Annotated in this window: 114 protein-coding genes, 1 tRNA gene and 1 other RNA gene (1 of these 116 cut by a window edge); 72 read left to right on the forward strand and 44 right to left on the reverse strand. The window is 44.7% G+C overall.

Features of this window, described 5'->3' with window-relative positions:
* The first annotated feature begins 44 nt into the window (after positions 1-44).
* The 3 genes from OMP94_RS00300 (at position 45) to ssrS (ending at position 782) form a co-directional block, all read left to right on the forward strand.
* Positions 45-254, forward strand: a complete 210-nt coding sequence (locus OMP94_RS00300; protein WP_266274769.1) for a TIGR02449 family protein — start codon at positions 45-47, stop codon at positions 252-254.
* Positions 251-556, forward strand: a complete 306-nt coding sequence (locus OMP94_RS00305; RefSeq protein ID WP_266274770.1) for a cell division protein ZapA — start codon at positions 251-253, stop codon at positions 554-556. Before OMP94_RS00300 ends, OMP94_RS00305 begins: the two co-directional genes overlap by 4 nt.
* Before the next feature lie 41 nt (positions 557-597).
* A non-coding RNA gene (ssrS, locus tag OMP94_RS00310) (6S RNA) lies at positions 598-782 on the forward strand.
* 5 nt (positions 783-787) lie between these two features.
* Here ssrS and OMP94_RS00315 read toward each other — a convergent pair.
* Positions 788-1,276 (reverse strand): MarR family winged helix-turn-helix transcriptional regulator, encoded by a 489-nt coding sequence (locus OMP94_RS00315; RefSeq protein ID WP_266274771.1) that lies wholly within the window; start codon positions 1,274-1,276, stop codon positions 788-790.
* A 128-nt stretch (positions 1,277-1,404) separates the two neighbouring features.
* Between OMP94_RS00315 and OMP94_RS00320 the strand changes: the two genes are divergently transcribed.
* The 4 genes from OMP94_RS00320 (at position 1,405) to sodC (ending at position 6,719) form a co-directional block, all read left to right on the forward strand.
* Positions 1,405-2,544, forward strand: a complete 1,140-nt coding sequence (locus OMP94_RS00320) for an efflux RND transporter periplasmic adaptor subunit (protein WP_266274772.1) — start codon at positions 1,405-1,407, stop codon at positions 2,542-2,544.
* A gap of 2 nt (positions 2,545-2,546) precedes the next feature.
* Complete coding sequence (locus OMP94_RS00325; protein WP_266274773.1) at positions 2,547-5,717, forward strand: efflux RND transporter permease subunit; 3,171 nt, start codon at positions 2,547-2,549, stop codon at positions 5,715-5,717.
* Between the two features lie 23 nt (positions 5,718-5,740).
* Positions 5,741-6,130 carry a YajD family HNH nuclease gene (locus OMP94_RS00330; protein ID WP_266274774.1) on the forward strand — a complete coding sequence of 130 codons (390 nt, stop codon included), beginning with the start codon at positions 5,741-5,743 and terminating at the stop codon, positions 6,128-6,130.
* A gap of 76 nt (positions 6,131-6,206) precedes the next feature.
* The gene (sodC, locus tag OMP94_RS00335) at positions 6,207-6,719 is read left to right on the forward strand and encodes a superoxide dismutase [Cu-Zn] SodC (protein WP_266274775.1); all 513 of its coding nucleotides are present in this window, start codon (positions 6,207-6,209) and stop codon (positions 6,717-6,719) included.
* Between the two features lie 37 nt (positions 6,720-6,756).
* Here the strand turns inward: sodC and OMP94_RS00340 are convergent, their stop codons facing one another.
* Both OMP94_RS00340 and OMP94_RS00345 read right to left on the reverse strand, forming a co-directional pair.
* Complete coding sequence (locus OMP94_RS00340; RefSeq protein WP_266274776.1) at positions 6,757-8,124, reverse strand: sensor histidine kinase; 1,368 nt, start codon at positions 8,122-8,124, stop codon at positions 6,757-6,759.
* 9 nt (positions 8,125-8,133) lie between these two features.
* Complete coding sequence (locus OMP94_RS00345; RefSeq protein ID WP_266274777.1) at positions 8,134-8,823, reverse strand: response regulator transcription factor; 690 nt, start codon at positions 8,821-8,823, stop codon at positions 8,134-8,136.
* A gap of 183 nt (positions 8,824-9,006) precedes the next feature.
* Here OMP94_RS00345 and OMP94_RS00350 point away from each other — a divergent pair, with 183 nt between their 5' ends.
* Positions 9,007-9,477 carry a periplasmic heavy metal sensor gene (locus OMP94_RS00350; protein WP_266274778.1) on the forward strand — a complete coding sequence of 157 codons (471 nt, stop codon included), beginning with the start codon at positions 9,007-9,009 and terminating at the stop codon, positions 9,475-9,477.
* Positions 9,478-9,530: 53 nt separating this feature from the next.
* On the opposite strand, the gene aroE is transcribed toward OMP94_RS00350, so the two are convergent.
* Positions 9,531-10,349, reverse strand: coding sequence for a shikimate dehydrogenase (aroE, locus tag OMP94_RS00355; RefSeq protein ID WP_266274780.1), 819 nt, complete (start codon positions 10,347-10,349; stop codon positions 9,531-9,533).
* A complete protein-coding gene (hemB, locus tag OMP94_RS00360; protein WP_266274781.1) occupies positions 10,342-11,361 on the reverse strand; it encodes a porphobilinogen synthase in 1,020 nt (339 codons plus the stop codon). Before hemB ends, aroE begins: the two co-directional genes overlap by 8 nt.
* Before the next feature lie 167 nt (positions 11,362-11,528).
* Here hemB and carA point away from each other — a divergent pair, with 167 nt between their 5' ends.
* The 11 genes from carA (at position 11,529) to OMP94_RS00415 (ending at position 22,880) form a co-directional block, all read left to right on the forward strand.
* Positions 11,529-12,659 (forward strand): glutamine-hydrolyzing carbamoyl-phosphate synthase small subunit, encoded by a 1,131-nt coding sequence (gene carA / locus OMP94_RS00365; protein ID WP_266274782.1) that lies wholly within the window; start codon positions 11,529-11,531, stop codon positions 12,657-12,659.
* 6 nt (positions 12,660-12,665) lie between these two features.
* Complete coding sequence (gene carB, locus OMP94_RS00370) at positions 12,666-15,884, forward strand: carbamoyl-phosphate synthase large subunit (protein ID WP_266274783.1); 3,219 nt, start codon at positions 12,666-12,668, stop codon at positions 15,882-15,884.
* The gene (gene greA / locus OMP94_RS00375) at positions 15,884-16,360 is read left to right on the forward strand and encodes a transcription elongation factor GreA (RefSeq protein ID WP_266274785.1); all 477 of its coding nucleotides are present in this window, start codon (positions 15,884-15,886) and stop codon (positions 16,358-16,360) included. Before carB ends, greA begins: the two co-directional genes overlap by 1 nt.
* Before the next feature lie 5 nt (positions 16,361-16,365).
* Positions 16,366-16,842 carry a DUF4149 domain-containing protein gene (locus OMP94_RS00380; RefSeq protein ID WP_266274786.1) on the forward strand — a complete coding sequence of 159 codons (477 nt, stop codon included), beginning with the start codon at positions 16,366-16,368 and terminating at the stop codon, positions 16,840-16,842.
* Positions 16,829-17,446 (forward strand): 23S rRNA (uridine(2552)-2'-O)-methyltransferase RlmE, encoded by a 618-nt coding sequence (rlmE, locus tag OMP94_RS00385; protein ID WP_266274787.1) that lies wholly within the window; start codon positions 16,829-16,831, stop codon positions 17,444-17,446. Before OMP94_RS00380 ends, rlmE begins: the two co-directional genes overlap by 14 nt.
* A 43-nt stretch (positions 17,447-17,489) precedes the next feature.
* Positions 17,490-19,391: an ATP-dependent zinc metalloprotease FtsH gene (gene ftsH / locus OMP94_RS00390; protein WP_266274788.1), complete on the forward strand. Its 1,902-nt coding sequence runs from the start codon at positions 17,490-17,492 to the stop codon at positions 19,389-19,391.
* A 60-nt stretch (positions 19,392-19,451) separates the two neighbouring features.
* Positions 19,452-20,240 carry a dihydropteroate synthase gene (gene folP / locus OMP94_RS00395; RefSeq protein WP_266276410.1) on the forward strand — a complete coding sequence of 263 codons (789 nt, stop codon included), beginning with the start codon at positions 19,452-19,454 and terminating at the stop codon, positions 20,238-20,240.
* On the forward strand, positions 20,233-21,585 hold the full coding sequence (gene glmM, locus OMP94_RS00400) for a phosphoglucosamine mutase (RefSeq protein ID WP_266274789.1): 1,353 nt from the start codon (positions 20,233-20,235) through the stop codon (positions 21,583-21,585). The genes folP and glmM overlap by 8 nt, the downstream gene beginning before the upstream one ends.
* A 79-nt stretch (positions 21,586-21,664) precedes the next feature.
* The gene (gene tpiA / locus OMP94_RS00405; protein ID WP_266276411.1) at positions 21,665-22,444 is read left to right on the forward strand and encodes a triose-phosphate isomerase; all 780 of its coding nucleotides are present in this window, start codon (positions 21,665-21,667) and stop codon (positions 22,442-22,444) included.
* Positions 22,445-22,452: 8 nt separating this feature from the next.
* Complete coding sequence (gene secG / locus OMP94_RS00410) at positions 22,453-22,782, forward strand: preprotein translocase subunit SecG (protein ID WP_266274790.1); 330 nt, start codon at positions 22,453-22,455, stop codon at positions 22,780-22,782.
* A gap of 13 nt (positions 22,783-22,795) precedes the next feature.
* Positions 22,796-22,880: transfer RNA gene (locus OMP94_RS00415), tRNA-Leu, on the forward strand.
* A gap of 39 nt (positions 22,881-22,919) precedes the next feature.
* Here the strand turns inward: OMP94_RS00415 and rarD are convergent.
* Positions 22,920-23,798, reverse strand: a complete 879-nt coding sequence (rarD, locus tag OMP94_RS00420) for an EamA family transporter RarD (protein ID WP_266274791.1) — start codon at positions 23,796-23,798, stop codon at positions 22,920-22,922.
* 115 nt (positions 23,799-23,913) lie between these two features.
* Here rarD and OMP94_RS00425 point away from each other — a divergent pair, with 115 nt between their 5' ends.
* From OMP94_RS00425 to fusA, 17 genes are all read left to right on the forward strand, one after another.
* Positions 23,914-25,869: a putative bifunctional diguanylate cyclase/phosphodiesterase gene (locus OMP94_RS00425; protein WP_266274792.1), complete on the forward strand. Its 1,956-nt coding sequence runs from the start codon at positions 23,914-23,916 to the stop codon at positions 25,867-25,869.
* A 168-nt stretch (positions 25,870-26,037) separates the two neighbouring features.
* Entirely contained in the window at positions 26,038-26,394 is a 357-nt protein-coding gene (locus tag OMP94_RS00430) for an NADH-quinone oxidoreductase subunit A (RefSeq protein WP_266274793.1), read from the forward strand.
* Positions 26,385-26,873 carry a NuoB/complex I 20 kDa subunit family protein gene (locus OMP94_RS00435; protein ID WP_266276413.1) on the forward strand — a complete coding sequence of 163 codons (489 nt, stop codon included), beginning with the start codon at positions 26,385-26,387 and terminating at the stop codon, positions 26,871-26,873. Before OMP94_RS00430 ends, OMP94_RS00435 begins: the two co-directional genes overlap by 10 nt.
* Positions 26,874-26,875: 2 nt before the next feature.
* Entirely contained in the window at positions 26,876-27,535 is a 660-nt protein-coding gene (locus tag OMP94_RS00440; RefSeq protein WP_266274794.1) for an NADH-quinone oxidoreductase subunit C, read from the forward strand.
* A complete protein-coding gene (locus OMP94_RS00445; RefSeq protein WP_266274795.1) occupies positions 27,535-28,788 on the forward strand; it encodes an NADH-quinone oxidoreductase subunit D in 1,254 nt (417 codons plus the stop codon). Before OMP94_RS00440 ends, OMP94_RS00445 begins: the two co-directional genes overlap by 1 nt.
* Positions 28,785-29,294 carry an NADH-quinone oxidoreductase subunit NuoE gene (nuoE, locus tag OMP94_RS00450; RefSeq protein WP_416240437.1) on the forward strand — a complete coding sequence of 170 codons (510 nt, stop codon included), beginning with the start codon at positions 28,785-28,787 and terminating at the stop codon, positions 29,292-29,294. The genes OMP94_RS00445 and nuoE overlap by 4 nt, the downstream gene beginning before the upstream one ends.
* Positions 29,294-30,604: an NADH-quinone oxidoreductase subunit NuoF gene (gene nuoF, locus OMP94_RS00455; protein WP_266274796.1), complete on the forward strand. Its 1,311-nt coding sequence runs from the start codon at positions 29,294-29,296 to the stop codon at positions 30,602-30,604. The genes nuoE and nuoF overlap by 1 nt, the downstream gene beginning before the upstream one ends.
* Positions 30,597-32,954 carry an NADH-quinone oxidoreductase subunit NuoG gene (gene nuoG / locus OMP94_RS00460; protein ID WP_266274797.1) on the forward strand — a complete coding sequence of 786 codons (2,358 nt, stop codon included), beginning with the start codon at positions 30,597-30,599 and terminating at the stop codon, positions 32,952-32,954. The genes nuoF and nuoG overlap by 8 nt, the downstream gene beginning before the upstream one ends.
* Positions 32,947-33,999 carry an NADH-quinone oxidoreductase subunit NuoH gene (nuoH, locus tag OMP94_RS00465; protein WP_266274798.1) on the forward strand — a complete coding sequence of 351 codons (1,053 nt, stop codon included), beginning with the start codon at positions 32,947-32,949 and terminating at the stop codon, positions 33,997-33,999. The genes nuoG and nuoH overlap by 8 nt, the downstream gene beginning before the upstream one ends.
* Entirely contained in the window at positions 33,996-34,487 is a 492-nt protein-coding gene (nuoI, locus tag OMP94_RS00470; RefSeq protein WP_266274799.1) for an NADH-quinone oxidoreductase subunit NuoI, read from the forward strand. Before nuoH ends, nuoI begins: the two co-directional genes overlap by 4 nt.
* A 9-nt stretch (positions 34,488-34,496) precedes the next feature.
* Positions 34,497-35,105 carry an NADH-quinone oxidoreductase subunit J gene (locus OMP94_RS00475; RefSeq protein WP_266274800.1) on the forward strand — a complete coding sequence of 203 codons (609 nt, stop codon included), beginning with the start codon at positions 34,497-34,499 and terminating at the stop codon, positions 35,103-35,105.
* A complete protein-coding gene (gene nuoK / locus OMP94_RS00480) occupies positions 35,102-35,407 on the forward strand; it encodes an NADH-quinone oxidoreductase subunit NuoK (protein ID WP_266274801.1) in 306 nt (101 codons plus the stop codon). Before OMP94_RS00475 ends, nuoK begins: the two co-directional genes overlap by 4 nt.
* A gap of 3 nt (positions 35,408-35,410) precedes the next feature.
* Positions 35,411-37,348, forward strand: a complete 1,938-nt coding sequence (nuoL, locus tag OMP94_RS00485; protein WP_266274802.1) for an NADH-quinone oxidoreductase subunit L — start codon at positions 35,411-35,413, stop codon at positions 37,346-37,348.
* An 11-nt stretch (positions 37,349-37,359) separates the two neighbouring features.
* A complete protein-coding gene (locus OMP94_RS00490; RefSeq protein ID WP_266274803.1) occupies positions 37,360-38,880 on the forward strand; it encodes an NADH-quinone oxidoreductase subunit M in 1,521 nt (506 codons plus the stop codon).
* Positions 38,881-38,889: 9 nt separating this feature from the next.
* Complete coding sequence (gene nuoN, locus OMP94_RS00495) at positions 38,890-40,323, forward strand: NADH-quinone oxidoreductase subunit NuoN (RefSeq protein ID WP_266276420.1); 1,434 nt, start codon at positions 38,890-38,892, stop codon at positions 40,321-40,323.
* Positions 40,324-40,328: 5 nt separating this feature from the next.
* The gene (locus tag OMP94_RS00500; protein ID WP_266274805.1) at positions 40,329-40,637 is read left to right on the forward strand and encodes a DUF2818 family protein; all 309 of its coding nucleotides are present in this window, start codon (positions 40,329-40,331) and stop codon (positions 40,635-40,637) included.
* A gap of 187 nt (positions 40,638-40,824) precedes the next feature.
* Positions 40,825-42,918 carry an elongation factor G gene (fusA, locus tag OMP94_RS00505; protein ID WP_266274807.1) on the forward strand — a complete coding sequence of 698 codons (2,094 nt, stop codon included), beginning with the start codon at positions 40,825-40,827 and terminating at the stop codon, positions 42,916-42,918.
* 77 nt (positions 42,919-42,995) lie between these two features.
* On the opposite strand, the gene chrA is transcribed toward fusA, so the two are convergent.
* Together chrA and rluD are read right to left on the reverse strand one after the other, a co-directional pair.
* On the reverse strand, positions 42,996-44,192 hold the full coding sequence (gene chrA, locus OMP94_RS00510; RefSeq protein ID WP_266274809.1) for a chromate efflux transporter: 1,197 nt from the start codon (positions 44,190-44,192) through the stop codon (positions 42,996-42,998).
* Positions 44,193-44,207: 15 nt separating this feature from the next.
* Complete coding sequence (gene rluD / locus OMP94_RS00515; RefSeq protein ID WP_266274811.1) at positions 44,208-45,173, reverse strand: 23S rRNA pseudouridine(1911/1915/1917) synthase RluD; 966 nt, start codon at positions 45,171-45,173, stop codon at positions 44,208-44,210.
* Between the two features lie 78 nt (positions 45,174-45,251).
* Between rluD and OMP94_RS00520 the strand changes: the two genes are divergently transcribed.
* Positions 45,252-45,533 (forward strand): c-type cytochrome, encoded by a 282-nt coding sequence (locus tag OMP94_RS00520; protein WP_266274813.1) that lies wholly within the window; start codon positions 45,252-45,254, stop codon positions 45,531-45,533.
* Here OMP94_RS00520 and mutM read toward each other — a convergent pair whose 3' ends face one another.
* The 12 genes from mutM to gatC form a co-directional block, all read right to left on the reverse strand.
* On the reverse strand, positions 45,534-46,352 hold the full coding sequence (gene mutM / locus OMP94_RS00525; RefSeq protein WP_266274815.1) for a bifunctional DNA-formamidopyrimidine glycosylase/DNA-(apurinic or apyrimidinic site) lyase: 819 nt from the start codon (positions 46,350-46,352) through the stop codon (positions 45,534-45,536).
* 3 nt (positions 46,353-46,355) lie between these two features.
* Complete coding sequence (locus tag OMP94_RS00530; protein ID WP_266274817.1) at positions 46,356-47,216, reverse strand: DUF4340 domain-containing protein; 861 nt, start codon at positions 47,214-47,216, stop codon at positions 46,356-46,358.
* Entirely contained in the window at positions 47,213-48,565 is a 1,353-nt protein-coding gene (locus OMP94_RS00535; RefSeq protein WP_266274819.1) for a GldG family protein, read from the reverse strand. Before OMP94_RS00535 ends, OMP94_RS00530 begins: the two co-directional genes overlap by 4 nt.
* Positions 48,562-49,311 (reverse strand): ABC transporter permease, encoded by a 750-nt coding sequence (locus OMP94_RS00540; protein WP_266274821.1) that lies wholly within the window; start codon positions 49,309-49,311, stop codon positions 48,562-48,564. Before OMP94_RS00540 ends, OMP94_RS00535 begins: the two co-directional genes overlap by 4 nt.
* The gene (locus OMP94_RS00545) at positions 49,311-50,252 is read right to left on the reverse strand and encodes an ABC transporter ATP-binding protein (protein WP_266274822.1); all 942 of its coding nucleotides are present in this window, start codon (positions 50,250-50,252) and stop codon (positions 49,311-49,313) included. The genes OMP94_RS00540 and OMP94_RS00545 overlap by 1 nt, the downstream gene beginning before the upstream one ends.
* Before the next feature lie 12 nt (positions 50,253-50,264).
* Entirely contained in the window at positions 50,265-51,500 is a 1,236-nt protein-coding gene (locus OMP94_RS00550) for an EAL and HDOD domain-containing protein (RefSeq protein ID WP_266274824.1), read from the reverse strand.
* 108 nt (positions 51,501-51,608) lie between these two features.
* Complete coding sequence (gene rpmG, locus OMP94_RS00555) at positions 51,609-51,764, reverse strand: 50S ribosomal protein L33 (RefSeq protein ID WP_266274826.1); 156 nt, start codon at positions 51,762-51,764, stop codon at positions 51,609-51,611.
* 13 nt (positions 51,765-51,777) lie between these two features.
* Positions 51,778-52,014, reverse strand: a complete 237-nt coding sequence (gene rpmB / locus OMP94_RS00560) for a 50S ribosomal protein L28 (RefSeq protein ID WP_266274828.1) — start codon at positions 52,012-52,014, stop codon at positions 51,778-51,780.
* Between the two features lie 116 nt (positions 52,015-52,130).
* The gene (locus OMP94_RS00565) at positions 52,131-52,628 is read right to left on the reverse strand and encodes a TlpA family protein disulfide reductase (protein ID WP_266274830.1); all 498 of its coding nucleotides are present in this window, start codon (positions 52,626-52,628) and stop codon (positions 52,131-52,133) included.
* A 2-nt stretch (positions 52,629-52,630) separates the two neighbouring features.
* Positions 52,631-54,262, reverse strand: coding sequence for an acetolactate synthase large subunit (locus OMP94_RS00570; protein WP_266274832.1), 1,632 nt, complete (start codon positions 54,260-54,262; stop codon positions 52,631-52,633).
* A 117-nt stretch (positions 54,263-54,379) separates the two neighbouring features.
* Positions 54,380-55,834 carry an Asp-tRNA(Asn)/Glu-tRNA(Gln) amidotransferase subunit GatA gene (gene gatA, locus OMP94_RS00575; RefSeq protein ID WP_266274834.1) on the reverse strand — a complete coding sequence of 485 codons (1,455 nt, stop codon included), beginning with the start codon at positions 55,832-55,834 and terminating at the stop codon, positions 54,380-54,382.
* Between the two features lie 11 nt (positions 55,835-55,845).
* On the reverse strand, positions 55,846-56,133 hold the full coding sequence (gene gatC, locus OMP94_RS00580; RefSeq protein ID WP_266274836.1) for an Asp-tRNA(Asn)/Glu-tRNA(Gln) amidotransferase subunit GatC: 288 nt from the start codon (positions 56,131-56,133) through the stop codon (positions 55,846-55,848).
* Positions 56,134-56,254: 121 nt separating this feature from the next.
* On the opposite strand from gatC, the gene OMP94_RS00585 reads away from it, so the two are divergent.
* The 14 genes from OMP94_RS00585 (at position 56,255) to OMP94_RS00655 (ending at position 70,111) form a co-directional block, all read left to right on the forward strand.
* Entirely contained in the window at positions 56,255-57,301 is a 1,047-nt protein-coding gene (locus tag OMP94_RS00585; protein WP_266274838.1) for a rod shape-determining protein, read from the forward strand.
* Between the two features lie 135 nt (positions 57,302-57,436).
* The gene (gene mreC / locus OMP94_RS00590; protein ID WP_416240441.1) at positions 57,437-58,372 is read left to right on the forward strand and encodes a rod shape-determining protein MreC; all 936 of its coding nucleotides are present in this window, start codon (positions 57,437-57,439) and stop codon (positions 58,370-58,372) included.
* Complete coding sequence (mreD, locus tag OMP94_RS00595; RefSeq protein ID WP_266274840.1) at positions 58,362-58,841, forward strand: rod shape-determining protein MreD; 480 nt, start codon at positions 58,362-58,364, stop codon at positions 58,839-58,841. Before mreC ends, mreD begins: the two co-directional genes overlap by 11 nt.
* Positions 58,841-60,754 (forward strand): penicillin-binding protein 2, encoded by a 1,914-nt coding sequence (gene mrdA, locus OMP94_RS00600; protein ID WP_266274845.1) that lies wholly within the window; start codon positions 58,841-58,843, stop codon positions 60,752-60,754. Before mreD ends, mrdA begins: the two co-directional genes overlap by 1 nt.
* Positions 60,747-61,877: a rod shape-determining protein RodA gene (rodA, locus tag OMP94_RS00605; RefSeq protein WP_266274847.1), complete on the forward strand. Its 1,131-nt coding sequence runs from the start codon at positions 60,747-60,749 to the stop codon at positions 61,875-61,877. The genes mrdA and rodA overlap by 8 nt, the downstream gene beginning before the upstream one ends.
* On the forward strand, positions 61,874-62,851 hold the full coding sequence (gene mltB, locus OMP94_RS00610) for a lytic murein transglycosylase B (RefSeq protein ID WP_266274849.1): 978 nt from the start codon (positions 61,874-61,876) through the stop codon (positions 62,849-62,851). The genes rodA and mltB overlap by 4 nt, the downstream gene beginning before the upstream one ends.
* Positions 62,848-63,681 carry a septal ring lytic transglycosylase RlpA family protein gene (locus tag OMP94_RS11295; RefSeq protein ID WP_323135045.1) on the forward strand — a complete coding sequence of 278 codons (834 nt, stop codon included), beginning with the start codon at positions 62,848-62,850 and terminating at the stop codon, positions 63,679-63,681. Before mltB ends, OMP94_RS11295 begins: the two co-directional genes overlap by 4 nt.
* A 12-nt stretch (positions 63,682-63,693) precedes the next feature.
* Complete coding sequence (locus OMP94_RS00625; RefSeq protein WP_266274851.1) at positions 63,694-64,845, forward strand: D-alanyl-D-alanine carboxypeptidase family protein; 1,152 nt, start codon at positions 63,694-63,696, stop codon at positions 64,843-64,845.
* A 4-nt stretch (positions 64,846-64,849) separates the two neighbouring features.
* Positions 64,850-65,701 (forward strand): D-amino-acid transaminase, encoded by an 852-nt coding sequence (dat, locus tag OMP94_RS00630; protein WP_266274854.1) that lies wholly within the window; start codon positions 64,850-64,852, stop codon positions 65,699-65,701.
* A complete protein-coding gene (locus OMP94_RS00635; protein ID WP_266274856.1) occupies positions 65,698-65,973 on the forward strand; it encodes a YbeD family protein in 276 nt (91 codons plus the stop codon). Before dat ends, OMP94_RS00635 begins: the two co-directional genes overlap by 4 nt.
* Complete coding sequence (gene lipB / locus OMP94_RS00640) at positions 65,973-66,578, forward strand: lipoyl(octanoyl) transferase LipB (RefSeq protein WP_266274858.1); 606 nt, start codon at positions 65,973-65,975, stop codon at positions 66,576-66,578. The genes OMP94_RS00635 and lipB overlap by 1 nt, the downstream gene beginning before the upstream one ends.
* Position 66,579: 1 nt before the next feature.
* On the forward strand, positions 66,580-67,533 hold the full coding sequence (gene lipA, locus OMP94_RS00645; protein ID WP_266274860.1) for a lipoyl synthase: 954 nt from the start codon (positions 66,580-66,582) through the stop codon (positions 67,531-67,533).
* Positions 67,534-67,555: 22 nt separating this feature from the next.
* Entirely contained in the window at positions 67,556-68,827 is a 1,272-nt protein-coding gene (locus OMP94_RS00650; protein ID WP_266274864.1) for an NAD(P)/FAD-dependent oxidoreductase, read from the forward strand.
* Between the two features lie 105 nt (positions 68,828-68,932).
* On the forward strand, positions 68,933-70,111 hold the full coding sequence (locus tag OMP94_RS00655) for a citrate synthase (RefSeq protein ID WP_266274866.1): 1,179 nt from the start codon (positions 68,933-68,935) through the stop codon (positions 70,109-70,111).
* On the opposite strand, the gene epmB is transcribed toward OMP94_RS00655, so the two are convergent.
* Positions 70,112-71,119 (reverse strand): EF-P beta-lysylation protein EpmB, encoded by a 1,008-nt coding sequence (gene epmB, locus OMP94_RS00660; RefSeq protein WP_266274868.1) that lies wholly within the window; start codon positions 71,117-71,119, stop codon positions 70,112-70,114.
* A 53-nt stretch (positions 71,120-71,172) separates the two neighbouring features.
* Here epmB and efp point away from each other — a divergent pair, with 53 nt between their 5' ends.
* Complete coding sequence (gene efp, locus OMP94_RS00665; protein ID WP_266274870.1) at positions 71,173-71,742, forward strand: elongation factor P; 570 nt, start codon at positions 71,173-71,175, stop codon at positions 71,740-71,742.
* A 33-nt stretch (positions 71,743-71,775) separates the two neighbouring features.
* Positions 71,776-72,741 (forward strand): EF-P lysine aminoacylase EpmA, encoded by a 966-nt coding sequence (epmA, locus tag OMP94_RS00670; RefSeq protein WP_266274872.1) that lies wholly within the window; start codon positions 71,776-71,778, stop codon positions 72,739-72,741.
* Here epmA and OMP94_RS00675 read toward each other — a convergent pair whose 3' ends face one another.
* Positions 72,742-74,046, reverse strand: a complete 1,305-nt coding sequence (locus OMP94_RS00675; RefSeq protein ID WP_266274874.1) for a TRAP transporter large permease — start codon at positions 74,044-74,046, stop codon at positions 72,742-72,744.
* The gene (locus tag OMP94_RS00680) at positions 74,046-74,570 is read right to left on the reverse strand and encodes a TRAP transporter small permease subunit (protein WP_266274876.1); all 525 of its coding nucleotides are present in this window, start codon (positions 74,568-74,570) and stop codon (positions 74,046-74,048) included. The genes OMP94_RS00675 and OMP94_RS00680 overlap by 1 nt, the downstream gene beginning before the upstream one ends.
* Before the next feature lie 147 nt (positions 74,571-74,717).
* Here OMP94_RS00680 and OMP94_RS00685 point away from each other — a divergent pair, with 147 nt between their 5' ends.
* From OMP94_RS00685 to thpR, 4 genes are read left to right on the forward strand one after another with little or no spacing between them, the layout of a single operon-like run.
* On the forward strand, positions 74,718-75,089 hold the full coding sequence (locus OMP94_RS00685; protein WP_266274878.1) for a DUF4389 domain-containing protein: 372 nt from the start codon (positions 74,718-74,720) through the stop codon (positions 75,087-75,089).
* Between the two features lie 18 nt (positions 75,090-75,107).
* Positions 75,108-75,878: a peroxide stress protein YaaA gene (gene yaaA, locus OMP94_RS00690; RefSeq protein ID WP_266274880.1), complete on the forward strand. Its 771-nt coding sequence runs from the start codon at positions 75,108-75,110 to the stop codon at positions 75,876-75,878.
* Between the two features lie 22 nt (positions 75,879-75,900).
* The gene (locus OMP94_RS00695) at positions 75,901-77,319 is read left to right on the forward strand and encodes a diguanylate cyclase (protein ID WP_266274882.1); all 1,419 of its coding nucleotides are present in this window, start codon (positions 75,901-75,903) and stop codon (positions 77,317-77,319) included.
* Positions 77,319-77,849 (forward strand): RNA 2',3'-cyclic phosphodiesterase, encoded by a 531-nt coding sequence (gene thpR, locus OMP94_RS00700; protein WP_266274884.1) that lies wholly within the window; start codon positions 77,319-77,321, stop codon positions 77,847-77,849. The genes OMP94_RS00695 and thpR overlap by 1 nt, the downstream gene beginning before the upstream one ends.
* On the opposite strand, the gene OMP94_RS00705 is transcribed toward thpR, so the two are convergent.
* Together OMP94_RS00705 and gluQRS are read right to left on the reverse strand one after the other, a co-directional pair.
* A complete protein-coding gene (locus OMP94_RS00705; protein ID WP_266274886.1) occupies positions 77,842-79,377 on the reverse strand; it encodes a carbon-nitrogen hydrolase family protein in 1,536 nt (511 codons plus the stop codon). The genes thpR and OMP94_RS00705 overlap by 8 nt on opposite strands.
* Before the next feature lie 120 nt (positions 79,378-79,497).
* A complete protein-coding gene (gene gluQRS / locus OMP94_RS00710) occupies positions 79,498-80,418 on the reverse strand; it encodes a tRNA glutamyl-Q(34) synthetase GluQRS (RefSeq protein WP_266274888.1) in 921 nt (306 codons plus the stop codon).
* A 110-nt stretch (positions 80,419-80,528) separates the two neighbouring features.
* Between gluQRS and OMP94_RS00715 the strand changes: the two genes are divergently transcribed.
* Both OMP94_RS00715 and OMP94_RS00720 read left to right on the forward strand, forming a co-directional pair.
* Positions 80,529-80,939, forward strand: a complete 411-nt coding sequence (locus tag OMP94_RS00715; RefSeq protein WP_266274890.1) for a gamma-glutamylcyclotransferase family protein — start codon at positions 80,529-80,531, stop codon at positions 80,937-80,939.
* Between the two features lie 3 nt (positions 80,940-80,942).
* Positions 80,943-81,233: a hypothetical protein gene (locus tag OMP94_RS00720; protein ID WP_266274892.1), complete on the forward strand. Its 291-nt coding sequence runs from the start codon at positions 80,943-80,945 to the stop codon at positions 81,231-81,233.
* Positions 81,234-81,275: 42 nt separating this feature from the next.
* Here OMP94_RS00720 and OMP94_RS00725 read toward each other — a convergent pair whose 3' ends face one another.
* From OMP94_RS00725 to OMP94_RS00735, 3 genes are all read right to left on the reverse strand, one after another.
* Complete coding sequence (locus OMP94_RS00725; protein WP_266274894.1) at positions 81,276-81,425, reverse strand: DUF3096 domain-containing protein; 150 nt, start codon at positions 81,423-81,425, stop codon at positions 81,276-81,278.
* Between the two features lie 110 nt (positions 81,426-81,535).
* Positions 81,536-82,294 (reverse strand): endonuclease/exonuclease/phosphatase family protein, encoded by a 759-nt coding sequence (locus OMP94_RS00730; protein ID WP_323135046.1) that lies wholly within the window; start codon positions 82,292-82,294, stop codon positions 81,536-81,538.
* A 122-nt stretch (positions 82,295-82,416) separates the two neighbouring features.
* Positions 82,417-82,947, reverse strand: a complete 531-nt coding sequence (locus tag OMP94_RS00735; protein ID WP_266274898.1) for an ATP-dependent zinc protease — start codon at positions 82,945-82,947, stop codon at positions 82,417-82,419.
* Positions 82,948-83,183: 236 nt separating this feature from the next.
* Here OMP94_RS00735 and htpG point away from each other — a divergent pair, with 236 nt between their 5' ends.
* The 8 genes from htpG (at position 83,184) to OMP94_RS00775 (ending at position 97,751) form a co-directional block, all read left to right on the forward strand.
* Positions 83,184-85,091 carry a molecular chaperone HtpG gene (gene htpG / locus OMP94_RS00740; protein WP_266276427.1) on the forward strand — a complete coding sequence of 636 codons (1,908 nt, stop codon included), beginning with the start codon at positions 83,184-83,186 and terminating at the stop codon, positions 85,089-85,091.
* Between the two features lie 123 nt (positions 85,092-85,214).
* Positions 85,215-86,111: an Hsp33 family molecular chaperone HslO gene (gene hslO, locus OMP94_RS00745; RefSeq protein WP_266274900.1), complete on the forward strand. Its 897-nt coding sequence runs from the start codon at positions 85,215-85,217 to the stop codon at positions 86,109-86,111.
* 419 nt (positions 86,112-86,530) lie between these two features.
* Entirely contained in the window at positions 86,531-87,079 is a 549-nt protein-coding gene (locus OMP94_RS00750) for a hypothetical protein (protein WP_266274902.1), read from the forward strand.
* Between the two features lie 49 nt (positions 87,080-87,128).
* Entirely contained in the window at positions 87,129-87,671 is a 543-nt protein-coding gene (locus OMP94_RS00755; protein ID WP_266274904.1) for a cytochrome b, read from the forward strand.
* Between the two features lie 179 nt (positions 87,672-87,850).
* Positions 87,851-91,048 (forward strand): exodeoxyribonuclease V subunit gamma, encoded by a 3,198-nt coding sequence (recC, locus tag OMP94_RS00760; protein ID WP_266274906.1) that lies wholly within the window; start codon positions 87,851-87,853, stop codon positions 91,046-91,048.
* Positions 91,045-94,512, forward strand: a complete 3,468-nt coding sequence (gene recB / locus OMP94_RS00765) for an exodeoxyribonuclease V subunit beta (protein WP_266274908.1) — start codon at positions 91,045-91,047, stop codon at positions 94,510-94,512. The genes recC and recB overlap by 4 nt, the downstream gene beginning before the upstream one ends.
* Positions 94,509-96,239: an exodeoxyribonuclease V subunit alpha gene (gene recD, locus OMP94_RS00770; protein WP_266274910.1), complete on the forward strand. Its 1,731-nt coding sequence runs from the start codon at positions 94,509-94,511 to the stop codon at positions 96,237-96,239. The genes recB and recD overlap by 4 nt, the downstream gene beginning before the upstream one ends.
* A 66-nt stretch (positions 96,240-96,305) precedes the next feature.
* The gene (locus OMP94_RS00775) at positions 96,306-97,751 is read left to right on the forward strand and encodes a helicase HerA-like domain-containing protein (RefSeq protein ID WP_266274912.1); all 1,446 of its coding nucleotides are present in this window, start codon (positions 96,306-96,308) and stop codon (positions 97,749-97,751) included.
* Here OMP94_RS00775 and OMP94_RS00780 read toward each other — a convergent pair whose 3' ends face one another.
* On the reverse strand, positions 97,752-98,177 hold the full coding sequence (locus OMP94_RS00780; RefSeq protein ID WP_266274914.1) for a ZapG family protein: 426 nt from the start codon (positions 98,175-98,177) through the stop codon (positions 97,752-97,754).
* Between the two features lie 130 nt (positions 98,178-98,307).
* Between OMP94_RS00780 and ubiK the strand changes: the two genes are divergently transcribed.
* Both ubiK and OMP94_RS00790 read left to right on the forward strand, forming a co-directional pair.
* A complete protein-coding gene (gene ubiK, locus OMP94_RS00785; protein WP_266274916.1) occupies positions 98,308-98,559 on the forward strand; it encodes a ubiquinone biosynthesis accessory factor UbiK in 252 nt (83 codons plus the stop codon).
* Between the two features lie 9 nt (positions 98,560-98,568).
* Positions 98,569-98,883, forward strand: coding sequence for a pyrimidine/purine nucleoside phosphorylase (locus OMP94_RS00790; RefSeq protein WP_266274918.1), 315 nt, complete (start codon positions 98,569-98,571; stop codon positions 98,881-98,883).
* 80 nt (positions 98,884-98,963) lie between these two features.
* Here the strand turns inward: OMP94_RS00790 and OMP94_RS00795 are convergent, their stop codons facing one another.
* Positions 98,964-100,124, reverse strand: a complete 1,161-nt coding sequence (locus OMP94_RS00795) for a DUF481 domain-containing protein (RefSeq protein WP_266274920.1) — start codon at positions 100,122-100,124, stop codon at positions 98,964-98,966.
* A 226-nt stretch (positions 100,125-100,350) separates the two neighbouring features.
* Between OMP94_RS00795 and OMP94_RS00800 the strand changes: the two genes are divergently transcribed.
* From OMP94_RS00800 to OMP94_RS00810, 3 genes are read left to right on the forward strand one after another with little or no spacing between them, the layout of a single operon-like run.
* Complete coding sequence (locus tag OMP94_RS00800; protein WP_266274922.1) at positions 100,351-101,853, forward strand: YifB family Mg chelatase-like AAA ATPase; 1,503 nt, start codon at positions 100,351-100,353, stop codon at positions 101,851-101,853.
* 6 nt (positions 101,854-101,859) lie between these two features.
* A complete protein-coding gene (rep, locus tag OMP94_RS00805; RefSeq protein ID WP_266274924.1) occupies positions 101,860-103,872 on the forward strand; it encodes a DNA helicase Rep in 2,013 nt (670 codons plus the stop codon).
* A gap of 17 nt (positions 103,873-103,889) precedes the next feature.
* Positions 103,890-104,474 carry a YcnI family protein gene (locus OMP94_RS00810; protein ID WP_266274926.1) on the forward strand — a complete coding sequence of 195 codons (585 nt, stop codon included), beginning with the start codon at positions 103,890-103,892 and terminating at the stop codon, positions 104,472-104,474.
* Positions 104,475-104,530: 56 nt separating this feature from the next.
* Here the strand turns inward: OMP94_RS00810 and OMP94_RS00815 are convergent, their stop codons facing one another.
* The 14 genes from OMP94_RS00815 to rsxD form a co-directional block, all read right to left on the reverse strand.
* Positions 104,531-104,992, reverse strand: a complete 462-nt coding sequence (locus OMP94_RS00815; RefSeq protein WP_266274928.1) for a YaiI/YqxD family protein — start codon at positions 104,990-104,992, stop codon at positions 104,531-104,533.
* On the reverse strand, positions 104,993-105,313 hold the full coding sequence (locus OMP94_RS00820; protein ID WP_266274930.1) for a Na+/H+ antiporter subunit G: 321 nt from the start codon (positions 105,311-105,313) through the stop codon (positions 104,993-104,995). It abuts the gene before it with no gap.
* Between the two features lie 3 nt (positions 105,314-105,316).
* Positions 105,317-105,589 carry a K+/H+ antiporter subunit F gene (locus tag OMP94_RS00825; protein WP_266274932.1) on the reverse strand — a complete coding sequence of 91 codons (273 nt, stop codon included), beginning with the start codon at positions 105,587-105,589 and terminating at the stop codon, positions 105,317-105,319.
* Positions 105,589-106,080 (reverse strand): Na+/H+ antiporter subunit E, encoded by a 492-nt coding sequence (locus OMP94_RS00830; RefSeq protein WP_266274935.1) that lies wholly within the window; start codon positions 106,078-106,080, stop codon positions 105,589-105,591. Before OMP94_RS00830 ends, OMP94_RS00825 begins: the two co-directional genes overlap by 1 nt.
* Complete coding sequence (locus OMP94_RS00835) at positions 106,077-107,603, reverse strand: monovalent cation/H+ antiporter subunit D (protein ID WP_266274938.1); 1,527 nt, start codon at positions 107,601-107,603, stop codon at positions 106,077-106,079. The genes OMP94_RS00830 and OMP94_RS00835 overlap by 4 nt, the downstream gene beginning before the upstream one ends.
* On the reverse strand, positions 107,600-107,992 hold the full coding sequence (locus OMP94_RS00840) for a Na+/H+ antiporter subunit C (protein WP_266274943.1): 393 nt from the start codon (positions 107,990-107,992) through the stop codon (positions 107,600-107,602). The genes OMP94_RS00835 and OMP94_RS00840 overlap by 4 nt, the downstream gene beginning before the upstream one ends.
* Before the next feature lie 5 nt (positions 107,993-107,997).
* The gene (locus OMP94_RS00845; protein WP_266274945.1) at positions 107,998-110,811 is read right to left on the reverse strand and encodes a monovalent cation/H+ antiporter subunit A; all 2,814 of its coding nucleotides are present in this window, start codon (positions 110,809-110,811) and stop codon (positions 107,998-108,000) included.
* Between the two features lie 99 nt (positions 110,812-110,910).
* Entirely contained in the window at positions 110,911-111,399 is a 489-nt protein-coding gene (locus OMP94_RS00850) for a c-type cytochrome (RefSeq protein WP_266274947.1), read from the reverse strand.
* A gap of 56 nt (positions 111,400-111,455) precedes the next feature.
* Positions 111,456-112,463, reverse strand: a complete 1,008-nt coding sequence (locus OMP94_RS00855; RefSeq protein ID WP_266274949.1) for a zinc-binding alcohol dehydrogenase family protein — start codon at positions 112,461-112,463, stop codon at positions 111,456-111,458.
* A 39-nt stretch (positions 112,464-112,502) separates the two neighbouring features.
* Positions 112,503-112,931, reverse strand: coding sequence for a DUF1841 family protein (locus OMP94_RS00860; RefSeq protein WP_266274951.1), 429 nt, complete (start codon positions 112,929-112,931; stop codon positions 112,503-112,505).
* The gene (gene nth / locus OMP94_RS00865; RefSeq protein ID WP_266274953.1) at positions 112,931-113,584 is read right to left on the reverse strand and encodes an endonuclease III; all 654 of its coding nucleotides are present in this window, start codon (positions 113,582-113,584) and stop codon (positions 112,931-112,933) included. Before nth ends, OMP94_RS00860 begins: the two co-directional genes overlap by 1 nt.
* A 2-nt stretch (positions 113,585-113,586) precedes the next feature.
* Positions 113,587-114,270: an electron transport complex subunit E gene (locus OMP94_RS00870; RefSeq protein WP_266274955.1), complete on the reverse strand. Its 684-nt coding sequence runs from the start codon at positions 114,268-114,270 to the stop codon at positions 113,587-113,589.
* Positions 114,267-114,905: an electron transport complex subunit RsxG gene (rsxG, locus tag OMP94_RS00875; RefSeq protein WP_266274958.1), complete on the reverse strand. Its 639-nt coding sequence runs from the start codon at positions 114,903-114,905 to the stop codon at positions 114,267-114,269. The genes OMP94_RS00870 and rsxG overlap by 4 nt, the downstream gene beginning before the upstream one ends.
* Positions 114,905-115,343, reverse strand: partial view of an electron transport complex subunit RsxD gene (gene rsxD / locus OMP94_RS00880; RefSeq protein WP_266274964.1) — the end only. It continues 587 nt past the right edge of the window; the window shows 439 of its 1,026 coding nt (coding positions 588-1,026); its start codon lies beyond the right edge, outside the window; its stop codon occupies positions 114,905-114,907. Before rsxD ends, rsxG begins: the two co-directional genes overlap by 1 nt.

Here is a 115,343-nt window from a genome sequence, read left to right on the forward strand (position 1 = left end):
GTCTATAGTTAGGCATTATTCTCGCACAGCCAAGACGCATATTAATGGATAAAACCCCGATTCAACAATTAGAGCAGCAAGTAGATGAGCTGCTACGAGCCGGTAGACGGTTACGTGAGGAGAATCTATTACTACGTTCTCAACAGGCTGCATGGCTAAGTGAGCGGGCGCAATTGATTGAAAAAACTGATGTTGCTCGTAGCCGAATCGAAAAAATGGTGACCCGCCTGAAACAACTGGATGAAGAATTATGAGCACACCTGTGCATGTATCTATTCTCGGAAAGGAATATCAGGTTGCCTGCCCTGAAGAAGAGAAAGATGCGCTGCTGGCATCAGCACGCATGGTTCACAACAACATGGAAAAAATCCGTGGTAGCGGCAAAGTTGTTGGCTTAGACCGAATTGCCGTGATGGCAGCTTTGAATATTGCGCATGAATTATTAGTGTTACAACAGGATGAGTCGCAAGATGTCACCAAAGTAAACGAAAAAATTCATCAGCTGACAGAGCGCGTCGCAGCGTTTATTAGCGAAGATCGTCAGCTAGAACTTTAAAAATCCTCACCACAAAATCGGTTTAACCGCGTATCATATCTTCTACCCTGCGGTGTTCGACAGCGACATGTGTTGTCTTGAGCCGATAAGCAATTGCTTACCGAAACCAAAATTTCGAGGTTGAAAAACAAGCCCGCTCTGACGGGAAGTTTGCCGGCCTCATGCGGTTTCACTCTTGGACCATTAGGTTCAAGAACCCCGTTCGCATCGGCACTGTGGGGGCTTTATATCTCAGCCGTTCAATTTCAGCAGCAACTTATCTAGCTGCGCTCTCTCTTCAGACGTTAAGTTATTTGCCAGTAAGGTCTCATATTCCCTGAAAGCTTCAGCAAGAGCAGATTCAATTAATTTTTTACCCGCATTAGTTAGTCTGACTTTACGACTTCTTTGATCTTCATTGCAGGCGTGACGAGAGATTAATCCACGTTTTTCAAGATTGTTTAATACCTTGGTTAACCCACCGGAGCTAAGCATATTACTTTGACAAATATCAGAGGGTGTTAACTCAAATGGTTCGCCTTGAACTCGTAATGATGCAAGCGCATCATATTCTCCAGCGCTCAATGCATTCTTTTCCATCACCGCGCGACTTTTGCCAAATAACTGTTCACGAGCCCAGTAAATTCTTTTGGTAGTTGCCGCCGCAGGTAGATGCACACTTGGTAGTGTCGTCTGCATGCGCTCAATAATGACTTCAATAGGGTTAAGTTTGTTGGTCACTTCATTTCCTCTTCGTTGAGTGCATTATGACAAAAAAATTAACTTGCTAGAAAGATAATTTGTCGTTAAGGTTTTATCTTTCTGGAAAGGAATTTTTCCAAATCATCTCCATTGTCTAGGGAATCGCTATGCTATCCGCCTTTAACAAATCCATTCTTCTCGGCGCAATCTTGGGTCAAATGTTGTTATCGCCTGCTTGGGCTGAAGGACAAGATAATCGTCCTGTGGTGAAAGTAATGACACCAGAGTCTCGCGAAGTAACCGAACATCAAGAGTTCACCGGTCGGTTTGAAGCGGTTGAAGAAGTCGCCATCCGTGCTCGTGTAACAGGTTATTTAGATGCGGTGCATTTCCAAGACGGTCAAATGGTGACAAAAGGTGATTTGTTATTTGAAATCGATCCTAGACCATTCCAAGCAGCTTTAGCGCGTGCTGAAGCCGACTTAGCCCGTGTTCAGAGCCAATTAAAACTTTCTGAACTGGAATTAAATCGTGGTGAGCGTTTGTTAAAACAACAAGCCATTGCTGCTGAAGAAGTTGATAGTCGTCGCGCACGTTTCCAAGAAGCCAATGCGAATGTTGCTGCTGCTCGTGCCGCCGTACAAACCTCTTCGTTAGATCTGCAATACAGCAAAATTGTTGCGCCTGTATCTGGTCGCATTTCAAGCCGTAATATCGATATTGGTAACTTAGTGACTAATGATGGCAGTGCAACGCCATTAACCACTATCGTGATGACAGATCCATTGCATTTCGTGTTTGACGTATCTGAAAGTGAGTATCTGCAGTTTGCTCGCGTCGCCAGTGATGCTTCTTCGTTAAATGGTGATAGTGAAATCAAAGCGCAAATTCGTTTATCGGATGAGCAAGAGTGGAATCGTGAAGGTGTTGTCGATTTCGTTGATAACCGCATTGATCAAAATACCGGTACGTTGCGTATGCGTGTTTTAGTTGAAAACCCTAATGATTTATTGCGTCCGGGTTTATTTGGTCGTTTACGTATGGCCATTACTGCACCATATGAAGCGCTGTTAGTGCCTGATCGTGCATTGGTTTCTGACCAAGCCGCAAAAATCGTGATGGTCGTTAATGGTGAAGGCAAAGTGGAGCCAAGACCAATTGTTGCTGGCACTTTGCTGGATAACGAAATGCGCGTGATTCGCGAAGGCCTGAAAAGTGACGACCAAGTCATTATTGAAGGTCTGTTAAAAGCTCGTCCTGGCAGTGATGTCAGAACTGAAGAATACTCTGCTGGTACAGGTGAATAATCATGCGCTTTACGCACTTTTTTGTTGATCGACCGATTTTCGCCACGGTACTGTCGGTACTGATCGTCCTTGTAGGTAGTATTGCCTATGTATCTTTGCCTGTAGCGCAATATCCCGAAATTGCGCCGCCGAGTATTTCGGTCACAGCAAACTACCCGGGTGCAACCGCTGAAACTGCGGCTGATACTGTTGCAACGGTATTAGAGCAGCAGATCAACGGTGTTGAAGACATGCTTTATATGAAGTCTGAAAATACCGCTGATGGCCGTACATCTCTGAACATTACCTTTAAGCAAGGTACAGATTTAGATATCGCCCAAGTCTTGGTGCAAAACCGTATTTCGATTGCCGAGCCATTGTTACCTGAAGAGGTCACACGTCAAGGTATCAACGTACGTAAAAACTCACCTGACTTAATGATGGTTATTCACTTACTGTCACCTGATGGCACGCGTGACAATCTGTATGTTTCTAACTTCGCTAAAACCCAAGTTGTCGATCGTTTAGCTCGTATCGAAGGTGTGGGTGAGGCACGTATTGTTGCTGAACGTGCTTATGCAATGCGGATCTGGATTGATCCTGAGCGTGCTCAGTCATTTGAAATGACTGCTAATGAGGTCTTGGCAGCAGTACGTTCTAACAATGCCCAGATTGCTGCGGGTGTTATCAATAAACAACCACTGCAAGATACCAAAGGTGCGTTTGAGCTGAGTGTTGAAACTCAAGGCCGTTTACTGACGGCAGATGAATTCTCAGACATTATCGTTAAGCGTGGTGATAATGGCCGTGTAGTACGTCTGCGTGATTTAGCGCGTGTTGAACTGGCTGCACAAGACTATGACAACATCGGTTATTTAGATGATAGTTTGGCGTTGCCAGTGGTCATTTTCCAACGTCCTGGTTCTAATGCCCTTGATACTGCTGATGCACTGCGTGCAGAAATGCGTGAAATTGCTAAAGACATGCCAGCAGGCGTGGAATATCAAATCATTTACGATCCGACGCAATTTATCGCGCGGTCTATCGAAAAGATTTACCACACCATTATTGAAGCCATCTTATTAGTTATTTTGGTTGTGATGCTGTTCCTGCAAAGCTGGAGAGCATCGGTGATTCCTATCGTTGCCATTCCGGTGTCTTTGGTTGGTACGTTTGCGGTCATGTCAGCTTTAGGTGTGTCGCTTAATAACCTTTCCTTATTTGGTTTAGTGCTCGCCATCGGTATCGTGGTCGATGATGCTATCGTCGTTGTTGAAAACGTCGAACGTTACATTCGAGAAGGTTTTACGCCAAATGAAGCGGCCCATAAAACCATGGATGAAGTAGGCATGGCGCTGGTTGCGATCGCAGTTGTATTGTCTGCGGTATTTATTCCAGCAGCATTCATTACTGGTATTTCGGGTGCTTTCTATCAACAGTTTGCGTTAACGATTGCGACAGCTACGATTATTTCGATGATCGTGTCGTTAACATTGTCACCAGCGATGGCGGCATTGTTGTTGAAACCGCATGAGCACGATAAACCCAAGCCAACCGGTTTTATGGCTAAGGTAACGTATCCGTTTAAAGCTTTTGGTGATGCTTTCAACCGTAGCTTTGAGTGGTTAGGTGACCGTTATTCAGCGATGACACGTCGTTTGCTGCGAATCATGGCGGTGATGTTGATCATTTATGCTGGTTTGATTTTCCTAACAGGCTTTAGCTTTAAGCAAGTTGCTACTGGCTTTATTCCTGAGCAGGACCAAGGTTATCTGATTAACGTCATCCAGTTGCCACCAGGTGCGTCATTAGATCGTACTGATGCGGTGGTGCGTGAGGCTTCACAACGTTTACGTGAAGTACCTGGTGTTGCCCATGCCGTACAGTTTGTTGGTTTGGATGGTCCTACGTTTACCAATGCGTCAAACTCGGCGGTTATCTTTACGCCATTTGAACCGTTTGAGGATCGTATTGCAGCTGGCTTAACCATTGATGACATTCAAGGTGGGGCGCAACAAGCCTTGTCACAATTGGATGGCGCAATGGCATTTGCGATTAAACCGCCACCAGTTCGTGGTATGGGTAATGCCGGTGGTTGGAAGTTGTATATTCAAGATCGCGGTGGTGTTGGTAAAGAGCGTCTTGAAGAAGTTACGCAGCAGGTTATTGCAGCAGCAAACCAAGCTGAGGGCGTCTCTGCGGTGTTTACTTTCTATAACTCGGGTACGCCGCGGATTTATGCCGATATCGATCGTACAAAAGCAGAGATGCTAGAAGTACCGGTGCAGAACGTTATTGATACCTTAGAGATTTATCTTGGTTCGCGTTATATCAATGACTTTAACTTTTTGAACCGGACTTACCGAGTGGTTGCTCAAGCCGACGGGCAATACCGTAATCAAGAACAGGATATTGCGAAATTGCGTACCCGCTCTGAAAACGGTGCGATGGTACCTTTAGGTTCGATTGCGACATTGGAGCAAAAAACGGGGCCAATTCGTGTGCCGCATTACAACTTGTATCCAGCAATTGAAGTGCAAGGTAATACGCCGCCTGGTTACTCTAGTGGTGAGTCTATTGCCATCATGGAACGTATTCTGGAAGAAACACTGCCAGATGGTGTGAGTTATGAATGGACAGAGCTAGCGCTCCAAGAGAAGTTGGCTGGTAATACTGCGTTCGTCGCCTTTGGTTTGGCGGTCGTTTTTGTATTCTTATTGCTGGCGGCCTTGTATGAAAGCTGGTTGCTACCGTTAGCCGTTATCTTGATCGTACCGATGTGTTTGTTAGCGGCGATTAGTGGTGTTGCTTTCCGTGGTATGGATAACAACATTTTGGTTCAGATCGGCTTTATCGTATTGATAGGTCTGGCATGTAAAAATGCGATTCTTATTGTTGAGTTTGCCAAACAGGCCGAAGAGCGTGGTTTAAGCCGTATCGATGCTGCCGTTGAAGCTGCTCGCACACGTTTACGCCCGATCCTGATGACGTCAATGGCGTTTATTTTGGGTGTTGTACCATTAGTTATCGCTAGCGGGGCAGGTGCCGAAATGCGTCAAGCCTTGGGTACTGCAGTATTTTCGGGTATGTTGGGCGTAACGTTATTCGGTTTGGTGTTTACACCTATCTTCTACGTGGTTTGTCGTTGGTTGGCGAGCCGTAGAGAGCAAAAGCAAACTGGTGTAGCCCATTAATTAGGTAAAATAAAGGTTGTGTTATGGCGCAGCAAAGACCGCAATCAGGTAAGCCCATCGATCGGCAAAAACTTGATAAGGTCGTTGCTGACGCCAGGAACGCCGCCAAAGATCGACTCGCTGGCTATCGCGAGCAATCACTGAGACTTCACCCATGGATTTGCGGCCGTTGTGGCCGCGAGTTCACCCGCAGTAATCTTCACGAACTAACTGTTCATCATATCGACCACAATCATGACAACAACCCTGCTGATGGTAGTAATTGGGAAAATCTGTGTCTGTATTGTCACGACCATGAGCATCAAAAAAATATAGATAGCGTTCGTGGTTATACCGGCCTTGTTGAGGTTGAGGCTAAACAAACCACCTTCAATCCCTTTGCTGATTTAAAGCAACTTTTAGATAAATCATAGGTGGCATTGGTTTGCGTGAACCTCTTACGATCATGCATAGTCACACTCACAAGGTTTAAATCCAAAGGAGATCAAAATGAAGAAGTCTGCTGCGCTGTTATTGGCGATGATTTCTGCGCCGGTAATGGCGGTAGAAGTCGCCATGGACAAAGTTGATGCTGATGGCTCAACCCAAAATGTTGGTACAGTCACAGTCAGTGAAACAGCTTATGGCCTTGTTTTTACGCCAGCTTTATCTGGCTTAGAACCAGGTATGCATGGTTTTCATTTGCATCAAAACGCAAGTTGTGCGCCTGCTGAAAAAGAAGGCCAAATGGTTGCTGCATTATCTGCAGGTGGTCATTACGATCCTAAAAATACTGGCGAACATGGAACACCTTGGGGAAAAGGTCACGCGGGTGACTTACCTGCAATGTATGTTGATGCTAATGGTAAAGCAGAACGTGCTGTATTAGCGCCACGTTTAACAATGGCAGATTTACCTGGTCGTGCCATTATGATTCATGCCGGTGGAGATAATCATAGTGATCATCCCACTGCATTAGGCGGTGGTGGTGCTCGTGTTGCCTGTGGTGTAATTGCTGAATAAGTAATGCGCTGATTCGAATAAGAAATGCCGTATCGGTTTAAAACGATGCGGCATTTTTTTTGGTCGGAAAGTGCATCGCGAATTGTAGACCGCCAAGTTCATTAATTGCAGCATAAATACTGCCATTATGGGCTTTTACTGCACGCTCAGCGATAGTTAGACCTAAACCACTACTGTTTTGTTTTCTGGCTTGCATACCTTTAAAGAATGGTTGAAACAATTTTGTTAACTCTTCTTCACTGACGCCCGGTCCATTATCGCTGATGGTAATTTCAATTGAACGTCTTAGCAGTTTAGCTGTTAATCGAATATGCCCTTGCTCAGGGGTAAATTTGATGGCATTTCTTAACACATTTTCTACAGCACGTAAGACTAATTCTGGTTTACCTTCCATGGGTAATTCGGGATCAATATCGGCATGAATAGCGATACTTTTTTCAGTCGCTTCGTAACGGCCATCGTCGACTAAATCCTCTAATAAAGGGGATAAATCGAAATATTGCTGGGCATCATTCTCTGCTGCCAAAGTATCCAAGCGAGATAGATTTAATAAATCGCCAATGAGCATATCGATACGTTGTGATTCGCGTTCGATTCGTGCCAACACATCAGTCGTTTTATCGGGTTGCTGCTGGCATATACCGATCGCTGCTTGCATACGGGCTAATGGTGAGCGAAGTTCATGAGAGACATCATGTAATAAGTTACGTTGTGCGCTGACCAGCTTTTCTAACTTAATGGTCATCACATCAAAGTTAAAACCAAGCTCAGCTAGCTCATCTTTTCGATTACCCATTTCGGGACTGACACGTGTTGATAAATCACCTGTCGCTACTTTGTTAAAGCCTCGACGTAAATGTCTTATCGGTTGGGTAAACCACCATGCGAGCACAGCACTGAATAACAGGCCACCTAGAATCCCGGTCCATAAAATCAAGACAAGTGGTTGCGGTTTTGGTGGTTTGAGCGGTGCTTGCTCTTTAGGCTGTAAAGAATTCTGTGGAATAAACAGTAAGACTTCTTCTCCATCTTCAAGCGTGATTGGACGAATAGATCGTAGTTGTGGAATATCGGTAAACAGCTGGCGGATAGCATTACGTTGATGGCTTGGAAGTACACGGCCTAACAACTCATCATCGTTGTTATCTATTGCATAAACTTGCGGTACACCTAATGCTAGTTGATCATTGAGATAGGCGATTAAACTCTGTCTACCACCATATTGCGCTATTTCTGCAGCATCAGACACTTGCCAAGCTGCTTGGCTTCCAAGTTGTACAGGGGCATTTGATACTTGTTGGTTTAATTGTTTTTGCCTTAATCCCATGGCACTACCAACAGCCAGACTGGCAATTAACAAAGCCACCACGAAAGCAAAAAAGAATTTCCAGAATAAGCGCCCCATAGCAGTCCCTTACTTAATCAGCTGATAGCCTTTACCACGAACAGTCTGAATATAAGCGTGTCCATCTTCCTGAACGCCAAGTTTGTGGCGAATACTGCTCATATGAACATCAATACTGCGATCGTAGCGGGCTAATGGTCGGCCAAGCGCGACTTCTGAGAGCGTATTTTTATCAACGACTTGGCCTGCTTGTCTGGCGAGCGCTTCCAGCAAGCTATATTCGGTACTGGTAAGTTCTAAATTGTCTTCAAACCATGTAGCTTTACGTTGTTGTGGCCACATTTGTAGTGGACCATTTTGCAATATATCCGCTTCGGCTTCAGGCGGTTGGGTGTTGAGCTCACTTCTTCTTAAAATAGCTTTAATCCGGGCAATCAACTCACGCGGTGTACAAGGTTTTGGTACATAATCATCCGCGCCATTTTCTAGACCCAAGATGCGGTCAACATCATCACCTTTAGCGGTAAACATCAGCACAGGTACATTACTTTGTTGGCGAATGGATGTTAATACTTGGTTGCCACTCATATCTGGCAGCATGACGTCGAGAATGACAATATCAAACTTATTAGACAACGCTTCATCTAAGCCACTTTGACCTGTAAAGCATGTGGTTACTTGGAATTTTTCTTCACGCAAGTAATCCTCAAACAAGCCTGCCAAAATTTCATCATCATCAATGATTAGTACGTTACTCATCTTTGTTGCTCTATTTAAAGTTTGTTCCATAATAAGTTTTTGTTTTGCAAAGCCCAATGCGCCATTGGCTTATTTACCTGAATTTACACGATAAAACCCGCATTTACAGTGATTCGATGAATACTGTGTTTCAAGTCGCTTTGGTTTAAACCAGATGCTGACGAATCATTCAAAAGGAGAGTTATGATGCGTAAATTATTGTTGTCTTTAGCGATTATTCCTTCAATGTTGGCCGCTCTGCCATCAATGGCAAATGATCACATAAAAGATGCTGACAAAGCAGGCTGTGAAGCAAAAAAACATCACCACAAATCAGCATATAAAGATAAGTTGTTAGAAGAACTCAATCTAACAGAAGAGCAAACAGCTGAAATTAAAGCGTTGAAGAAAGCTTACTGGCAGGAAAATCGTGAAGCGATGAAGTCAGGCTGGCAGGCACGTAAAGAGATGATGCAGTTAACCTACGCTGAATCAGTTGATCAGGCAAAACTAGATAAATTGATTGCTGAGTCAGCGGATGTTTATGCCGATGGCCTTGCTGATAAAGCAAAATTAAATAGCGATATATTTAGTGTGTTAACGTCTGAGCAGCAACAACAGCTTCATCAGAAAATGGCTGAATTTAAAGCTAAGCGTGATATGGCGAAAAATTAATTGATATTTTAAACAGACTAAAAAGCCACCTTTAGGTGGCTTTTTTATGTCATTTACTTTTGACGAAGCTGCTCGATAACTGCTTGGGTATCTGGTCTTACATTTCGCCAAATAAAGAATGCTTCCGCAGCTTGCTCAACGAGCATGCCTAAACCATCGATAGCCTGCGTCACACCATGCTCTTTTGCCCATTGCACAAAAGCCGTGTCTTTATCGCCGTACATCATGTCATAACAAGCCGCATTGTCAGCTAAGACAGAAGGAGAGATTGGCGGGACTTCACCTTGCAAGCTCGCAGCCGTAGCATTAATCAATAAGTCGAATTGACCCCCAATATCTGTCCAGCCACCACCATTAATATTGCCTAAATCACTAAAGTCTTTGGCAAGGTTAACGGCTTTTTCAGCCGTTCGATTGGCGATAAATAACCTTGCTGGGTTGCGCGCTAACAAAGGACCAATCACACCGCGTGATGCACCACCTGCCCCCAGCAGTAAAATACGTTTATTGGCGATGTCTAATTTGTGGTTATCGAGTAAGTCTCGGCAAAGTCCAACACCATCTGTGTTGTCACCAAACAAATGGCCTTCTCGACTAATGGTGACCGTATTGACGGCACCAGCACGCTGCGCACGTTCACTGAGATCATCAATTAACGACCACATGGTCTCTTTATAAGGCACGGTAACATTAAGGCCTTTTAGCTTCATCGCATCGTGCAATTGTTGAATTTGCCCCGCAACATCATCCGGATAAATATCAATGGCACGATATTCAAGTGTTTGACCCGTTTGCTTAGCGAAAGCTTGGTGAATTTTGGGCGACTTACTATGACTTATGGGATGGCCAATAACCGCATATTGATCAGTCATGTTGACCTCGTAATGTTTTAGCAACGTCTTTGGCAAAATAGGTCAAAATGCCATCCGCTCCAGCGCGTTTAAATGCTAATAAGCTTTCAGTAATGACATCACCAGCTAACCAGCCGTTTTGCATCGCGGCTTGTAACATCGCGTACTCACCACTTACTTGATAAACATAAGTTGGTTTTAGAAAAGTTTGCTTAACACGATATAAAACATCCAGATAAGGCATGCCGGGTTTTACCATGACCATATCTGCACCTTCTTGAATGTCTAAGGCAACTTCATGGAGAGCTTCATCACTATTGGCAGGATCCATTTGGTAACTATATTTATTACCGCCAGCTAAATTGCCTGCACTACCAACGGCATCACGAAATGGGCCATAGAAGCTTGATGCATATTTCGCTGAGTAGGCCATAATTTTGGTATGAATATGACCTGCATCTTCTAATGCATTTCGTATGGCGCCAATACGGCCATCCATCATGTCAGACGGTGCGACGACATCGGCGCCAGCCTCAGCATGAGATAGCGATTGTTTTACTAAAACTTCTACTGTTTCATCATTAATGATGTAGCCAGTGTCATCGATAAGGCCATCTTGACCGTGCGTGGTAAAGGGATCTAACGCAACGTCAGTCATCACGCCAAGTTCAGGGAATTCTTTTTTAATGGCGCGAACAGCTCTTTGTGCCAAACCATTTGGATTAAAGGCTTCTGCTGCATCTAATGATTTAATATCAATCGGCGTCACTGGAAATAAAGCCAGCATCGGAATACCCAGTTGAACCGCTTGTTCGGCTTCTTTTAATATCAAGTCGATACTTAAACGCTCGACGCCAGGCATCGAAGCAACCTGTTGGCGTTGATTATTTCCCTCTAAAACGAACATCGGATAAATCAGATCTGAGATGCTGAGATGGTTCTCACGCATTAGTCTTCTAGAGAAGTCATCTTTGCGCATTCTACGAGGGCGTTGGCGTGGATAAGCCGCTAAATCAAAAAACTGCCGAGTCATAAGTTTTGCCATATTTATTGAGCTGCGCCTCATACTACCGTTGGGCGTGGCGATTGTCATCGTTTTTAGCGTGGACGCACCAATGCCATATACGTTAAAATTGCAAAGATTTTGTCTTGGGAGAACGTCTTGTTTGTCCCGTAAATTTTTACCTGGTGGAGGTTCCCTTGCGTACAGCGGCGCTACTAGCTCTTGAGGATGGCACGGTCTTTCACGGCGAATCAATTGGTGCCGTGGGCCAATCTGTAGGTGAGGTGGTGTTTAACACGGCCATGACCGGTTATCAGGAAATTCTTTCCGATCCCTCATACTGTCGACAAATTGTCACTTTAACTTATCCGCATATCGGTAATGTTGGTGTTAACACTGACGATGATGAATCTGACGCCGTATATTGCAGTGGTTTGATTATTCGTGAATTGTCACCTGTTGTATCAAGCTGGCGTGGTGAAGCGGCACTTGATAAATATCTAGAACGCAACAATGTGGTCGGTCTTGCTGGTATTGATACCCGTAAATTGACGCGTCTGTTGCGTGAGAAGGGTGCGCAAAAAGGTTGCATCGTAGCGGGTGACAATATTGACGTGAATGCGGCGATTGAAGCAGCACGTAATTTTGCAGGTCTGAAAGGCATGGATTTGGCGAAAGAAGTTACAACTAAAACGCCATACGAATGGACTGAAACAACCTGGCAACTTGATGGCCAGCCTCGTAAAGCTGAAGAACGTTTCCATGTCGTTGCTTACGATTACGGCATTAAGAAAAACATTATGCGTATGTTGGTTGAACGCGGTTGTAAATTGACCGTTGTGCCGGCACAAATGCCCGCTGAAGAAGTTGAGAAGCTCAATCCAGATGGTATTTTCTTATCAAATGGTCCAGGTGATCCTGAACCATGTGATTACGCGATTGAAGCTATTAAATATTTCTTAGAAAAAGAAATCCCAATGTTTGGTATTTGTCTGGGTCACCAATTATTGGCATTAGCAAGTGGTGCGAAAACGGAAAAAATGAAGTTTGGTCATCACGGTGCTAACCACCCAGTTCAAGAAATGCTAGCTGGCCTAGTCATGATTACTAGCCAAAACCATAGCTTTGCGGTTGATGAAAGCTCATTGCCAGAAGACATCGAACCAACGCATCGCTCATTATTTGACGGTACATTGCAAGGTATTCATCACAAAACCAAGCCTGCCTTTAGCTTCCAAGGTCATCCTGAAGCAAGCCCAGGCCCACAAGATGCCGCACCTTTATTCGACCACTTTATCGACCTACTCGAACAAGCGACAGGTAAATAACACACGATGGCTAAACGTACAGACATTCAAAGCATTCTGATTCTTGGCGCTGGTCCGATTGTTATCGGTCAGGCCTGTGAATTTGACTATTCTGGTGCACAAGCTTGTAAAGCACTGCGCGAAGAAGGCTATCGCGTTATTTTGGTGAACTCTAACCCAGCCACAATCATGACCGACCCGAACATGGCTGATGCTACTTACATTGAGCCAATTACATGGCAAGCTGTGAGCAAGGTTATTGAAGTAGAAAAGCCTGATGCTATTTTGCCGACAATGGGTGGTCAAACTGCGCTGAACTGTGCTTTGGCACTTGAAAAACACGGTGTACTAGAGAAGTACGGCGTTGAAATGATCGGTGCTGATAGTGAAGCGATTAATAAAGCAGAAGACCGTGACTTGTTCCGTGCTGCTATGCGTAAGATCGGCTTGGACATGCCACAGTCTGATATCGCTCACACCCTTGATGAAGCCTTAGAAGTTCAACAAAAATTTGGTTTCCCAGTCATTATTCGTCCTTCGTTCACAATGGGCGGAAGCGGTGGCGGTATTGCTTATAACCGTGAAGATTTCATTGATATTTGCCAACGAGGTCTTTACCTAAGCCCAACTTCAGAATTGTTGATTGAAGAATCCATCATCGGTTGGAAAGAATATGAAATGGAAGTGGTACGTGATCGTAATGACAACGCCATTATCATTTGCTCAATCGAAAACTTAGATCCAATGGGTGTTCACACGGGTGACTCAATCACCGTTGCTCCAGCACAAACACTGACGGATAAAGAATATCAAATCATGCGTAATGCCTCTTTGGCTGTATTACGTGAGATTGGTGTTGAAACTGGTGGTTCTAACGTTCAGTTTGCTGTTAATCCAGAAACGGGTCGTTTAATCATTATTGAGATGAACCCACGTGTTTCGCGTTCTTCAGCATTGGCTTCTAAAGCTACGGGTTTCCCGATTGCAAAAGTTGCTGCGAAGTTAGCTGTTGGTTACACACTCGATGAGTTACAAAACGAAATTACAGGTGGCGCAACACCTGCTTCGTTTGAGCCAACAATCGATTACGTTGTCACTAAAGTGCCACGCTTTACGTTCGAAAAATTCCCACTTGCCGATAATCGTCTGAGCACACAGATGAAATCAGTCGGTGAGGTAATGGCGATTGGCCGTAACTTCCAAGAGTCATTACAAAAAGCCTTACGCGGTCTGGAAATCGACCGTGACGGTTTGACCGAAATTTTAGATCTAAAAGCAGACAATATTGCTGAAGTTTTACGTCGTGAATTAAGCCTGCCAGGTTCAGATCGTCTTTGGTATGTCGCTGATGCACTGCGTTTCGGTATGTCTTTTGAAGAAGTTCAACAACTGACGCATATCGATCCTTGGTTCCTAATTCAAATCAAAGAAATTGTTGATATCGAAAATCAACTTAAAGAACGTTCTTTGAGTGATATTGATGCAGTTGAATTACGTAAGCTGAAAGGCAAAGGTTTTTCAGACTCACGTTTAGCAAAATTACTGCATAAAACTGAAAAACAAGTTCGCAGCTACCGTCATGACTTAGGTGTTCGTCCGGTTTACAAGCGTGTTGATACTTGTGCGGCTGAGTTCTCAACGACAACAGCCTACATGTACTCAAGCTACGATGATGAGTGTGAAGCGAATCCATCAGATCGTGACAAGATCATGATCTTAGGCGGTGGCCCTAACCGTATCGGTCAAGGTATTGAGTTTGACTATTGCTGTGTTCACGCGGCATTAGCATTGCGTGAAGATGGTTACGAAACCATTATGGTTAACTGTAACCCTGAAACGGTTTCGACTGACTACGACACGTCAGATCGTCTGTATTTCGAATCACTGACATTAGAAGATGTACTCGAAATCGTTGCTTTGGAAAAACCAAAAGGCGTTATCGTTCAGTTTGGTGGTCAAACCCCATTAAAACTGGCACGTGCCCTTGAAGCTGCTGGTGTGCCGATTATTGGTACGTCACCAGATGCGATTGACCATGCAGAAGATCGCGAACGTTTCCAACAAATGGTTGATAAGTTAGGTTTGTTACAACCACCTAACCGCTTAGCCTTCTCAGTAGATGGCGCAGTGGCCTTGGCTGCTGAAGTGGGTTATCCATTAGTTGTACGTCCATCTTATGTATTAGGTGGTCGGGCAATGGAAATCGTTTATAACGAAGAAGAATTACAGCGTTATATGTTGACTGCTGTATCTGTTTCTAACGATTCACCTGTCTTATTAGACCGTTTCCTTGATGATGCGATTGAGGTCGATGTCGACGCGATTTGTGACGGCAAAGATGTCCTAATTGGCGGCATCATGGAACACATTGAACAAGCGGGTGTTCACTCTGGTGACTCAGCGTGTGCGATTCCGCCATACAGTCTGAGCCCAGCCATCATGGATCAATTGCGTGAGCAAGTGAAACAAATGGCGCGTGAGTTAGGTGTAGTGGGTTTGATGAACACGCAGTTTGCGATTCAAGGTGACCGAATTTTCATCCTTGAAGTAAATCCACGTGCATCACGTACAGTGCCATATGTGTCTAAATCAATTGGTGTTCAGCTGGCAAAAGTTGCTGCTCGTGCCATGGCCGGTAGCAGCTTGCAAGAGCAAGGCGTTACCAAAGAAGTCATTCCAAGCTATTACTCAGTTAAAGAAGCGGTATTCCCGTTCATCAAGTTCCAAGGGGTTGATCCAATCTTGGGGCCAGAAATGAAATCAACGGGTGAAGTGATGGGTGTTGGCCGCACTTTTGGTGAAGCATTTGCCAAATCTCAGTTAGCAGCCTCTGTGAGTTTGCCAACTGGTGGTAAAGCCTTTATCTCCGTTCGTGAAGCTGACAAAGTTGCTGTTGTCGCGATTGCCAGAGATTTACTGAATCTTGGTTTTGAGTTGTTGGCAACGCGTGGTACACAAGCCACCTTGACAGAAGCCGGTGTGCCTTGCGAACGTGTTAAGAAAGTGGCTGAAGGCCAGCCACACATTGTTGACATGATCAAAAACGATGAAATCGATTTAATCGTGAACACCACAGAAGGCCGTCAGGCTGTTGCTGATTCACGTGAAATTCGTCGTGCAGCATTGCAACATCAAGTTAACTACACTACAACGTTGGCAGCAGCACGCGCCACTGTTTTAGCTTTAAACAGCGAAGACAGCGTGTCGGTAAATCGTTTACAGACATTGCATGGAGAGTTAGCGTAATGGCAGTACCTATTACCCTACGTGGTGCAGAAGCATTAAAAGCTGAATTACATGAACTGAAAACGGTTAAGCGTCCTGCTGTTGTCGAAGCTATTTCTGAAGCGCGTGCGCATGGCGATTTAAAAGAAAATGCCGAATATCACGCTGCACGTGAACAACAGAGCTTTATCGAAGGTCGTGTACAAGAGTTAGAGTCAACATTGGCTAATTCTCAAGTCATCGATCCATCAGCTTTGCCTAAAGATGGCCGTGTTGTGTTTGGTGTTACCGTTGATTTACTGAACATTGATACCGACGAAGAGGTGCAATACCAAATCGTTGGTGACTATGAGTCAGACATCAAATTGAATCGCATCTCGATTTCTTCTCCAATTGCGCGTGCTTTAATTGGTAAAGAAATTGATGATATCGCGACAGTTCAAGCTCCGGGTGGTGCGATTGAATATGAGATCGTTGCCATTCATTATCAAGGTTAAGCCGCTTGGTTTATGCAGACTTTGCAGGTGAACGTTTACTGCTGACACTTTGGGTGGGCAGTTTGTGGGGCATCGGTTATTTAGCTGTTCCTCTGGCATTTGCCAACATTGATACGATGATCGCTGCTGAATATGCAGCGATCTTATTTTTCGCAGTCAATATCATTGGTTTAGTGAGTGGCACTATGTTGTTACTCGGTAAATTGTTCTTAGAACGCCTTGTAGCAACGCGCTCTTGGCGTTTTTGGTTATTGGTTGCCATGTTGGCATTAACACTCATTTTTTCACTCTACATTCAGCCTGAAATGGCAGCCATTAAAGCGTTCAGCGAATGGCGCGCTGATGAGGCTTTGAGTGCAAAATTCCACAATTTACATCGTCTCAGTGAGAACCTTTACTTAATGTTAAGTGTCCTTGGTCTGATTATGGTGCTGACTGCTGATAAAAAAGCCGCAGCAAACTGGTCTAATGGCGAGAAGTAAATCTAGCCAAAACTGGCTCAAAGAACACTTTGACGATATCTATGTCAAAAAAGCCCAGCAAAAAGGCTATCGTTCACGTGCTACTTTCAAGTTGGAAGAAATCGATCTTAAGGATAAATTGATTCGACCCGGCATGACCGTTGTTGACTTAGGTTCAGCACCCGGTGGTTGGTCTGATTATGCTCTGAAGAAAATGAACAATAACGGTACGGTTATCGCATTGGACATCTTGCCGATGACCCCGTTAACGGGCGTACATTTTATTGAAGGCGACTTCCGGGAAAATGATGTACTAGAAAAGTTGGAGAGTATCGTCGGCGATCAGGAAATAGAGCTTGTATTATCAGATATGGCCCCCAATATGTCAGGGGTGGGTTCTATCGATCAACCAGGTAGTATGTATCTGGTGGAGCTGGCACTAGATTTTGCGTCCCAACACTTGAGTAAAAATGGCGATTTTCTTGTCAAAGTGTTTCAAGGCGAAGGTTTTGAAGAATATTTAAAGGCAATGCGGGAACAATTCGTTAAAGTAGTTACCCGTAAACCCGAAGCATCTCGGGCACGTAGCCGAGAGGTTTACTTGCTCGGTCGAGGCCGAAAATAATGCCGTCAATCAACATGGCTAGAGGTATAAAACATTGAGTGACATGATGAAAAATATAATTTTGTGGGTTGTCATCGCCATGGTGCTGATGTCGGTGTTCAATAATTTTGGCCCGCAGCAATCCAAACAAAGCGAAATGGATTACTCAACTTTTATTAGCAGCGTTAAACAAGGCGCCGTAAATAATGTTGATATCCAAGGCCGTCAAATTTCTGGTGAACTCAGTGATGGCAGCAAATTCACAACTTACAGTCCAGATTATGATCCTGGTTTGATTGGTGACTTGCTGGATAACGGTGTAGCAATCAAAGCTGAGCCTGCCGAAAAAACCAGCCTGCTGATGCAGATCTTTATTTCTTGGTTCCCAATGTTGCTGCTAATTGCTGTGTGGATTTTCTTCATGCGTCAAATGCAAGGTGGTGGCGGTAAAAACCCAATGTCATTTGGCAAAAGCAAAGCTCGCATGCTGAATGAAGACCAAGTTAAAGTCACTTTTAAAGATGTTGCTGGTGTTGAAGAAGCCAAAGAAGAAGTCCATGAATTAGTCGACTTTTTGCGTGACCCAAGCAAATTCCAAAAACTCGGTGGTCGAATTCCACGTGGTATTTTGATGGTGGGTTCACCTGGTACAGGTAAAACTTTGCTGGCAAAGGCGATTGCCGGTGAAGCAAAAGTGCCATTCTTTACTATTTCAGGTTCTGATTTCGTAGAAATGTTCGTAGGTGTCGGTGCATCTCGAGTTCGCGATATGTTCGAACAAGCTAAGAAACATGCTCCTTGCATTATCTTTATCGATGAGATCGATGCGGTTGGTCGTCACCGTGGTGCAGGTTTAGGTGGTGGTAACGACGAACGTGAACAAACATTAAATCAATTGTTGGTTGAGATGGATGGTTTTGAAGGTAATGAAGGTGTCATCATCATTGCTGCAACTAACCGTCCTGACGTATTGGATCCTGCATTACTTCGTCCGGGTCGTTTTGACCGTCAGGTTGTTGTGCCATTGCCAGACATTCGTGGCCGTGAACAAATTCTGAAAGTTCACTTGGGTAAAGTACCTGCAGATGAAGATGTGCAACCAAGTGTGATTGCACGTGGTACCCCAGGTTTTTCTGGTGCTGACTTGGCTAACTTAGTGAATGAGGCTGCATTGTTTGCTGCTCGCGCTGATAAACGTCTCGTGTCTATGCATGAAATGGAGTTGGCAAAAGACAAAATCATGATGGGCGCAGAACGTCGCTCAATGGTCATGAGTGATAAAGAGAAAGAATTAACGGCTTATCACGAAGCAGGTCATGCCATTGTTGGTCGTATCGTCCCGGGCCATGATCCAGTATATAAAGTCAGCATCATTCCGCGTGGTAGAGCGTTAGGTGTGACCATGTTCTTGCCTACCGAAGATCGTTATAGCTATACCAAACAACAGTTGGAAAGTAATATTTCTAGTCTGTACGGTGGTCGTATTGCCGAAGAAATGATCTTTGGTAAAGAAGCGGTGACAACCGGTGCATCAAACGACATCCAACGTGCTACTGAGCTTGCTCACAACATGGTTACTAAATGGGGCTTGTCGGACAACATGGGACCATTGTCTTACGGTGAAGACGAAGGTGAAGTGTTCTTAGGCCGTAGTGTTACGCAGCACAAAGCGGTTTCAGATCTAACTGCAAAACAAATCGATGAAGACGTTCGTGCGGTGATTAACCGTAATTATCAACGTGCAGAACAAATTCTGACGGACAATATCGACAAATTACATGCAATGGCTAAAGCCTTGGTGAAATTTGAAACTATCGATACTGAACAAATTGACGCCATTATGGAAGGCCGCGAACCGGGTGAGCCAAAAGATTGGACCGATCGTTCATCAACACCGCCACCAAACGCAACATCTGGCGAAAATGACGCGAAACCATCTGGTAAGCCCGCAGACCAACTTAACTGAGGCGCTATGACCATTTTGAACTGTGCGGGCAAGTCTCTGGACTTGTCCGCGCCCCGCGTGATGGGAATTGTGAATGTCACGCCTGATTCTTTTTCAGATGGTGGAAAGTTTTACGGTGCTGATAAAGCGTTAGCCCAAGCTCGTAAACTTGTTGAAGAGGGCGCCGCAATCATTGATATTGGTGGTGAGTCTACCCGTCCTGGAAGTACGCCCGTTGATGCTGAAGAAGAAATTCGTCGTGTCGTTCCGGCAATCGAAGCCATCAGCAGCGAACTCAATGTTCCTATTTCAATCGATACCTTAAAAGCGGATGTCATGCGTGCTGCAGTGAAAGCTGGCGCTGGTCTTATCAATGATGTCAATGCGCTACGCGGTGAAGGTGCATTAACAGCTGCGGCTGAGTTAAACGTGCCTGTTTGTTTAATGCATATGCAAGGTACGCCGCAAACCATGCAGCAAGAGCCGCATTATGATGATGTGGTAAGCGAAGTTAGAGATTTTCTCAATGAACGAATCATTGCTTGTGAGCAAGCGGGTATTGAACGTTCGCAAATCATTCTTGATCCGGGCTTTGGCTTCGGTAAAAAAGCACGACATAATTTGCGTTTGATGAAACATCTTTCAACATTTGTTGAAATGGGATTACCTCTATTAGTTGGTGTTTCGCGCAAATCTATTATTGGTGCGATGTTAAATGTGTCCGTGGATGAACGCTTAGCAGGAAGTCTGGCATTGGCTTCAGTGTCAGTTTGGCAGGGTGCGAAGATCATTCGTAGCCATGATGTAAAAGAGACGGTACAGGCCATTACCCTGTGTCAGCATGTACAGCAGGTTGAAGATTTTGACTGATAAAACAAGACGCTACTTTGGTACTGACGGTATTCGCGGCAGAGTTGGTGAAGGCGTTATTACGCCTGACTTTGTTGTTAAGCTCGGCTGGGCGGTAGGCCGCGTACTGGCCAAAGAGCGCCATAGCAAAGTACTCATTGGTAAAGACACGCGTATTTCTGGGTACATGTTTGAATCTGCACTGCAAGCCGGTTTATCTGCCGCTGGCGTCGATATTTACCTGTTGGGACCGATGCCAACACCTGCAGTTGCTTACTTGACTCGTACCTTCCATGCGCAAGCCGGTATTGTCATTAGTGCTTCACACAACGCGTATCATGACAACGGCATTAAGTTTTTCTCAGCACAAGGTTCAAAACTGCCAGACAGTATTGAGCTTGAAATTGAAGAGATGCTTGATAAACCATTAACGACGGTTGAATCAGCGATGTTAGGTAAAGCCTTCCGGGTGTCTGATGCCGCTGGTCGTTATATCGAATTTTGTAAAAGCACCATTTCAGATGGTGTCGATTTAGCCAATCTTAAGATTGTTGTGGATTGTGCTAATGGTGCCACTTATCACATCGCCCCTAATGTGTTTCGTGAGTTAGGCGCCGAAGTCATTACTATGGGCACCGAGCCAGATGGCTTAAATATCAACAAAAACTGTGGCTCTACCGAACCTCGTTTATTACAAGCCAGCGTATTAGAAAATCAGGCTGACTTAGGTATCGCTTTAGATGGTGACGGTGATCGTTTGATCATGGTCGATCACAAAGGTGAGTTGGTTGATGGTGATGATCTATTGTTTATTATCGCCAGAGGTCGCCAACGTACCGGTAATGCGGCACAAGATGTTGTTGGTACGCAGATGTCTAACTTAGGTCTTGAACACGCATTAGAAAAACATAACATCACATTACACCGTGCCAATGTTGGTGACCGTTATGTGATGGAAAAACTCAAACAAGTCGATGGTCTTATAGGTGGTGAAGCATCTGGCCACATTATTTGCCTAGATAAAACCACTACGGGTGACGGTATCGTCTCGGCATTACAAGTGTTGGCAGAAGTACAACAAAGTGGCAGTAGTTTGCATGACCTACGTTCAGCGGTAGTGAAGTACCCGCAACGTTTAATTAATGTGCGACTGAGCCGAATGATTAATATGGCTGAGCATCCGCAGATTGCTGAAGCGGTATTAGATGTTGAAAATATCCTGGGAGAAAATGGTCGCGTTTTATTGCGTGCTTCAGGTACAGAACCGGTCATTCGCGTCATGGTTGAAGGTCGTGATGCGACCCAAACTAGCCAATTAGCAAAACAACTAGCTGACGTTATCGAAGACGTTATCAATAACAAATAATATATTTATTGAAGTGGTCATTGCGTAGCGCTGTCTCAGTCGGTACGCTTTATGATTAATTTTTTGAGAGTCGATGCCTGTGCGAAAACCGCTAATTGCTGGTAACTGGAAGATGAACGGCAATAGCGCCAGCAATAAGCAGTTGCTCGAAGCTATTTTGGCGGAGCGTGACAGCTTCGCTGGTGTTGATGTTGCGTTATTCCCCCCAGCCTTGTATTTACAGCAAGTCCAGACTGCCTTGCAGAACTCAGGCCTATCTTGGGGTACACAAAATCTCTCCCAGTTTGAATCTGGTGCCTACACCGGTGAAATCTCAGCGGCGATGCTGCAAGATTTTGGTAGTCGTTATGTCTTGATTGGTCACTCCGAAAGACGTTGTTTGTACGCTGAACTCAATTTAGATCAGGTATTTTTAGATCACATCATCGCTGAAAAGTATGAGATGGCAATGAAGTTTGGTATTACGCCCATCGTCTGTATTGGTGAAAGTCCAGAAGAACATGCTTTGGGGCAAACCGAAGAAATGGTGCTTCGATTACTAGATATTATTATTGCGCATCAAGGTGTTGAGAGTTTGTCGAAAGCCGTATTGGCTTATGAGCCAGTTTGGGCTATCGGCACAGGTAAGACAGCTAGCCCAGAGTGGGCACAGGATGTACATTCACTGATGCGTCAACGTGTTGCAAAACATAGTCCGAAAATCGCTGAAAATGTACAAATACTTTACGGCGGAAGCGTAAAAGGTAATAATGCTGGCCCATTATTTGCCAAGCCCGATGTCGATGGTGGACTAATCGGCGGCAGTTCGCGTGATGCGGCAGATTTCGTTAAAATATGCCAAGCCGCAATTCAAATTTAGGAATGTAAATGGACGCTATAGTGTTAGTGATTCACATCGTTGTATCACTGTTTCTTATTGGTTTAGTTCTGATTCAGCATGGTAAAGGTGCTGATGCCGGTGCTGCTTTTGCAGGCGGTGGCGGTGGCGCATCTGGCAGCTTATTTGGTAGCCAAGGTTCTGCCTCATTTTTAAGCCGCAGCAGTGCAATTTTGGCGACAATCTTCTTCGTAACCAGTCTTACCTTAGCGTACCTTGCTGGTAATGTTGACCGTAGTGGTACTGTGACAAACTCTGTTGTTACTGAAGAGCCAACAAATACTCAAGAAACCCCTGCAGATCTGCCAGAGATCCCGTAAAATACCTGCGCTTGCCGTTGTGGTGAAATTGGTAGACACGCTATCTTGAGGGGGTAGTGCCTTAGGGTGTGCCGGTTCGAGTCCGGCCAACGGCACCAAATTTGAAAACCCGTGAAACAATTGTTTTACGGGTTTTTTTATGTCTGGCGTTTCTGTTGGCGTTGTTGCCACATGCCCGCAACGAACAAAATCATGCCTATCCAAATTAAAACAAACGTCACAATACGTTCATGAGGGTAGGCCTCGTGCAGTACAAACACACCAATCAAAAATTGCAGTGTGGGATTGAGGTACATAAAAAAGCCGACTACTGATAAATCAGCACGTTTGGCTGCCATCGCAAATAATACTAATGGCAAAGCCGTAACAAGTCCCGCGCCGATGAGCATGATTGTTGTAAAAGTTGTTGTGCCAAAGGCGAGATGGTTTGGCGTAAACCACGCTTGCCAAGCTAACCATAACAGTGTGATTGGCAGTAACCACAAACACTCAGCAGTCAGGCCGTTTAAGCCATCGACCGGATGCATTTTGCGAATCAATCCATACAAGGCAAATGCAATCGACAAGGACAAACCTACCCAAGGTAATGCACCAAGACTGATTAACTCCCAAATAATCGCAATGGTGGCAAAGATGGCCGCTGCGGTTTGTAGTGGGTGTAATTCTTCTTTAAGAAATAACCTTGCTAGTAACAAGCTCATGACTGGCGTAATGAAATAGCCAAGGCTCGCTTCAAGTACCCGCTGTTCTGATACTGCCCAGATATAAATTAACCAGTTCACCGCAATGAGAATTGACGATAAGGCCAGCCAACGCATTTGTTCAATATTGATGATAAGCCGACTCAAACTTCGCCAACGGCCAATAATGAGGCCAATGGAAAAGGTTGCCAGTAATGACCAAAGAATCCGGTGAGCCAATACTTCAGTAGGGCTGACGTGATTCAGATAATGGAAAAATAACGGAAAGCCGCCCCATATTGCGTAAGCTGCGATCGCTAATAAAAGTCCTTGCATGGGCGTCTCATTAAGTGACTAGGTGAGAAAGTTTATAGGATTTCAGGCGACAGTAAAGAATCTGATTTGTTATAGTCGGCGCTTTGTAAGCTTGGCAGGAAGGAACACGCCATTCATGGGTAGATTAGTTGACGATTTGGTCACGTGGTTTAAAAGCTATCGTAAGAATGGTCACTTCGCGCCACTTAAAATTGCATTGGCCTATGCCGTATTTTCGGGCTTATGGATCATCTTCTCTGACAGAGTGATTGAATTTTTAGCCGATGACATAAATGTCTTGTCACAGCTTCAAACATTCAAAGGTTTGTTTTTTGTCACACTAACGTCATTGATGATTTGGTTTTTGGTTCATCGATCGTTTCGTGCCAAAAATCGTTTAGTAACAGCCTTAAGCCAAAGTCAGCAGCGTCAGCAAATTCTCCTCAACACCATTCCATACGGTATTCAAGAATCAGACTTGGATGGCAAGATCACCTATAGCAATAAAGCCCATCACGATATTTTGGCTGCTGATGCGGGGACATTATTAGACAAATATATCTGGGACTTTAATAGTGAAGCACATGGTAAACATCAGCATAAGCAACGTTATGCTGAAAAAGTCGAAAAACAAATAACGCCAGAGCCATACATCACCACCCATACAGCGATGGACGGGCAGCAAAAAGTGTTGGAAATTGTCTGGGATTATTTGCGTGACGCCGATGATAAATTGAAAGGCATCATTTCTGTGGTTTCTGATATCACGCTTCGCAAACGGCAAGAAGAACGCATCTTACAATTAGCGCATTACGATAACTTAACAAAATTACCGAACCGATTTTTGTCACTGGACAGATTAAATCAGGTGCTGGTGCAAGCTAAGCAGCATGAAACTATTGCGGCAGTCGTGTTTATCGATTTAGATAACTTCAAGAAGATCAATGACACCTTGGGTCATGAAGCCGGCGATAATATATTAGTCCAAGCGGCAAACCGACTAAGAATTCAACAACGCAAAGGGGATACGGTTGGTCGCTTAGGTGGTGATGAATTTATCGCTATCTTGTCAGAAGTCCCTAGTCAAAATGCACTTTTGACCGTCACCGAAAACCTTCTTGAGCAGTTTAGGCGACCATTTATCGTTGCTGGTAGAGAATTAATGTTAACAGCCAGTATTGGTTTGGCACTTTATCCGCAAGATGGTAGTGATGCCTCAACATTACTTCGTCATGCCGACTCTGCTATGTTTGATGCAAAAGAACGGGGGCGAAATAACTTTTCGTTCTTCACGCCAGAAATGAATTTGGCCGCAGCCCGGCGGCTCAGTATTGAGCAACAAATGCATGGGGCATTAGAGCGGGATGAGTTTTACTTAAACTACCAGCCTTTGCATCGACTCGGAGACAACAAGTTAATTGGTGTAGAGGCATTATTGCGTTGGCATAATCCTATATTAGGGCAAGTAGCACCGGATGAGTTTATTCCCATCGCCGAACAAACGGGTCATATCATCAAGATTGGTGAATATGTGTTAAAAACGGCGATGAAAGCGGTAAGCCAATGGCAACAACTTATTCCGAAAATGCATGTAGCGATTAACTTATCGCCGGCGCAGTTGAGAGATGATTATCTAATTGATTTCATTCGAGACTGTTTGAACCGTCATCCACTTCATACAGGAACGCTTCAGCTGGAGATTACCGAGGGTGTGTTGCTCAGTGGCTTTGCCAATACAGATAGTATTTTGCAAACCCTAACGGAAATGCATATTCAATTGGCGATGGATGATTTTGGTACCGGTTATTCTTCACTGATGTATTTACGCCATTACCCATTTGATATTTTGAAAATCGATCGTAGCTTTATTGCCGATATCATTGATGATGTGGGTGACCGAGAGTTGGTGAACGCCATGATCGCTATGGCGCATGGTTTGGGCTTACGGGTTGTTGCTGAAGGTGTGGAAAATGATGAGCAACGGTCTATGTTGAAAAATCTGGGTTGTGACTATGGTCAAGGTTACTTCTTTAGTAAACCCGTTGCTGTAACCGAAATGGCTGAAAAAGTGAGGTTGCAGGCTAACTCATAACATGACTTTCTAATTGCCAAATAAAGGTAAATTACGACTTCTCATCATCGGTTTTAGTGTGTAGTATCAAAGAAAAACTGGCTCGGATATAAAAGAAGCCAGATACGTTGTCCGGATATTCTTGTTAGTACCAGACATTACCCTTTTAGAGAGAGCGGGAAGCGCAAAATGCTGGAGAGTTATCTCCCCATTCTGTTGTTTATTATTCTGGGCGTCGCATTTGGCGTCGTACCCCTATTGGCGGGATTTGTCCTTGCTCCCAGAAGACCTGATGCAGAGAAAACCTCTGCTTATGAATGTGGTTTCCCTCCCTTTGAAGACACCCATAGCAAATTCGACGTTCGCTATTATCTCGTTGCCATCTTATTCATCATTTTCGATTTAGAAATTGCCTTTTTATTCCCCTGGGCAATAGTGCTGGATGATGTCGGCGTATTTGGTTTACTGGCCATGTTCCTATTTTTAGGCATTTTGGTGGTTGGCTTTATTTACGAATGGAAGAAGGGCGCACTGGAATGGGAGTAGAGGGTATTCTCAAAGACGGTGTGGTCACCACCAGCGCCGACAAACTTATCAACTGGGCAAGAACCGGCTCTTTGTGGCCGATGACCTTTGGCTTGGCCTGTTGTGCTGTAGAAATGATGCACGCGGGCGCGTCTAGATACGATCTTGATCGTTTTGGTGTGGTTTTTCGTCCAAGTCCCCGACAATCTGACGTGATGATCGTTGCCGGTACTTTGGTAAATAAAATGGCACCTGCATTACGTAAGGTTTATGACCAGATGTCTGAACCTCGCTGGGTTATCTCTATGGGATCTTGTGCCAATGGTGGTGGTTACTACCACTACTCATACTCAGTCGTTCGGGGGTGTGATCGTATCGTACCCGTTGATATCTATGTACCGGGTTGTCCACCTACTGCTGAAGCCTTGTTATACGGCATTATTCAGCTACAAAAGAAAATTCAACGTACTAACACCATTGCTCGGCGCGAAGAAGGTTAAAGATGTCAGAAGCGCTCAAACCCAATCTGCAACAGCATTTTAAAGAAGCGCTTATTGATTGTGAGTTTTTGCGTGGCGAGGTCACTATGACCATCGACACCGATCATCTGATCAATGTAATGACAGCCCTACGTGATGAGTTTGGCTTTAGTCAGCTAATTGATTTGTGTGCAGTTGATTACTCTGCCTATGGCGACAGTGGCTGGGAAACCAAAGCGGCAACTGAGCAAGGTTTTAGTCGTGCCAGAGATGTACAAGCCCACACTGAAACAGAAGTCGATGGTTATCGCTTTGCGGTGGTCTATCATTTGTTATCAATTAAACATAATCAGCGGCTTCGGGTGAAAGTGCCTTTATCTGCTGAAGATGCCTTGATCGATTCTGTAACGGGTATTTGGGCCAGCGCCGACTGGTATGAACGAGAAGCCTTCGATTTATTTGGCATATTATTCCGTGGGCATAATGATCTGCGCCGAATTTTGACCGATTATGGTTTTGTCGGTCATCCCTTCCGAAAAGACTTCCCGCTAATTGGTAACGTCGAAATGCGTTACGACGAAACCCAAAAACGCGTGATTTACGAACCGGTCAGTATTGAGCCAAGGACTTTGGTCCCTCGCGTGATTCGTGATGATAACCGCTATCACCAAGAGGAAAACTGATGGCGGAAATTAAAAATTACACACTTAATTTTGGTCCACAACATCCTGCAGCGCATGGTGTACTGCGTCTTATTCTCGAATTAGATGGTGAGGTGATTGAGCGTGCCGATCCACATATTGGTCTATTACATCGTGGTACGGAAAAGTTAGCCGAGTCTAAGCCTTACAATCAAAGCATTGGTTACATGGATCGTCTCGATTACGTGTCGATGATGTGTAACGAACATGCCTATGTTATGGCTATCGAGAAACTACTTGGGATAACGCCGCCGGTTAGAGCCCAATACATCCGTGTTTTGTATGACGAAATGACCAGGATCCTTAATCACCTGATGTGGTTAGGCGCACATGGTCTTGATATCGGTGCGATGACGGTCTTCTTATATTGCTTCCGTGAGCGTGAAGACTTGATGGACTGCTATGAAGCGGTGTCAGGTGCAAGATTACATGCAACCTATTACAGACCCGGTGGGGTTTATCGAGATTTACCAGACCGAATGCCACTGTACGAAGCATCAAAATGGCATAGCCAAAAAGAAGTCGATGCTAAAAATGCCAACCGCCAAGGTAGTCTGCTCGACTTTATTGAAGACTTTGTACAGCGCTTCCCGAAATGTGTTGATGAGTATGAAACCTTGTTGACCGATAACCGGATCTGGAAGCAGCGAACAGTAGGTATTGGCGTTGTCTCACCTGAGCGTGCCTTACAACTTGGCTTTACCGGGCCGATGTTGCGTGGCTCAGGCATTGAGTGGGATTTACGCAAAAAACAACCCTATGCTGTGTATGACCAATTAGATTTTGCGATTCCCGTCGGCAAAGAAGGGGATTGTTACGATCGCTATTTGGTTAGGGTCGAAGAAATGCGTCAATCAGCCCGAATCATGCAGCAATGTATTGATTGGTTACGTCAAAATCCCGGACCGGTGATTGTTGATAACGCCAAAGTTGTGCCGCCACATCGTGTTGATATGAAAGACGATATGGAAGCGCTGATCCATCACTTTAAATTGTTCACTGAAGGTTATTGTGTACCTGAGGGCGAGGCCTACGCTGCAGTTGAACACCCCAAAGGCGAGTTTGGTATCTACATGGTTTCAGATGGTGCCAATAAACCTTATCGCGTCAAAATTCGTGCACCGGGTTTTCCGCATTTAGCGGCTATGGATGAAATGGCGAAAGGGCATATGTTGGCGGACGTTGTAGCGATTATTGGCACTATGGATATTGTGTTTGGCGAGATAGACCGATGACGGAGATGCAATTAACAGGTGAACGCGAACAATTATTTACTGCTGATTTACGTCTGCAGTTAGATAATTTGATCGCGAAATATCCACCGGGACAGGCCCAATCAGCGGTGATTCCCGGACTGCATTTGTTACAAGATCACCATGATGGCTGGTTAAGCAAACCATTGATGCAGGCATTGGCGACCTATTTAGATATGCCGGAAATTAGCGTCTATGAAGTCGCGACTTTTTACACCATGTTTGATTTACAGCCGAGCGGACAACACAAAATTAATTTGTGCACCAATATCTCTTGTCAGCTGTGTGGTTCGGAACAGATTGCTGAGCACTTAAAGCAAAAGTTAGGTGTTGGTTTTGGTGAAACAACAGCTGATGGTAAATTCACACTTCGTGAAGTTGAGTGTCTTGGAGCCTGTGTTGGTGCGCCTATGTTGTTGCTTGATAAACAGTATTACGAGCACTTAACCCCAGACAAAGTCGATACTATTTTGGCGGGGGTGAAATAATGCAGCCGCTGAACCAAGTTTGTTTTCGCACCATGCATTTTGATGAGCCATGGACGCTTGAAAACTATCGCAAAGTCGGTGGTTATAGTGTGCTTGAAAAAATGCTGGCTGAGAAAACGCCGCAAGAGCAGATTATTGAGCAAGTAAAAAACTCGGCGCTTAGAGGTCGAGGGGGCGCCGGTTTCCCGACGGGCTTGAAGTGGAGTTTTATGCCACGAAAAATGCCTGGCGCGAAATACATCGTCTGTAACTCTGATGAGGGCGAGCCGGGTACCTGTAAAGATCGCGATATTCTTCGTTATAACCCACATCAACTTATCGAAGGCATGATCATTGCCGGTTATACGATCGGCGCGGCTTCGGGGTACAACTATATTCGTGGCGAGTTTTATGAGCCAATTGCTCGATTTGAACAGGCTTTAAAAGAGGCATACGACGCTGGGTATTTGGGTAAAAACATTCTCGGTAGTAATTTTAAGTTTGATTTGTATACGCAACCTGGTGCTGGTGCTTATATCTGTGGTGAAGAAACGGCATTACTCGAGTCTCTCGAAGGCAAAAAAGGCCAGCCGAGATATAAGCCACCATTTCCTGCAGGTTATGGTCTATATGGCAGACCAACCACCATAAACAATACCGAAACATTGGCTTCAGTACCGGTGATTTTGCAACATGGTGCTGATTGGTTTCATGAGCTGGGCACACCGAATAATGGCGGCCAAAAAATCTTTTGCATGACTGGTCATGTCAATAAGCCGGGCAATTATGAAGTGCCTTTGGGTATGCCTTTTTCAGAGTTATTAGAACTTGCTGGTGGCGTTAGAAAAGGGCATAAATTGAAAGCTGTCATCCCCGGCGGTTCATCAACACCAGTAGTGCCAGCTGATGTCATGATGCAAACAGCAATGAGTTATGACGGCATTGGTAAGGCTGGCTCAATGCTGGGGGCAGGTTCAGTTATCGTTATGGATGACTCGACCTGCATGGTGAAAGCATTAGAGCGCATTGCGTATTTCTATTACGAAGAATCATGTGGCCAATGTACGCCATGTCGTGAGGGCACGGGCTGGTTATATCGTGTTGTTAAACGTATCGAAAATGGTGAGGGTCGCCAAGAAGATTTAGATCGTCTGGTTGATGTTGCTGAAAACATAAACGGCAATACCATTTGTGCCTTAGGTGATGCGGCGGCGGCACCGGTAATCAGCTTTATCAAACATTTCAGAGAGGAATTTCAATATCACATCGACCATGGTTGTTGCATGGTTGGTCATAACGACTCAACACATGGAGAGCGTCAATATGGTTAATATTGAAATTGACGGTATTCCACTCAAAGTCGATTCCAGCAAAATGATTATTCAGGCTGCTGATGAAGCCGGTATTGATATCCCACGTTTTTGTTATCACAAAAAACTTTCTATCGCGGCCAACTGCCGTATGTGTCTGGTAGAAGTCGATAGAGCGCGAAAAGCCCTGCCAGCCTGCGCAACACCTGTTACAGAAGGCATGAAGGTCTTCACTCACTCGAAAATCGCCGTTGAAGCCCAGCGTGGCGTGATGGAATTTTTACTGATTAATCACCCGCTAGATTGTCCAATCTGTGATCAGGGCGGGGAATGTGAGTTACAAGATTTATCTCTCGGTTATGGTAAAGGCATCAGCCGCTTCACTGAGAAAAAGCGTGTTGTTAAAGATAAAAACATCGGGCCATTAATCCAAACCGAGATGACGCGCTGTATCCACTGTACCCGTTGTGTGCGTTTTGGTACGGAAATAGCCGGTATCAAAGAGCTTGGTGCTACTGGTCGTGGTGAGCATATGGAAATCGGCACCTATGTTGAACATAGCCTCGCATCGGAATTGTCGGGCAATATCATTGATTTATGTCCCGTTGGTGCGTTGACCTCCAAACCATTTCGTTACAAAGCGCGTGCTTGGGAAATGACGTCCTATCCATCAGTGGCTTGTCACGATGCGGTGGGTTCTGCACTTGAACTACATGTACGTGGAAATGAGGTTATGCGGGTTGTTCCGCGTGATAATGAAAGCATTAATGAAACGTGGATTTCAGATCGAGATCGTTTCAGTTATTTGGGATTAAAACATCCAGATAGACCCGAAACGCCAATGATTAAGCAGAATGGCGTATGGCAAGAGACTGACTGGCAAACAGCATTAATCTTTGCTATCGAGGGTATCAAATCTGTTCAGCAGAAAAATGGTCAGGACCAATTATTAGGACTGATGTCACCAACGGCTACACTGGAAGAAGGCTACTTATTTCAGAAGTGGTTAAGAGGTCTGGGAACGGAAAATATCGATCACCGTTTACGGATGCAATCAGTCGAAGATGCGGGCGAGTCCTACTGGCGATCAAGTATTTGTCTGGCAGAAATCGAAGATAGTGATTCGGTGTTATTGCTTGGCAGTAATATTCGAAGTGAAGCCCCGATTGTGGCACATCGAATTCGTCAGGCTGCTTTAAATGGCGCTTTAGTAAACGAGCTGAATTTTATTAAGCGTGACTTATTAATGCCGGTGCAAAGACAATGGCTGGTTGATGGCAAACAACTGCTGCAAATGTTGAAGGGCATTGCAGTCGCTTTGCTGGAATTAGCGTCAACGCCAAATAAAGATTGGCAGCGATATTTGCTTGATGTTCGCCCCAATAGCAGCGAGCAAAATATTGCTATGCAATTGGCTAATGCGACGGCGCCACTATTAGTTGTCGGTGCTATAGCAAATCATCACCCTGATGCGTCAACAATCAGAGCACTGGCAAACCTCATCAGCACATTATGTCAGGGCAAACTGTTGGTGTTGCCTGAGGCTAATAGCCGGGCATTACATTTGGCAAATGTATTACCTAAGAATAATTCGACAGCCACTGAATATTTGTCACAGCGCTTGCGGGCAATGGTGTTGTTTGATGTGGAACCTGAGTTTGATATCGCCGCTCCAGACGTCGCCCAAACGGCCATTCAACAATCGAGCTTTACCGTTGCGATTAACCGTTATTGGTCGGACAGCATTCGTGAACATGCCGATGTTATGTTGCCTCTTGCCTCTTTTGCTGAAACCTCAGGGACATTTGTCGGACTTGATGGCCAGTGGCAGTCATTTAGTGGTGCGATAGCGCCAAGAGGTGATGCTCGTCCTGGCTGGAAAATCTTACGCGTCTTGGCAAACTTAAGTGCGTTAACGGGGTTTGATTATGTTGCTTCATCCGACATTCGAGATGAAGTTGCAGATTTAGTTGCCAAGTTGCCAGAGGACAAAAGAGCGGGGTTCATCCCTGCAGAGCCTGAGATGAGCGAACAGACGAAGACCAAAACATTAATGCTCATTTCTGATGTTGCGATGTACCGTGGTGACAGCATTGTTAGACGCAGCGACGCATTGCAGCAGACACCAGAAAATCATCAATCTTTAATGGCTCGTATCCACCCTGAGACAGCAATTGCACATGATTTGGTGGATGGTGAAATTATCCAAGTGAGCCAAGGTGAACGATCAATTGAGCTACCGGTACAGTTTGATAGCAATATTGTGCCGGGCGGCGTTTATTTGCCTGTTGCCACGGAGTTAAGTGCAAAGCTTGGCTATGCATTTGGTGAAGTCGCCGTTGAAATGGTGGAGGCTCTCGCTGATGCTTGACTGGTTTCTCAATGACATTGTGCTGACCATTGGCAAAATTTTGCTGATTGTTTTGCCATTGATGGGGGCTGTTGCCTACCTGACATTGGCTGAGCGTAAAGTCATTGGTTACATCCAGATGCGAATTGGCCCAAATCGAGTGGGGCCTCGTGGCTTATTCCAGCCGATTGCCGATGGCCTCAAGTTATTGATGAAAGAGGTTATTCTGCCGGCCAAATCCAACCTTTATTTGTTTGTGGTAGCGCCAGTGTTGGCGATTGGTCCCGCTTTAGCGGCGTGGGCGGTGATGCCATTTAGTCCGGAGTTAATTCTGGCTGATATTAATGCAGGGTTACTTTATATTCTGGCGATTACCTCAATGTCAGTCTATGGCGTGGTTATCGCTGGTTGGGCATCAAACTCACGTTATGCTTTTTTGGGGGCAATGCGCAGCGCGGCACAAGTGGTGTCGTATGAGATCGCGATGGGTTTCGCCTTGGTAGGGGTATTAGTTGCTGCTGGCAGCTTAAACCTGGGTGAAATTGTCATGGCGCAGTCTGGCGGTATTTTGTACTGGTACTGGTTGCCATTATTACCGTTGTTTGTTGTTTATTTTGTTTCTGGGGTTGCTGAGACAAACCGGGCACCTTTTGACATCGCTGAGGGCGAGTCAGAAATTGTTGCCGGTTTCCATGTGGAATATTCGGGGATGGCCTTTGCCGTATTCTTCCTTGCCGAATATGCCGACATGATTTTGATCTCTATGCTGGCGGCTACTTTGTTCATGGGTGGCTGGTTATCACCATTCCAAGGTATTCCCTACCTAGAGCCGATGTTTGCATGGGTGCCAGGGCTTATTTGGTTATTGCTTAAAACCAGTTTCTTTTTGTTTATCTACTTGTGGATTCGGGCGACTTTTCCTCGATACCGATACGATCAAATCATGCGTTTAGGCTGGAAAATCTTTATTCCAGTGACCTTAGTTTGGATTGTGATCATCGCCACCATGCAGGTGTTTGATATTGGTCCATGGTTTAGCAAAATCACAGCAGGGGGCGGTGTATGAAACAGGCCGTTATCCATTTTTTTAAAAGCTTTTTCCTTTGGGAGTTAATTCAAGGGATGCGGCTGACTGGACGTCATTTTTTCTCACGTAAAATTACCGTGCAGTATCCAGAAGAAAAAACACCGCAATCACCACGTTTTCGAGGGTTGCATGCACTTCGTCGTTATCCAAATGGGGAAGAGCGCTGTATCGGCTGCAAATTGTGTGAGGCAGTTTGTCCTGCACTGGCAATCACAATTGATACTGAGCCACGTGATGATGGCACTCGCCGAACCACACGCTACGATATCGATTTATTTAAATGTATTTACTGTGGCTTTTGTGAAGAGTCTTGCCCCGTGGATTCGATCGTGGAAACGCGACACTTTGAGTATCACTTTGAGAATCGTGGTGAAAACATCATGAGCAAACAACAATTACTGGCGATTGGCGATAAATTCGAAACGCAAATTGCAGCCGACAGGGAGGCTGATGCGCCTTATCGTTAGGCCGTAGTTATGGAAAAAGTACTGTTTTATATCTTCGCTGCCATCTTGTTATTTGCTGCCACTATGGTCATTACGGTACGTAACCCAGTACGCGCAGCTTTGTTTTTGGTGTTGGCATTTTTTACCAGTGCCGCGATTTGGTTGATGCTCGAAGCCGAATTTTTGGCGATAAGCCTAGTATTAGTTTATGTGGGCGCAGTATTAGTCTTGTTTTTGTTTGTGGTGATGATGCTGGATATTGATCTCAAACCACTTAAAGCTGGGTTTGCCCGTTATTTACCGCTCGGTATTTTGGTAGCTGCGTTAATTGTGATTGAGATGATTGCAGTGCTTGGCGTTCATAATTTTGGACTGGAACAAGTGCCGGCACCGACTGCGGATGTGAATGCTGATGGCAATACGCGTCGTTTGGGATTACTGCTGTATACCGTCTATGTGTATCCGTTTGAAATTGCTGCTGTCATTTTAACGGTTGCGATTGTGGCAGCTATTACCCTGACACTTCGTCCACAAAATCGTAAGTTACAAGATCCCGGTCAACAAGTACGCGTTCGTCGAGAAGACAGGGTTCGTCTAGTTGATATGCCTAGCGAAACTAAGCAGGGGGACAAGTCATGATTGCCTTGTCTGATTACCTCATTTTGGCGGCATTACTGTTTAGCTTATCAGTTGCCGGTATTTTTCTTAACCGTAAAAACATCATTATTTTATTGATGTGTATTGAGTTAATGCTGTTGGCGGTAAACCTTAATTTTATTGCGTTTTCGCAATTTAGTGGTGATGCGTCTGGACAAATATTCGTCTTCTTTATTTTGACGGTTGCGGCTGCAGAAGCGGCAATTGGCTTGGCGATATTGGTGGTCTTGTTCAGAAATCTGAGTACGATCAATGTTGATGATATTGATAAGCTCAGAGGTTAAGTCATGACGCAGAGCTTATTACTTTCTATCGTTTTAGCACCCCTAATCGGCAGCGTATTAGCTGGCTTTTTCGGTAAACAAATCGGTCGTAATAATAGTCATCGCGTTACGATTTTAGGTGTGGCAATTGCTTTTGCTTTATCTGCTTATGTGTTGAAGTTAGTGCTGGTCGATGGTGAAAGTTACAACGCTACTGTCTACCAATGGCTACAGGTCGGTAGCCTCAATATTGAAGTCGGCTTTATGGTCGATGCACTGACAGCCATCATGATGGTCGTCGTTACCTTCGTATCACTGATGGTGCATGTCTACACCATTGGTTATATGCATGATGATGATGGCTATTGTCGTTTCTTTAGTTATATCTCACTGTTCACTTTTGCCATGTTGATGTTGGTGATGGCCAACAACTTTATGCAGTTGTTTTTTGGTTGGGAAGCGGTCGGCCTAGTGTCGTATTTATTAATTGGTTTTTGGTACAAGAAGCCGACAGCTATCTACGCTAACTTAAAAGCCTTCTTGGTTAATCGGGTGGGGGATTTTGGTTTTTTATTAGGCATTGCTGCAGTGTTGATGTATGCCGGTAGTCTCAATTACACCGAGGTTTTCCAACAAGCGCCAGTCATGGCTGAACAACAAATCAGCCTTTGGGGTGACAGTAGTTGGTCTTTAATGACGGTCATCGGCATTTTGTTATTTATCGGCGCGATGGGTAAATCAGCACAAGTGCCTTTACATGTTTGGTTGCCTGACTCCATGGAAGGTCCTACACCAATATCCGCATTAATTCATGCGGCAACTATGGTCACCGCTGGTATTTTCATGGTGGCAAGAATGTCGCCGTTGTATGAATACTCAGAAACGGCATTGGCATTTATTCTGGTGATTGGTGCTGTTACGGCGTTGTTTATGGGCTTTTTAGGACTGATCCAAAACGACATCAAACGTGTGATCGCTTATTCAACCTTATCTCAATTGGGATATATGACGGTCGCGTTGGGCGCTTCAGCATACTCAGCGGCTATTTTTCATTTGTTTACCCACGCCTTTTTCAAAGCACTGCTGTTCTTGGCCGCAGGTTCGGTGATTATGGCGATGCATCATCAGCAAGATATTCGACATATGGGCGGGCTAAAAAAATATCTGCCTATTACTTACTGGACCAGCTTAATCGGTACGTTGGCACTGATTGGCGCGCCAGGCTTGGCAGGCTACTTTTCCAAAGATGCCATCATTGAAGCTGTTCACGCCTCAACGACGCCAGGTGCTGGCTTTGCTTACATTGCCGTTTTGCTCGGCGTATTTATCACCGCTTTATACAGTTTCCGATTATTGTTTTTGGTCTTTCATGGGCAAGAGCGCTTTGATTCACATGGGCATCCACCACATGAGTCACCTAAAGTTGTGACTGTGCCGCTAATGTTGCTGGCGATTCCTTCGGTATTCGCGGGTTACCTTATCGGTGACATGGTGTTTGGTGACTGGTTGGCTGAAGCAATTTTTGTCATGCCTAAACATGATGTATTGGCTCATTTGGAATATCACGGCGTTTGGGGTTTTTTAGTTCATGGCCTCATGATGCCGCCAGTTTGGCTGACCTTAGCTGGTATCGTGACAGCGTGGTTTTTGTACATTAAGCATCCAGGTTTACCAGCAACAATTCAGCAAAAATTTATGTGGCTGTGGCGTTTTATGGATAACAAATACGGCTTTGATAGCTTTAATGAAACCGTGTTTGCTGGCGGTGCCCGTGGCCTTGGTCGTTTCCTCTGGAAACTTGGCGACACCAAATTAATTGATGGTTTGGTTGTGAATGGCAGTGCTCGCTTAGTTGGCGTATTCGCTCGGGTTGGGCGGCATATTCAGTCGGGTTATCTCTATCATTATGCGTTTGCCATGATGATAGGTGTGTGGGTGTTACTCACATGGTTTGTTGTATAAGGATGACGTAAGTGCTGAACTTTCCGATATTAAGTTTACTGATTTGGCTGCCTATATTAGGTGGTGTAGCAGTATTACTTTGTCGTGAAAATCGCTATGCAGCCAAGTGGCTCGGATTGTTAACCAGTCTAGTGACGATGTTGATGTCTTTTGGTCTTTACTTGGGCTTTGATGTCACTACAGCAGAAATGCAGTTTGTTGAGCAACTGCCCTGGGTTGAAACTTTCAATATTGAGTATTTTCTGGGTGTTGATGGCTTTTCAATGCCGTTGATGATTTTGACGACGATCTCAACGGTGTTGGTGGTTATCGCCGGGTGGGAGGTGATTAAAGATCGTATTAACCAATACTTAGCCGCTTTCTTGATTATGGAAGGCCTAATGTTGGGCGTTTTTGCTGCACTTGATGCGATTTTGTTTTACCTGTTTTTTGAGGCCATGCTGATTCCATTGTTTTTGGTAATTGGGATCTGGGGTGGGCCAAACCGGGTTTATGCCACCTTAAAGTTCTTTTTATATACCTTCTTTGGTTCGGTTTTTCTGTTGCTGGCTCTGTTATATCTGCAATTTCAAGCTGGCAGTTTTTCGATTTTGGATTATCACGACGTTGGTTTAAGCCTGAATCAACAAATCTGGTTATTTTTGGCATTTCTAATCGCTTTTGCTGTGAAGATCCCAATGTGGCCAGTGCATACATGGTTACCTGATGCACACGTTGAGGCGCCGACGGGGGGCTCGGTGATTCTGGCTGCAATTACTTTAAAAATTGGTGGTTATGGCTTGTTGCGGTTTGCGTTGCCAATAACGCCAGATGCCAGCATGACACTAGATTGGTTGGTGATTAGCTTATCGTTGATAGCCATTGTTTATATTGGGTTTGTGGCGCTGGTGCAGTCAGATCTGAAAAAACTGATTGCTTATTCCAGTATCGCCCATATGGGGTTTGTCACTTTAGGCTTGTTCATTATTTTCCGTATTTTTGCCAATGCTTCGTTACTACCTGGGGCGGGTAATGGCGAGATACTCGCCATCGAAGGTGCGATGGTACAAATGATTTCACATGGTTTCATTGCAGCGGCGATGTTCCTTAGTGTCGGCGTCTTGTATGACCGAATGCATACCCGTGAGATCAGTGCTTATGGTGGCGTAGTCAATAGCATGCCGAAATTTGCCGCCTTTGCTGTTTTCTTTGCGATGGCTAATGCAGGCTTACCCGGTACGTCAGGTTTTGTCGGCGAATTTATGGTAATTCTGGCAGCACTCCAGGCTAACTTCTGGTTTGCTTTCTTAGCAGCAACCACGCTTATCGTTGGCGCTGCTTATACCTTGTGGATGGTGAAACGCGTGTTCTTTGGTGAGATTGCCAATGAGCATGTTGCTCAGCTTCAAGATATTAATGGCCGGGAGTATTTCTTGTTGGCAAGTTTAGCGATGATTGTGTTGCTTATCGGTGTTTGGCCAGATCCATTACTGAGTGTGATGCATGCTTCAGTTGAGCAATTATTAACCCAAGTATCACAGAGCAAGTTGTAAGGAGCGATGATGCCATTTCAGGTTGCCAATATGTCATTTGCTTTGCCCGAGATGTGGTTGCTGTTGATGTCTTGTGTGGTGTTGCTGGTGGTGGCCTATACCGGTGGTAAACGGATTGAGTGGGTAGCCGGATTGTCTCAATTTAGTTTGTTGATGACAGCGGTTTTGGTTTACCTAAATTTAGAACACTCCGGTGTCGCTTTTTCAGGAAACTATGTCAAAGATCCTTTAAGTGATGTATTGAAACTGGCCATTTCGCTTATCAATATGCTGGTCATTTTGTATTGCGGACGATACCTGCAAGAACGAAATCTGCGTAGTGGCGAGTTTTATGTCTTGGCGTTGTTTTCGACATTAGGCATGTTGGTAATGGTGTCAGGTCATACGATGTTGACGCTATACCTTGGTTTAGAACTGATGTCTTTGTGTTTGTATGCCATGGTGGCGATGCATAGAGATTCAGTGATTGCGACTGAGGCGGCGATGAAATATTTCATTCTCGGCGCCTTAGCTTCGGGCATGTTGTTATATGGCATGTCGATGATTTATGGCGTAACCGGATCGTTGGATATCGCTGAGATAGCCAATGCAGTAAGTCAGCCGGATGCCAATCTCACTGTGCTAAGTTTTGCATTAGTCTTTATCGTCATTGGTATCGGTTTTAAGTTTGGCGCTGTGCCATTTCATATGTGGTTACCCGATGTTTACCATGGTGCGCCAACGGCAATGACATTGTTCTTAGCCGCAGCGCCTAAAATTGCGGCGTTTGCTTTATTGATTCGTATTTTGGTTGATGGTTTTGGTAGTTTGCATGGCCAGTGGCAAGACATGGTTATTTTGCTGGGGGTGTTGTCGATGATTGTTGGCAACGTATTGGCGATTGCTCAGACCAATCTAAAGCGTATGTTGGCGTATTCGACAATTTCGCATGTTGGCTTTTTGCTGATGGGGATTTTGTCTGGTACTGAAGCGGGCTTTGCTGCGGCGATGTTTTACATCCTAATCTATGCTTTGATGACCGTCGGTGCATTTGGCATGATTTTATTAATTAGCCGGCAAGGCTTTGAAGCCGACAATATCAGTGATTACAAAGGGCTAGCTAAGCAACATCCGTGGTATGCATTGATGATGTTAATCCTGATGTTTTCAATGGCAGGCATTCCGCCGCTCGCTGGTTTTTATGCAAAACTTACCGTGATTAAATCGGTCATTGATGTTAATTTGCTGGCCGTTGCTTTGGTGGCTGTCATCATGTCGGTTATCGGGGCGTTTTATTATTTGCGGATGATTAAAGTGATGTACTTTGATGATCCTGAAAGTGAATTTATTGTGGTTCCGTCAGCCCCGGTTCGTGTTTTATTTAGTGCTAATTGCCTGATGGTATTGGCACTTGGCTTATTTCCTGGGGCATTAATTAGTATCTGTGCCACCGTTTTTGTGTGAGTGATATGACAATCTGGTTTTTGGTTTTAACGTATTTAGTTTTGGCAAACTTGCCTTGGTTTAACGAGCGTTTATTTTTGGTCATTCCATTGGCTGATGGTAAAAAAGGACCATGGTGGCGGGTTTTGGAAGTAACGGTTTATTACTTTATTGCACTCATTGCCGGAGTGGGCTTTGAAACGCAATTTTCTGGTGATGTGTATGCGCAAGACTGGGAATTTTTTGTCACCACACTAAGCTTATTCCTAACATTTGCAGCACCTGGCGTCATTTATCGTCATCAATGGTTGCCAATGCAGAGAAAAGTCCGCTAAACCCTATTTATACTAGGTGAATTCCATCCGCTAAATTTCGCTGCACAACACGCTATCACTGACATTACGTTTGCTCACCGAAAACAAGGGATGCAACCGTAGTCATAGTAGTTTAAAATTTGCGGGTTTAACTTCCTATTGATGCGGAGCGCATCAATTATTTTTATACCAAAGAGACGACAGGATTATGGCTTCCGATTTATCCAAGTACAGAAACATCGGTATTTTCGCGCACGTTGATGCCGGTAAGACCACCACCACAGAACGTATCCTCAAATTAACCGGTAAAATCCATAAAACCGGTGAGGTACATGAAGGTGAATCAACCATGGACTTCATGGAACAGGAAGCTGAGCGGGGTATTACTATCCAGTCAGCTGCAACGACCTGTGCTTGGAAAGGTCACCGTCTGAACGTTATCGATACACCAGGACACGTTGACTTCACAATCGAAGTTTACCGTTCACTGAAAGTACTTGACGGTGGTATTGGTGTTTTCTGTGGTAGCGGTGGTGTTGAGCCGCAATCAGAAACAAACTGGCGTTACGCTAACGAATCTGAAGTTTCTCGTCTGATCTACGTTAACAAACTGGATCGTATGGGTGCTGACTTCTACCGTGTTGTTGATCAAGTCGAAAACGTTTTGGCTGCAACACCACTGGTTATGGTTCTGCCTATCGGTATCGAAGATCAATTCAAAGGTGTTGTTGACCTTTTGACTCAAAAAGCTTGGTACTGGCCGGATGAAAAAGATCCTGAAAACTACAGCATCGAAGAGCCACCAGCAGAAATGGCTGACCAAATCGCTGAATGGCGTGAAAAACTGATCGAAACTGCTGTAGAGCAAGATGATGATCTAATGGAAAAATACCTAGAGGGTGAAGAACCTTCTATCGATGAGCTGAAAACTTGTATTCGTAAAGGTACATTGAAGTTAGACTTCTTCCCTACATACTGCGGCAGCTCGTTCAAAAACAAAGGTCTGCAATTAGTGTTAGACGCTGTTGTTGATTACCTGCCTGATCCAACACAAGTTGACCCACAACCAGAAGTTGATCTGGAAGGTAATGAAACAGGTAAAGTTGCGACTGTTGATATCAACGGTCCATTGCGCGCACTGGCATTCAAAATCATGGATGACCGTTTTGGCGCACTGACCTTCGTTCGTATCTATTCAGGCGAGTTGAAAAAAGGTGACACCATCCTGAATACCTTCACAGGTAAAACAGAACGTGTTGGCCGTATGGTGGAAATGCACGCTGATGACCGTAACGAACTAGATTACGCTCATGCTGGTGACATTATCGCTATCGTTGGTATGAAAGATGTTCAAACAGGTCACACACTGTGTGATCCTAAAAACCCAGCGACACTGGAACCAATGGTCTTCCCAGATCCAGTTATCTCAATCGCTATCGCTCCTAAAGACAAAGGCTCAGCTGAAAAACTGGGTATCGCTTTAGGTAAGATGATTAAAGAAGATCCATCTTTCCGCGTTGAAACTGACGAAGATAGTGGCGAAACCATCATGAAAGGTATGGGTGAGCTGCATTTGGATATCAAAGTAGACATCCTTAAGCGTACACACGGTATTGACGTTATCGTTGGTGAGCCACAAGTTGCTTACCGTGAAACGATCACACAACGTGTTGAAGACAGCTACACGCATAAGAAACAATCAGGTGGTTCTGGTCAGTTCGGTCGTATCGACTACATCATCGAACCAGGTGAGCCAGGTAGTGGTTTTGCATTTGAATCTACCGTTACTGGTGGTACCGTTCCTCGTGAATTCTGGCCAGCTGTTGAAGGCGGCTTCAAGAAGATGATGAGCCGCGGTGTATTAGCTGGCTTCCCACTGTTAGACGTTAAAATCAACTTGTTCGATGGTTCATTCCACGCAGTTGACTCGTCTGCAATTGCTTTCGAATTGGCAGCAATGGGCGGTTTCCGTCAGTCAATTCCAAAAGCAGGTCCACAATTGTTGGAACCAATCATGAAAGTTGACGTGTTCTCACCAGACGATAATGTCGGTGACGTTATCGGTGACTTGAACCGTCGTCGCGGCATGATCAAGTCGCAAGATGCGGGTGCGACTGGCGTACGTATCAAAGCTGAAGTACCACTGAGTGAGATGTTTGGTTACATCGGTACCTTGCGTACGATGACTTCTGGTCGTGGTCAGTTCTCAATGGAGTTCTTACACTACATGCCATGCCCACGTAACGTCGCTGATCAAGTCATTCAAGAAATCAAAGAACGTGAAGCTGCTGCTAAGAAGTAATTAGCGAAGTTTCTGTTCAAATGAAAAGGGGGCGTTTATCGCCCCCTTTTTTATGTCTAATTTTTATAACAAAAAAATTAAGCGATAAAGTTAAACAAGACGGATGCTAAAACACAAAAGAATACCGTCCATAATGCTGAACGTTTCAACACGCTGACAATCAAAAAACCACCTAAGGCAATGACCACATCACTAACATTGTGAACCGTTTGGGTAATAATAGGCTGGTAAAGTGCAGCAGCCAATAAACCAACTACAGCGGCATTGACGCCGGCAATCGCAGCACCAGCTTTAGGGATTTCAGCCAATTTTGCCCAAAAGGGTAATACAGCGAGTAACAACAAAAAGCCGGGCAAAAAAATTGCCACTGTCGCGATAAGTGCCGTCCAGCCAGCGGCCATCCCAGTATCGATATTGGCACCTAAGTAGGTAGATAAAGTAAACAATGGGCCAGGAACAGCTTGAGCGGCCCCATAGCCTGATAAAAAGGTGTCAGTGGTTACCCAACCATTAGCAACTGTTGTTTGTTCAAGCAGTGGTAATACAACATGACCACCACCAAACACCAACGCACCTGATTGATAAAACGCAGCAAAAACATTATCTGATGTTGGTGAGCTACCCATCATGGTGATGCTAAAAATTAAACCTATGAGAAATAGCGCCAGAAATAGCCAACCAAGTTTGGTCTGATAGGGAAGGTCAAAACTGACAATAGCGTGTTGCTGTTGATTTTTACAAAGCCATAAACCAAGAACCGCACCCAAAAGAATGACGGCAAGTTGTAGCCAGGCCATTGCTAAACTTATCAATAAGATAAAACTTAATACGGCGATAATGCGTCTTGGCCAGTCTGGAGTAAGTTTTTGTGCCATACCCCATACAGCATGTGCGACGACGGCAACAGCCACTAGTTTTAAACCATGGATAATAGCCTGGCCGGCACTACCGTCTAATAAATAGGCAAAGCTGGCAAATGCAAACAAAGCCAGTGCTGAAGGTAAAGTAAAAGCGATAAAAGCCGCGATAGCACCAAGCCAACCGCCTTTCACGAGACCAATAGAAAAGCCCATTTGACTACTCGCGGGGCCGGGTAAAAATTGGCAGGCAGCTAGCAGTTGGGCAAAGGTTTTTTCATCAAGCCATTGCCGTTGTTTGACAAACGCTTCGCGATAAAAACCGATATGGGCAATAGGACCGCCAAAAGCGGTAAAACCGAGTTTGAGAAAAGCCAAAAAGATCGTGAGTGGAGATTGTTTCTGGTTTTCTGACACGGTTATTCCTTAACGTTATTCTTCGAGTTGCTGTGCATCCTGCGCAAGTATAGCGATTAATTGTTGCATATCGTCGGGCATCGGCACCTGCCAACTGACAAACTCACCTGTTGATGGATGATCAAAGCCTAATAATCCTGCATGTAATGCCTGACGTCGGAAGCCGACTAATGCCTCTCGCGTGCTATCAGACAAGCCTTTTGGCATTTTGAAACGACCACCATAAACCGGATCGCCTACCAGTGGATGGCGAATATAAGCCATATGCACACGAATCTGATGTGTACGACCGGTCTCTAACTTACAACGAACATGGGTGTGGGCACGAAAGCGTTGCTCAACGCGGTAATGGGTTACAGAGGGTTTGCCACTTTCACTGACGGCCATACGTTTACGGTCAATATGATGACGTCCAATAGGTTCATCGACGGTACCACCAGCGGTAAAGACACCGGTTACCACGGCCTGATATTCACGTTGCACAGTGCGTTCTTGCAGTTGGCTAATTAATGAATTATGCGCCTGCAAAGTTTTTGCGACCATCAATAGGCCGGTGGTGTTTTTATCAAGGCGATGCACAATACCGGCGCGCGGAATATGCACTAAGCCGGGAGCATGGGCGAGTAAAGCATTGACTAGCGTGCCTTGGTGATTACCAGCGCCAGGATGGACAACCATACCGGCAGGTTTATTGAGAATAAGTACATCGTCATCTTCGTAAACGATATCTAAATCAATTTTTTCTGCCTGCCAATGTTCATCTTGAATCTGCAGCTCTGCATTAATGACAACACTATCGCCTTCGCGGACTTTGTCGCGTGGTTTAGGTTTTTCATCGTTAAGCAGAACATCTCCAGCCTTGATCCATTTACTGAGTTGGCCACGTGAAAAGTCTGGAAACAAATTCGCCAATGCTTGATCTAAACGCAAACCGTCAGATTCTTCGGGAATTATGCCGTCTAATTTGATAATCTCAGCCATGAAGATGCTTTAGTAAAAAAAGGCTGACATTATAACGCAGCCTCATCCAGCACCGTGAAAAAGCGCAAGGAATATCAAATGAAACAACTGACTATTTTGATGTTAATGCTGCCAACAATAGCGCTGGCCGAGCCCGATATGCGATTGATGGCGGCAAGTTGTGCTGCATGTCATGGTACAAATGGTCACAGCCAAACCGAGATAATGCCAAGTTTAGCGGGAATGAGTGCCGATTATTTTGTTGAACGAATGTTGGCCTTCAAAGCAGGCTCAACCGACAGTACAGTAATGCATCATCACGCGACGGGGTACAGTGAGGCTGAAATCAGAGCGCTGGCTGAATATTTTTCGGCTCAGTGACTAACGTTTTTGGCAAATGGGGCAAAAATAGGTCGCACGATTCGCTTGGCGGATCATCTCGATCGGGTGACCACATTGGCGACAATCTATATTTTGCCGAGCATAAACAAATAACTCTTGAGCAAAATAGCCCGGCTTACCCTCACTATCTCGAAAATCTCTTAGGGTCGTGCCACCGGCGGCAATTGCTTTTGCCAATACGGTTTTGATTGAGTCAGCTAAATGGTCAGCTTGTTTTCTGGTTAATCTACCGGCAGTTAGCTGTGGATGAACACCAGCCAAAAAGCAGGATTCACTAGCATAGATATTACCAACGCCAACGACCACTTCAGCATTCATGATAAAAGTCTTGATGCTGACCTGACGTTTACGACTTCGGTCGAACAAGTATTTACCATCAAATTCTTCTGATAATGGCTCTGGGCCAAGATGTTTGATGAGCGGATGTTCGGTTGGTTTTAACTCTGTCCAAAGTACAGCGCCAAACCTTCTTGGATCGGTGAGTCTCACCGTCATGCCATTCGCGAACTGCAAATCGACATGATCATGTTTTTCGGCTGGCGTTGCTTCACTCAAGACTCGAAGCCGACCTGACATACCTAAATGCATCAGCAAGTTGCCTTGGTCTGTTTCAAGCAGTAAATACTTGGCACGACGTTTTACTGCTGTGACGGTTTGACCAACCAAAATATTGTTTAAATCATCTGTTACAGGCCAGCGAAGACGTGAATCACGAACGATAACTTGGCTAACAGTTTGCCCTTCAACATAAGGTGCAATTCCTTTACGTGTGGTTTCGACTTCAGGTAACTCAGGCATGGCTTAATTCTTGGTTGGAAATAGATTGACGGCAATATTAGTTGGGAATTGATACTGCAACTGTCTCTCAGGTAACAAAATACTTAAACCTTCTGGCGATAATCTGGCAAAAGCATTTACAGATTGACCATCTTTAAAGGTAAAACTAAGCGGTTGAAAGCCGGCATCGGGCATGACTTCACTTGGGCTGACTTGCATGGCATAAGCTTGCTGCCAAGATTGGGCAATAGCCGTTAGTTGATCGGTTGTTAGCCCAGAGGTGTTTGTTTGCCATTGCCCTGATTGTTGTTCAAAGCGAATTGAGTCAGCTTGTAATGTTTGTGCTTGCTGAAAAGGCACAGATATAGATTGTAGTTTTGCCATATTGGCAAACAAACGGTTCTCAATAAAGCCACTAGCGCTCGCCTGTAATAAAGGACTAATTGTGTCATCAAAAAGATAAATGGTTTGATTTGAGAGCAGGTAGCGCTGCTGGGTAAGCTGGGCTTCATCACCAAAATGGAAAGTCTGGTTATTAAAAGTCAGCGATAACATCGGATCTGCCAGTCCAAATTGCTGCAGGTCCATATCATCAGTGACAGCAAATTGTTCACTGGCAACGGTATCCAACAAACTCAGCAGCATTGTGACTCTACTGATACTTGCGGGTGCAGAAAACGGTGTTTGAAGCTGCCAGTTTTGTCCATCACGAATTAATGTAATAGGGGATTGTGAGCCTCGAGCTACGGTGATTTCGGTGACCATATCAGACTTGAGAATATTGCCGATGGTATTTACCTGTGGCGTGTTGACTTGCTCAAGTTGCCACAGCAAACCGAGTACAAGAAACAGTAACAGCAGGTTGGTTAGATAACTTCGTTTCATCGCTTACGGCGCAACCACCAGAGCATCAGGCCTGTTGCCAACAACAGTGCTGGCAGAATAAATAAAAAGCCGATAGCGATAATCAATGTTTCGGTAAAACTTAAACTTAATTGATTATCTGGTGTGGTTTTAACTGCAATATTCAGTAAATCATCGTGTGCGGTTAGCCAGTTTACGATGCCGTTGGCAAAAGCCTGATTGGCGCCATTACCGAGAAATTGGTTACTGACAAAATCACCATCACCAATCACCACAACACGCTGGTTGGCTTCTGCTTCTTTTTGTTCTCGCTCTAGTGATAACGAGACTGCTAATGGCCCCGGTAGATCTAAATCTTCGTTAAATTGGATTTCAGCAGTAGTCAGTGAGGAGAGCTCAGCCCAAGTTTCTACTTGCGTTCGCAGTAACTCAATCGTCTGCCAGTCAGAAGTTTCAGTTGGTGTTGATTGAACTGCTGATACACCAGGCATCAAAACAATACTGGGTAAGTCGCGAGTTAATGAATGATCAGCAAAGTTGCTTAGCAAAGCAAAAGTTGGGTCATCAATACCTAATAAGCTTGAGTTGGGATCAATGATAGTGCCTGGCAGCCATTGTAGTTCGAGTGCATCGGCTAATTCAGCTAATGCCCCGTGCTGATCAGGCTCGGTTAACCACAATAAATTACCGCCATCGACAACATAATCTTGAATTAGCTTTACTTCGCCTGGCAGCCAGTCTAAATCTGGACTGGCAATGACTACGACATCTGTATTATCTGGCAGCTGTCCTTCAGCTGCGAGATTAATGGTTTCGATAATAAAGCCTTGTTCTATTAGCGCATTAGCCCAAAGGCTTAAGCCAAAGTTGGCATTGCTCTCTGCACTTCTTTCACCGTGACCTGTGATGAAAACAAGTTTGGGTTTAACACTACGACTGACACGCAAAATGGCATTGGTTAAAGATTGCTCTGATAAATCTTGAACTCGCTCAGTTTTTGCTCCTTGAATAACCAGCATTTCACCTTGTTGCTGAATATTGAATTGTTTAACTTGCTGCGGCGCTTTTGCTGGGTCAACGATGTCGACTTGCAGTTGGTCGGTATATTTTTGGTAGCGTTGTAGCTGTTGTTGCAAAGCCGGTGAAAACTCATTTCCCGGACTGATAAAAGCTTTTATCTGTGTGGGTTGATCAAGGCTCTTAAGCAAATCGATAGTTTGATCTGAAAGGCTATGACGTTGATTGCTGGTTAAGTCAAAGGCGGTATTGGTCGCCAGCGATAACTTGGCTGCCACTGTAATGACTGCAATTAATAAAACATAAAAAATACATTGTTGTAGGCGATGTTGCCATTTCACCGACATTTTCATGAGGCAACTCGCATCCCATCAAGTTTGCGAACTGACATCAGTAGAAATGCCGATGTGATCAATAGGTAATAAATAATATCGGCGCTAAATACTTCACCACGAAGCAATGGTTCGAAGTGATTAATTAAAGATAGCCAGCTAAAGAGGTTGCTGCTAACGGCACCGTTGTGACCTACCCAGTCGATGATCCACAAAAGCAGCAATACAGCAAAGCTGCTAACGGCAGCGATAATAGGGTGTGCTGTTAGTGCTGACATAAAAATGCCAATAGCGATCATGCTACTAAGTAACAGTAATAAGCCAATGCAGCCTGCCATGACCAGGTTTAAATCAATAGGGCTGCCAAGCAACATTGATAACGGCATTAACATCAACATCAGCAATAACAGACCAAAGAAAATCAGCAGGCCAAAGTATTTACCCAAAACTATCTGCGTAATGGACAGTGGCGCAGTCATTAACAATGTCAGGCTTTCATTACGGCGTTCTTCAGCAAAACTTCGCATGGTAATGAATGGTGTAACCAGTAATAGAATCAGCGCCATATTGCCCATTAATGGTGTGATAACAAGCTCGGTCACACCAGGGGCGCCGGGAATGGCAGCGATTTGCCCTTGAACCTGCGAAAAATAATCAATATGAGTCAAAAATAGATAGGCGAGTAGGGCTTGTACTAAGGCCATTAATACCCAAGCCAGTGGTGATATAAATAATCGATAACATTCTAGTCGAGCAATTAACCACATTAGAGACTGACTCCTTCAGTTTCTGAGCGGATTAGCTGGGTAAACAGCTGCTCTAATGTATCCTGCTCAGGGGTAAGTTGAGTGAGTTGCCAGTTATTTGATACGGCAAGACTCACCAGTTGATCGGTCGGATCAGTGTCTATAGCAAAAAACAGTCTAAACTGCTGGTTATCAATCACTTCAATATCTGTGACACCATCAATTGCCAGTAACTCAGACTGGCTCGGTGCCTGACGAAATGCCACCTTAAGGACGCGATGTTGTCGTTGTGACTTTAGGCCTTGAAGTGAATCACTGAACACTAACTGACCTTGATGCATGATTTGCACACGGTCACATAGCATTTCGACTTCCGGCAAAATATGCGTCGAGAGAATGACACTATGCTGGTTTGCAATATCACGAATAAGTTGTCGGATCTGCTGAATTTGAATCGGGTCTAAGCCCGAAGTGGGTTCATCGAGAATCACAACCTCAGGTTGGTGAATGATTGCTTGGGCAATACCCGCTCGTTGTTGATAACCTTTTGATAATTGACCAATCAGCCGGTGGCGCATATGTGTCAGACCACAACGGTTGAGCACTTCATCTATAGCCGTTTGTAGTGACTTACCACTTAAACCATGTAATCGACCACAGAAACCTAGATATTCGTTAACCGTGAGCTCTCGATATAACGGCGGATTTTCTGGTAAATAGCCAATATAGCGTTTTGCTGCCTGTGGCGCTGAGAGGAGATCAATGCCGTTAATCAATATGCTGCCACTGTCTGGCGCAAGATTACCCGTCAACATTTTCATTGTCGTGGATTTACCGGCGCCATTCGGGCCTAAAAATCCCAATACTTCACCGCGATAGACATCGAAGCTGAGATTATTAACGACAGTATGATGAGAAAAAGCGCGTTGTAAGGATACGGCTGAGAGCAGTAGTGATTGCATTATTGGTTTAAATCAAAAGCCTTTATTAGTTAAATTAGCCCATTCGACAGCATCAACATATATATTGGCAAACGCTTCCAGACTAGCGAAATCTTCATTTACACAATCCCAATGACCCGTTTTATAGGCCACGACATCATCAAGCATTTTGCCAAGCAGACCACCATGGTTTGTTAATGCTAGGATTATTTCGTCGTTTAAAGGGATGCCTTTTAACAATTCATCCATCGGACGATTTAGCATTAAATCTAGGTTGGAAAACAAGCCGGCTAGAAAACCAAGGTTTTCAGGGTAGCCGTAGGCTGGAGCAATTTTTTCACACATTTTGCCTCTTATTAATGCCGCCGTCATCAACTCATCGGGAATCGAATCGATTTCATTCATGGCAATGATGGTTGTCCAGGTCTTAATGGCATTAATACCTAAAAACACCAACGCATGCTTTACGGAATCGATGTGTTTGTTTAGACCTACGGCAGCTGAGTTTAATAAGCGAGTTAATTTATAGAGTAACCCGGGATCTTGACTGATTAATGTTTCAATCTCATCAAATTCAATATCGGGATCTTGTAGTTTCGCTATGAGTGATAAAAGTTGTTGTTGTCGCGCTGGAATAACTTTATCTTCAATGATAGATGGCTTTGAAAAGAAGTAACCTTGGAACAAATCAAAACCCAGTTTGCGGCAATAATTAAACTGATCATTGGTTTCCACTTTTTCAGCCAGAAGTCTGACTGGATACTTACGAAGTATCTGCACATGTTCGGCAAGTTCTTCGTTTGTCATGGAGAGCACATCAACTTTAATAATTGTGGCTAACTCAACTAAGGGAAGAAGGCTGGGGCTGAAAATAAAGTCGTCGAGCGCAATCAGGTAACCTTGTTTAACAAGGTTTTTGACTGCAGCGATAACTTCTTCATCTGGCTCAATATCTTCAAGGATCTCTAAAACGACGCGTTCTTTGGCTAATGGAAATGGGTCGTCACTTAGCAGAAAACTGCGGGTGAGATTGACAAATCCCGTATGGTCGCCGAGGACACGATCCATACCAATTTCTAAAAAGGCATAGTTAATGACTTTGGCGGTGGCGAGATCTGCAGCATCAGCGTTGATATTGGCGCAGAAGTCTGTGGAACTATTTCTGAATAAGAGCTCGTAGGCAAAAACACGTAAGTTGTAATCAAATATTGGCTGTCGAGCGAGGATTGCCGTAGGGTAGCTATCGGTCAGGCTTTCATGATTTTTCATGTAAAACACCCTCTAACACTTACAATGCAATTTGATTGTATGGCTTATAAAATAAGCTGTATACAAAAAAGCCCGCGATAGCGGGCTTTTTTCAGAGCGAAATCAGTATTATTTGATTTTGGCTTCTTTGTACATCACGTGTTTGCGGACAACTGGATCAAATTTTTTGATTTCCATTTTTTCCGGCATGGTGCGTTTGTTTTTATCAGTGGTGTAGAAGTGACCTGTACCCGCTGATGAGACTAATTTAATTTTATCGCGCATGACTCAAGTCTCCTTAGAATTTTTCGCCGCGAGCACGCAGATCAGACAGAACACTATCAATGCCGCGTTTGTCGATGATACGTAAACCGTGGTTGCTGACGCGCAGTTTAACCCAACGGTTTTCAGATTCTACCCAAAAACGGTGTGAGTGAAGGTTAGGAAGAAACCGGCGTTTTGTTTTGTTATGTGCGTGCGATACGTTGTTGCCGCTCATTGGGCGTTTGCCCGTTACCTGACATACTCTGGACATTTGGAACCTGCTCCTGAAAAACTTTTACCCAGACAACGCCGCAAACGCCGTCTGCCTGAAACAATTAAGCCCGACTTTATACCATATTAGATTTAATATGGATAGTTGAAAATCACTTATGCTGGCTCGAGGCCCATTTTTTCCAATCTGACTGCCAGTGCTGCAAAATCAAGCTCACCAATTTTGCGCATGACAATATTACCATTTGCGTCAACAAGAAAGTGGGTTGGGGTGACACGAACATTACCAAAAGCATGGGAAAGTTTGTTATCAGAATCCCATGTCAGTGTATAAGGCAGTGATTTTTCTGAACGCATAGCCTTAATTTGCTCTGGTGTGTCATGTGCAAGCGCGATACCCAACATTCCCAAATCTGCATATTGCTCATGCAAATGCACTAACTCAGGCATTTCTGCGATACAGCCTGGGCAGTCGGTTGCCCAGAAAATGACCAATAGTGGTTTACCAACGTAGTCACTCAGTTGTTTTGTTTCACCATCGATGGTGTCAAAACGTTGATTTGGCATCGGTGCTGAGGATGAACTATTCAGCCAAAAAAACAGACCAGCAATAATCAGCAGGGCAGGGAAAATGATCTTTAAAGCGGATTTCATGTTTAGCTAGGGCTCGTTAATTGTCCAAGTTGTTCTGTTAATTTCAGGTTCTCACGATAATCAACAGGGCAGTCGATGACGGTCACTGTATCTCGTGCTAACGCGGCCTGTAATTCAGGCATCAAATCATCAGTACGTTCAATTCTGACACCAACAGCGCCAAATGATTGCGCGTATTGTACAAAATCTGGGTTAGTGAAGGTGACGTGACTGGTTCGGCCAAACTGGTTTTGCTGTTTCCATTCGATAAGGCCATAACTTGCGTCATTCCAGATCAAAATAACAATGGGAATATTGAGACGCATTGCAGTTTCAATTTCTTGGGAATTCATCAAAAAGCCAGCATCGCCCGTGACTGCGACAACTTTACGATGTGGATAAGCCAGTTTTGCGGCAATCGCACCGGGAACAGCAATCCCCATACTGGCAAAGCCATTGGAAATGATGCAGGTGTTGGGGTACTCACAGCGGAACATCCGTGACATCCACATTTTATGGGCGCCAACGTCACAAATTACAATATCTTCCAGATCCATGGCTGTGCGCAGATCCCAGATGATTTTTTGTGGTTTTACCGGAAACTCAGTGTCATCACGATGCTGATTCATTTCTTTAATCAGACTGTCGCGTAAAGTGCGCATTGCCTGACCTTTATGCGGTGAGGTTAATGCGGCAAGGCGATTCAAACTGTGATTGATATTACCAATCACACCGACAACAACACTGTAATACGCATCGACTTCGGCATGGGTTGTATCTATATGAATTAATGTACGGTCGCGTGTCGGGTGCCACAAATAGGGGTGATATTCGACCATGTCGTAACCAACGCAAATGATGACATCGGCATTAGCAAACCCCGTGTTCACATAATCATTTGATTGCAAGCCAACACTGCCTAATGACATGGGATGGCGAAACGGAATAACCCCTTTAGCCATAAACGTATTGGCAACTGGAATGCCTAGTTGCTCAGCAAAGTCAGCAAGTGCCTTGGCGGCATGAGAACGCACCACACCATTACCCGCCAAGATGATGGGGTTTTGTGCATTAGAAATAATTTCGGCAGCACGTTCTAAATGTTCTGCTGCAGGCTCCGGTGGTGTCGCATTTTTTACACGGAGAGGCTTGTCGTTAATTTCCATTTCCGCAATGTTTTCGGGAAACTCTATAAAACAAGCGCCAGTTTTTTCGGTTTGCGCGACTTTAAAAGCTTTACGAACGATTTCGGGGATAACCTCGGGACTGACAATACGGGTTGCGTATTTAGTCACCGGCAAAAACATGGCTTCTAAATCCAATACCTGATGGGATTCTTTGTGAAGTCGGCGGGTTGAAGCCTGGCCAGCAATGGCAATGAGTGGTGCATGGTCCATATTGGCATCAGCAACGCCGGTAATGAGATTGGTTGCGCCTGGTCCCAATGTCGCGATACAGACACCGGCTTTACCTGTTAAACGTCCATAAACATCGGCCATAAAAGCAGCACCTTGTTCATGGCGCGTGGTAATAAACTGGATGGGGGAGTCCAATAAGGCATCCATGACATCAAGGTTCTCTTCACCAGGGATACCAAAGATGTATTTGACGTCTTCATTTTCCAGCGCTTTCACAAACAGTTCTGCGGCTTTCATCTGAATTCCTTCTATCAGGCGGTTTGGCTGCAAGAATAGCAGAATTTTTCAGCAAAACGAGGCCCGTAGTTGCTGAGGCTTTAGCGATAAAAAAGGGGCTTTCGCCCCTTTGATTGTTTATTGAAACGCTTTTGGAATCTGTTGATGCCAATCCGTTTCTTGTTGGTAACGATGTGCGACATTCAATAAGCGTGCTTCATCGAAATAGTTACCAATGATTTGTAAACCGACTGGTAAACCATCAACAAAACCTGCAGGGATAGACATGCCTGGTAAGCCTGCAAGATTAGTGTTGATAGTGAAGATATCTTCCAGATACATAGCGACTGGGTCGTTAGTCTTCTCACCGAAGCGGAATGCAGGATTCGTTGCAGTTGGTCCCATGATGACGTCGACTTCTTCGAAAGCGCGTAAAAAGTCATCACGGATCAAGCGGCGGCATTGTTGCGCTTTTATGTAATAAGCATCGTAGTATCCAGCAGACAACGCATAAGTACCAATCATTATGCGACGTTTCACTTCATCACCGAAACCTTCACCACGTGAGCGGGTATACAAATCCATCAAATCTTTAGGATCTTCAGCGCGGTGGCCAAAACGTACGCCATCCATACGAGACAGGTTTGAAGAACATTCGGCTGGAGCAACTACATAATAAGTGGGTACAGCTAACGCCGTATTCGGCAAGGTGATTTCTTTCAGCTTCGCGCCCATTGCTTCGTATGACTTAATTGCCGCTTCAACAGTCGCAGCAACTTTTGGATCTAAGCCTTCACCGAAATATTCTTTGGGTAGACCAATGGTTAGACCTTCTAAAGAATCGTTCAAGGTCGCTGTGTAATCTGGGACGTCACGTTCGACGCTGGTGGAGTCGCGTTCATCAAAACCAGACATCACGTTCATTAACCAAGCTGCATCTTCTGCGCTGTTGGCCATTGGTCCAGCTTGATCAAGGCTAGAAGCAAAAGCAATCATGCCGTAGCGTGAAATACGACCGTAAGTCGGTTTCAGACCAGTTAAATTGCACAAAGATGATGGTTGACGAATTGAGCCGCCAGTATCTGTACCTGTAGCAACGGGTGCTAAACGTGCTGCAACCGCAGCCGCAGAACCACCAGATGAACCACCTGGTACACGGCCTGTATCCCAAGGATTTTTAACTGGACCATAAAAACTGGTTTCATTTGATGAGCCCATCGCAAACTCATCCATGTTGGTTTTACCCAATGTCACCATGCCCGCTGCATTCAGCTTTTCAACGACAGTGGCATCATATGGCGCAACGAATTTATCCAGCATTTTCGATGCACAGCTAGTGCGAATACCTTTGGTGCAGAAAATGTCTTTGTGCGCCAGCGGAATCCCGGTTAAGGGACCTGCTGTTTTAGCTTGTAAACGTTCATCAGCAGCTTTGGCCTGTGCTAACGCTAGTTCATCAGTCACGCTGATAAAGGCATTTAACTCGCCATTATGTTTATTAATGCGATCTAAGAAGTGTTGGGTTAAATCAACACTGCTAATTTCGCCTTGTTGCAAGGCATCAGAAAGTTGTTTGAGCGATTTGTTATGCATATTGTGCCTGTTTATTCGATGACTTTAGGGACTAGATATACACCAGCCTCTGTTTTCGGCGCGATAGCTTGGAAAGCGTCACGCTGGTCAGTTTCGCTGACAGTGTCTTCACGTAACCGTTGCTTGGCATCTAAAGGGTGCGCCATTGGGCTGATACCATCGGTATCCGCAGCACTCATTTGTTCAACCAGTGTCAGGATATTGTTTAAGTCACGGGCATAGTCAGGGATAGTTGCCTCATCAATGGCAAGTCTTGCCAGATAGGCGATTTTCTCAACATCGGCTTTTTCTAAACTCATCGACGGTTCCAAAATTTGCATTTTTAAACGAAAGTGTGAAGTTTAAATGATTACGCGCTTGCCCAACAGACCTTGCGATTGCTAAAGTAGCGTTTTTGCCTTTCCTGAAGTGGTTTTTTCAATGTTCGAGCGCTTACGTGGTCTTTTCTCCAACGATCTGTCTATTGATCTCGGTACGGCCAATACTTTGATATATGTTCGTGGCAGAGGCATTGTTTTGGACGAACCCTCAGTGGTGGCAATTCGACAGGATAAAGGACCGGGTGGTCCTCGTTCTATCGCCGCAGTAGGTGCTGAAGCCAAACGAATGCTGGGTCGCACACCGGGTAATATTACTGCCATTAGACCATTGAAAGATGGTGTTATCGCAGACTTCACCGTGACGGAAAAAATGCTCCAGCATTTTATTCGTAAAGTTCACGAAGGTCGTTTCCTGAAACCAAGTCCACGCGTTTTGGTTTGTGTCCCTTGTGGTTCAACTCAAGTAGAACGCCGCGCGATTCGTGAATCAGCAGCAGGTGCAGGTGCCCGTGATGTTTTCTTGATCGAAGAGCCAATGGCGGCAGCAATTGGTGCAGGTATGCCAGTTGAAGAAGCAAGTGGTTCAATGGTCTTAGATATCGGTGGTGGTACCACTGAGGTCGCAATCATTTCATTGAATGGTATTGTGTATTCAGCTTCGGTTCGTATTGGTGGTGACTTATTCGACGAGGCGATCGTCAATTATGTGCGTCGTAACTACGGCACCTTAATTGGTGAATCAACCGCTGAGAAAATTAAGAAAGAAATTGGTTCTGCGTACCCAGGTAATGAGGTTCGTGAAATGGAAGTTCGTGGTCGTAACTTGGCCGAAGGTATTCCACGCAGCTTTACCTTAAACAGTAATGAAATTCTTGAAGCATTACAGGACCCATTGTCAGGTATCGTTGCTGCTGTGAAAACAGCACTTGAGCAAACACCGCCTGAGTTGGGTGCTGATGTCGCCGAGCGCGGTATCGTATTAACCGGTGGTGGCGCGTTATTAAAAGACTTAGATCGTCTGCTGATTGAAGAAACTGGCTTGCCAGCAATCGTAGCCGAAGATCCATTAACTTGTGTCGCACGTGGTGGTGGCCGGGCACTTGAGCTGATTGACGAGCGGGGGACCGACGTTTTCACTTTTGAATAAACCACAATCAGCCTGATGAATTGAGACCTTTGCAGATGGCAGGCATGTGCGAAGGTCTCTTCATTTTGGGGAAGCGCTATTAAACCGTTATTTACACAAACTCCATCGATAAATACCCGCATGTTGCTGGCGGTGGTGTTTTCTTTGCTGTTATTTCTGATGGATGCGCGTCTGGATTATTTCAAACCAGTGCGCTCAGTAATGGCGACAGCGGTATACCCCATTCAAAGTCTGGCTGCGATGCCAAGTTCACTTGGTGATTGGGTTAAAGACTTATTCCAGAGCCGTGATGATTTGCGTGAGCGCATTACCGTTCTGGAAGCGCAAGCCTTAACGCAAAACGTTCGTATGCAACGGATGCAGGCGCTTGAGCGTGAGAACATGCGCCTTCGTGAGCTACTAGGTTCCTCTTTCCGCTTACAAGAACGTGTGCAAATCGCTGAGTTACTAAGCGTTGATCTAGATCCGTTTTACCAGCACGTCATTATTGATAAGGGTAATCAATTTGGTGTGTATGAAGGCCAACCCGTTTTAGATGCCCGCGGTGTTATGGGGCAAGTTGCTGAGGTAAGTCAACTATCAAGCCGTGTGGTGTTACTCACTGATCCAAGTCATAGCTTGCCGGTACAAGTCGTACGAAACGGCCTTCGTGCTGTGGTGACTGGTCGTGGCTTGAGTGAACCATTACAAGTTGAGTTTCTGCCGCACAATGCTGATATTCGCGAGGGTGACTGGTTAGTTACTTCTGGGTTAGGCGGACGTTTCCCCGTGGGGTATCCGGTTGGGCGCGTAATGTCTGTTGAGTTTCCACCAGGTAAATCATTTGCTCAAATTTCTGTACAACCTGCTGCTCAGTTAGGCACCAGCCGTGAATTAATGCTGGTATTACCGGGTGAAAAAATTGATTTATCTATCCAAGAGCCTGCTATTGGCCTTGATGGTGAGCCTATTCCTGGGGTGCCGCTTGGTGATATTACCGAACAGCAATCATTACCCTCACCAGAGTCAGAATCAACGCAAGAAGTAGCGCCTGAGACAACTTCTGAAGGTGCAGTTAACAATGGCAATTAATACGCGTCCTCAACAGATTTGGGTGATTTATGTCACTTTGCTGATTGCGATTGTTTTAATGATTTTACCGTTGCCAGATGCACTCAGATTGGCGCGTCCAGAATTTGTGGTCATGACGCTGATTTACTGGGCAATGGCTTTACCACAACGCGTGAGTATCGGTGTCGCATGGTTTACCGGTCTAGTGATGGACATCACCACCGGTTCGCAATTAGGTATTCACTCATTTGCCTATGCAATGGCAATTTTTTTGGTCGCTAGATTTCACTTGCAGTTAAGACAGTATCCGTTGTGGCAACAGGCTTTCACGATTTTATCTTTAGTCTTCTTGGTGCATGTGGTGTCGATGTTAAATGCACCAATGACCAGTGGTTGGCACATTTGGATGCCTGCTGTTGTCAGTACTATATTGTGGCCAATTGTGTATGCCGTATTACGGAAAATTCGTCGTAGTTTTCAGGTGAGTTAATGGCGATAAATTCGCACTTAGCATTAAAAGATCATCTTCGCGAGCGGCGGTTGGTAAATGCCAGACTGTTATTTGCTGCCATTTTCTCCTTATTACTTTTCATCGGAGTCACAGTCCGTCTTGTCGTATTACAAGTCGTTGAATACGAACATTTCGACTCGTTATCTAATAAAAACCGCGTCGATATTGAGCCGTTACCACCACAACGCGGCCTGATTTTTGACCGAAATGGCGTGGTTTTAGCTGAAAACATGCCTACCTTCACGCTAGAACTGGTACCTGAAAAAGTACCCAATATGGCGGAAACGATTGAAGCATTAACAGAACTTTTAGGGCTTACCGGAGAAGATCTTGAGAAGTTCAGAGAACGTTTAAAACAGCAGCGAAGTTTTGAACAGGTAACATTACGTTATCAGTTAACAGAGGAAGAAGTTGCTCGGTTTTCTGTTAATCGGCACCGTTTTCCGGGTGTTGATGTTGTTGGTAGATTAATTCGTCATTACCCGCAAGGGGCTTTATTTGCCCATGCTGTTGGTTATGTTGGGCGTATTAATCAGCAGGATTTGTTGGTGATTGATCAGCAAAACTACAAAGGTACTTTGCAGATCGGTAAAACGGGTATCGAAAAACAATATGAAGATTTGTTGCATGGTACGGTCGGTTATCGACAAGTAGAAACCAATGTTCAAGGACGAACTGTTAGAGAGCTAAGAAGTGTTGCCTCTCAGCCTGGCCAAGATTTGTATCTACATTTGGATATTGGCTTACAACGTACGGCTGTTGAAGCATTAACCGGTTATAACGGCTCTGTGGTCGCGATGGACCCAAGAAATGGCGGCATTTTAGCAATGGTTAGCCAGCCAGACTTTGATCCCAATTTATTTGTTTCGGGTATAAGTATCAAAGACTACGCAGAGCTGCGGGATTCGCCAGAGCGACCACTATATGACCGAGCATTGCGTGGTCATTATCCGCCGGGGTCGACCCTCAAGCCTTTTGTGGCATTAGCGGGTTTAGAGCTCGGTGTTGTGACTGAACACACTAAAACGTATTGCCCTGGTTGGTATTCATTGCCCGGTCATTCTCATCGCTATCGTTGTTGGAAGCATTCTGGTCATGGCCATATGGATGCTATTGATGCAATGGCACAATCTTGTGACGTTTATTTCTACGATCTCGCTCACGCGCTGGGCATAGATCGCATGCATACCTTTCTGGATATGTTTGGCTTTGGTCGGAAAACGGGCGTTGATATTCCAAATGAAAGTGGTGGTTTATTACCATCAAGTGAGTGGAAAAGAAATAGTCGTAATCAGGCTTGGTTTCCGGGGGAGACGTTAATTGCAGGTATAGGACAAGGTTTTAACCAAACCACGCCACTCCAACTTGCCCATGCGACGTCAGTCTTGGCTATGCGCGGTACGATGAATAAACCAACCTTGGTACGTGCTAGCCGAACGAGTGGTCAAGAAGAACTGCAATTAATGCCGACGCAACCACCTGAAACGTTGCCAATGCAAGACGCTAATAATTGGCAGCTGGTAGTGGATTCAATGATTGAAGTTGTGCATGGTCAGCGCGGAACAGCCCGCCATATTACCGAGAAAATGCCATTTCGCATGGCGGGTAAAACCGGTACCGCACAGGTTTTTGGTATCGCCCAAGATGAAAAATATGATGCTGAGACTTTAGAAAAGAAATTACACGATCACGCTTTGTTTGTTGCTTTTGCGCCAGCGGATAATCCTGAATTTGCCGTCGCCGTTGTAGTCGAAAATGGGGGGAGTGGTAGTAAAGTCGCTGCACCTATCGCCCAAAAAATGATCGAGGAATATTTTGGTATTGAAGCTGAAATGGTCATTGATGAAACTGATGATGAGGCGACTGCGCCTAGGGAGGTAACCGGTGAGTGAGTTATTAAACCAACCGCGTCGCCGCTCGCACCGGCCTTTCACGTATTGGCTACAAAATACGCACCTTGATGGTTGGTTAATGCTGGGTTTATTAACCTTACTGACAGTCAGTATGATCGTTTTGTATAGCTCAGGCGGTCAAGATTTTGGGCTGTCAATTCGCCAAGCCATTCGTATGTCGATTGCGTTTGTCATTATGTTTGTCATCGCACAGATACACCCCGACAGGTTACGAAATTTAGCCTATTGGGCATATGGCTTTGGTTTGTTGTTGTTGGTCGCTGTACTTCTGTTCGGGGCGATAGGTAAAGGTGCGCAGCGCTGGTTAGATCTAGGTTTTATGCGGTTTCAGCCATCAGAAATCATGAAGATTGCTGTGCCATTGTTAGTTGCAGCCTATCTATCTGAAAGACCATTAGCGCCATCATTTTTCCGCTTGGTCATGGCTATGGTTATTATTGCCATTCCCACCGTATTAATTGCCAAACAGCCCGACTTGGGAACAGCACTATTGATTGCCAGCTCAGGACTGATTGTTATTTTCTTGGCTGGTATACCATGGAAAGTCATCATCAGCTTCATCATGACTTGTGCCGCGGCGGCGCCATTGTTGTGGTTTAACATGCATGATTATCAGCGTCGGCGGGTACTCACATTTTTAAATCCAGAAAATGATCCTTTAGGTGCTGGCTACCACATCATCCAATCAAAAATTGCCATTGGTAGTGGCGGTCTAAGTGGACGAGGTTGGCTACAGGGAACTCAGTCTCACCTTGAATTTTTACCTGAAAGATCAACAGACTTTATTTTTGCGGTCATTGCTGAAGAATTTGGGCTCATCGGCGTTGTCCTATTGATCATGTTGTATTTAATGATTACGGCACGTGGTCTTTATATCGCTTCGCAAGCACAAACCAGCTTTGGCAGTCTCTTAGCTGGGAGTCTTGCGATTACTTTCTTGGTCTATGTCTTTGTCAATATCGGCATGGTCAGTGGTTTACTACCAGTTGTTGGCGTGCCTTTACCGTTGATTAGTTACGGGGGAACCTCCATGGTGACCTTGTTAGCGAGCTTCGGTATCCTGATGTCCATACACACCCATCGGAGGATGATGTCACCGTGAGAAGTCTGATTTTGTTACCTGCGTTAACGTTTTTCAGCCAGCTTGCCTGGGCCGAACCTGATTTGCCTGGCTTGGATGCTTTTATTGATGAAATGGTGACTGAGCATCAGTTTGATGCGAATGAACTGCGAGCTGCTTTTGCCGAAGTAGAAGTCAAAGAAAGCATTTTAAAAGCTATCGCCAGACCTGCCGAAAAGGCAAAGCCTTGGTATGAATATCGTAATATTTTCATGGACCAAGCACGTATTAATGCGGGGGCTGATTTTTGGGTAAAACATGCCGACACACTAAAAGCAGCAGAGCAGACCTATGGTGTGCCTGCAGAAATTATCCTGGCTATCTTAGGTGTTGAAACGCGCTTTGGTGGCAATATGGGCAGTTTCCGTGTCATTGATGCCTTATCCACTTTGGCTTTCCAATATCCACCACGCAGTCCATTCTTCCGTAGTGAGTTAAAAAACTTTTTAATTCTGACCCGTGAAGAAAAAATGCCACCATTAGAACCAGTGGGTTCTTATGCCGGGGCAATGGGGCTTGGCCAGTTTATGCCAAGTAGCTACCGAGCTTATGCCGTCGACTTTGATCATGATGGGCATCGTGATATTTGGACCAATCCAGCTGACGCGATTGGCAGTATCGCAAATTATTTAAAAGAACATGGCTGGCAGCCGGGTGAAACGATTTTACATCCAACAAGTGCTACGGGTGATATGCCTGAAGCCTTGATCGAGCGTGGATTAAAACCCTCTGTGAATCGTGCTGAAGCCGAAGCTTCAGGTTTGTCTTTGGCTGAATTACCAGCAGGTGCTGAGTTGTTTAATGTGTTTTCATTAACGCAGCGTAATGGCGAAGAACTGTGGCTGGGACGCCAAAACTTTTATGCGATTACACGTTATAATCACAGTCGTATGTATGCCAAAGCGGTAGTCGAGTTATCTGAAGCGATTCGTGCACGGTATGAGCGCACTCAATGATTCTTAGAGCGTTAAACCTAGCTCTGGTAAGCTGTGGCGTTTTATGGCTTGTGGCTTGTACTAGTGTCACGGAAGTACAAGATAGCGCTCCTACAACGACGCCAAGTGCTGAGCAAATGCGAGATGCTGTTCCTAAAGTGGAACCTCGAAGTAAATATGGTAATCCGGCAAGTTATGAAGTGTTTGGTAAGCGGTATTACACACTTGCCTCACATAAGGGTTACGTAGAGCGAGGTATTGCTTCTTGGTACGGGAATAAATTTCATGGCCGCCGTACCTCAAGTGGTGAGCTTTACGACATGTATAAAATGACAGCAGCGCACAAAACATTGCCGTTGCCATCTTATGCAGAAGTGACCAATTTAGATAATGGCAGAAAAGTAATTGTAAAAATCAATGATCGTGGCCCATTTCATGGTGATCGCTTAATTGATTTATCGTATAGTGCCGCCACAAAATTGGGTATCACCGCAAAAGGTACCGGTCGAGTCGAAGTCCGTGCCATTGATGTTGAACAAAAAGCAGCAAAACAAACGGTAAAAGCGCCGCAACAAGTCGCTTTGCAAAATAATACGTTAGAAAATTTGGCGACTTTTTTACAAGTCGGTGCATTTAGTACATTGGCTAAAGCCGAACAAATTAAACATCGTATTCAACAAGAAATTAGCGAACGTGTGCAGATCAAACCTTTTTCACATGAAGGTAATTCTGTTTATCGCGTTCGTGTTGGGCCTTTAGCTAGCGTCGAAGCAGGCCAAAAAATAGCTGAACGCTTACTTAGTCTGGGTTTTAATGAAACACAGATGATCACCGAACAACAGACCAATTAATTGAGAGTTAGCATGATCAAATTGTTCAAAAATCTACTTGCCTCTGCAGCCATTTTGACTGTCAGTACCACCAGCTTTGCTGGTGCAGTTGTCCCTAATCCGGTTGCACCGACGATTGCAGCATCGTCATATATTTTATTGGATCACGATAGTGGCAAAGTACTGGCGGAGAATGCCTCGGAAGAGCGTTTACCGCCGGCAAGTATCACGAAGTTGATGACATCTTATGTAATTGCCAATGAGTTAGAGGCTGGCAATATCAAATTAGATGATGAAGTCAGCATCAGTGAAAATGCATGGCGAATGATTGGTTCACGCAGCTTTATTGAAGTCGGTACGAAAGTGCCGGTTGAAGCTTTATTACGCGGCATGATCATTCAATCAGGTAATGATGCAGCTGTTGCATTAGCGGAACATATTGCCGGTAGTGAAGAAGTTTTCGCTCAAATGATGAATCAGTACGCCCAACAACTGGGTATGGTGAACACGCATTTTATGAATGCGACAGGTTTGCCTGATCCTGAGCATTACACAACGGCACGAGATATTGCGATCATGTCTTCGGCACTGATCAGAAACTTCCCTGAACATTACAAATGGTATTCAGATAAAGAATTTACCTATAACGGTATTACGCAACATAACCGTAATAAATTACTGTGGCGTGATAACAGTGTTGATGGTTTAAAAACTGGTCATACCGAAGAAGCAGGTTTTTGTTTATCTGCTTCAGCTAAGCGCGATGGCATGCGTTTAATCGCTGTTGTTTTGGGTACACGTAGTGAAAATGCTCGTGCACAAGAAATTCAGAAATTATTTAATTATGGTTTCCGTTTCTTTGAAACACACCAGCTGTATGCAGCCGGCGAAAAAATTACTGAAAGTAAAGTCTGGAAAGGTGATGCTAAATCCATTGATTTAGGTCTAGCAGAAGGTTTTTATGTCACTGTTCCACGTGGTCAGTATAAAGAGCTTGAAGCTATCAGTAATTTACAACAACCAATGATTGCACCAATTACAGCCGGTACTGAGCTCGGTGAAGTTGAAGTACGTTTAGGTGAAGAAGTTATCACCACACAAAAATTGGTTGCCTTGAAAGATGTTGAAAAAGGTAGCTGGTGGCATCGTTTGATTGACAGCATTTTGCTGTTAATTTGGGGTTAATTGCGTGCCTGAAGTGTATTTAAATGGTCGCTTTATGGCGGCCGAAGATGCCAAAGTGTCAGCCATGGATCGGGGTTACCTTTTTGGTGACGGCGTCTATGAAGTGATCCCTGTTTATCGTGGGCAGGCATTTTTACTCGAAGGTCACTTGGCTCGTTTGCAACGTAGTCTTGCGGAAATTGAGATCAAAAGTCCGTTTGATAATGCTGGTTGGTCAGCATTAATTGCGGAGTTAGTTGATAAAAATGGGGGGGGCGACCAGTCGGTTTACCTGCAGGTAACTCGTGGTAGTGCGCCGCAACGAGACCATATTTTTCCAGCAACGGTTATCCCCGGGGTTTTTATGATGAGCAACCCATTAAAACCTGTTGCTGAAAGCTGGCATCAAAATGGTGTTGAAGTCATCACACTAGATGATATTCGTTGGCAGCGCTGTGATATTAAAGCAATTGCCTTGCTTGCCAATTGTTTATTAAAACAACGTGCACAGGAAGCTGGTGCGCAAGAAGCGCTGTTACTTCGTGATGGTGCGTTGACAGAAGGCGCTGCAAGTAACGCTTATATAGTTGTTAATGGCGAAATTATTACCGCACCGAGTGGTAACCAGATTTTACCGGGCATTACCCGTGACTTGGTTTTAGAATTGGCTGAACAGGCAGGTATTAACGTGCAATTACGTTATGCCAGTCATGAAGAGCTTAAAGCGGCTGATGAAGTCTGGATCAGTAGTTCAACCAAAGAGTTATTGCCGGTAACGCGTGTAGATGGCCAGATGGTCGGTACAGGTAAACCTGGGAACGTATGGCAAAATCTTCATCAACGTTTTCAAGAATTTAAAAGCGAGGTATTACAATGACCACGCCTGAACAACCAGAAACACTACTTGAATTTCCCTGCCAATATGCTGTTAAAGCGATGGGGGAGAGTAGTGAAGACTTCGATGCCCTAGTTGTTGAAATTGTTTTGCGCCATGTGCCTGCACTTGCTGAAAATGCCGTCAATACACGCCAGAGTTCGGGGGGTAAATATACGTCGGTCACGGTGACTTTTGAGGCGACAAGTAAAGCACAACTTGATGCTATTTATCAGGATCTTACTGACGAAGCACGAGTCAAATACGCGCTGTAATGATCATTCGTGATTTGGGAAGCCAACCTTACCAGCCAATTTGGCAGGATATGTTGGCATTTACCGATGCAAGACAAGCAACCACTGAAGATGAGTTGTGGTTATCAGAGCATTCGCCGGTATTTACCCTTGGCCGTAATGGTAAACACGAACATCTCCTTAATACTGACGATATTCCGGTTGTTGAGACTGATCGCGGTGGGCAAGTGACTTACCATGGGCCAGGCCAGTTAATCGGCTATACCTTGTTTGATTTACGTCGGTTAGGTGTTGGGGTTCGGCAAATGGTATCGATCCTTGAAAATAGTGTGATTGATGTCTTAGCTGAGTTTGGTATTGAGGCAAATGCTAGAGCTGATGCGCCAGGTGTCTATGTTGATCATGCTAAAATTGCAGCCCTTGGTCTAAGAGTCAAAAACGGCGCCTGTTATCATGGTGTCAGTTTTAATATAGATATGGACTTGTCGCCATTTAACCGGATAAACCCCTGCGGTTATGCCGGTATGGCGGTGACTGATTGTCGTCAGTTGGCTATTTCGCTAACAATGGCAGATGCAAAAACACGATTTAGCGCCGCGCTACAAGCGCAGTTGGCAAAGGTTTAAGATGACACAGAACACTCCAAAACGTGATGTTAAAGCGCTGAAAGGCGAGTCGAAAGTTTCACGTATCCCCATCAAAGTTGTGCCTTCAGAACCTAAGCGCAAACCCACTTGGATCCGGGCTCAGGCACAAGGACATCCCGAAGTGCAACGTATCAAATCGATGCTGCGTGAGCACAATCTGCATACCGTATGTGAAGAAGCATCATGCCCAAATTTAGGTGAATGTTTTACACATGGTACCGCCACGTTTTTGATCATGGGGAATATCTGCACCCGTCGCTGCCCATTTTGTGATGTGGCTCATGGTCGACCAGACCCATTAGATGAAAATGAGCCAGAGCATCTGGCTAAAACTATCGCCGCCATGCGTTTAAAACATGTTGTGGTGACCTCAGTTGATCGTGATGATTTACGTGATGGTGGCGCCGGACATTTTTCGCGTTGTATCAGTGAAATTCGTCACCAGTCTCCAGAAACGCGTATTGAGGTTTTGGTGCCTGATTTCCGTGGACGTATGGATGCTGCACTAGAAATTCTGGCTGATAATCCGCCTGATATTTTCAATCACAATCTTGAGTCGATTCCACGTTTATACAAAGCGGTGAGACCAGGTTCTGATTACGATTGGTCTTTAGATTTAATCCAACGCTTCCAACAAGCGCATCCTAATGTGCCGACAAAGTCTGGGCTAATGTTGGGGTTAGGTGAAACCATTGAAGAAGTAAAAGCGGTGTTACGTGACTTACGTGAACATGGATGCCGCATGTTGACCCTAGGCCAATATCTGCAGCCAAGCCGTCATCATTTGCCAGTCGAGCGTTTTGTTACGCCTGAAGAGTTCGCTGATCTAGCTGCTTATGCAAAATCATTAGGCTTTGAACAAGTTGCCAGTGGTCCTATGGTACGCTCGTCGTATCATGCTGATTTACAGGCCGCAGGAGATTTTGTCGCCTGACCCAACGTGGGGGAGTTCGTTGATGCAAAGCAATCGTCGTCGCTTTCTACAAATGACCGCTGCAGGTAGTGCGGTAGCTGCTCTCCCTTTTGGTTTAAATGCGTGTTCAAAATCGGTAAATAAAGCCAAAGTTGTCGTCATCGGCGGTGGTTTTGCTGGTGCCACAGCAGCACGCTATATGTCGATGTGGGCGCCAGATATTGATATTACCGTTATCGAACCAAACAAGGCTTTTGTTTCTTGTCCACAAAGTAATCTGGTATTGAGTGGTAGTCGGACGATAAATGAGTTAACTCGCCAATACGACAAGCTAGCCGCAAATCCATCTATTAGCTGGGTACAAGATATCGTTACCGGTATTGATACCGATAAACGCCAAGTGGTCGTCAATTCGGGTGATAAATTTCATTACGACAGACTCATCATCGCTCCGGGTATCGCATTTAATTACGACCAATTACCGATGCTGGCAAGCGTGGAGGCGCAGCAAAAAGTGCCTCATGCTTGGAAAGCAGGCCCACAAACTACTCTTTTACATCAGCAGCTTGAATCTATGCCTACAGGCGGCACAGTTGTAATGACGATTCCCAGCGGTCCATATCGCTGTCCACCCGGCCCCTATGAACGTGCTTGTCAGATAGCGCTCCATTTAAAGCGTCATAACCCGACTGGAAAGTTACTAGTTTTAGATGCAAACCCCGACATTGTCTCCAAAAAAGGCTTGTTTACTAATGCCTGGGAGCAGCTTTATTCGGGACTAATTGAATATATTCCGACCAGTGCGGTTGAACATGTTGATGTTGCTTCCCTCAAGATTGAAACGTTGTTTGATACCTATCAGGCGGATGTTTTAAACGTGATACCGCCGCAATTAGCGGGTAAAGTTGCCGAGATGGCCGGTGTTATTAATATTGATAACCGTTGGTGTGATGTTGATTTTCGTAGTTATGAGTCAACAGCTGTCGCAAATGTCCATGTCATTGGTGATGCTGTTGCAGCAAAAACGCCAAAATCCGGACATATTGCTAACCAACAAGCCAAGGTTTGTGCGGCAGCAGTAATCAGTCTATTACGTGAGCAAACACCGAATGCCGAACCGGTATTTAGTAATACCTGTTATAGCTTTGTCAGTGAGAAGCAGGCCATGCATGTTGCTAATGTGTATCGCTTCGATGCTGAGGCAAAAGAAATGTTAACCATGGACGGCGGCGGTGTGTCTGCCGAAGCAAATGAACAAGAAGCAAGATATGCCCAAGGTTGGGCAGAAAACATCTGGGCCGATATCTTGGGCTAACATTTCACTGCCGTAATCATGTGCGGGATGGCGTCAATGGATTGAGCAGGTATAATGCCTGCTATTGAGTAATTTCCACTCTCTGGAAGAAAACACGAGGTTTACATGAGCGATTTTTTACCCGGTCTGGAAGGCGTGCCTGCCACCAAGTCAGCGATTTCTTTTATTGATGGTGAAAAAGGTATCCTTAGTTACCGTGGTTATCCGCTTGAAACATTGGCAACCAACAGCACTTTTGAAGAAACGACGCTGCTATTGTTGGATGGTGAGTTACCAACCAAAGCCAATCTAAATCGCTTTTCAAAACAACTTCGTTCAAATTACCGAATCAAATATCACATCCGTGAAATGATGCGTCATTTCCCGCATACCGGTCATCCTATGGATATGCTGCAAACAGCAGTTTCCAGTCTGGGCATGTTCTATCCGGGTACGGAATGCCTGACCGATGCAGATAGCTGTGAAGATATCGATTACGTTCGTAACATGACCGTGAATATCATCGCGCAAATGGCACCTTTGGTCGCCATGTGGCAACACATGCGCCATGGTTATGACCCGATTAATCCACGTGATGATTTGTCTGTTGCCGAAAACTTGTTGTACATGTTTACTGGTAAAGAGCCTGATACCTTGATGGCGCGAATCATGGATGTGTGCTTGATTTTGCATGCTGAACACACATTGAATGCCTCAACTTTTGCAGCGTTGGTTGCAGGTTCAACTTTAGCGTCTCCTTATAGCGTTATTTCTGCAGCGATTGGTACCTTGTCTGGTCCTTTACATGGCGGTGCTAACCAGCGTGTTGTCAGTATGCTGCAAGAAATTGGCTCACCGCAAAATGTTGAAGCCTGGGTTGATAAGAAACTGGCTAACAAAGAAGTTATCTGGGGAATGGGCCATCGTGAGTACAAAGTTAAAGATCCACGTGCCACAATCCTGCATAAACTGACGACACAATTAATTGAAGAGCGCGGCGGCCATTTGGATGAAATGTTCGAAATCGCCATGAAGCTTGAAGAAGTTTGTGCTGACAGATTGGGTCATAAAGGCGTTTACCCTAACGTCGACTTCTACTCGGGTATTTTGTACTCAGAGATGGGTATTCCTGAAGACCAGTTCACGGCATTGTTTGCAGTTGCCCGTAGCGCAGGTTGGTTAGCACATTGGCGTGAGCAAATTGCTAATAACCGTATTTATCGCCCTACACAGATTTATGTTGGCCATGAAGAGCGTGAGTACGTTCCAATGTCTAAACGTGGTAAAGCAAGTCAGAAAGCCTAATTAAACAATAATGGTTTTACTGGATTCGCCTGCAATCTCGCGAACCAGTCTAGGCACCAAATAACCCGGCAGGGCAGCGCGCATTGTGGCAATGAGTTGCTCGCCCTGTAATTGGGAAACATCAAAGTGTTGTGCGCCCTGAACTTTATCAAGCAGGTGAAGATAGTAGGGCAACACCGCAGCCTCATGCAGGCGTTCACTGAGCGAAATCAACGTTTCAGCATCATCATTGACACCTTTAAGCAGTACTGCCTGATTTAATAAGTCACAACCCACTTCACGCAATTGGCTTAATACTTTTACTGTTTCAGTGTCTATTTCATTGCCATGATTCGCATGGATAACCATAACTACCCGTAAACGTGTTTCTTTTAAGCTCGCGAGTAATTTATTGGTAATGCGTTTAGGTAAAACCAGTGGCAGTCGAGTATGAATTCTTAGACGTTTTACATGTGGAATTGACGATAAGTCGTTAATCATATTGCCGAGCTTAAGATCACTTAGCGCTAACGGGTCTCCGCCACTTAAAATCACTTCGCTAATACTGATATCAGCGCGTAATGCGGCCAATGTTTCCTGCCATTGGCTGGCTAAGGGATTGCTGTTGCTATACGGAAAGTGCCGACGAAAACAGTAGCGACAATGAATCGCACATGCGCCAGTGGTTAAAAGCAAAGCGCGACCCTGATACTTTTGTAATACGCCGGGATTACTGACAGCTTGGTGATCACCGACCGGATCCATCATGTAACCTTCAGCTGGAATGCCTTCATCGGTTAATGGAAATACCTGACGTAATAACGGATCAGCGATATCTCCATACTGCATTTTATTTAAATAACTTTCTGTTACCCGCAATGGAAAAGCTTTTAAAGCTTGAGCATCAAGCGCTTCAAGCTGCTTATCAAGGCCCAAACGGCGCAGTAATTCGCTTGGATCACTAATGCAGTTTGCGAGTTCTTGTTGCCAATCAGTAAAGATTACGGCGGCGTTGGATTGCGGTATCATAGTGCGCTTTATTTTGAGTAACAGGCGACGATCGTCCCTTAAAAGAGGTTTGCATGGCAACTTATAGTACCAATGAATTTAAAGGCGGATTGAAATTCATGCTGGATGGCGATCCTTGCAGCATCATTGAAAATGAATTTGTTAAGCCGGGTAAAGGGCAAGCTTTTAACCGGGTTAAATTCCGCAACTTGAAAACTGGCCGTGTAAACGAGCGTACTTTCAAATCAAACGATACAGTTGAAAGCGCTGACGTTGTTGAGATGGAATTAGAGTATTCATACACCGATGGTGAGTTCTGGCACTTTATGGATCCAACCACTTTCGAACAGTATGCCGCTGATGCGAATGCGATCACTGAATCAAAAGATTGGTTAAAAGAGCAATACACCTACACAGTAACTCTGTGGAACGGCTCACCATTGTTGGTTACACCGCCAAATTTCGTCAATCTGGCTGTTACTGAAACTGATCCAGGCGTGCGTGGTGATACTTCTGGTGGTGGCGGTAAACCAGCTACTTTAGAAACAGGTGCGGTTGTGCGTGTACCACTGTTTATCGAAATCGGTGAAGTTTTACGTGTTGATACGCGTTCTGCATCATACGTAGAGCGTGCTAAAGACTAATCAGTCTTTTGGAATAACATTCGTTAGCATTAAATGTTATTACCAAGCGAAACACCTGCATTACTAAAAAAACGGGCAGCACTGAACAACGCTGTCCGTTCTTTTTTTGCCCAAAGAGAAGTCCTTGAAGTTCAGACGCCGGTGTTATCCCATTCGGCACCGACAGCGCCTTATTTAGATAGCTTTTCAACGGCTTTTAATCAGGGCACAAGCCAACAACCACTTTACCTACACACATCCCCAGAATTTGCCATGAAACGGCTGTTAGCGGCTGGGAGTGGCGCTATCTATCAAATATGTCCGGTATTTCGAAATGGTGAGGCTGGGCGAGTACATAGTCCTGAATTTACGATGCTGGAATGGTATCGACCTGATTTCACTTTAGAAGCATTAATGGATGAGGTTGATGAGCTATTACAACGCATTCTTGATAGCCAACCTGCACAACGTATTTCCTATCAACAAGCTTTTCAGCAAACACTGAATATTGATGTTTTTGCTGTGCCGACAGATACGCTTTGCCAGCTAGCAATGACGCATATAAAAGGCGTTACGAAAGAGTGGACTAATGATCGTGATGCTTGGTTAGAGTTATTGATGAGTGAAATCGTTGAGCCAACTTTTGTTCAAGGCAAAAGTCCCGTTATGGTCTATGACTTTCCGGTGAGTCAGGCACAGCTAGCTAAAACCTATCAGAATTCACAATGCGAACAGGTTGCCGCAAGATTCGAGGTCTATGTTGGCGGTGTTGAGTTGGCCAATGGCTATGATGAATTACTAGATGCAGAGGTGTTGGCAAAGCGCTTTGAGCGAGACAATCAATATCGCGAAGAGCAAGGCTTACCAGTCATGCCAATTGACCATAACCTGCTTGCTTCAATGCAACAGGGCTTACCAGCTTGTTCTGGGGTCGCCCTGGGCCTTGATAGGTTATTTATGTTGCAGCTTGGTAAATCAGCAATCGATGAGGTGACACCGATTCGATTTGATAATGCCTGATTATTGAATTTTTGACGGTAACCACAAGCTGATATCTGGGAATGCAATCAGCAGACCTAATACCAAAATTTGAATCGCAACAAACGGCACGATGCCCTTATAAATTGACGCAAGCTTGAGGCTTGGCGGCGCACTGGCTTTTAAATAAAACAGTGAGAAACCAAATGGCGGCGTCAAAAATGAGGTTTGTAGGTTCATTGCAATCAGCAAGGCAAACCACAGTGGGTCAAGACCCAATACCATTGCTACAGGTGCCAGAACTGGCACAACAATAAAACAGATCTCGATAAAGTCTAAGAAGAAACCCAAGACAAAAATCAGCAACATACTCAGTAGCAGGAATGTCCATTTACCGCCGGGTAAGTTTGAGAAAATCTCTAAAATAAGATCATCACCGCCCATACCAACAAATACCAAACCAAAAGCGGTGGCGCCGATAAAAATTAAAAATACCATGCTGGTTAAGCGGGTCGTTTTTTCCATGGCATCTTTTAGGTTTGCCAGACTTAACCGTTTATTTATTGCCGCCAATATCAAAGCACCCAACGCGCCAACAGCCGCGGATTCGGTTGGTGAGGCAACACCAAAGAAAATTGAGCCCAATACCGCCACAATCAGCAACAGAGGTGGCAACAAGCTCTTGATAACGCTAATCAGCAGGTTCGCTTGACTCGCATCATTATCAACCACTGCCGGTGCCATTTCTGGATTTCGCCATGCGGTATAAAAGATATAAGCCATATAAAGCGAAATCAGAATCATGCCGGGGATAACCGCGCCGATAAATAATTCACCTACCGGTACGCCGATAACATCACCTAATAAAATAAGGATGATGCTAGGGGGGATGATTTGACCCAGCGTGCCAGAAGCGGCAATCGTGCCACTTGCTAAACTTGGTGCATAACCACGGTTTAACATGGCTGGTAAAGCAATAACTGCCATGGTGACTACGGATGCGCCGACAACACCTGTGGTTGCCGCTAATAGTGCACCTACCATAACTACTGAAATCGCCAAACCACCACGAATTCGGCCAAAAAGACGGCCCATAGTAGACAGTAAATCTTCTGCGAGTCCCGACTTTTCGAGAATGACGCCCATAAAGACAAATAAGGGCACAGCCAACAAGGTAAAGTTGGTCATGACACCCCATATTCGAAGCGGAAGTAAATCAAAGAAGCTGGCACCTAAAAAGATGCTGCCAAATAGCAAGGCAATTGCCCCTAAGGTAAATGCTACTGGATAGCCCACCAGCAATAAGGCAAATAACAGTACAAACATCAACAGCGCCCAGACTTCCATTAACGGGCCTCCGTTTCTTTAAGTACTAAAATATTGCGTAATAGCTCGCCAATACCCTGGATTAGCAACAAACTAAAACCAATGACAATGCTGCTTTTTATGAGATAACGATAGGGAAGGCCGCCTGGGTCTGGTGAGCTTTCTTGATACCAGAAAGCATTTTGTACAAAAGGCCAAGCACTAACTAACACTAAAATACAAAATGGCGTGAGTAATAACAGCATGCCGACAATATTCACCCACGCACGCTGACGGTCTGTGAATCGTTGGCTATTAAAAAACACATCAACCCGGACATGCCCGTCATGTTTGAGTGTATAAGCACCACCCAATAAAAATATCAGCGCAAAAATATGCCACTCAAGTTCTTGTAAGGCGACAGCACCGCTATTAAAAACATAGCGCATAAATACGTCATAACAAGTGAGTAGTACCAGTGCGAGTACTAACCAAGAAATTAGTCGTCCGCTAAACTCGGTAAAATTATCTATCCGCTGCAGACAGCTTCGCATCCAGTCCGTCATGGTTATCAATTCATTTGGCTTAAACGGAGAGAGTGTCCCACAAAGGTGCCTAAATGCGCTAGCCAAAGCTGATTTGATAGAGGATGATCCCGAGTCGCTTGGGAAATGATAAAGTACTTCTTAGATTGATATTTAAGGAGAAAAATCATGGCACTACATCCAGATGCGCCAACCAACAGTGAGCGCACTCAGCTCATCCGCTTACTGTATATGCTGTTATTTGGCCTGATTATGTATATGGCCTTGATGGTGTTGGTTGTGGTGGTCATTGTGCAATTTGTGTTTGCCTTATTTGCCGATGAGCCAAACACGGGCATTCGAAATTTTTCTCGTGATCTTGCGCAGTACATTCATCAGATCACCTTATTTCTGACCTATAACGATGAGCGTCGTCCTTTCCCGTTTAACCCACTCTATGACGAAGTGGTTGAAGAGGAAGATGATTCAACAGCCGCCTATGAGGCTGAATTTCAAGATATCACTGACAAAGACAGTGACAACAAAACACCAAAAAACTGAGGGAGTATTTAGCAGATCATGCTGACCGTTATTTCGCCTGCAAAGACGCTGGATTTTGAATCTGAGGCGACGACTGAAAAATTTAGCCAACCAGCGTTTTTAAAGACATCACAGCAATTGATTGATGGTCTGAAAAAATGCTCTGTTCAAGAGATCGCCAGTCTGATGTCAATCAGTGACAAGCTGGCTGGTTTAAATGTGGCTCGTTATCAAGAGTGGCAAACACCATTTAGTCCAGACAATGCCAAACAAGCTGTTTTAGCGTTTAAAGGGGATGTTTATACCGGACTTGATGCTGAAACATTGGATGCCAAAGGTTTGGACTTTGCACAAACCCATCTACGTATTTTGTCTGGTCTTTATGGTGTTTTAAAACCTCTCGATTTAATGCAGGCCTACCGTTTGGAAATGGGCACAAAGTTTGGTGTTAACGGCAAAAAAGATTTGTACCAATTCTGGGGAAGTCAAATCCGTGAAGCGCTATCAGAAGAAGCGGCATTACAAGATAAAATTCTGATTAATCTGGCGTCTAATGAATACTTTAAGGCGGTTCAGGCCAAAAAGTTAGATGCACGAATTATCACACCAGTATTTAAAGACTGGAAAAATGGTCAATACAAAATGATCAGTTTTTACGCCAAAAAAGCACGTGGTTTGATGAGCCGTTTTATCATTGATAAACAGATCGATGAACCAGAAGCACTGAAAGCATTTGATTACGAAGGTTATCGCTTTAGTGAAGAAATGACCAAAGGCGATGACTGGGTATTTATCCGTGATCATGGGTGACAAACTGACGAGCTAACGACACATGCCAACAAGGAAGTTGATACTAAGTTATATTTTTTTGCATGGATTGCTGTTAGCAATACCTGCGCAAGCATTGCCGCTTACAGAGCAAGAGCAACAATATCTCGCCGGGCTTTATGAGATCCGTTTGTGTGCTGATCCAGATTGGTTGCCTTATGAAGGTATTGACCAAGATGCTCAGCACATTGGCATCATGTCCGATTTCCATCAATTATGGGCTGACAAGATAGGTATCAATGTTACGCTGGTGCCGACACAAGATTGGACACAATCTCTGGAATATATTCAGACAGCCCGGTGCGATATTCTCTCAAGCGCACAAGATGTCGCTGCGCGACGCCATTATTTGGCGATTACCGATCCTTTTATTTTTTATCCATTAGCCATAGCTACACAGCCTGACAATCTATTTGTTATCAATCTTGAACAGGTTGTTGATAGGCAATTTGCGATGGTCGAAGGCTATGCCAGTATTGATATTCTCAAACGCAGTCACCCTAAACTTAATGTATTAAAAGTGAGCTCGGCGCTTGAGGGATTAAAGCTGGTCGAGAAAGGCCAAGTTTACGGCTACATCGACACTGTCCCCACCATTAATTACCAAATGCTCAGACACGGTATTTCACATTTAAAAATTAGTGGGGTATTGGACGAACAATATGCGATGTCGGTTGGTATTGGCCGACATGCTATGCCACTTCAGAGCATTTATAACAAAGCGATTGCTGATACCACGGAACTTGAGCGTCAGAAGATTTTAAAAAATTGGCTTTCAGTTACGATGCACTCTAACGTTAACTATACCGTGATATGGCAAGTGGGTTTGATTGCCTTGGTTTTGTTAGCCGTTTTGTATTATCGCTATCGTATTGTGCAACGACATAATAAGCGTTTAAAGCATATCAATGCTGAGCTTTCTCATATGTCACAGAACGATCAACTGACGGGTATTGCAAATCGTTACCGGCTGCATCAACGTTTGAATCAAGAAATAAAATCCGACCGTGTTACCCATCATAGCTTTAGCATTATGCTCATCGATGTTGATAACTTTAAGATGATTAATGATGAATATGGCCATGCCGTTGGTGATCAGGTAATTCAAGAAGTAGCTAATCTTTTAACTGCCATGATCCGCGATCAAGATCTGGTTGGCCGTTGGGGCGGGGAAGAGTTTTTGATTATTTGCCCGCAAACATCTCAACAGGGTGCTTTACAGTTAGCCGAACAAATCCGTCAGCAAGTTCAGCAGCATGACTTTGTCATTGAAGGTCAAATGACGGTCAGTATCGGTGTCAGTGAATATATCTTCGATGAAGATGTTTCAACCTGTCTAAAACGTGCCGATGATGCACTCTATTTGGCAAAAAATCGTGGTCGAAACCAAACCGTTCTTGCGCCTGTTGCTGCTGAAAGTTAATGTCTGAACGACTGTTTTTTGCATTATTGCCAGACAGTCAGGCCAAGCAAGCCATTACATCGGTTATGAATCAGATATCTGATGCTGGCTTACGGTTGTATCCGCAAACGAATTTGCATCAGACCTTAGTGTTTATTGGTCAGTTTGAGCAAAGTCAGATTCAGGCACTTATTACTGATTGCCACGCAATCTCTTTACCGCCCATAACGATGCAGTTTGAAGTGCTTGAGTTTTGGGATAAACCTAAAGTGTTGTGTCTTACCGCCAAACATCAATCGCAAGCCTTACAAAAATTAGTTCATTCATTACAAAATGTTGTACAAAAGCATGGTATTACTTTGGAACAACGTCCTTATCGACCACACATCACAATTGCGAGAAAAGCCAAGCAAACAACTGAACTCAGCTTTACACCCATTCGTTTCACAGCCAATGAATTTGTGTTGATGCGCTCCGTTAGCACGGAAAACGGACCAGTATATGAACCTATTTATCGTTGGCCGCTTAACGGCAGACCAATGGTTAACTGAGTTGTTGCTTGCTACTCAATAACTGATACAGGTTCTTACGACGGTTTTTCAGGTTGGTGACGGCACCTTCATTTCTCACCAGTTTGAGTTTTTCCAAATCTAAGTCAGAAAACATCATCATCTCAGTATTAGCTGTCGTTTCGGCCATCACCGCATCATGTGGGAAAGCAAAGTCAGAAGGCGAAAATACCGATGACTGCGCGTATTGCACATCAAGATTTTCAACTTTGGGTAAGTTACCGACACTACCAGTGATGGCAACGTAACATTCGTTTTCGATGGCGCGTGCTTGGGCACAATGTCGCACGCGAAGATAAGCATTTTTAGTATCCGTCCAATACGGTACAAAAATGATATCGACGTTTTGATCGGCGGCGATTCGGCCAAGTTCCGGAAACTCAATGTCGTAACAAATCATGATCGCAACACGGCCGGCATCAGTGTCAAACACCTGAAAATCATCACCGCCTTCAATGACCCAGTCGCGTTTCTCATGTGGTGTGATATGCACTTTGCGTTGCATCTCGACGCGACCATCACGATGGCAAAGATAGGAAACATTAAAGACCCGGTCATTTTCGATAAGTGGCATTGAGCCAGTAATAATGTTGATGTTGTAGCTGACTGCCATCTCAGACATTTCATCACGAAACTGTTCGGTAAACCCTGCTAAAAATCGAATTGCCCGAGTTTGATCAACTTGATCAGTTAGCCCCATTAAAGGCGCATTAAAAAACTCTGGGAAAAGGGCGAAGTCGCTTTTGTAATCGGAAAGCGCATCGACGAAGTATTCAACTTGTTTGAGTACCTCTTCAACCGAACTAAACTCCCGCATTTGCCATTGAACCGCGCCAAGACGAACCTGTGTTTTCCGCGTTCTGACCACCGGTTCTGGCGGTGTATAAAGAATATTATTCCAATCTAATAGCGTCGCATGACCGAGAGACTTTTCATCCTCAGGCAAATACTTATGCATCAAGCGTGTGACCTGAAAATCATTAGACAATTGGAAAGTCAGAATCGGGTCGTAAATTTCTTTACGTGATACTTGCTGAATATATTCAGCAGGAGACAGCTCTTTAGCGAATTTGTGGTAATTAGGAATCCTGCCACCAGCGAGAATTGCCCGTAAATTCATTGAACGGCAGAGTTCTTTGCGAGCTTCATATAGTCGACGACCAAGGCGGTAGCCTCGGTATTCTGGATGAATAAATACATCCAGTCCGTACAACGAATCCCCTTTTGGGTTATGCCAAATTTTTTCGTTACTTAAGATGAGATCGTCATAGGTGTGAGGATTACTGAAACGTTCGTAATTCACCATAACGGTTAAGGCAACAGCAATGAGTTCACCTGAGTCTTCGATACAGATTTGGCCTTCCGGAAACTGGCTGACAAGTCCATCGATAGTTGTCAGTGGCCAAGCACCGCCAATATCGTTGTAAACCACATCCATTAACTGTTTGAGCTGTTCGTAATCGTCTAGGTTGAGATTACGCAGGTTTAAGTGCAGCTCTTCGTGGGCCATAAATACTCCATTACTGATGAGATACATCCGAGTCTAGCAGAAAGCTGGTTAGGGCTGTCAGGAGCGACTTCAGATTTTCAATATATCGGATTAAGTGTAAGCTTGATGACACAGCTAATGTTATTCAGTGATAAGCGTCACTGGCAGCGTTTGCTTTTTGGGGATTTGGTTGATTGACCAATTATCAATTGCCCACTGCCATATGTCGGGTAACGAGGCGCTGTAAAGATCATCAGGTGTCTGCATTCCCAATAACGTCAAGACTTGGCAAATGACCTTACCTTTGTCTTCAGCGCGGATAGGTTCAGCACGATTTTGTTTACTGAGTTTTTGACCTTGCTGATCAGTAATAACCGGTAAATGGGCATAACGTGGCTGTGAATAGCCTAGCAGTTGTTGTAACAAAACTTGCCGGGGCGTTGAAAGCAACAAATCTACACCTCGAACAATATCGGTAATGTTTTGCCATGCGTCATCAATGACCACTGCTAATTGATAAGCAAAAATACCGTCTGCCCGTCGTAAGACAAAGTCACCCACCTCCCTCTCAAGATTTTGACTTATGGTTTGTTGAATACGATCTTCAATGGTGATTGTTTGATTGGGTACGTGACATCGCCAAGCTCTAGCAGATTTTCCCGCTAATCCATTTCGACAGGTGCCCGGATAAATTAGGCCTTCATGACCCGTCTTAGCAATGTCAGCAATTTCTTTACGGCTACAGCCACATGGATACACTAAGCATTGCTGACAAAGTTCGTCTAAAATGGCTTGGTAACGGGATAAATGCTGACTTTGATAGATAACTTCACGATCCCATGCCAATCCAAAAGCATTAAGTGTTCTTAAAATATCATCAGCAGCACCTTGAACTTCGCGCGGTTTATCAAGGTCTTCCATTCGAACTAACCAAATACCTTGATGGGCTTTAGCATCAAGATAACTAGCTGTTGCCGTTAACAGTGAACCAAAGTGAAGTGGCCCTGTTGGCGACGGTGCAAATCGGCCAATATATAAGTCTGATTTTAAGGTTTGCTTCATGTTTGCCTGTAATCATCAGTTTCCGGAACGGCTGCCATCAATAGTGATTACGTCATGCAGCAGAACCAGACAAAATGTAACAAGACGGACTAGGATTGCCCAGCTTCAATATGTCAGATTATTTATTTATATACGGTACGTTAAGGCATTATTTAATTCAGGATATGCAATTACATCAGGATACTGAGTTTATTGGTGAAGCCAGTATGCGTGGCCGTTTGTATTTGTTAGATGGTTATCCCGGAGCGGTGGATTCCGTCGATTTTGCGGATAATGTCGTGGGGGAGTTGTATCGCATTCGCCGACAACAAGCATTATTTAGTACGCTTGATGACTATGAAGAATGCTCAGAAAAATTTCCTCAGCCACATGAATACCGTCGTGAATTACGTCCTGTGAGTCTGGCTGATGGCAGGCAGATAGTTGCTTGGGTGTATCTATACAATTGGGATATTCGTGGCTTGCCACAAATTGTATCCGGTGATTTTTTAGGGCGTGATGGCGCCAGCATGCAGGAGTAAAGCGTGAGTTCAGCATTTTTTCGACAACAGTGGGCTGCACTACAAGCACAACTTCGTCAGAGTCAGACAGAGAGCTGGCTAAAACGAATCTTTGTTTGGTTGATGCTTGGCGTGATGATGGTATTTAGCCTGTTTGCATTGTTGTTTTTATTATTGTTGAGTTGGATTTTATTGCCATTGATGATTTTTCGGGCACGACGTGCAATGCGTCGCCAACAACAATCAAATCAGGGCTATACGGCGAGAAATGACGATAATGTGATCGAAGGAGAAATCATCGATCGAGAGCGGTAAAAGTAATCGCCCGGTGCAGCACAGCACCGGACGACTTTTATCTTATGGGGTGATATTCAAATTACCGCCAAAAATACCCACAACACCGATGATGATGAGATAGATAGCAACGATGTAATTCAAAAGTCGTGGCACGATCAAAATCAGAATACCGGCGATCAGCGATAAAAGTGGTGTTAGTGCAATTGTCATGAATATCTCCCTAGCGTAATGAAATGATTTCCGAGTATGCCCGTCTGTTTAAACCTCTCGCAAACGACAATGACCGAAAAATTGATCCAGTAGACATAATTGGTTTGTAATTAAAAATTGAACGCTGCAATGAGTGGCGCATGGTCTGACAAATTTTGCCAAGCAGAACGTGGCGGACGCTCACACAACACAGGCTCAAGACCGCGAAAATAAATCCTATCCATCTTGAGTAACGGTAACCAAGCTGGCCATGTGCGCGCATGTTTATTGTGTAATGTGCGGTAGGCTTCTTTTAAATTTAGATGTTGGTAGAGATGCTTTTCTGCCTGAACCCCCCAATCATTAAAGTCACCAGCCACAATCAATGGGGCGTTGTGTGGCACATATTCATCAATACGATCACACAGCTGCACAAATTGTTTTTTACGCTCTCCACCCGTAAGACCTAAATGAATACAAATAATATGTAATTCCTCAGTGGTACCAGGAAGGTGAATCACGCCGTGCAAAATACTGCGACTCGCCCAGCTATAAGGTGAGATATTGATATTTTCCCAACGCATAAGTGGGAATTTACTCAGTATTGCGTTGCCGTGGTGTCCAACGCTATAGACGGCATTTTTGGCATAAGCAAAGTGCGGCCAAGTATCCCTAGCAATAAACTCACAGTGGGGACAATCCGGCCAGCGGACATGTTTTTTTTGGTGGGTGTGATGCTCGCCTTGGATTTCTTGCAAAAGCATAATATCGGCATCAGTCTGCGCTAAGGCATCACGCATTTCATGCAATATAAATTGCCTGTTACCCGCGTTAAAACCCTTATGCAGGTTATATGTCAGTATACGTAACTGATTATTTGCCATATTCATTTAGTGAGGCGTTAAAGCTATACACTAGCACTTTGAGATGCCCCTTTATATGACATTTAGTGAAGTGGCAGCTGTGACCATATTGTCATCAACTGCCACGACAGGATGTTGAATACTGATAACTAGTATTCGTTGGCCGCCAAATCGACGTCGCAATTCGGCTCTACTGTGTTTTTATCAGCAGAACTCACTAATAACGATTCGTCTAAATAGTTACGACCAACTAGGATAGGAAAAGTCATGCGACTACGATCAGCCAGCGTAAAGTTGGTTTTCTTGAAGTAGTCACCAACACACAGTCCCATTTCAACGACATAACGTTCTTGAGAGCCACTGGCTTGTTTGACGACTGTTCTTTCAACGAGTGGTCTGGTCATTTCATGTGCCACATCATTGTGATCAATGAAATTAAATCTCACATATTCTTTGCCATTTTTTTCGATAACTTTGGCATCTACACCATACATCGAGTTAGTGGTTGCCCCAGTATCAATACGGGCTGGGATTTGAATATTGCCCGGAAATAGTGCTGCATTTTCTTCATGGCCTAAAACCGGCTGATTGTCGGCTTTAGGGATTTCGGTGGGGGCTTGTTGATTAGCACTCACCGATAAACTTACTGCCATTAAACAACCTAACATTGTCAAACGCATGGTGTTTTCCTCCTCATTGAGTTGAATTGGTTTTACCATCAAAATTCTTCGTTAATGACATGATTCATTGCTTGAAGTTCGGGCTGAGTTTAGCAAGAATTGTTAAGACCCTGATTTAACATGGGTTAGTGACACAGCACTGAAAATCGGCATTGAACAAATTTTTTGCTTGAATTTTTATCGGCTAGCCCCATCTCAGATGCATCGTTTAAAACTTCCTAATGGAGAACAGACCAATGGGCGTTGATGCACATAAAGAAACAATGGGGTTTCAGACTGAAGTTAAGCAACTGCTTAACCTGATGATTCACTCGCTGTACAGCAATAAAGAAATCTTCCTCAGAGAGTTAGTTTCTAATGCAGCGGATGCTGCCGACAAGCTGCGTTTTGAAGCATTATCTGATGATGCTTTGTATGAGGGTGATGCTGAGCTACAAATTCGTGTCGACTTTGACAAGGATGCCCGCACTATCACGATTACCGATAACGGTATTGGTATGACGCGTCAGGAAGTAATCGACAATATCGGTACGATTGCCCGCAGCGGTACCAAAGCCTTTTTTGGTAAGTTAACTGGTGACGAAGCCAAAGACTCACAACTAATTGGTCAGTTTGGTGTGGGTTTCTATTCTGCGTTTATTGTTGCCGACAAAGTCACGTTAAAAACGCGCCGTGCTGGCCTTACTGCAGAACACGGTGTGGTTTGGGAGTCGGCAGGTGAAGGCGAATTCTCAATCGAAAACATTGATATGCCAGCTCGTGGTACTGAAATTACGCTGCATCTGCGTGAAGGTGAAGATGAATTCTTAAACGGCTGGCGTCTGCGTAACATCATCAGTAAATACTCGGATCACATCAATTTACCAATCGTGATGCGTAAAGAAGTAACGCCAGACGAAGACGGCAATGTGGATGACAGCGTCATTGAGTTTGAAACCGTTAACAAAGCGACCGCATTGTGGACGTTGTCTAAAAATGACATCAGTGACGAGCAATACCAAGAGTTTTATAAGCAAGTCGCGCATGACTTTGAAGATCCATTGACGTGGACGCATAACAAAGTCGAAGGCAATATCGAATACACCTCGCTGCTTTATATTCCCTCACGTGCACCGTTCGATCTGTGGGATCGTGACCGCATGCACGGCATCAAACTGTACGTAAAACGTGTTTTCATCATGGAAGACAGTGAACAGTTGATGCCGCGTTATCTTCGTTTTATTCGTGGTGTGATTGATACTAACGATCTGCCATTGAACGTATCGCGTGAAATTCTCCAAGGCAGCAAAACCATCGATACGATTCGCGCGGCATCAGTCAAAAAAGTGCTCAGCGAACTGAATAAGATGGCTGAAAATGAGCCAGAGCAATACACCAAGTTCTGGAATGAGTTTGGTCAGGTCATTAAAGAAGGCCCAGGTGAAGACTTTGCTAACAAAGATGCTTTAGCCAAACTGCTGCGTTTTGCCACAACAGAATCTGGTAGCCAAGATCAGACGGTTTCATTGGCAGACTATGTCGGCCGAATGAAAGAAAAGCAGGACAAGATTTATTACATCACTGCTGAAAGTTATGCCGCGGCTAAAAACAGCCCACACCTTGAAGTCTTCCGTAAGAAAGGCATCGAAGTGTTATTGCTGACAGATCGTGTTGATGAATGGTTGGTCAATTCACTGACAGATTTTGATGGCAAACATCTGCAATCGGTTGCTAAGGGTGACTTAGATTTAGGTGAGCTTGAAGACGAGTCAGAGAAAAAAGCACACGAAGAAGTAGAAAAGAACTTTGAAGATTTAATCGAGAAAGTGAAAAAGTCACTCGATGACAAAGTCAAAGATGTTCGTATCACGCATCGACTCACTGATTCACCAGCTTGTTTGGTTGCTGATAACTACGATATGAGCGGTAACTTGGAGCGTATGCTTAAAGCTGCCGGTCAACAAGTGCAAACTAGTAAGCCAATCTTGGAGCTCAACCCAGAGCATCCAATGGTCGCGAAACTGAAAGATGAGTCTAGCGAAGATAAATTTGCAGATTGGACATCTATCTTGTTTGACCAAGCGCTACTGGCTGAAGGTGGTCAGTTAGATGACCCAGCGAGTTTTGTTAAAAAGTTAAACGCAATGTTATTGCAACAGGCCTAAACGCCAAAATCTGAGGGTTAAGTGATTAGCCCTCAGACGATAATTGTGAAATACGTTAAAATGCCGGTTAATCACACCGGCATTTTTTCTGCCTAGTGAATTGCCAACTGCTAAGGATTTACCATGCAAGACGACGCCCAACAGGCTGACCATCTTCAACGTTTTTTATTTGATAGTGCTGCTGTGCGCGGTGAATGGTTACAGTTAAAAGAAACATGGCAAACCGTCAAAGCGCAACGTGACTACCCACCTGCGGTAGCGAAGTTGTTGGGTGAAATGTTAGGCGCAGCAGCGTTATTGGCTGAAACCGTCAAAATGGATGGTCGTTTGGTTTTGCAATGTCGTAGCCAAGGTCCGGTTTCTTTATTGATGGTGGAATGCACCAGCGAACATACCTTACGTGGTTTAGCTAACTGGACCGGTGATATTGCTGACGATGCTTCAATGCAGTCATTGCTGGCGGATGGCACATTGGTACTGACGATTGAAAATGCCGGTGCCAAACAACCGTATCAAGGTGTTGTCAGTATCCATGGTGAGTCTATTGCCGAAGCATTAGAAACTTACTTTGCTCAGTCTGAACAATTAAATACCCGTATTTGGCTGCGTACCAATGAGGAAACCGTTGGCGGTTTGATGTTGCAACAGTTACCGGAACAAGATCCAGCTAAACACGATGAAGACTGGCAGCGTTTAAACCATTTGGCAGCAACCATCACGTCTGAAGAGTTGTTGGATTTAGATGCCGTGAATTTATTACACCGGCTGTTTAATGAAGAAACTGTGCGGCTGATGTCGACGACGGTTCTAGAGTTTGCCTGCACCTGCTCCCGTCAGCGTGTGGCCGACACAATCAAATTGTTAGGTCAGCAAGAAGCCGAGGAAATTATTGAAGAACGCGGTTTTGTAGAGTTGGCCTGTGAGTTTTGTAACACCCATTATCAATTTGATCCGGTCGATGTGGCTGGTCTGTTTAATGACCCGATGACCATTCAAAGTGATTCAAAAACACTGCACTAAATCTTGAGATACGTTTCAATCAAAAATAGCCGTTTAACAGATCTGTTAAGCGGCTTTTTTATTTGCCAAATCACGAATATTTTTCGCAAACGCGGTTTAGTTCCTTGATGGGGAAAACCTCCCTAGCGCTACCTGTAACCACCACCATGGCTGACATTAACCAGCTTTGGTAAAAACTGTCAGGAATATCCCTATTTTGGTTAGGAATTATTCCTAATCGAGAACAAACTCATTGTTCCTTTGTCCTTAGCTTGTAAGCTTTTACTGGCGCTGATTAGGTGTTTTTCCCTATGAATAGCGGGCAAACAATCTTCACCTAGGCATTCAGCTTGAGTTAAGCTTCACGCTGCAGATTGAAGCAGCACGTAGCCTCATGAGAGAGAGGTATTTTTAATAATAACAACTAGGACAGGTGTTATATGGTTGATAAAAAATCGAAGCTGCCACAGTGGGCCAGTATTCTTGGCGTCGTGGCGATTATGCTTGGTGTGTTTCTGACAGCAATGCATGGTACAGAGTGGATGAAGCAATCAGTGATTGTTTCAAACATGCCTGAGTCAGGTGTGATGCCAGAGGCGGATTGTCCGTTAGAAGAATTAGAAGAAGAGGGGATCTCACTCGCTGAGTGTGAGTATCTGGTTGATCATGTTGGTGGCTTTGCACTGTCAATGCCTGACTGGTTTCCGGGTGCAATGATGACATTGGCAATGATTGGTACGATTTTGGCCTTTTTGTCAGTCATTATCGGTGGTGCTTTAGTGAACTACACATCATGGTCTTCAGCGGCTGCCGTTGCCGTATTTGCCGGACTGGCCTTGGTTGATCTGTTGCAGTTTGCTGTTGTTGTTAATACCGGTCCAGTATTACGTGACTACTACCTATGGAGCATTTTGTTGTGGTTAATCATCCACTCAATGTTATTGGTAGGCGCCGTTGCCGGTCGTCACACTGAAGCTGAGCGGGTTTGAGCTAGGCTCACCCAATTCTAATAATATTCACAAATACGGGACGATTAACATGCAAAGAGAAGGTTTTAACCGAACATCCGTAATCATGCACTGGCTATTGGCCGTGTCGATTTTTTTCTTATTCTTATCTAGCTGGTGGATGATGGGCTTGCCATTACCATCACCTGAACTGCAATTTCGGGCATTTCCATTCCAGTTGCATAAAAACGTAGGTCTGACAGCAGTTATTCTGTTGCTAGTACTACTTTATATGCGACTAAGACATCGCCCTGCGCCACCAGCGCAAAGTGATATGAAGCCATGGATGCACAATATGGCTGTTGTGGCGCATGTTGGTATCTATCTGCTGATTTTGGCCGTCTGTGTGACGGGGTATTTATCATCAGCTCATACACGTTGGGATACCTCATTCTGGTGGTTGTTTGATTTCCCACGTATCGCTGAGCCTAATGAAGAACTCAACGAATACTGGGGTGAGTTACACACGTATTTTGCTTGGGCATTGTTAGCCTTTATTGCGGCGCATGTCAGTGGTGCGATTTACCACTCATTCCGCAACGATGGTATTGTCCGTCGCATGATGCGTTGGTAATTCCGCACAGCGAAATGTCAAAGAAATGGGCCCTAGTGGCCCATTTTTTTTGTTAGCACAATATGTTGAAAGTAAAACCTGAGTAGGGATATTTCATTTTTACTGAGGTAATCAGACAAGCATTGGCCGAATCGATAAACATGCTTGATAATGGAAATTTTGTGGCAAGGGATAAGTGAATGCTGAGCGTGATATACAGCAATCGCATGCAACAACTGGCGGCGCGACTTGCAGAAAAACAGCTGCAACAACCTTTGCCACCAATGCAGCCAGAAACCATTATGGTGCAGAGTAATGAGTTAGCACGTTGGTTAAATCTTTGGCTGGCAGCGCACCACTCTGTTGCCGCGCATATCGATTTTCCCTTTCCATCTGCTTGGTTATGGAAGTTATTCCGTAAAGTCTGGTCAGATGTGCCTCGTGAGTCACCTTACGCAACGGATGCGATGGCTTGGCAAATCTTCAAGCAAATTCCAACCATCAGCCAAACCGCTGAATTTGCACCTATCCAGCGTTATTTGGGTAATCAAACCGATCCTTGTAAAGCTTACGATCTCTCCCAGCGTATCGCTGATAGTTTTGATCAGTATTTAATGTATCGACCGGACTGGATCGCAAAATGGGAAGGCGGTGAAAAACCGAACTGGCAAGCAGCGTTATGGCAGCTGTTGACGCAGCATGATGCCGAGCCATTACACCGTGCTTCTTTGTTGAAACGAATGCAAACGGCGTTTGATGACGGCAGCTTTCCGGTTGAAATCTTACCACCACGGATTTCGATATTTGGTCTGACGGCTTTGCCACCGGTATATCTGGACTTGTTAGCGGCGATTGCCGATTTTACCGACGTTGATATTTATCTGTTATCACCTAGCGAACATTATTGGGCAGATCTGACATCACGTAAGCAACAAACTAGGCAACTGTTATTGTCGGAAGAAAATACGCCTGAAGTAGAAGGTCATCCATTACTGGCAAGCCTCGGTCGATTAGGCCAAACCTTTTTTGCTCAGCTCCAAGACAAGCGGCATGAGGCAGAAAATCTATTTGTGCCGCCTGAACCAACCAATTTATTAAGCCAATTACAATCAGATATCTACGAACTCGCGACTGATGGCAGTCAAATCACTGTGACATCTGATGATGATTCGTTACAGATCCATGCTTGTCATAGTCCACTGCGTGAAGCAGAAGTCCTGCACGATCAGTTATTGCAGTTATTTCAGCAACACCCCGAGTTATCACCGACCGATGTATTGGTGATGACGCCGGATATTGAAGGCTATTCTCCTGCGATTGAAGCGGTTTTTGGCAGTCAACCTGATGAACGCTATATCCCATTTTCGATTGCCAACCGTGGTGATGCCCAGCAGCAATCGGTTATCACCGCATTTGATAGTTTTTTACGATTACCCCAATCACGCTTTGATGTTGAAAGCATCATGGCTCTATTGGAGTGTGCGGCAGTACAAAGACGCTTTTTCATTTCTAGTCAGGCACTGGAATGGATTAGAGAGTGGTTACTGAAAACCTATACCCGCTGGGGTTTTTCAGCTGAAGATAAAGCCGCATTAGATTTACCAAGCTCTGCTGATAATACATGGCGTAATGGTCTCGACCGATTGTTACTTGGTTATGCAATGCCATCTAACCAAGACGATAACTGGCAATTATTTAATGGCCAATTACCGTTAGGTGGTATTAGCGGCGAACGAGCAAAAATAGTGGCGCAACTTACGCTGTTTATTGAGCAATTGGCCACCATGCGTGATGATTTTAAACGACCTCGTAGTCCGGCTGATTGGCAGCAGTGTTTATTAAAGTGGCAAGAGTCGATGTTATTGGTGGACGATGAAGCCGAACAATTACAGCTTGAAGCCATTTTGACAGCACTTCAGCAGCTCGCTGACTCGGCAAATATCGGCAAGTTTGATGAAACCATTGGGATTGATGTCGTTCGTGAGTGGTTAAAACTGCATATTGTGCTGCCTACTGCCGAACACCGCTTTATGGGGCGAGGCGTAACATTCTGTGACATGGTGCCAATGCGAAGTATTCCATTTGATGTGGTTTGTATGGTTGGCATGAATGACAGTTGTTTCCCCAGACGCCAGCCTAAGCCGGGATTTGATTTATTGTCATCTGATTATCGTGCGGGAGATCGATCCAGACGCGATGATGATCGTTACCTATTTTTAGAAGCACTGCTTTCCGCTGAAAAACATCTCTACATTAGTTATGTCGGTGCCAGTATTCACGATAATAGCGTGATCCCACCTTCGGTATTGGTCAGTGATTTACGTGATGTAGTTGAGCAGCGGTTTGTTGATGAAAGTGGCCAACCTGTCTGGCAGTCGCTATTAACATCACATCCATTACAGGCTTTTAGCCCTGATTATTTTGATGGTAAACACGCGAAACTGTTTAGCTTTAATGAAGCGGCTTGTCCGCCAATCGAAGCAGGACAATCCGCACATAAATGGTTTGTTGATAACCTGCCAGAGGCTAATGACAGCTGGCGATTTGTCAGCTTGTCGCAACTGATTCAGTTTTTCAGTCATCCGGCAAAATATCTTGCGGAGCAACGTTTAGGCATGGCATTTGAGTCAATGCCTGCGACATTAGATAGCCGTGAGCCTTTTAGTTTAAATGGTCTTGATGCCTGGCAAGTTAAACAGCAATTGCTCGCGGGACGTTTAGACGAATTATCAACCGAACAAATCCAGCCAATTATTTCTGCAAGTGGTGTTCTCCCTCAGGGTGAGTTTGCCGACTTATTGCTGCAACAGCAGTTTGTTGTTGTCGATGAGTTCACTGAGCAATTAAAACCGCTCACCAGTAATCAGCCTAAAGCACCGATTGCTTTTGACATTGATAGCTCGCCATTCTCGGTAACGGGACAGTTATCAGGTGTTTCGGCATCGGGATTATTACAGTATCGAATGGGAAAACTTCGAGTAAGTGACTTGTGGCGACTCTGGTGTAGCCATCTTATTTTGAATTGTTTACAACCGGTTGGGGTGAATTGCCAAAGTCAATTACTGACAGAAAATGGATTGCTGATTTTGGCGCCTTTAAGTGATGCCGAAGAGATCCTCAAAGATTTACTGGATATTTATTGGCAGGGCTTACATCAGCCATTGCCATTATTACCGCAGACTAGTTTTGCTTATGCCCAGGCCAGTCTAAATCAAGGTAAGTCAGATCCTGATGACAAAGCCTACAGTGCATGGACATCAGGCTTTACTGCTGGTGAAGACGCCGATCCTTATCATCAGTTGTTTTTCACTGAGTCACCGATCAACGATGCTTTTAGACAATTAAGCTTGCAGCTCTATCAACCTATTTGGGATGCCATGTCGGGGGATAAATTATGAAATCCTTCGATCTCGAACAAACTCCACTTCAAGATGTAAACCTGATTGAAGCGAGTGCCGGTACTGGTAAGACCTATACTTTAGCGGGTTTATATTTACGTCTAATCCTTGAGCAGCAGCTTAATGTTGACCAAATTTTGGTCGTCACTTACACCCGCGCTGCAACCCAGGAATTGCGAGACCGTTTACGGCAAAAGTTGAGTGATGCAAGGCTTGAGTGTCTTAAAGATCCCATTGCAAATAGCGATGCATTAAAACGATTAAATCTGGCGATTCAAAGTTTTGATGAAGCGGCAATTTATACCATCCATAGTTTTTGTCAGCAGGTATTAAAAGACTTTGCTTTTGAGTCAGGTAGCCCATTTGAAATGGAATTGATGGGTGACGATAGTCTGCTGTTACAAGCTGTCACCGATGACTTCTGGCGCCGACATGTTGTGCCAGCAGATAGTGAGTTTAGTGCTTATCTGTTAGCTAAAAAACAAAGCCCAGAAAGCTTGCTCGCTGCCATTAGACGGTTTGTTGGTAAACCTTACTTAGCAATTCAATCACTTGCTGAGCCTGATATTGATGCTGCTAAGGCGGCAATAAACGCGGCATTTTTGGCAGCCAAACAAAGTTGGCAGCAAGAGTCTGAAGCGATCACTACTTTTCTAGAAAGTGGTGGTTTGAGTAAAACGAGTTATAAACCAGACAAAGTCGCGGCATTGTTGCAGTTTTTACCTGAGTTTTTGGCTGGGGAAACTGTGCCCGTAATGTGGCCAGAAAGTTTGAATCTACTGTTGCCAGAGAAACTTGAAAAAGGGCTTCGCAAAAATATCAATCTTCCTGCTTTACGTTTCTGGTCGGCAATTGAACTTTTGGCCCAAAGTTACAACGATATCGCTGAAACTCGCGCTTTGCAGTTGCAAGCGTTAAGAATGCATTTATTAGCCTTTATTCGTGAAGAGCTGCCAAAGCGGAAAGCCAGCCAGCAAGTGCAGTCATACGATGACTTACTGATTAACCTTGGCAAAGCACTAGAAGGGCCACAAGGGGAGTGGTTGATTGGTCGGCTGCGAGATAAATATCGCACCGCTTTGATTGATGAGTTTCAGGATACCGATCCGATTCAATATGACAGTTTTCGGCGACTGTTTTCCGAGAGCGGTCTGCCGGTATTTTTTGTTGGTGATCCTAAGCAAGCGATTTATAGCTTTCGTGGTGCCGATATTTTTACTTATCTGGAAGCGAAACAAGACGCGACTCATCAACACACTTTAGGTAAAAACTGGCGTTCACAGCCGCAGTTAGTGGACGCGGTTAATCAGCTGTTTATGCAGCATGATGCACCGTTTATTTATCAGCAAATTCCGTTTTATGCTGTTGATGCTGCACGTGAAGATACGACAGCATTACAAGTTGCTGATGGCGACAGTGCAGCCATGCAAATCATTTATGTTGAGAGAGAAGGCGATAAGCCACGCAATATAGGTGATATGAATACAACGGCTGTTGAAATCACGGCAAATGAAATAACCAAACTACTTAATCTGTCAGCACAAAATAAAGCGAAACTTGTTGATGCGAAAAGTGGTGCTGAAACTAGCTTAACGGGCGGTGATATCGCAGTGTTGGTGCCAAGCCACCGACAAGGTGGTTTGATTCAAGCTGCGCTCCGCGCTCGAGGCATTCATAGCGTACAACAGGGACGCGATAATGTTTTTAATTCGCCACAGGCTGCCCAGATCCAAACCTTAATCTTGGCATTAGCCTTACCCGACCATCCACAGCGTTTATCAACGGTATTGGCCGGGCCGTTATTTGGGTTATCTGCCAGCGACGTGTTTGCTGTAAATCATGACGAAGTCAGTTTTAATGCCTGGTCGGAGCAACTCATCGTTTTACAGCAACGTTGGCAGCAGTCAGGGTTTATGACGATGTTTCGTAGCCTGCTGCAACATAACCAAACTTTGCAACGGATACTTGAACAAACGGATGGTGAACGCCAACTGACCAACTTTTTACATTTGGCAGAGTTGATTCAGAGTGAGTCATTACGGCAGCACCACCGAATTGAAGCGGTCAATCAATGGTTAGCCCAACAACGTGAAGCTAGTGAGCAAGATAATGATGCTGCTCAATTACGGCTGGAAAGTGATGCTGATTTAGTCAAAATCATGACCATTCACGCCAGTAAAGGCCTTGAATACCCAGTTGTGTTTTGCCCTTTTAATTGGGTAGGTAAGACTCCGGCGGCAAAACAAGACTTGGTTGAGTTTCACGATCCTGAAGCTGACTTCCAACCGACATTAGCCTTAACCGAACCGTTATTAGAAACTGCCCGTCAGTTAGCTATCGAGGAAGAGCAAGCACAAGCAGTACGACTTTTATACGTGGCCTTAACTCGCGCTCGTGAACGCTGTGTGATTGTCTGGGGGAATGTGAAAGATGTTGACCAGTCTGCTTTGTATCGATTGCTTCACGGTCAGAGTGGTCAGGAGATGCGAACTGATTTAACGAGATTAGCAGAGCAACATCCAACGATTAGCATCACTGATTATCAGCCAGAACCGCCAGTTATTTATCAGGCTGGTATTAGTCAGTCACCAGTTTATGCCAGCCAAAAATTCACCCGCCAGATTGGTGAAACGTGGCGTATTGGCAGTTTTTCTTTACTCAGCCGAGGTCATAGCTCTGAACAGCCTGATTATGATGGTGATACGGTCTCCGACAATTTAGTGCCGGTGGTCTCACAGGCTGATCGCTTTGGTTTTGCCAGAGGCAAGCAGGCCGGTAATTTTTTACATAAATGCTTGGAAAATATAGGTTTCCAAGATAGTGCCGACGAAATTTCCGACACGGTTAAACGTTTATTACCGCAGTTTGGACTGGATGAGTCATGGACAGCGACGGTTAGCGATTGGCTGTTCAGTGTTTTAAATACGCCTCTGTCGGTATCAGGATTAAAGCTTTCTGATATTACCACTCAGAAACGTGTTGATGAAATGGCGTTTTATTTTCCCGTAGCAGGCTTAAGTACTGGTGGTTTACAGCGCTTATTAAAACAAACACCAAAGGATAGTATCTGGCAGTCGCTATCTCACGATGTCCATTTTGCTCGACTCGATGGATTTATGAAGGGCTTTATTGACCTTGTCTTTGAGCAAGAGGGGCGTTTTTACATTGCTGACTACAAGTCCAATCACTTGGGCAACGCTCAAGCTAATTACCATGGAGATGGGCTACGCCGAGCGATGCTCAGTCACCATTATCCATTACAGTATTTGATTTATAGTCTGGCACTGCATCGGCATCTGCAATTACGGTTGCCTGATTACGATCCAGAGCTGCATTTTGGTGGTGTTTATTATTTATTTTTACGTGGCATGCAGCCTGAGTGGCAACAAGCCGGTGTCTATTACGATACGTTAACGCCTGAGTTATTAATGGCCTTAGATGAATTGATGGCAGGTGGCGAGTGAGCGCGTTAAATTTACTTAAACAACAAGGCTTTTCGACCTTAGCTTGTCAGTTTGCCGAATACATTAGTCGACAAAATAACCGTGACGACGCACTGCTGGTACTGACGGCTGGATTATTAAGTGAGTCAGTTAGTGACGGCCATGTCTGTTTAAATTTGTTGGCGGAGCAACCTTGGCCTAGCGAAATTTTACAACAGCTACCCGATGCGGCGACTTGGCAAAAACAACTTGCAGACACTGAGGTGGTGGGCAAACCTGCGGAGTTTAAGCCATTAATCTTAACCGACGATGGCCGTTTATATCTCAATCGTTATTGGCAAGACGAGCAACATGTTGCCAGTGCAATTCGTCAGCGTGCATTACCTTTGGTTGATTCGCCCGATGAAACCATTCTGAAAAGTTTTTTTTCTGAATGGCAGCAAGCTGTACCAGGTGTTGATTGGCAAAAAGTCGCAGTGTTATCAGCATTAACTCAGCAGTTAACGGTAATTTCTGGTGGGCCCGGTACCGGTAAAACAACAGTGGTACTCAAACTCTTACAGGCATTAAACCTATCTGCACCAAACCTGCGAATTGCCTTAGCTGCGCCAACGGGTAAAGCGGCTGCGAGGTTAGCAACAGTAGTCAGTGAAACATCTGAGATAATTACCGCTAAGACCTTGCATCGACTACTTGGGATTTCACAGCGTCAGCCTGATGGTCGCTTTAATGCTGACAATCCACTGCCATTAGACGTGTTAATCATCGATGAAGCCTCCATGATTGATATTAGTTTGATGGCGTTAACGTTAAACGCGTTACCCGTGCATGCAAGATTGATTTTGCTAGGAGATGCCGATCAATTGGCGTCGGTGGAATCAGGTGCGGTGTTGGCGAGCTTGTGTCAGCAATCACCAAGCTTTACGAATAACTTTTTGCAGTTAGCGAAACAAGCTGCTGATTTGAACATTTCTGATGAGACCGGTGGATCACCGTTAGAGAATTGTTTGGTCAAGTTACAACACAGCTATCGTTTTGCTGCAGAGAGTCATATTGGTCAGTTAGCTGCTGCAGTGCGTGACGGGCAGGCAGAAGTCGCTATGACGTTATTACAACAAACTAACGGGACTTTGCTACCGGCTGACACGGCACAAATTGAACAGACGTTAATGAACGGCTATCAAGAGTTTATTTCTGCAGTGGATGCTGATCAGTCAGCGGTCGCCGTATTAGAAGCATTTGAGAAGTTCCGCCTATTAGCCGCGATGAAAAATGGCCCAAATTCTGTTGCAGCAGTAAACCATCTGATGCAAGCGTTACTTGCCCGTCGAGGATGGCGAACAGGCCAGCAGTTTTATCATGGCAGACCAATTCTGATTACCCAAAATCATTACCGACTCAATTTATTTAATGGTGATACAGGTGTGGTGCTAAGACATCCTGACGGATCGTTACAAGCCTGTTTTATGTTTGCTGGCGAGTTACGCTGGGTGCCGTTAAGTCGTTTACCGGTTCACGAAACGGTATTTGCCATGACGGTTCATAAAAGCCAAGGCTCAGAGTTTGAATCTGTCGCCTTATTATTGCCTGAGCAAGACAATGCCCTAATGAGTCGTGAACTTGTCTATACCGCGCTGACACGTGCCAGACAGCAACTATTGTTAATGGCTGACGAGCAAATTTTACGGTTAGCCATTCATCGCCAACATCAACGTGAAAGTGGTCTTGCCGACGCGATAGCAAAATAAAGGCATCTGCTAGGCAAGGGCAGATTTAGCTGCTTTAATGCTTAAAAATTAGCAAGGAGCTGCCCCATGACAATCCCGATTTTTATTGGCCAATCCACAGAGCCGGTCTATTTATTATCGAATATGGCCAATCGTCATGGTCTTGTTGCTGGGGCAACGGGTACTGGCAAGACGGTCACCTTACAAGGGCTTGCTGAAGGCTTTAGCCAAATTGGTGTGCCAGTATTTGCGGCAGATATAAAAGGCGATTTATCGGGGATTAGTCAGCCAGGTCAGCCTCATCCTAAAATTGCTGAACGTGTTGAAATGATGCAATTGTCAGATTTTCAGTTCACAGGCTACAGCACCACTTGTTGGGATGTATTTGGTGAACAAGGTCACCCGGTTCGGACCACAATTTCTGATATGGGACCATTGCTGTTATCGCGTTTAATGCAGCTTAATGATACTCAGCAAGGCGTATTAACGCTGGTGTTTCGAGTTGCTGATGATAATGGTTGGTTGGTGCTTGATCTCAAAGACTTGAGAGCTATGCTGCAGTTTGTGGCTGAAAATGCCAGTACTTTTCAAACGACCTACGGCAATGTCTCAGCCGCAAGTATTGGGGCGATTCAGCGTCGTTTACTGGTTTTAGAAACACAAGGTGCCGATAAATTATTTGCCGAACCGGTATTAAATCTTGATGATTTGATGCAAACCGACGAAAACGGTCGCGGCCTAATCAATCTGTTAGCTGCTGATAAGTTAATGCAGTCACCACAGCTCTATGGCAGTTTCCTGTTGTGGTTGTTATCAGAGTTATTTGAGCAGTTACCAGAAGTCGGTGATGACGATAAACCCAAATTGGTATTGTTTTTTGATGAAGCTCATCTTATTTTTGATGATGCCCCAAAAGCCTTATTGGACAAAGTTGAACAAGTCGTTCGATTAATTCGCTCAAAAGGTGTGGGTGTTTATTTTGTCACCCAAAATCCTACCGATATTCCTGACAGTGTTTTGGGCCAATTAGGTAACCGTATTCAGCATGCACTGCGGGCTTACACAGCAAAAGATCAAAAAGCAATTAAGGCTGCGGCCGAAACTTTTTATGCCAACCCAGCATTTTCATCGGTAGATGTTTTACCCCAGTTAGGTGTGGGTGAAGCTTTGGTTTCAATGCTTGATGAAAAAGGCCGTCCGGGCATGGTACAACGTACGATTATTAAACCACCCCAAGCTCAGATTGGACCTGTCACACCTGCGCAGAGAATGGCGCTAATACAACACTCTTTGGTCGCTGGTGTTTATGACAAGGTCATTGACCGTGAGTCAGCGCATGAATTGTTGGCTGAGCGTACGGAACTGATGCAGAAAAAGGCGCTGGAAGAACAAAAACAGCAACCTGAAAAACGTAAATCAAGTCGAGAAACCCCTTTGGAAGCCTTTACTAAAAGTGCGATGCGTTCTATTGGCTCACAAATCGGTCAACGTTTGGTGAGAGGGATCCTCGGCTCGTTATTGGGTAAAAAGTAATTAGAGATCTTTGTTGCCAGCAGTAGCTGTGATTTTGCTGTAATCCGGAGTGAATGAATCCGCTTCAACTTGCTGTTCATTGGCTTCAGGGCCATCAAGTAATGCCCCAGCACGTTCTGGTAATTTCTTATCCATACCCAGTTCACCAAGTTGGTCATAGCCTGCTGAGAGGTGATCAAACAGATCTTTGTAAGAACCTGCCATGTTAACAAACAAGCCAGCTGTTTTATCAAAGTGGGCGTGCACTTTGTCGCGGTAAACATCGAGTTCTGTCTGCTTCTCGAGTAATTGTTTTTCATGCTCAGTATTGAGCTGACGTAACGCTTCTTGGTTATCGACATTCATCCGACGGCCAATAAAAATACCGATAATGACAGAAGCGATGATGGCAACAATAAGTAAAGCCGTTATTTCAATAGCAGACATGTTATTTCCTGATTAAAAACATAAACACAGCATAGCGAGCAATCTGCTTCGCGGCAAACAAAAGCGTTCTGATTGAGTCAAAGACAGATTGACGTACAATAAGTGCCATAAAAAGTGATAAGGAACCACTATGATCGATCCCAAAAAATTTGATGAAATCATCGACAGTATCAACAAAGCATTGCCATCAGGTGTTGTGCAAATGCGGGATGATGCTGAAAAAAATATCCGGGCAGGTCTTACCGCCACTTTTAATAAACTGGATTTAGTGACCCGTGAAGAATTTGAAGTCCAGTCTCAGGTATTATTGCGTACCCGCGAAAAACTTGAGGCACTAGAAAAGCGTGTCGCGGAATTAGAACAATCTCAACAATCGAAATAAAAGGCGCCTATGTCTACATTTGAAAACGTCACGGTTACCCGTGAAGCCAACATTTACTTTGATGGCAAAGTCACCAGCCGTAAAGTCACCTTTGCTGATGGTAGCTATAAAACACTAGGCATTATGATGCCGGGTGATTACACCTTTGGTACGGAAAAAGCCGAGCTGATGGAAATCTTAGCGGGTGAACTGCAATACCGTTTAAAAGGTGAAACTGAGTGGAACAGTATTGTTGCGGGTCAATCATTCAATGTCCCTGCTAATGCGTCATTTGATTTACAAATCACAACACTAGTCGATTACTGCTGCAGCTACTTAGATTAATTTTTAAGTCTCGCAGATACAAAAAAACCGTCATCCAGAAATGAATGACGGTTTTTTTATATCCAACGATTGAGAGTGTATTAATCCCAGTCGTAAACCAGATTTAAGCGGTAGCTAGTATCTGTTTTTTCAGCTTCAGCAGCTGGTTGGCTGTTGTACTGACTACGCAGAGTAGCTCGTAACTTCCACGCTTCATCATTGGTGATAGGCATCTCACCACCAAAGTTAGTCACGAGGAGATAATTCTTACCAGGGCTACTAAATGATGGGTAGTATGTAGTGTCATGGAATAAACGCAGACGATCACTCATACGATAATCAACGTCGTAACCAAAGACGGCCGTTGGATCTTTTTCGTTGGTACCGTCAGCGTAGCTTTCAAAACGGTAACCCAAACCGGCGAAGCCTTTAAATACTAAATCTTCTTCACGAATAAAGAAGCGACCTAAACTTGCTGTCGTAATGGCACGTAAATCCAATTCTTCAAAATCATCGATCTCAAAGTCAGCACTACCACGCGCGAAGTATTTTTCGCTGATATCACGCTCAAGAGAGATACCCGCTAACTTTTCATTTTCAGTTTGTTCGTCATCTTCTTTGGCATAGTTGATTTCAAGATACATCGCCATACGCTCGGCATCGGTTTCGCGATAAAGCTCACCACGGCCGGTTGCGGCAAAACGGTCAGTATTACCGCTTGCGCCCTGAATACCGATAGCTAGATTACCGCTCCATGGATCTTTTAACTTCGCGTTTTCAGTACGAACAACCGCAAGTTGCGATTCATACGCTTCTTGCATTTGTTGCACTTCTTGCTGTTTCGCCTCTTCAGCATCTGCCAGTTTTTGTTCGTAAACTTGCTCTAACTCAGCGATTTGTGGCTTGGCAGAATCTGTAGGCCACAGGGTTTGAATTTGGCTTGGATCAAGGGGAACATCACCAAATGCCGTTTGTGTTAAGCGATGTTGGTTTCCATCTTGAACGATTTGGCCAACAACACGATCACTGCTTTTCAGCTGAATCATGTACTTTTCATCTGTACTGATTTTGGTGACCTTGCTGAAGTCAATTGTCACTTCATTAGCAAAGGCTGTGTCCATCACCAGACGGTCATCGACAATCTGTTTGATACTACCTTTGAGTACACTACCATCATCAAGTGTAACTTCATCGGCTAGGACAGCAGTGCTCAAAGCACTGGAAAAAAGTAAAAAAAGTGTGCTCAAGCGTAGCTTGATCATGGGGTCTCCGGAAAAAATAACAGAATAGTTGTTAGCAACAAAGTTAACATAGAAAAGTGTTAAGTCAACCCGAAAATATAGGTGACTTGTCGCAAAATCACTAAAATTTTGTTAATAAAATCGGCATCTTGCATGAATATTTAGCAACTTGGTTTTTCCAATTTCAGGCAACATATTTTGCTGATTTCCGATAGAATGAATCGACGTTCACGACCAAGGATAGGTTATGAGTACCTCGATAGTTTTGAGCCGAGCATTAACCGGCGTCCACGCACAGCAAGTTAGCATTGAAGTCCATCTTTCCAATGGACTGCCGAGCTTATCAATTGTCGGCATGCCGGAAACGGCTGTTAGAGAAAGCAAAGACCGTGTGCGGTCAGCCATTATAAATTCACAATTTAATTTTCCCCAACAACGCATCACGATAAATCTGGCGCCAGCCGATCTACCAAAAGAGGGCGGTAGGTTCGATTTACCGATTGCCTTGGGGATTTTAGCTGCCTCGCAGCAAATACCGATGTCTGCTTTAGAAAACTTAGAATGTATTGGCGAATTAAGTTTAACCGGTGAATTACGTGCTGTTCGCGGTGTTTTACCAACCGCATTAGCTGCCAGAGAGGCGGGCAGACAACTATTGGTGCCATCGGATAATGCCGTTGAAGCTGCGCTGACTGGTAACCTGACTAGTTTTGCTGCCAAGAATTTATTAGAAGTCTGCGGGCATCTGCATCAACAAATTGTGTTGCCAGAAACTAAGTCTCAACAAAACCACGTTAACCCGCAATATGCTGATTTAGAGGATGTGAAAGGGCAAGCTATGGCTCGCCGTGCATTAGAAATTGCAGCAGCAGGTGGCCATAGCCTCTTATTTGCTGGACCTCCAGGAACTGGCAAAACCATGTTAGCCAGTCGTTTACCAGGCATTTTGCCGCCGATGACAGAGCAAGAGGCGATAGAAACTGCGACCATTCACTCGATAGCGAGTCACGGCTTTAGTATTAATAACTGGCATCAAAGACCATTTCGTTCGCCACACCATACTGCTTCAGCGGTTGCCTTAGTCGGTGGCGGGAGTCATCCAAGGCCTGGCGAAATCTCATTAGCGCATCATGGTGTTTTATTTTTAGACGAATTGCCTGAGTTTGAGCGAAAAGTATTAGAAGTGCTTCGCGAGCCAATTGAATCTGGCAAAATTACGGTTTCTCGGGCAGCCAATCAGGCCGAGTTTCCATCACAGTTTCAGTTAGTCGCGGCAATGAATCCATGTCCGTGTGGCTATTTAGGACAAGCAAGATGTCACTGTACGTTGGAGCAGGTCAGGCGTTACCGTGCTAAGATCTCCGGCCCGTTATTGGATCGTATTGATTTGCTGGTGGAAGTGCCGCCGGTTGATAAAAAATTGCTTCGACCAACGTTAGAAAAGGTCAAACCAGAAAGCTCTGCAACGGTGCGAGCAAGAGTGATAAAAGCCCGTCAAATACAGCAGCAGCGCGCAGGTGTGGCAAACGCAGTATTAAAACAAAACCAACTTGAGGAATTTTGCCCTTTGCAGGAACAGGATTTTCAATTAGTAGAGCAGGCAATTAACCGCCTCGATTTATCCGCAAGGGCTTATCACCGGATCTTAAAAGTGGCACGAACGATTGCCGATTTAGCCGGTAGTAAACAGATCCAAACTAGCCACCTAACCGAGGCGATTGGCTATCGCCGTCTCGATACAGCGCATTAAATATTTGTGAATGACTTAAATCCGCAACAGCGGGAAGCTGTGCGTTACATTGATGGACCGTTATTAGTTTTAGCAGGTGCAGGTAGTGGTAAAACACGGGTAATTACTCGGAAAATTGCCTATCTCATTGAGCAGTGTGGCCTAAAAGCCAGCAATATTGCTGCGGTGACTTTTACCAATAAAGCCGCCCGTGAAATGAAAAGCCGTGTTGCTGAGTTGATGGCCAATAAAGATGTCTCAACACGTGGTTTGATGGTGTCGACTTTCCACACTTTGGGTCTGACGATTTTACGTCGTGAATGTCAGTCATTGGGTTATCGTCCGGGATTTTCTATCTTTGATGCTTTGGACAGCCTTGCTGTCTTGCGTGATCTGATGGGACGAGATTTTGCGGCTGACAGTGATCATGCCCAGCAGGTGCAAACTCAAATTTCCGACTGGAAAAACCAGCTCATCATGCCTGAGCAGGCAGCCCAAGTTGCTGATGGCGCTCAGCAGCAATTTGCCGCTCAAGTTTATCCTCGTTATGTACAGGCCTTAAAAGCCTATAACGCGGTTGATTTCGATGATCTGATTTTGCAGCCGGTGGTGCTGTTTCGCGAGCATCGTGAGGTGCTACAAAAATGGCAGGCCAAAATTCACTATTTACTGGTCGATGAATACCAAGATACCAATGGCTGTCAGTACGAACTTGTAAAACAGTTGGTCGGTATTCGTGAAAAGCTCACCGTGGTGGGCGACGACGATCAATCGGTTTATTCATGGCGTGGTGCAAGACCAGAAAATCTGGCGCAATTACAGACTGACTTTCCACGTTTGAAGTTAATCAAGCTCGAACAAAATTATCGTTCGATGGGACGCATTTTACGCGTTGCCAACCAACTCATTAGTAACAATCCCCACGTGTTTGATAAAGCATTGTGGAGCGCGATGGGTGAGGGCGATCCGATTCGGGTTATTGGTTGTCGTGATGACCAACATGAGTCTGAAAAAGTCGTCTCTGAGTTGCTTTATCACAAGCTAAAACATCAGGCCGATTTCAAAGATTACGCCATTCTTTATCGCAGTAATCATCAGTCACGCCCGATTGAAAAAATGCTGCGTGAAAATAATGTGCCGTACTTTTTAACCGGTGGCACATCGTTCTTCTCGCGTGTCGAAGTCAAAGACATCATGGCTTACCTTCGCTTGTTGGCGAACCAAGATGACGATAATGCTTTCTTGCGTGTTATCAATACGCCACGACGTGGTATTGGCTCATCAACCTTACAAGCACTCGGCGAATATGCGGGTAAACGACGTACCAGCTTATTTGGTGCCTGTTTTGAGATGGGACTTGCTGAAAATCTACCGACTAAATCAGTCCAGCATTTAGACGTTTTTAGTAAATGGTTAGTTGATATTGCTGATCGTGCTGCACGAGGCAATTTGCTAGAAGCCATCAAAGACATGATCGAAGAAATCGATTATCGCGGCTGGTTGGAAGAAACCTGTGGTGATCCAACTAAAGCCGAGCGGCGGATGGAAAATGTCACTGAATTGGTGAACTGGATCGAGCGCTTGATTGACCAAGACACCGAAGAAAAGTCGATTGGTGATATTGCTGCACGTTTAACCCTGATGGATATTTTGGACAGACAAGCAGAAGAAAATCAGGATGACGCAGTACATCTGATGACCCTACATGCTGCTAAAGGACTCGAGTTTCCTCATGTGTTTATGATCGGCATGGAAGAAGAAATCCTACCGCACCGAAACAGCATCGAGTCCGATACTATCGAAGAAGAACGACGTCTGACTTATGTCGGTATCACCCGTGCGCAGAGAAGTCTGGTGATGACTTTGGCGAATAGTCGTAAACGCTTTGGTGAAAAAATGGACTGTGAAGAGAGCCGTTTTTTACGAGAACTTCCACCAGAAGATTTGATCTGGATGACTGAAAAAACACAGGTCGATCCAGAAGAGAGAAAGGTGCGTGGTAAGGCACATTTGTCTAATATTCGAGACATGCTGAAATAAATTTAAGGGATAACCGAATGAAATTACGCTATGTGGTCGCCGCCATGTTATTGCCAAGTTTGGCTTACTCTCATGCTGCCTTGGAACAAACCCAAGCCGAGAGTGGTAGCCAATATAAAGGTGTCATGTCGATTTCACATGGCTGTGATGGTTCGGCGACAACCAAAATTACCATTGATATGCCAGATGGTTTTCGGGGTGCTAAGCCGATGCCGAAACCGGGCTGGCAGGTTGATATTGTGACAACGCCGCGTGAAACACCATACGAATGGCATGGCAAACTACATCATGAAGATGTCACTAAAATCACCTGGTATGGCAACACGTTGGCTGATGACCACTTTGATGAGTTTGTCTTCAAAGGGCTCGTTGCTGTTGGTAATACTTACAAGCTGTATTTCCCCGTCCATCAAGAATGTGTGGTGGGAGCAAAACATTGGGTTCAAACCCCTGAACAACAAACTGACGCGCATTCAGAGCATCGAGGTCATGATGCACATGCTGGTCATAATATGGGGCATGCAGGTCATGGTGGCAGTGGTTTAAGTTATCCTGCACCTGTAGTGACGGTGATTGATGGTCAAGGGCACCATCACCATTGATTCTGAAATGGACGTTTGTCATCAATTGATAAACATCCAAATTGCTTTCGGCAGGATTACTTCTTTTGGTTAAATAACCACTTATCAAGTTGGTTAGCAAATGCCTGACGATCACGTTGATGAAAGCTAGCAGGGCCACTGATTTGTTCACCACTGCTACGCATTGTTTCCATAAAATTACGCATGGTTAAACGCGCTTGAATACTGTCTTTGGTATAAAGCTCACCGCGTGGATTCAATGCTAAAGCACCTTTCTCAATAGCTTCTGCAGCCAACGGGATATCAGCTGTTACAACTAAATCACCAGGTTGTAAGCGTTGGACAATTTCATTATCAGCAACATCAAAACCTGATTGTACTTGTAGAAAAGTCAGAAACGGCGAGGGTGGCAGTCTTAAGCTATGGTTTGCGACAAAAGTGGTTTGTATTTCTGTACGCGTCGCTGCTCGGTAGAGAATTTCTTTGATAACTACTGGGCAGGCATCAGCATCTACCCAGATTTTAGATTTTTCGGTCACTTATTTTTCGTCAATTTGGCGAGTACGTTCAACTTGTTTCACTTTGATATGTATTGCCGCTTTAGCCATCAGATGTGCGCTGACAGGGGCGGTAATAAATAAAAACAACGTGACTAAGATTTCATGCAGGCTAATGTGACCTGATTGACTGGTGAAGTAAATCGCTGAGGCAATCAGAATGGCACCGACACCCAGCGTACTCGCTTTGGTTGGGCCATGCAGGCGCATATAAAAGTCAGGTAGTTTAAACAGGCCGATAGAGCCGACCAAGGTAAAAAAACCGCCGAGAATGATGAGAATAGCCAGAATAGTGTCAAACATGACTTACTCCATAATATCGCCGCGCAGCAAATATTTGCTTAGCGCCAGCGTTCCCATAAATCCCATCACGGCAATCAATAGTGCCGCTTCAAAATACAGCGCACTGTCGAGATAAATCCCAAGCAGGATCAGCATGGCGATGGAATTAATGTACAAGGTATCTAATGCCAAAATACGGTCTGGCATAGTTGGGCCAATGACCAATCGAATAAAGCTTAACAATAGAGCGATTCCCACAAGTACAAAACTGATGGTGATAGCAGTAGTTAATAACATCAGGTAAAAATCTCCCCTAATGGCTGCTCAAATTTTTCGGCAATTTCCGCCTTAATCGCTGCCGCATCTTTGATGTGTAGCGCATGAATTAATAAGCTTTTGCCATCTTCAGACAGGTCACAACTTACCGTGCCCGGTGTTAAAGAAATGGTGTTCGCGAGCAAGCTAATCGCAATCGGTGATTGCAGACTTAGCTCATACGAAATAAAGCCGGGATTTAAACTAGCTGCGCGTCCCATGATCATTTTGGCGACCACAAGGTTGGCGACCATGATTTCCCACAGTACCAAAACGATGTACTTAAATAACAAAACAGGTTTTTTGATACGGACTGTTTCAGGCCAAAAACCTGAGGTAAACCAGGGAATAAAAATCGCCAGTAATGCACCCAAGACCATATGCCCAGCACTGGCAGTGTTATTTAATAACAGCCAGATAAACCACAGGATCAGTGATAAAACTGGATGTGGAAAAATGCGTGACCAACTCATTTGCTCACCTCACTCATTGGACGCTGACTGGTCACCGCTTCAATATAACCAGCATGATCAATTTGCTGAACGGCAATTTCTGTTGTTAAGTCAGTGATCGGTTTGGCAAAAATCACCATTAATGGACTAATCACCAGTAAGAAAATGATGGCTGCAAATGCTGACTTATTAAGACTTGGCGCCGACTTATCTTGAGCGGCTTGAACACTGTAAAACAAGAGTGAACCAGTACGCGCCATGGCATAAATCATCAATAAACCAGCGACTAAAACAACAATCAAAATCGTCCAAAACCAGCTATGCATGATTGCTGCATTAAGAATCATGACTTTGCCAAAGAAGCCAGAAAGTGGCGGCATACCTGTCACAGCAATGGCTAATAACATAAACACACCACCAACCAAAATGGGTTGTGCGACAGGCGTCGCTTTAGTGAATGAATCAGCATGCGTACCACGCGCGATCCGAATCACATCCGCCAACAAGAACAATGCCGCACCAATAAAGGTGGAGTGAATGAGGTAGTAAATAGTGGCTGAGAAAGCTGCTTCTGAATTGATACCAATAGCAACTAATAAGGTCGCAACTGATGCTAGGATTAAATAAGCAACTTGTTGGCGGAGTATGCGGGCAGCCAATACACCTAAAGCCGCCAGACCTAAAGTGACCAAGCCTAATACCAAAATCCAATCGCTATGAATGTAGGCAAGCGCACCAGCCGATTCACCAAAGATTGTGCCGTGAACACGAATCATTGCATAAAGGCCAACTTTGGTCATGATCGCAAACAAGGCAGCAACTGGGGCTGAGGTATAGCTATAAGCACCGGGTAACCATAAATACAGTGGGAACATGGCAGCTTTGATACCAAAGACGACCAGCAGTAATAAACCTGCCGCAGCGACTACGCCACGATCTTGTGGCTCAACAAACTGCATGGCAATTGCCATATCAGCAATATTTAGCGTACCTAGGATGCCGTATAGCGTACCGACAGCAAATAAGAATAACGTCGAACCAATTAAGTTAATCACGACATAGTGCAAACCTGCACGGGTTTTTAATCGGCCACCACCGTGAAGTAATAAGCCGTATGAGGCCAGCAATAACACTTCGAAGAAGACAAACAGGTTAAAGACGTCGCCTGTCATAAAGGCACCGTTTAAGCCAAATAATTGCAGTTGGAATAACACGTGGAAATGATGACCCTGTTTATCAACATCTGTGGTCATGGCATACCAAAGCGCGGCGAGTGCTAACAATGCAGTGATAACCAACATCAGTGCTGATAACTGATCCAGCACCATAACGATGCCAAATGGCGCTTCCCAATCACCGAGCAGAATCACTTGGTATTCACCACTAATGGCTTGTTGCAGTCCCCAAATGGTCAGGCCAAGTAAACCCAGTGTGAAAACAAAGTTGATTAAGCGTTGAGCACCGATACCCGCACGTTGTGCTAACAGGACGAAAATACCGCCAATAAGTGGCAGTAAGACAGGAAAGCTGGCGAACTGATTCATTTAGCCAAATCCCCTGAGTTGGTTGTGCTTTTCAGGTACTTGGCCGCTTGGCGTTCATCATCGGACTTATGAATACCATCAACATGATCATTACCTAATTCGCTACGCGCTTTTAACGCTAAAACGATTAGAAAAGAGGTCATACCAAACGCGATAACAATGGCCGTTAGTACCAAAGCTTGTGGTAATGGATCGGTATAAGCCGGTGCCGTTTTATCAATGATGGCAGGTAAACCGACCTGTAATCTTCCCATCGAAAATAAAAAAACATTCACTGCGTAGGCTAATAGGGTTAAACCTAATACGACCGGAAAAGTGCGAGCACGAAGTGTTAAAAACACGCCGCAACCCGTCATCACAGCAATTACTGAAGCGATCAGCCACTCCATTAGTTTCACTCCTCTGCATTAATAAAGTGGGCGGCATGACTGAGTTTGCCTAACTCAACCAAAATCATCACGGCGCTACCAACGACAACAAGGAAAACACCTAAGTCAAAGGCAATCGCACTGGCAATTTCAAAGGTACCCACTACAGGCCAAGTCAGATAAGTAAAGGCAGTTGTTAAGAATGGGAAGCCGAGGAATAACGGCACCAAACCTGTTACCACAGCGATTGCTAAACCTAGGGCAATCACAATATGCATATCTGATTTGAGACGCTCATTTGTCCAATCAATACCATTTGCTAGGTATTGTGAAATCAAAGCTACCGCCGCAATAAGACCGGCGATAAAGCCACCACCAGGTAAGTTATGACCGCGAATAAAGATGAATACCGCAACCATTAACATCAATGGGAATAGCAAGCGTGTGAGCGTTTGCATGATTGGTGGATGTGGGTCATGACTCCAGGTAATACCATCAATGTCTTTACTTGGTGCTGCCAATTTGAGGCCATGCAACATGGCGTAAACACAAAGACCGGCAAGACCCAATACGACGATTTCACCCAAGGTATCGAAGCCACGGAAATCCACCAAGATGACATTAACCACGTTGGTGCCACCGCCACCCGGTTTAGCATTGTCTAGGAAGAACTGTGAGATCGGTTGATACTCACGGCTTAATACCGCCATTGTCAGCATAAATACACCGACTGCCGATAACATCGAAATCACACCATCACGTGTATAACGAGCAAAGCTTCGCTCTTGAGGGGTATGTTGTGGCAAGAAGAACAAAGCCAGCAACAACAAGACGATGGTCACAACTTCAACAGAAAGCTGGGTTAAAGCCAAATCCGGTGCTGAAAATAGGACAAAGCCGAGCGAGACAAGCAAACCAACCACACCAATAGTCACCAACGACACTAAACGTTTGTGATGTAAAAAGGCTGTGAACAAACTGGCTACCATCAGCATCACTGCTAAAGTTGCTGTAACAGCATCCACTGGTAAGAATGTCCGGTTTCCAAGAACAGGTGACTGGAATTGGGCAAAAGCAGCGAGACCAATTAACAATGAAGCACCCAAAATCCATGTAATAGCTGGTTGCAGAGAATTACGATCAAATAAAGCCGTGGTTTTGCGAGCAGCACGAATCACTTTGCGCATGACCCAATCGAAGATATTTTTGCCCTCGATGCGCCATAAAGTTCGCTCGTGCCAATCCCACAGTTTCTTACGCTGGGTGTAGAGCAAAATACCTAACACCATGGCAACAAAGCTCATTAATAATGGAATATTGAAACCATGCCAAATAGCCAGACTGAAGCTTGGGGCAGCAGTTTGTAAACTCGCAGCAGCAGCACTGCTTAGAATTGGCGCTAACACAATCATTGGCGCAATACCGACCAGTAAACACAGGACTACCAGAATATCGACAGGGATCTTCATAAAGCGTGGTGGCTCATGGGGTGTTTTTGGTAAATCGATTGGCTCACCATTAAAAAACACGTCGTGAATAAAACGCAGTGAATAGGCAACCGAAAAAGTGGCAGCAACCGTGACAACCACAGGCACGAACCAAGCTGTTAAACCGCCACCTGATGCTGATAGAGCTTGTTCAAAGAACATCTCTTTGCTTAAAAAACCATTCAGTAAAGGAACACCAGCCATTGCCGCTGCGGCGATCATTGCCAATACCGCGGTATGCGGCATCATCTTCAAAAGACCATTTAATTTACGCATATCACGGGTGCCTGATTCATGATCGATGATCCCGGCAACCATAAACAGCGAACCTTTAAATGTGGCGTGATTGATGATGTGGAAGAGGGCAGCAATAAGCGCCATCTCTGTGCTGAAACCAAACAGCAATGTAATAAGCCCCAGATGGCTCAATGTTGAATAAGCCAGCAAGCCTTTAAGATCATGTTTAAACAGGGCGATATAAGCACCAATCAACAAGGTGATCATGCCGGCGCCACCGACTAACCAAATCCATTCTGGTGTGCCTGAAAAGACCGGGAAAAAACGCGCTAATAAAAAAATACCGGCTTTTACCATGGTTGCTGAATGCAGATACGCTGATACCGGTGTTGGCGCTGCCATGGCATGTGGCAACCAAAAATGGAATGGGAACTGAGCAGATTTTGTGAACACACCCAGTAAAAACAGGATCAAAGTCGGGACAAAGAGGGGATCGGCTTTGATGGCATTGGATGCCGCTAAGACATCAGTTAATTGATAACTGCCGGCCATTTGTCCCAATAGGATCATGGCACCTAATAGGGCAAGTCCACCGGCGCCTGTGATTGCCAGTGCCATTCGGGCACCTTGGCGAGCATCTTGACGATATTGCCAAAAGCTAATCAACAGGAATGAGGTTAATGATGTTAATTCCCAGAAAACAACAAGTTGCAGAATATTTTCAGAAAGGACAATGCCAAGCATTGAGCCCATAAACATCAACAAATACGCATAAAAACGACCTGTGGAATCTTTAGATGTCAGGTAGTAACGCGCATAGAAAATGATCAGCAAACCGATTAACAAGATCAGCAAAGCAAACATCAACGCTAAGCCATCAACACGGAAAGCGAACTCTAATCCGATCAGCGGGATCCATTGCCAAGTTTGGATCAGCGTTTCTCCACCGAAGACCGATTGCGTAGTCGGTAGTAAAAGCGCAAGTGAGATAAGTGCTGTGAATCCAGCAACCCATGCAGGTGCCAAGCGATGATGGCGATTAACGTATGCTGCTAATGGTGCCGCCAAAAATGGCAGGATAGCGAGCAAGGGTAGATTAAAAGAAAGCAGATTCATGTCAGGCTTGCATCCGTTTTAGCGGTTAAGTGCAAATTCTAAACAAACAAATGGCCGGGTGTCCGGCCATTCAATCAGTTTATCTTTAAAAAAAGAATTTTATTGTGCTTTAGAAACCATGTAGTCAACAGCGGCTTTGACATCTTCGTCGCTGAGGCTGGCATTACCACCGCGAGCTGGCATTGCTTTGAAGCCATTTAAAGCATGGTCGTAAAGTGTTTCGATGCCTTTATCAATACGTGGCGCCCAGTCTTCTTTGCTACCCAGTTTTGGTGATTGCATCAGACCTGAGTTGTGGCACATCGCACAAACGGCAGTAAAGATTTGTTGGCCAGGACCTGCATCACTTGCAGTGGCATCATCAGAGACCTCAACTGCGGCAGCTTCAACAATAGGTTCTTCACCAATACGTTCTTGAGCAACTGGTGCTAAACGTTCACTAATGGCATCGTCATCCATTTTAGGCGGAGGTAAAACGCCATCTGCCAGCGATAACATACTGTTAAGTATTAAATTTACGACAAAGACCAGTACGCCAATTACGACCAGACTGCCGACAAAAAACTTACCTGAGTTGTTCGATTCCATTATTAACCTCTGACATGCTGAATGCCCGTAATTATACGGCGTTCACCTTTTTGGCGCTACGCGTTATCGGTATTCGAAATTGGCCCTAAAGCAATTTTGCCGCGAGTGTGGCCTGAGGCAATTAATTGATGGGCTGCTTGCAAGTTATCGACTGTTAAAAAGTCGAATTGTTGCACCAGCGTGTGTTGTAAGGCGCCTGAATCAACGAGTTCGGCAATGCGTTGCAAAATACGTTGCTGTTGATCGATGTCATCTGTATTTAGCATTGGACGGGTAAACATAAACTCCCAAACCAAACCGGCGCTTTTATTTTTCAGCAGATTTAAATCCACTGGCTTTTCAAAGCTTACAGCAATACCAATTAATCCCTGAGGTTTAATCAATTCAGCCATCACTGGGTAGTATGTATCACTATTACCGAGGCAAACAATATAGTCAGGCTCAGGCAAATCTTTAGCACGGTAATTATCGACTAAGGTGCCGTGATGACTGACAGTATCATCGGCGCCAAGTGTTTCACACCAATCTTTGGATTCATCGCTACCCACTGTTGTGATGACTTTTAAGCCGGCAATTTTTTTTGCCAGTTGAATCATGATCGAACCTACACCACCGGCGCCACCGATGATGAGTAATGTCTTGCCATGATCTTTTTGTAGACTGATCCGCAGGCGATTAAATAATAACTCCCAAGCCGTTAAGCTCGCTAACGGCAGGCTAGCAGTTTGGTGATCATCTAATGTTTGAGGCGCATGGCCAACGATACGGCTATCAATAATTTGATGACTTGCATAACAGCCCGGTTTGCTGACATCACCAGCATAAAAGACACGATCACCAATTTTGAAATTTTTAACTAACTCACCAACGGCAACTACGGTTGCACAGGCATCCCAGCCGAGTGTTTTTGCTTGTGAATCAATCCCAGACTGCACTTTCAAATCAACGGGGTTAACGGCAACCGCGTTAATTGAGACCCATAACTCATAACCTGTTGGCTGTTGATCAGCAAGGTTAACAAGTTGTGCTGGGCCGCTTGGCTGTGAAAATTGTAATGCCTGCATGCTTGGCACTCCTGAGCAAAATTGAAAAGGGGAATGAGGTTAACGGCTGCGTTGCCGTAATGCTTCGAGATAGGCTAATTCATCAGGGGCTTGTTGGCTGCGTTGTGCTTGCCAGATACTCTCGGCGAGACACTCCATCATGGCGTGCTCTGCCGCTGATTGATTGCCATCATTGGCTTGCAAATAAGTTTGGTAGACGTCACGAATACCGTCAGGACGATTGGTGCTGACTTGCTCACGAATAGCAAGGTGCAGTCCCATATGTAGATAGGGGTTGGATTGCCCATTTTCAACAAAAAATTCTTGTTGAGAGGCCTCTGTTTGCGTAATAAATGGTTGATACTCAGGATGCTCTTGAATAACAATCGCAACTTGTTGTTCTAGACCTGATAGTGGTTGCTGCTGTTGCCACTTTTGCCAGACCAGATGATAAAACTGGCGTAATGAATCACGATCTTGGCTGAACATTAGAAAACCGGCTTGGCGCGTTTTTGCTGACGTTTAAAGTCATCACATAAGTCATTGACGATACACTCGTCGCACTTTGGTTTACGTGCCGTACAAACATAGCGGCCATGCAATATTAGCCAGTGATGGGCATCTAACAAAAATTCTTTCGGCGTATTTTTCACGAGTTTATCTTCGACTTCGCGAACATTCTTACCTTTGGCAAGGCCTGTCCGGTTTGAGAGTCTAAAGATATGGGTATCAACGGCCATAACGGGGTGCTTAAACACCGTATTGAGTACCACATTGGCTGTTTTGCGTCCGACACCGGGTAATGACTCTAAGGCTTCGCGATCTTCAGGTACTTCGCTGTGATATTGGTTAACCAATATCTGGCAGGTTTTCATGATGTTTTCAGCTTTGCTATTAAACAAGCCGATAGTTTTCACGTAACTTTTTAAGCCATCTAATCCGAGCGACAGAATTGCTTCAGGCGTATTGGCGACCGGATACAGTTTGCGTGTGGCTTTATTGACGCCGACATCGGTTGCTTGAGCAGACAAAATCACGGCAATCAGCAGTTCAAAAGGCGACTGATATTCCAACTCCGTTGTTGGAGAAGGATTTTGGGCCTGTAGTCGACTAAAGAACTGCTGCCGTTGTTGTTGATTCATGCCTAACTTGCAGCAGCGCCTGCCAAGCCTTTAGCGGTTTTTGGTTGACGCGCTTTATGGCGTGCATCAATGACATTTTTTAATGCCACAATTAAACCAAGACCAATAAAGGCGCCAGGTGGCAACAATGCCAGCAGAAAACCGCGGTAGTCTTCAAAAACGGTAATCGTCAGGCCTCGCGCAGCTTCCCCAAACATCAGGTGAGCATCACTGAATAATGTGCCACTGCCCAACAATTCGCGAAACGCACCGAGCACCACCAGTACTAATAAGAAACCTACCCCCATCATGAAACCATCAAGTAGTGATGGCAGCACACTATTACGTGCAGCAAAAGCTTCAGCACGACCAATAATGGAGCAGTTGGTCACGATAAGTGGAATAAAAATACCGAGAATCAAATACAGCTCGTGAAACCATGCATTCATCGACAGTTCAATCGCTGTAACGATAGAGGCGATGATCATGACAAACACGGGTAAGCGAGCTTCATCAGGAATGTTATTTCGTAATAACGAAATCGTGCCGTTTGACGCGACTAATGTCAGGATGGTGGCTAATCCTAAGCCCAGCCCATTAATTACATTATTGGTTACCGCCAATAATGGGCATAAACCGAGTAGCTGAACTAGCCCCGGATTATTTTTCCAGAGGCCATCCTGAATGATCTGACTGTATACACTCATGGGGTATCCTCACCTTTGGCAAACAGTTCATCACGGTTTGCTTCAAAATATTCTAAAGCGCCACGAATCGCTTTAACGACAGCTCGTGGTGTGATGGTGGCACCGGTAAATTGGTCAAATTGACCACCATCTTTTTTAACATGCCATTGGCTTTTTTCTGGCTGACCTAATGACAAGCCTGCAAATTGCAGGATCCAATCATTACGTTTGACATCAATTTTGTCGCCAAGTCCTGGTGTTTCTTTGTGATTAATAACACGAACACCAGCGATACTGCCGTCAACATAAATACCAATCAGCATACGAATACTGCCGCTGTAACCATCAGGTGCCACAGTTGTAAATACAGCAGCAACAGGCTCGTTATTCATACGAGCACGAAACACACTGCTGTCTTCTGTTGTACCTAATGCTGGCGTTGCTGGCAGGGTAATGGTGTCTTGCAGAATCTGATTATCGAACTGATCTTCAGGCACCAAAACACTAATCGCTTCTAGCAATGCTTCACGTTCATTTTCAGCAATTTGAGCGCGCGTGTTTTCTTCGGTTAATGCAACCAATGCTGTGGCACTAATTGCAAATAACGCGAGCATCAAACTGACCCGAATAACCGGGTTTTGCCAAAGTGCCTGCATTAGCGTGCTCCGTAGACTTTTGGCTGTGTGTAATAATCGATAAGTGGTACCAGCATATTCATAATAATCACGGCAAAAGCAACCGCATCAGGGTAACCACCCCAAATCCGGATGATATAAACCAACATGCCAACACCCGCACCGAAAACCAAACGGCCTTTTAGTGTGGTGGAGCCGGAAACCGGATCGGTTGCAATAAAAAACGCACCCAACATAAAACCACCACTTAACAGGTGGAAAACTGGCGAGCCAGTTAATTGCGGGGCGATTAACCAAGTCACCGTACTGATTGCTAATAAACCCGCAATCATGGCAACTGGAACATGCCAGCTAATGATCTTGCGATACATTAGCCACAAACCACCCAATGCAAACCAGATGTTGATCCACTCCCAACCAATACCTCCAAACAAACCATACATCGGTTGGCTGGCAACA

Source organism: Methylophaga sp. OBS3 (assembly GCF_026319325.1).
Lineage (GTDB): Bacteria > Pseudomonadota > Gammaproteobacteria > Nitrosococcales > Methylophagaceae > Methylophaga.

Coding starts and splice junctions, on each gene's coding strand:
- OMP94_RS00300 (WP_266274769.1), top strand. CDS start 45: ATGGATAAAACCCCGATTCAACAATTAGAGCAGCAAGTAGATGAGCTG.
- OMP94_RS00305 (WP_266274770.1), top strand. CDS start 251: ATGAGCACACCTGTGCATGTATCTATTCTCGGAAAGGAATATCAGGTT.
- OMP94_RS00320 (WP_266274772.1), top strand. CDS start 1,405: ATGCTATCCGCCTTTAACAAATCCATTCTTCTCGGCGCAATCTTGGGT.
- OMP94_RS00325 (WP_266274773.1), top strand. CDS start 2,547: ATGCGCTTTACGCACTTTTTTGTTGATCGACCGATTTTCGCCACGGTA.
- OMP94_RS00330 (WP_266274774.1), top strand. CDS start 5,741: ATGGCGCAGCAAAGACCGCAATCAGGTAAGCCCATCGATCGGCAAAAA.
- sodC (WP_266274775.1), top strand. CDS start 6,207: ATGAAGAAGTCTGCTGCGCTGTTATTGGCGATGATTTCTGCGCCGGTA.
- OMP94_RS00340 (WP_266274776.1), bottom strand. CDS start 8,124: ATGGGGCGCTTATTCTGGAAATTCTTTTTTGCTTTCGTGGTGGCTTTG.
- OMP94_RS00345 (WP_266274777.1), bottom strand. CDS start 8,823: ATGAGTAACGTACTAATCATTGATGATGATGAAATTTTGGCAGGCTTG.
- OMP94_RS00350 (WP_266274778.1), top strand. CDS start 9,007: ATGATGCGTAAATTATTGTTGTCTTTAGCGATTATTCCTTCAATGTTG.
- aroE (WP_266274780.1), bottom strand. CDS start 10,349: ATGACTGATCAATATGCGGTTATTGGCCATCCCATAAGTCATAGTAAG.
- hemB (WP_266274781.1), bottom strand. CDS start 11,361: ATGACTCGGCAGTTTTTTGATTTAGCGGCTTATCCACGCCAACGCCCT.
- carB (WP_266274783.1), top strand. CDS start 12,666: ATGGCTAAACGTACAGACATTCAAAGCATTCTGATTCTTGGCGCTGGT.
- greA (WP_266274785.1), top strand. CDS start 15,884: ATGGCAGTACCTATTACCCTACGTGGTGCAGAAGCATTAAAAGCTGAA.
- rlmE (WP_266274787.1), top strand. CDS start 16,829: ATGGCGAGAAGTAAATCTAGCCAAAACTGGCTCAAAGAACACTTTGAC.
- ftsH (WP_266274788.1), top strand. CDS start 17,490: ATGATGAAAAATATAATTTTGTGGGTTGTCATCGCCATGGTGCTGATG.
- folP (WP_266276410.1), top strand. CDS start 19,452: ATGGGAATTGTGAATGTCACGCCTGATTCTTTTTCAGATGGTGGAAAG.
- secG (WP_266274790.1), top strand. CDS start 22,453: ATGGACGCTATAGTGTTAGTGATTCACATCGTTGTATCACTGTTTCTT.
- rarD (WP_266274791.1), bottom strand. CDS start 23,798: ATGCAAGGACTTTTATTAGCGATCGCAGCTTACGCAATATGGGGCGGC.
- OMP94_RS00425 (WP_266274792.1), top strand. CDS start 23,914: ATGGGTAGATTAGTTGACGATTTGGTCACGTGGTTTAAAAGCTATCGT.
- OMP94_RS00430 (WP_266274793.1), top strand. CDS start 26,038: ATGCTGGAGAGTTATCTCCCCATTCTGTTGTTTATTATTCTGGGCGTC.
- OMP94_RS00435 (WP_266276413.1), top strand. CDS start 26,385: ATGGGAGTAGAGGGTATTCTCAAAGACGGTGTGGTCACCACCAGCGCC.
- OMP94_RS00440 (WP_266274794.1), top strand. CDS start 26,876: ATGTCAGAAGCGCTCAAACCCAATCTGCAACAGCATTTTAAAGAAGCG.
- OMP94_RS00445 (WP_266274795.1), top strand. CDS start 27,535: ATGGCGGAAATTAAAAATTACACACTTAATTTTGGTCCACAACATCCT.
- nuoE (WP_416240437.1), top strand. CDS start 28,785: ATGACGGAGATGCAATTAACAGGTGAACGCGAACAATTATTTACTGCT.
- nuoF (WP_266274796.1), top strand. CDS start 29,294: ATGCAGCCGCTGAACCAAGTTTGTTTTCGCACCATGCATTTTGATGAG.
- nuoG (WP_266274797.1), top strand. CDS start 30,597: ATGGTTAATATTGAAATTGACGGTATTCCACTCAAAGTCGATTCCAGC.
- nuoH (WP_266274798.1), top strand. CDS start 32,947: ATGCTTGACTGGTTTCTCAATGACATTGTGCTGACCATTGGCAAAATT.
- nuoI (WP_266274799.1), top strand. CDS start 33,996: ATGAAACAGGCCGTTATCCATTTTTTTAAAAGCTTTTTCCTTTGGGAG.
- OMP94_RS00475 (WP_266274800.1), top strand. CDS start 34,497: ATGGAAAAAGTACTGTTTTATATCTTCGCTGCCATCTTGTTATTTGCT.
- nuoK (WP_266274801.1), top strand. CDS start 35,102: ATGATTGCCTTGTCTGATTACCTCATTTTGGCGGCATTACTGTTTAGC.
- nuoL (WP_266274802.1), top strand. CDS start 35,411: ATGACGCAGAGCTTATTACTTTCTATCGTTTTAGCACCCCTAATCGGC.
- nuoN (WP_266276420.1), top strand. CDS start 38,890: ATGCCATTTCAGGTTGCCAATATGTCATTTGCTTTGCCCGAGATGTGG.
- OMP94_RS00500 (WP_266274805.1), top strand. CDS start 40,329: ATGACAATCTGGTTTTTGGTTTTAACGTATTTAGTTTTGGCAAACTTG.
- fusA (WP_266274807.1), top strand. CDS start 40,825: ATGGCTTCCGATTTATCCAAGTACAGAAACATCGGTATTTTCGCGCAC.
- rluD (WP_266274811.1), bottom strand. CDS start 45,173: ATGGCTGAGATTATCAAATTAGACGGCATAATTCCCGAAGAATCTGAC.
- OMP94_RS00520 (WP_266274813.1), top strand. CDS start 45,252: ATGAAACAACTGACTATTTTGATGTTAATGCTGCCAACAATAGCGCTG.
- mutM (WP_266274815.1), bottom strand. CDS start 46,352: ATGCCTGAGTTACCTGAAGTCGAAACCACACGTAAAGGAATTGCACCT.
- OMP94_RS00530 (WP_266274817.1), bottom strand. CDS start 47,216: ATGAAACGAAGTTATCTAACCAACCTGCTGTTACTGTTTCTTGTACTC.
- OMP94_RS00535 (WP_266274819.1), bottom strand. CDS start 48,565: ATGAAAATGTCGGTGAAATGGCAACATCGCCTACAACAATGTATTTTT.
- OMP94_RS00540 (WP_266274821.1), bottom strand. CDS start 49,311: ATGTGGTTAATTGCTCGACTAGAATGTTATCGATTATTTATATCACCA.
- OMP94_RS00545 (WP_266274822.1), bottom strand. CDS start 50,252: ATGCAATCACTACTGCTCTCAGCCGTATCCTTACAACGCGCTTTTTCT.
- OMP94_RS00550 (WP_266274824.1), bottom strand. CDS start 51,500: ATGAAAAATCATGAAAGCCTGACCGATAGCTACCCTACGGCAATCCTC.
- rpmG (WP_266274826.1), bottom strand. CDS start 51,764: ATGCGCGATAAAATTAAATTAGTCTCATCAGCGGGTACAGGTCACTTC.
- rpmB (WP_266274828.1), bottom strand. CDS start 52,014: ATGTCCAGAGTATGTCAGGTAACGGGCAAACGCCCAATGAGCGGCAAC.
- OMP94_RS00565 (WP_266274830.1), bottom strand. CDS start 52,628: ATGAAATCCGCTTTAAAGATCATTTTCCCTGCCCTGCTGATTATTGCT.
- OMP94_RS00570 (WP_266274832.1), bottom strand. CDS start 54,262: ATGAAAGCCGCAGAACTGTTTGTGAAAGCGCTGGAAAATGAAGACGTC.
- gatA (WP_266274834.1), bottom strand. CDS start 55,834: ATGCATAACAAATCGCTCAAACAACTTTCTGATGCCTTGCAACAAGGC.
- gatC (WP_266274836.1), bottom strand. CDS start 56,133: ATGAGTTTAGAAAAAGCCGATGTTGAGAAAATCGCCTATCTGGCAAGA.
- OMP94_RS00585 (WP_266274838.1), top strand. CDS start 56,255: ATGTTCGAGCGCTTACGTGGTCTTTTCTCCAACGATCTGTCTATTGAT.
- mreD (WP_266274840.1), top strand. CDS start 58,362: ATGGCAATTAATACGCGTCCTCAACAGATTTGGGTGATTTATGTCACT.
- mrdA (WP_266274845.1), top strand. CDS start 58,841: ATGGCGATAAATTCGCACTTAGCATTAAAAGATCATCTTCGCGAGCGG.
- OMP94_RS11295 (WP_323135045.1), top strand. CDS start 62,848: ATGATTCTTAGAGCGTTAAACCTAGCTCTGGTAAGCTGTGGCGTTTTA.
- OMP94_RS00625 (WP_266274851.1), top strand. CDS start 63,694: ATGATCAAATTGTTCAAAAATCTACTTGCCTCTGCAGCCATTTTGACT.
- OMP94_RS00635 (WP_266274856.1), top strand. CDS start 65,698: ATGACCACGCCTGAACAACCAGAAACACTACTTGAATTTCCCTGCCAA.
- lipB (WP_266274858.1), top strand. CDS start 65,973: ATGATCATTCGTGATTTGGGAAGCCAACCTTACCAGCCAATTTGGCAG.
- lipA (WP_266274860.1), top strand. CDS start 66,580: ATGACACAGAACACTCCAAAACGTGATGTTAAAGCGCTGAAAGGCGAG.
- OMP94_RS00650 (WP_266274864.1), top strand. CDS start 67,556: ATGCAAAGCAATCGTCGTCGCTTTCTACAAATGACCGCTGCAGGTAGT.
- OMP94_RS00655 (WP_266274866.1), top strand. CDS start 68,933: ATGAGCGATTTTTTACCCGGTCTGGAAGGCGTGCCTGCCACCAAGTCA.
- epmB (WP_266274868.1), bottom strand. CDS start 71,119: ATGATACCGCAATCCAACGCCGCCGTAATCTTTACTGATTGGCAACAA.
- efp (WP_266274870.1), top strand. CDS start 71,173: ATGGCAACTTATAGTACCAATGAATTTAAAGGCGGATTGAAATTCATG.
- epmA (WP_266274872.1), top strand. CDS start 71,776: ATGTTATTACCAAGCGAAACACCTGCATTACTAAAAAAACGGGCAGCA.
- OMP94_RS00675 (WP_266274874.1), bottom strand. CDS start 74,046: ATGGAAGTCTGGGCGCTGTTGATGTTTGTACTGTTATTTGCCTTATTG.
- OMP94_RS00680 (WP_266274876.1), bottom strand. CDS start 74,570: ATGACGGACTGGATGCGAAGCTGTCTGCAGCGGATAGATAATTTTACC.
- OMP94_RS00685 (WP_266274878.1), top strand. CDS start 74,718: ATGGCACTACATCCAGATGCGCCAACCAACAGTGAGCGCACTCAGCTC.
- yaaA (WP_266274880.1), top strand. CDS start 75,108: ATGCTGACCGTTATTTCGCCTGCAAAGACGCTGGATTTTGAATCTGAG.
- OMP94_RS00695 (WP_266274882.1), top strand. CDS start 75,901: ATGCCAACAAGGAAGTTGATACTAAGTTATATTTTTTTGCATGGATTG.
- thpR (WP_266274884.1), top strand. CDS start 77,319: ATGTCTGAACGACTGTTTTTTGCATTATTGCCAGACAGTCAGGCCAAG.
- OMP94_RS00705 (WP_266274886.1), bottom strand. CDS start 79,377: ATGGCCCACGAAGAGCTGCACTTAAACCTGCGTAATCTCAACCTAGAC.
- gluQRS (WP_266274888.1), bottom strand. CDS start 80,418: ATGAAGCAAACCTTAAAATCAGACTTATATATTGGCCGATTTGCACCG.
- OMP94_RS00715 (WP_266274890.1), top strand. CDS start 80,529: ATGTCAGATTATTTATTTATATACGGTACGTTAAGGCATTATTTAATT.
- OMP94_RS00725 (WP_266274894.1), bottom strand. CDS start 81,425: ATGACAATTGCACTAACACCACTTTTATCGCTGATCGCCGGTATTCTG.
- OMP94_RS00730 (WP_323135046.1), bottom strand. CDS start 82,294: ATGAATATGGCAAATAATCAGTTACGTATACTGACATATAACCTGCAT.
- OMP94_RS00735 (WP_266274898.1), bottom strand. CDS start 82,947: ATGCGTTTGACAATGTTAGGTTGTTTAATGGCAGTAAGTTTATCGGTG.
- htpG (WP_266276427.1), top strand. CDS start 83,184: ATGGGCGTTGATGCACATAAAGAAACAATGGGGTTTCAGACTGAAGTT.
- hslO (WP_266274900.1), top strand. CDS start 85,215: ATGCAAGACGACGCCCAACAGGCTGACCATCTTCAACGTTTTTTATTT.
- OMP94_RS00750 (WP_266274902.1), top strand. CDS start 86,531: ATGGTTGATAAAAAATCGAAGCTGCCACAGTGGGCCAGTATTCTTGGC.
- OMP94_RS00755 (WP_266274904.1), top strand. CDS start 87,129: ATGCAAAGAGAAGGTTTTAACCGAACATCCGTAATCATGCACTGGCTA.
- recC (WP_266274906.1), top strand. CDS start 87,851: ATGCTGAGCGTGATATACAGCAATCGCATGCAACAACTGGCGGCGCGA.
- recB (WP_266274908.1), top strand. CDS start 91,045: ATGAAATCCTTCGATCTCGAACAAACTCCACTTCAAGATGTAAACCTG.
- OMP94_RS00775 (WP_266274912.1), top strand. CDS start 96,306: ATGACAATCCCGATTTTTATTGGCCAATCCACAGAGCCGGTCTATTTA.
- OMP94_RS00780 (WP_266274914.1), bottom strand. CDS start 98,177: ATGTCTGCTATTGAAATAACGGCTTTACTTATTGTTGCCATCATCGCT.
- ubiK (WP_266274916.1), top strand. CDS start 98,308: ATGATCGATCCCAAAAAATTTGATGAAATCATCGACAGTATCAACAAA.
- OMP94_RS00790 (WP_266274918.1), top strand. CDS start 98,569: ATGTCTACATTTGAAAACGTCACGGTTACCCGTGAAGCCAACATTTAC.
- OMP94_RS00795 (WP_266274920.1), bottom strand. CDS start 100,124: ATGATCAAGCTACGCTTGAGCACACTTTTTTTACTTTTTTCCAGTGCT.
- OMP94_RS00800 (WP_266274922.1), top strand. CDS start 100,351: ATGAGTACCTCGATAGTTTTGAGCCGAGCATTAACCGGCGTCCACGCA.
- OMP94_RS00810 (WP_266274926.1), top strand. CDS start 103,890: ATGAAATTACGCTATGTGGTCGCCGCCATGTTATTGCCAAGTTTGGCT.
- OMP94_RS00820 (WP_266274930.1), bottom strand. CDS start 105,313: ATGTTTGACACTATTCTGGCTATTCTCATCATTCTCGGCGGTTTTTTT.
- OMP94_RS00825 (WP_266274932.1), bottom strand. CDS start 105,589: ATGTTATTAACTACTGCTATCACCATCAGTTTTGTACTTGTGGGAATC.
- OMP94_RS00830 (WP_266274935.1), bottom strand. CDS start 106,080: ATGAGTTGGTCACGCATTTTTCCACATCCAGTTTTATCACTGATCCTG.
- OMP94_RS00835 (WP_266274938.1), bottom strand. CDS start 107,603: ATGAATCAGTTCGCCAGCTTTCCTGTCTTACTGCCACTTATTGGCGGT.
- OMP94_RS00840 (WP_266274943.1), bottom strand. CDS start 107,992: ATGGAGTGGCTGATCGCTTCAGTAATTGCTGTGATGACGGGTTGCGGC.
- OMP94_RS00845 (WP_266274945.1), bottom strand. CDS start 110,811: ATGAATCTGCTTTCTTTTAATCTACCCTTGCTCGCTATCCTGCCATTT.
- OMP94_RS00850 (WP_266274947.1), bottom strand. CDS start 111,399: ATGGAATCGAACAACTCAGGTAAGTTTTTTGTCGGCAGTCTGGTCGTA.
- OMP94_RS00855 (WP_266274949.1), bottom strand. CDS start 112,463: ATGCAGGCATTACAATTTTCACAGCCAAGCGGCCCAGCACAACTTGTT.
- OMP94_RS00860 (WP_266274951.1), bottom strand. CDS start 112,931: ATGTTCAGCCAAGATCGTGATTCATTACGCCAGTTTTATCATCTGGTC.
- nth (WP_266274953.1), bottom strand. CDS start 113,584: ATGAATCAACAACAACGGCAGCAGTTCTTTAGTCGACTACAGGCCCAA.
- OMP94_RS00870 (WP_266274955.1), bottom strand. CDS start 114,270: ATGAGTGTATACAGTCAGATCATTCAGGATGGCCTCTGGAAAAATAAT.
- rsxG (WP_266274958.1), bottom strand. CDS start 114,905: ATGCAGGCACTTTGGCAAAACCCGGTTATTCGGGTCAGTTTGATGCTC.